Origin of the sequence: Paludibaculum fermentans (genome assembly GCF_015277775.1) — a bacterium.
In the GTDB taxonomy this organism is placed as follows: Bacteria; Acidobacteriota; Terriglobia; order Bryobacterales; family Bryobacteraceae; genus Paludibaculum; species Paludibaculum fermentans.
Genome location: NZ_CP063849.1, coordinates 2305229 through 2420571 on the forward strand (window position 1 = coordinate 2305229; position 115343 = coordinate 2420571).

General features: G+C 63.7%; 75 protein-coding genes and 1 tRNA gene (2 of these 76 running past the window's edge). 50 read left to right on the forward strand and 26 right to left on the reverse strand.

Annotation, left to right across the window (positions count from 1 at the left end):
* Nucleotides 1-603: the 5' portion of a hypothetical protein gene (locus IRI77_RS09170; protein WP_194451771.1), read on the reverse strand. Its footprint begins 111 nt before the window's first position; only the first 603 of its 714 coding nucleotides appear in the window; its start codon is at nt 601-603; the stop codon falls past the left edge of the window.
* Nucleotides 604-702: 99 nt separating this feature from the next.
* Here IRI77_RS09170 and IRI77_RS09175 point away from each other — a divergent pair, with 99 nt between their 5' ends.
* The 3 genes from IRI77_RS09175 to IRI77_RS09185 are packed head-to-tail and all read left to right on the forward strand — an operon-like array spanning nt 703 to nt 4312.
* Nucleotides 703-1452, forward strand: coding sequence for an SDR family NAD(P)-dependent oxidoreductase (locus tag IRI77_RS09175; RefSeq protein WP_194451772.1), 750 nt, complete (start codon nt 703-705; stop codon nt 1450-1452).
* Entirely contained in the window at nt 1449-2195 is a 747-nt protein-coding gene (locus IRI77_RS09180) for an ABC transporter ATP-binding protein (RefSeq protein WP_194451773.1), read from the forward strand. The genes IRI77_RS09175 and IRI77_RS09180 overlap by 4 nt, the downstream gene beginning before the upstream one ends.
* Complete coding sequence (locus IRI77_RS09185; protein ID WP_194451774.1) at nt 2192-4312, forward strand: ABC transporter permease subunit/CPBP intramembrane protease; 2121 nt, start codon at nt 2192-2194, stop codon at nt 4310-4312. The genes IRI77_RS09180 and IRI77_RS09185 overlap by 4 nt, the downstream gene beginning before the upstream one ends.
* Here IRI77_RS09185 and IRI77_RS09190 read toward each other — a convergent pair.
* Nucleotides 4309-9183 (reverse strand): S8 family serine peptidase, encoded by a 4875-nt coding sequence (locus tag IRI77_RS09190; protein ID WP_194451775.1) that lies wholly within the window; start codon nt 9181-9183, stop codon nt 4309-4311. The genes IRI77_RS09185 and IRI77_RS09190 overlap by 4 nt on opposite strands.
* A gap of 172 nt (nt 9184-9355) precedes the next feature.
* A complete protein-coding gene (locus tag IRI77_RS09195; RefSeq protein WP_228486655.1) occupies nt 9356-10315 on the reverse strand; it encodes a DUF72 domain-containing protein in 960 nt (319 codons plus the stop codon).
* A gap of 87 nt (nt 10316-10402) precedes the next feature.
* On the opposite strand from IRI77_RS09195, the gene IRI77_RS09200 reads away from it, so the two are divergent.
* The 12 genes from IRI77_RS09200 to IRI77_RS09255 all read left to right on the forward strand — a co-directional run bounded on the left by IRI77_RS09200 (nt 10403) and on the right by IRI77_RS09255 (nt 29526).
* Nucleotides 10403-13384 (forward strand): DUF1553 domain-containing protein, encoded by a 2982-nt coding sequence (locus tag IRI77_RS09200; protein ID WP_194451777.1) that lies wholly within the window; start codon nt 10403-10405, stop codon nt 13382-13384.
* Between the two features lie 8 nt (nt 13385-13392).
* Nucleotides 13393-14784, forward strand: coding sequence for a DUF1501 domain-containing protein (locus IRI77_RS09205; protein ID WP_194451778.1), 1392 nt, complete (start codon nt 13393-13395; stop codon nt 14782-14784).
* A gap of 75 nt (nt 14785-14859) precedes the next feature.
* Nucleotides 14860-16176, forward strand: a complete 1317-nt coding sequence (locus tag IRI77_RS09210) for a helix-turn-helix domain-containing protein (RefSeq protein WP_194451779.1) — start codon at nt 14860-14862, stop codon at nt 16174-16176.
* 155 nt (nt 16177-16331) lie between these two features.
* The gene (locus IRI77_RS09215; protein ID WP_228486656.1) at nt 16332-19709 is read left to right on the forward strand and encodes a TonB-dependent receptor; all 3378 of its coding nucleotides are present in this window, start codon (nt 16332-16334) and stop codon (nt 19707-19709) included.
* A 223-nt stretch (nt 19710-19932) separates the two neighbouring features.
* Complete coding sequence (locus tag IRI77_RS09220) at nt 19933-21444, forward strand: DUF5060 domain-containing protein (RefSeq protein WP_194451780.1); 1512 nt, start codon at nt 19933-19935, stop codon at nt 21442-21444.
* 195 nt (nt 21445-21639) lie between these two features.
* On the forward strand, nt 21640-22635 hold the full coding sequence (locus IRI77_RS09225) for an MBL fold metallo-hydrolase (protein ID WP_194451781.1): 996 nt from the start codon (nt 21640-21642) through the stop codon (nt 22633-22635).
* Nucleotides 22636-22644: 9 nt separating this feature from the next.
* Complete coding sequence (locus IRI77_RS09230; RefSeq protein WP_194451782.1) at nt 22645-23604, forward strand: MBL fold metallo-hydrolase; 960 nt, start codon at nt 22645-22647, stop codon at nt 23602-23604.
* A 980-nt stretch (nt 23605-24584) separates the two neighbouring features.
* Nucleotides 24585-25769 carry a sensor histidine kinase gene (locus IRI77_RS09235; RefSeq protein ID WP_194451783.1) on the forward strand — a complete coding sequence of 395 codons (1185 nt, stop codon included), beginning with the start codon at nt 24585-24587 and terminating at the stop codon, nt 25767-25769.
* On the forward strand, nt 25744-26511 hold the full coding sequence (locus IRI77_RS09240; protein WP_194451784.1) for a LytR/AlgR family response regulator transcription factor: 768 nt from the start codon (nt 25744-25746) through the stop codon (nt 26509-26511). Before IRI77_RS09235 ends, IRI77_RS09240 begins: the two co-directional genes overlap by 26 nt.
* Nucleotides 26512-26595: 84 nt before the next feature.
* The gene (locus tag IRI77_RS09245; RefSeq protein WP_194453611.1) at nt 26596-27495 is read left to right on the forward strand and encodes an ABC transporter ATP-binding protein; all 900 of its coding nucleotides are present in this window, start codon (nt 26596-26598) and stop codon (nt 27493-27495) included.
* Entirely contained in the window at nt 27492-28292 is an 801-nt protein-coding gene (locus tag IRI77_RS09250; RefSeq protein WP_194451785.1) for an ABC transporter permease, read from the forward strand. The genes IRI77_RS09245 and IRI77_RS09250 overlap by 4 nt, the downstream gene beginning before the upstream one ends.
* A gap of 13 nt (nt 28293-28305) precedes the next feature.
* Nucleotides 28306-29526, forward strand: coding sequence for an acyltransferase family protein (locus IRI77_RS09255; RefSeq protein ID WP_194451786.1), 1221 nt, complete (start codon nt 28306-28308; stop codon nt 29524-29526).
* A gap of 19 nt (nt 29527-29545) precedes the next feature.
* Here the strand turns inward: IRI77_RS09255 and IRI77_RS38330 are convergent, their stop codons facing one another.
* Nucleotides 29546-31612, reverse strand: a complete 2067-nt coding sequence (locus IRI77_RS38330) for an alpha/beta hydrolase (RefSeq protein WP_194451787.1) — start codon at nt 31610-31612, stop codon at nt 29546-29548.
* 13 nt (nt 31613-31625) lie between these two features.
* A complete protein-coding gene (locus IRI77_RS09265) occupies nt 31626-34907 on the reverse strand; it encodes a TonB-dependent receptor (protein WP_194451788.1) in 3282 nt (1093 codons plus the stop codon).
* A 74-nt stretch (nt 34908-34981) separates the two neighbouring features.
* Between IRI77_RS09265 and IRI77_RS09270 the strand changes: the two genes are divergently transcribed.
* From IRI77_RS09270 to IRI77_RS09330, 13 genes are all read left to right on the forward strand, one after another.
* Nucleotides 34982-35548, forward strand: a complete 567-nt coding sequence (locus tag IRI77_RS09270) for an RNA polymerase sigma factor (protein ID WP_194451789.1) — start codon at nt 34982-34984, stop codon at nt 35546-35548.
* Nucleotides 35541-37121, forward strand: a complete 1581-nt coding sequence (locus tag IRI77_RS09275) for a hypothetical protein (RefSeq protein WP_194451790.1) — start codon at nt 35541-35543, stop codon at nt 37119-37121. Before IRI77_RS09270 ends, IRI77_RS09275 begins: the two co-directional genes overlap by 8 nt.
* 101 nt (nt 37122-37222) lie before the next feature.
* Complete coding sequence (locus IRI77_RS09280; protein ID WP_194451791.1) at nt 37223-40360, forward strand: outer membrane beta-barrel protein; 3138 nt, start codon at nt 37223-37225, stop codon at nt 40358-40360.
* A 116-nt stretch (nt 40361-40476) separates the two neighbouring features.
* A complete protein-coding gene (locus IRI77_RS09285; RefSeq protein WP_228486658.1) occupies nt 40477-41490 on the forward strand; it encodes a LacI family DNA-binding transcriptional regulator in 1014 nt (337 codons plus the stop codon).
* The gene (iolB, locus tag IRI77_RS09290; protein ID WP_228486659.1) at nt 41490-42302 is read left to right on the forward strand and encodes a 5-deoxy-glucuronate isomerase; all 813 of its coding nucleotides are present in this window, start codon (nt 41490-41492) and stop codon (nt 42300-42302) included. Before IRI77_RS09285 ends, iolB begins: the two co-directional genes overlap by 1 nt.
* Before the next feature lie 10 nt (nt 42303-42312).
* Entirely contained in the window at nt 42313-43263 is a 951-nt protein-coding gene (iolC, locus tag IRI77_RS09295; RefSeq protein WP_194451793.1) for a 5-dehydro-2-deoxygluconokinase, read from the forward strand.
* A 14-nt stretch (nt 43264-43277) separates the two neighbouring features.
* The gene (locus tag IRI77_RS09300) at nt 43278-44288 is read left to right on the forward strand and encodes a Cgl0159 family (beta/alpha)8-fold protein (protein ID WP_194451794.1); all 1011 of its coding nucleotides are present in this window, start codon (nt 43278-43280) and stop codon (nt 44286-44288) included.
* Between the two features lie 25 nt (nt 44289-44313).
* The gene (gene iolD, locus IRI77_RS09305) at nt 44314-46188 is read left to right on the forward strand and encodes a 3D-(3,5/4)-trihydroxycyclohexane-1,2-dione acylhydrolase (decyclizing) (RefSeq protein ID WP_194451795.1); all 1875 of its coding nucleotides are present in this window, start codon (nt 44314-44316) and stop codon (nt 46186-46188) included.
* 7 nt (nt 46189-46195) lie between these two features.
* Nucleotides 46196-47671: a CoA-acylating methylmalonate-semialdehyde dehydrogenase gene (locus IRI77_RS09310; RefSeq protein WP_194451796.1), complete on the forward strand. Its 1476-nt coding sequence runs from the start codon at nt 46196-46198 to the stop codon at nt 47669-47671.
* A gap of 12 nt (nt 47672-47683) precedes the next feature.
* Nucleotides 47684-48610 (forward strand): TIM barrel protein, encoded by a 927-nt coding sequence (locus IRI77_RS09315; protein WP_228486660.1) that lies wholly within the window; start codon nt 47684-47686, stop codon nt 48608-48610.
* Nucleotides 48611-48622: 12 nt separating this feature from the next.
* The gene (iolG, locus tag IRI77_RS09320; RefSeq protein ID WP_194451797.1) at nt 48623-49654 is read left to right on the forward strand and encodes an inositol 2-dehydrogenase; all 1032 of its coding nucleotides are present in this window, start codon (nt 48623-48625) and stop codon (nt 49652-49654) included.
* Between the two features lie 574 nt (nt 49655-50228).
* A complete protein-coding gene (locus tag IRI77_RS09325; protein ID WP_194451798.1) occupies nt 50229-52169 on the forward strand; it encodes a hypothetical protein in 1941 nt (646 codons plus the stop codon).
* Nucleotides 52166-54421: a carboxypeptidase-like regulatory domain-containing protein gene (locus IRI77_RS09330; RefSeq protein ID WP_194451799.1), complete on the forward strand. Its 2256-nt coding sequence runs from the start codon at nt 52166-52168 to the stop codon at nt 54419-54421. Before IRI77_RS09325 ends, IRI77_RS09330 begins: the two co-directional genes overlap by 4 nt.
* An 83-nt stretch (nt 54422-54504) precedes the next feature.
* Here IRI77_RS09330 and IRI77_RS09335 read toward each other — a convergent pair whose 3' ends face one another.
* Together IRI77_RS09335 and IRI77_RS09340 are read right to left on the reverse strand one after the other, a co-directional pair.
* On the reverse strand, nt 54505-55641 hold the full coding sequence (locus IRI77_RS09335) for an alpha/beta hydrolase (RefSeq protein ID WP_194451800.1): 1137 nt from the start codon (nt 55639-55641) through the stop codon (nt 54505-54507).
* 89 nt (nt 55642-55730) lie between these two features.
* A complete protein-coding gene (locus tag IRI77_RS09340) occupies nt 55731-57029 on the reverse strand; it encodes a GRP family sugar transporter (RefSeq protein WP_194451801.1) in 1299 nt (432 codons plus the stop codon).
* Between the two features lie 792 nt (nt 57030-57821).
* Between IRI77_RS09340 and IRI77_RS09345 the strand changes: the two genes are divergently transcribed.
* From IRI77_RS09345 to IRI77_RS09360, 4 genes are read left to right on the forward strand one after another with little or no spacing between them, the layout of a single operon-like run.
* Entirely contained in the window at nt 57822-58262 is a 441-nt protein-coding gene (locus tag IRI77_RS09345; protein ID WP_194451802.1) for a (2Fe-2S)-binding protein, read from the forward strand.
* Nucleotides 58263-58278: 16 nt separating this feature from the next.
* Entirely contained in the window at nt 58279-60555 is a 2277-nt protein-coding gene (locus IRI77_RS09350; RefSeq protein ID WP_194451803.1) for a xanthine dehydrogenase family protein molybdopterin-binding subunit, read from the forward strand.
* A 5-nt stretch (nt 60556-60560) separates the two neighbouring features.
* A complete protein-coding gene (locus tag IRI77_RS09355) occupies nt 60561-61730 on the forward strand; it encodes an XdhC family protein (RefSeq protein WP_194451804.1) in 1170 nt (389 codons plus the stop codon).
* Nucleotides 61730-62326: a nucleotidyltransferase family protein gene (locus IRI77_RS09360; RefSeq protein WP_194451805.1), complete on the forward strand. Its 597-nt coding sequence runs from the start codon at nt 61730-61732 to the stop codon at nt 62324-62326. Before IRI77_RS09355 ends, IRI77_RS09360 begins: the two co-directional genes overlap by 1 nt.
* 42 nt (nt 62327-62368) lie before the next feature.
* On the opposite strand, the gene IRI77_RS09365 is transcribed toward IRI77_RS09360, so the two are convergent.
* Nucleotides 62369-63235, reverse strand: a complete 867-nt coding sequence (locus IRI77_RS09365; protein ID WP_407674112.1) for an amidohydrolase family protein — start codon at nt 63233-63235, stop codon at nt 62369-62371.
* Here IRI77_RS09365 and IRI77_RS09370 point away from each other — a divergent pair.
* The gene (locus tag IRI77_RS09370) at nt 63234-64493 is read left to right on the forward strand and encodes an MFS transporter (RefSeq protein WP_194451807.1); all 1260 of its coding nucleotides are present in this window, start codon (nt 63234-63236) and stop codon (nt 64491-64493) included. The genes IRI77_RS09365 and IRI77_RS09370 overlap by 2 nt on opposite strands.
* Here the strand turns inward: IRI77_RS09370 and IRI77_RS09375 are convergent.
* From IRI77_RS09375 to IRI77_RS09405, 7 genes are read right to left on the reverse strand one after another with little or no spacing between them, the layout of a single operon-like run.
* Nucleotides 64474-66657, reverse strand: a complete 2184-nt coding sequence (locus tag IRI77_RS09375; protein ID WP_194451808.1) for a hypothetical protein — start codon at nt 66655-66657, stop codon at nt 64474-64476. The genes IRI77_RS09370 and IRI77_RS09375 overlap by 20 nt on opposite strands.
* Nucleotides 66654-67646 (reverse strand): L-rhamnose/proton symporter RhaT, encoded by a 993-nt coding sequence (locus tag IRI77_RS09380; protein ID WP_194451809.1) that lies wholly within the window; start codon nt 67644-67646, stop codon nt 66654-66656. The genes IRI77_RS09375 and IRI77_RS09380 overlap by 4 nt, the downstream gene beginning before the upstream one ends.
* On the reverse strand, nt 67643-68761 hold the full coding sequence (locus IRI77_RS09385; protein ID WP_194451810.1) for an aminotransferase class V-fold PLP-dependent enzyme: 1119 nt from the start codon (nt 68759-68761) through the stop codon (nt 67643-67645). Before IRI77_RS09385 ends, IRI77_RS09380 begins: the two co-directional genes overlap by 4 nt.
* 1 nt (nt 68762) lies before the next feature.
* A complete protein-coding gene (locus IRI77_RS09390) occupies nt 68763-69899 on the reverse strand; it encodes a M20 family metallopeptidase (protein ID WP_194451811.1) in 1137 nt (378 codons plus the stop codon).
* Nucleotides 69899-70912, reverse strand: a complete 1014-nt coding sequence (locus IRI77_RS09395) for a Gfo/Idh/MocA family protein (RefSeq protein ID WP_194451812.1) — start codon at nt 70910-70912, stop codon at nt 69899-69901. Before IRI77_RS09395 ends, IRI77_RS09390 begins: the two co-directional genes overlap by 1 nt.
* Nucleotides 70909-73443, reverse strand: coding sequence for a hypothetical protein (locus IRI77_RS09400; RefSeq protein WP_194451813.1), 2535 nt, complete (start codon nt 73441-73443; stop codon nt 70909-70911). The genes IRI77_RS09395 and IRI77_RS09400 overlap by 4 nt, the downstream gene beginning before the upstream one ends.
* Nucleotides 73444-73446: 3 nt before the next feature.
* Nucleotides 73447-76752: a TonB-dependent receptor gene (locus tag IRI77_RS09405; protein WP_194451814.1), complete on the reverse strand. Its 3306-nt coding sequence runs from the start codon at nt 76750-76752 to the stop codon at nt 73447-73449.
* A 135-nt stretch (nt 76753-76887) separates the two neighbouring features.
* Between IRI77_RS09405 and IRI77_RS09410 the strand changes: the two genes are divergently transcribed.
* Nucleotides 76888-77832 carry a LysR family transcriptional regulator gene (locus tag IRI77_RS09410; RefSeq protein ID WP_194451815.1) on the forward strand — a complete coding sequence of 315 codons (945 nt, stop codon included), beginning with the start codon at nt 76888-76890 and terminating at the stop codon, nt 77830-77832.
* A gap of 75 nt (nt 77833-77907) precedes the next feature.
* Nucleotides 77908-78867 carry a hypothetical protein gene (locus IRI77_RS09415; protein WP_194451816.1) on the forward strand — a complete coding sequence of 320 codons (960 nt, stop codon included), beginning with the start codon at nt 77908-77910 and terminating at the stop codon, nt 78865-78867.
* A gap of 91 nt (nt 78868-78958) precedes the next feature.
* Here the strand turns inward: IRI77_RS09415 and IRI77_RS09420 are convergent, their stop codons facing one another.
* Complete coding sequence (locus IRI77_RS09420) at nt 78959-79888, reverse strand: UDP-glucuronic acid decarboxylase family protein (protein WP_194451817.1); 930 nt, start codon at nt 79886-79888, stop codon at nt 78959-78961.
* Nucleotides 79889-79987: 99 nt separating this feature from the next.
* Between IRI77_RS09420 and IRI77_RS09425 the strand changes: the two genes are divergently transcribed.
* The gene (locus tag IRI77_RS09425; RefSeq protein ID WP_228486661.1) at nt 79988-81832 is read left to right on the forward strand and encodes a (Fe-S)-binding protein; all 1845 of its coding nucleotides are present in this window, start codon (nt 79988-79990) and stop codon (nt 81830-81832) included.
* Nucleotides 81833-81959: 127 nt separating this feature from the next.
* Nucleotides 81960-82035 (forward strand) — tRNA-Lys (locus IRI77_RS09430).
* Nucleotides 82036-82090: 55 nt separating this feature from the next.
* Here the strand turns inward: IRI77_RS09430 and IRI77_RS09435 are convergent.
* The gene (locus IRI77_RS09435; protein ID WP_267239374.1) at nt 82091-82936 is read right to left on the reverse strand and encodes an NADP-dependent oxidoreductase; all 846 of its coding nucleotides are present in this window, start codon (nt 82934-82936) and stop codon (nt 82091-82093) included.
* A gap of 393 nt (nt 82937-83329) precedes the next feature.
* On the opposite strand from IRI77_RS09435, the gene IRI77_RS09440 reads away from it, so the two are divergent.
* Nucleotides 83330-83554, forward strand: coding sequence for a glycosyl hydrolase (locus tag IRI77_RS09440; protein WP_194451820.1), 225 nt, complete (start codon nt 83330-83332; stop codon nt 83552-83554).
* Nucleotides 83457-84053 (forward strand): glycosylhydrolase-like jelly roll fold domain-containing protein, encoded by a 597-nt coding sequence (locus IRI77_RS09445; protein WP_194451821.1) that lies wholly within the window; start codon nt 83457-83459, stop codon nt 84051-84053. Before IRI77_RS09440 ends, IRI77_RS09445 begins: the two co-directional genes overlap by 98 nt.
* Before the next feature lie 31 nt (nt 84054-84084).
* On the opposite strand, the gene IRI77_RS09450 is transcribed toward IRI77_RS09445, so the two are convergent.
* Nucleotides 84085-84495 (reverse strand): winged helix-turn-helix transcriptional regulator, encoded by a 411-nt coding sequence (locus tag IRI77_RS09450; protein ID WP_194451822.1) that lies wholly within the window; start codon nt 84493-84495, stop codon nt 84085-84087.
* Between the two features lie 56 nt (nt 84496-84551).
* Between IRI77_RS09450 and IRI77_RS09455 the strand changes: the two genes are divergently transcribed.
* Both IRI77_RS09455 and IRI77_RS09460 read left to right on the forward strand, forming a co-directional pair.
* Nucleotides 84552-85397, forward strand: a complete 846-nt coding sequence (locus tag IRI77_RS09455) for an SDR family oxidoreductase (protein ID WP_194451823.1) — start codon at nt 84552-84554, stop codon at nt 85395-85397.
* A 185-nt stretch (nt 85398-85582) separates the two neighbouring features.
* Nucleotides 85583-85972 carry a cupin domain-containing protein gene (locus tag IRI77_RS09460; RefSeq protein ID WP_194451824.1) on the forward strand — a complete coding sequence of 130 codons (390 nt, stop codon included), beginning with the start codon at nt 85583-85585 and terminating at the stop codon, nt 85970-85972.
* A 46-nt stretch (nt 85973-86018) separates the two neighbouring features.
* On the opposite strand, the gene IRI77_RS09465 is transcribed toward IRI77_RS09460, so the two are convergent.
* Both IRI77_RS09465 and IRI77_RS09470 read right to left on the reverse strand, forming a co-directional pair.
* Nucleotides 86019-88367: a transglycosylase domain-containing protein gene (locus IRI77_RS09465; RefSeq protein ID WP_194451825.1), complete on the reverse strand. Its 2349-nt coding sequence runs from the start codon at nt 88365-88367 to the stop codon at nt 86019-86021.
* A gap of 117 nt (nt 88368-88484) precedes the next feature.
* Nucleotides 88485-89129 (reverse strand): DUF6675 family protein, encoded by a 645-nt coding sequence (locus tag IRI77_RS09470; protein WP_194451826.1) that lies wholly within the window; start codon nt 89127-89129, stop codon nt 88485-88487.
* 222 nt (nt 89130-89351) lie between these two features.
* Here IRI77_RS09470 and IRI77_RS09475 point away from each other — a divergent pair, with 222 nt between their 5' ends.
* Entirely contained in the window at nt 89352-89519 is a 168-nt protein-coding gene (locus IRI77_RS09475) for a hypothetical protein (protein ID WP_194451827.1), read from the forward strand.
* A gap of 418 nt (nt 89520-89937) precedes the next feature.
* Here the strand turns inward: IRI77_RS09475 and IRI77_RS09485 are convergent, their stop codons facing one another.
* Nucleotides 89938-90318, reverse strand: a complete 381-nt coding sequence (locus tag IRI77_RS09485; RefSeq protein WP_194451829.1) for a PRC-barrel domain-containing protein — start codon at nt 90316-90318, stop codon at nt 89938-89940.
* Between the two features lie 777 nt (nt 90319-91095).
* Between IRI77_RS09485 and IRI77_RS09490 the strand changes: the two genes are divergently transcribed.
* On the forward strand, nt 91096-92895 hold the full coding sequence (locus IRI77_RS09490; protein WP_194451830.1) for an alpha-L-fucosidase: 1800 nt from the start codon (nt 91096-91098) through the stop codon (nt 92893-92895).
* Nucleotides 92896-92914: 19 nt separating this feature from the next.
* Here the strand turns inward: IRI77_RS09490 and IRI77_RS09495 are convergent, their stop codons facing one another.
* The 4 genes from IRI77_RS09495 to IRI77_RS09510 form a co-directional block, all read right to left on the reverse strand.
* The gene (locus IRI77_RS09495) at nt 92915-96361 is read right to left on the reverse strand and encodes a hypothetical protein (RefSeq protein WP_194451831.1); all 3447 of its coding nucleotides are present in this window, start codon (nt 96359-96361) and stop codon (nt 92915-92917) included.
* A gap of 13 nt (nt 96362-96374) precedes the next feature.
* Nucleotides 96375-100811 carry a hypothetical protein gene (locus IRI77_RS09500; protein WP_194451832.1) on the reverse strand — a complete coding sequence of 1479 codons (4437 nt, stop codon included), beginning with the start codon at nt 100809-100811 and terminating at the stop codon, nt 96375-96377.
* A 723-nt stretch (nt 100812-101534) separates the two neighbouring features.
* Nucleotides 101535-102428, reverse strand: coding sequence for an alpha/beta fold hydrolase (locus IRI77_RS09505; RefSeq protein ID WP_194451833.1), 894 nt, complete (start codon nt 102426-102428; stop codon nt 101535-101537).
* Entirely contained in the window at nt 102425-102943 is a 519-nt protein-coding gene (locus IRI77_RS09510) for a DUF2087 domain-containing protein (protein WP_228486662.1), read from the reverse strand. Before IRI77_RS09510 ends, IRI77_RS09505 begins: the two co-directional genes overlap by 4 nt.
* A gap of 559 nt (nt 102944-103502) precedes the next feature.
* Here IRI77_RS09510 and IRI77_RS09515 point away from each other — a divergent pair.
* The 6 genes from IRI77_RS09515 to IRI77_RS09540 all read left to right on the forward strand — a co-directional run bounded on the left by IRI77_RS09515 (nt 103503) and on the right by IRI77_RS09540 (nt 112268).
* On the forward strand, nt 103503-104414 hold the full coding sequence (locus tag IRI77_RS09515; RefSeq protein ID WP_194451835.1) for a hypothetical protein: 912 nt from the start codon (nt 103503-103505) through the stop codon (nt 104412-104414).
* A 530-nt stretch (nt 104415-104944) separates the two neighbouring features.
* Nucleotides 104945-106216 carry an efflux RND transporter periplasmic adaptor subunit gene (locus IRI77_RS09520; RefSeq protein WP_194451836.1) on the forward strand — a complete coding sequence of 424 codons (1272 nt, stop codon included), beginning with the start codon at nt 104945-104947 and terminating at the stop codon, nt 106214-106216.
* Nucleotides 106217-106222: 6 nt separating this feature from the next.
* Nucleotides 106223-109393, forward strand: coding sequence for an efflux RND transporter permease subunit (locus IRI77_RS09525; protein ID WP_194451837.1), 3171 nt, complete (start codon nt 106223-106225; stop codon nt 109391-109393).
* Complete coding sequence (locus IRI77_RS09530; protein WP_194451838.1) at nt 109390-110799, forward strand: efflux transporter outer membrane subunit; 1410 nt, start codon at nt 109390-109392, stop codon at nt 110797-110799. The genes IRI77_RS09525 and IRI77_RS09530 overlap by 4 nt, the downstream gene beginning before the upstream one ends.
* Nucleotides 110800-110987: 188 nt before the next feature.
* The gene (locus IRI77_RS09535) at nt 110988-111542 is read left to right on the forward strand and encodes a cytochrome P460 family protein (protein WP_194451839.1); all 555 of its coding nucleotides are present in this window, start codon (nt 110988-110990) and stop codon (nt 111540-111542) included.
* A 225-nt stretch (nt 111543-111767) separates the two neighbouring features.
* A complete protein-coding gene (locus IRI77_RS09540; RefSeq protein WP_194451840.1) occupies nt 111768-112268 on the forward strand; it encodes a VOC family protein in 501 nt (166 codons plus the stop codon).
* Nucleotides 112269-112328: 60 nt separating this feature from the next.
* Here the strand turns inward: IRI77_RS09540 and IRI77_RS09545 are convergent, their stop codons facing one another.
* The gene (locus IRI77_RS09545) at nt 112329-113210 is read right to left on the reverse strand and encodes an alpha/beta hydrolase (protein ID WP_194451841.1); all 882 of its coding nucleotides are present in this window, start codon (nt 113208-113210) and stop codon (nt 112329-112331) included.
* 216 nt (nt 113211-113426) lie between these two features.
* Here IRI77_RS09545 and IRI77_RS09550 point away from each other — a divergent pair, with 216 nt between their 5' ends.
* Nucleotides 113427-115343, forward strand: the 5' portion of a protein-coding gene (locus IRI77_RS09550) for a TonB-dependent receptor (RefSeq protein WP_194451842.1). Its footprint extends 1314 nt past the window's final position; the window shows 1917 of its 3231 coding nt (coding positions 1-1917); it begins with the start codon at nt 113427-113429; the stop codon falls past the right edge of the window.

A 115343-nucleotide genomic window follows, 5' to 3' on the forward strand; every position in this document is an offset into this window, starting at 1 on the left:
AATCACATCGGAGGTGTGGTTGCGGGGCAGGATCTTCCACAGAATACCCACGGTCGGCTGCGCGATGCACATGGCCCAGACCGTGCCGTAGAAGTACCGGCGCTCGTGCCCTTCCCCGGCTGTGGAGGGCTTCACACGCGGCAACTGGCCGAGCGCGCCGAGAATCCACACGGGGATGACCACGGGGAAGTACCCGTACCAGTAGATCTGCTTCATCATCCACTTGCCGGTCGTGACCGCCACCACCAGGCCGACCAGGTTCAGCAGCCCGTAACTGATGGCGGCGCCCCAGGCGAATGTATAGCAAATTCGGCGGTAGAGCGGGTTCGGCCGGTCTTCCGTAAAGCGAATGATATACGGAGCGGGTTCCGAGCCGGGCAGGCGGCCTCGCAAGCCGGCGATGCCGGTCCCAACCAGAACGGCCGCCAGCCACCAAACCATATTCCCGCCGAAGCCTTCGGCGAACAGCTTGAACGTCACCGGTCCGGGGATCAGGAAGAAAACAAAGATCCAGATGGGCCAATGGTTGACCCGGTAGTACGTCTTGTTGCGCGTACGGATCTTTCTCTCGGTATCGTATTCGATCTTTACCTGCGGATTCATTGCGAATAGATTAGTGTGGCATACCCGTACCCGCTGGCGACACATCCCGGTACCCGGGACGGTGCCGTAAGCCCCTGATTCCCGCTACAATCGTCCTTCATGCGGCTCGAACTCAATGGCGCCAAAGCGCTGGTCACCGGCGGCAGTAACGGGATAGGTTTTGCGATTACGGAAGCACTCCGATCCTGCGGAGCGGAGGTCACGGTGGCCGACCTGGAATCTTCGCCCCCCGTCGACGTCTCTGACGCGGAATCTCTGGCTCAGGTCTTTGATTCGCAAGGACCTTTCGACATCGTCGTGGCGAACGCGGGCGCGGTCACCGTGGCTCCGCTCGACCAGACCACCACCGAGCAGTGGAACCGCCTGCTCGCCATCAATCTTTCGGGCGCCTTCCACACCATCCAACTGGCGGCGCGCCAGATGAAACCGCGGCGGCAGGGCACGATTGTCCTCACCGCTTCGACCAATTCGTATGACGGCGAGCCTGACCTGATCGCCTACAACGCCACCAAGGCGGGGCTGCTGGGACTGCTGCACACAGCGGCGGGCGAGTTGGGTCCCTACGGGATCCGCATCAATGCGGTCTGCCCCGGACTCATCCGCACCCGTCTGACCGAGTCGCACTTCGCCCAGCCCCAGGTATTGAAAGACTACTTCCGGCACATCCCGCTGGGCCGGGGCGGCTTGCCCGCCGAAGTGGCCAACGCGGTGGCCTTCCTCGCCTCGCCGTTAGCCTCGTTTATCACTGGTACGACCTTGCTGGTGGACGGCGGGCAGATGGCCACGAAATTCGGGACCTGGAACGAGTCCTTCGCCCGATTTGAAACCGATCATTGGGAAGTCAAATGAATCAGACCATGCGGGCGGAGGGGCTGACCAAGTCCTTCGGCCAGGTGCACGCCGCCGATCGCGTCAGCCTATCGGTTGCCGCGGGGGAAGTTGTTGGTTTGCTAGGACCCAACGGCGCGGGCAAGACCACCATCCTGCGTATGATCGCCGGCATCCTTACACCCGACGCCGGCGAGGTTTTCATTAACGGAATCGACGTCGCGCGCGACCCGCTGGCCACCAAGTCGAAGATCGGTTTCCATTCAGGCGACACGCAGCTCTACCAGCGGCTGAATCCGCGCGAGGCGCTGGAGTATTTCGGGCGCCTGTACGGAATGAACGAGCGGGCGCTGCACCACCGCATCGAGGAACTGGTCGAGCAGCTCGAAATGGGTTCCTTTGCGTCCCGTCCCTGCGGCACCCTCTCCTCGGGCCAGAAGCAGCGCGCCAACATCGCGCGGGCGTTTCTCCACGAGCCGGACCTCTTGATCCTGGACGAACCCACCAACGCCCTGGATGTCGTCAGCGGCCAGTTCATCGTCGAAGCGATCCGCCGCGAAAAGGCGGCGGGCCGGGCGGTCATCTTCTCCACCCACATCATGGGCGAAGCCGAGTACCTCTGCGACCGCATTTCGCTGTTGCACCAGGGACGCATTGTAGACGAAGGTACGGTGCCCGAGTTGCTGGAACGCTCGGGTTGCCCGAACCTGACTGACGCCTTTCTGAAGAACATCGGCGCACGCCGCAACGGAGGGGCCGCATGAGACCCGGCACGGTATTCACCATCTACCGCAAAGAGCTGCGCGAGGCCTTGCGCGACCGCCGCACGATCTTCATGATGATCGGCCTGCCCATCCTGCTTTACCCGCTCCTGATGATCGGGCTCAGCCGGCTGCAGGAAGGCCAGGAAGCGGCCCAGGCGGCCCGCGCTTCTCGTGTGGCGGTGTGGGGTACCCTGCCGCTGGACGCGCAGGAGCGCATGCTGAAGTCGGGCAAGATCGAACTCTTGCCCTGGGCGGGAGCCACCGACATGGTGCGCGCCGGCCTGGAGATGGATCAGCTCAAGCCACCGCCCAGCCCGCCCATCGACCTGGACGGCGACGACAAGCCGCCCGTGCCGAAGAAGATGCCCGACGCCGTGTGGGCCAAGGCCGCCCAACAGGCGATCCTCGACCGCAAGGCGGACGCCATTCTCATCGCCTGGCCTAATTTCGGCGTGAGGCTCCAACGCGGGGACATGGCCGTCGCCAGCATTCTCTTCGACTCAGTCCGCCCCGATTCGCGCAAGGCGCGCGACCGCATCAGTGACCACCTGCGGCAATACCGCCTGGACCTGTTGGCCGTCAGGGAGACGCAGAACAAACTGCCGGCCGGTTTCGCCACCGGGATCGAGATCCAAAACACGAACGTAGCCAGTGAGCAGCGCAAGTCCGGCATGCTCGTGGGCATGTTGCTGCCCTACATGCTGATCCTCTTCTCGGCGATGAGCGGCTTCTATGCGGCGATCGACATGACCGCCGGAGAGAAAGAGCGCGGCACCATGCAGACCCTGCTGTGCGCGCCGGTCGAGTCGCTGGAGATCATCGGCGGCAAGTTCCTGGCGGTGTGGAGCATCGCCATGATCGCCACCGTCGTCAACCTGCTCAGCCTCTCGCTGACGTTCACCCGGCTCAAGCTGATCCCGGGCATGCAGACCAGCGTGCCGGCCTCCTCCTACCTGATCGCCTTCGTGATGCTGGTGCCCATCTCCCTGATGATCAACGCGGTGTTTCTGGCTGTCGGCGCCTTTGCCAAGGACTTCAAGGATGGCCAGAACTTCCTGACCCCGATCCTGATGAGCCTGCTGGTGCCGCTGGTCGCCACCATGACGCCCGGCATCGAGTTGAACGGCTATCTCGCCTTTGTGCCCGTGGTGAACATCGCGCTGCTGATCAAGGGCGTGTTTCTGGGTGAGTGGGCGGCCGATACGCTGTTCCTGGTCATGCTCAGCTCGCTGTGCTATGCCTCCATCGCGCTGGTCTTCGCCGCTCACATCTTCGAACGCAATTCCCTGCTGCTGGGCGGCAAGGAGCACTTTTCCGGCGTCTTCGATTTCTCGCGCCACCCGGGCGCCCGGCCCACGCCCGCCGTCTCGATGCTGGTGTTTGCCGTCGCCTTGGTCATGGCCTTCTACGGCAGCCTGAGCCTGACGAAGTACGGGTTGCCCACCGTGCTGATCGTGATGCAGTTCGGCTTCTTCCTGCTGCCTTGCCTGGCGCTGGTGCGGCTGAAGGGCTACGACTTCGTCGAGACGTTCTCCCTGCGCATGCCGTCGCTGCGCGCCATCGCCGCTTGCGTGCTCATCGGCCTGTCGGCCTGGACGGTCGCCGGCGGCCTGCTGGTGCGCCTGCTGCCCCCGCCCGAGTCCCTGCAGAAGGCCATGGAACGCCTGCTGCTGCTGGATGACAAACCGGCGCCGTTGTGGCAGGCCCTGGTGCTGGTGGGCCTCATTCCCGCGCTGTGCGAGGAGGCCCTGTTCCGAGGCCTCATCCTGAGCGGCTTCCGCCGTCTCGGCATGTGGCCCGCGATCCTGGCCACGGGCCTTCTGTTCGGCCTGGCGCATGCTTCCATCTACCGTCTGCTGCCGACCTTTGCGCTGGGTGTCGCCTTCGGGTACGCCGTGTGGAAGACGCGGTCGCTGGCGGCGGGCATCATCTGCCACGCCCTCAACAACGGGCTGATGGCTGTGCTCGCCCGATCAAAGAACATCATCGAGGAACTCGGCCTGGGCGGCTCGAAATACGTCCCCTGGACCATCATCGGCGCGGGCTGCGTCGTGATGGTCCTGGGACTTTGGCTGCTGTCGCAGGAGCGGGCTCCGCAAGCCACCGAAACGGCTTAAGGAGTCAGCGTGACAGTTGCCGTTTTGATGACAGAGCCGTAACTCGCCGTCAGGGTCACGGGCGTGGAGGCGGCGACGGCGGAGGTCGTCACCGACAGGCTGGCGCTGGTGGCGCCGGCCGGCACCAACAGGGTCGCGGGCAGCGGGACCGCGGGATTGGACGAAGCCAGGGAGATCGCCACGCCACCGGCGGCGGCCGGGCCATCAAGAGTGAGACCCACGGTAATCTTGGTGCCCCCTTTCGCCGAGACCGGGGCGACGCTAAACGTGCTCAGGTCAGTCGGCTTCACGGTCACGTTGACCGTTTTGCTCACACCTCCATAGCTTGCCGTAATGACCGCCACGTCGTTGGACGTGACCCAGTTGGTGGCGATGCTGAAGTAAGCGGAACTTGTCGCGCCGGCCGGAACCGTCACGGTGGCTGGCGGCGTGGCCGAGGGGCTCGACGATTGAACGGTTACGCTCGCTCCGCCTGGAGGCGCGGGCCCGTCCAGGGTCACGACGCCGGCGGTAATCACCTTGCCGCCCGAGATCGTTGTGGGTGTGATGGAGAGACCGGCCAGGGCCGTTGGCTTGACCGTAACCACGACGGTCTTGCTTGCCCCTCCCAGGGTTGCCGTCAGGGTCACGGAGACCGTCGTGCTCACCGCGCTGGTGGGCAGGCTGAAATTGCCAGACGTGGTGGCGCCCGCGGGTATGGTGAACGTGGGCGGCGGCGTCACGGACGGATCGGAAGAGGCCAGCGTGATCACGGCCCCGCCCGGACCGGCCGGGCCATCCAACGTCAAGCTGGCGGCGGTGAACGGCTTTCCACCGCTCAGCGTAGCCGGCGCCACGCTAAATCCGGATAACGCAGGGGGCTTGACCGTGACGATCACCGATTTCGAAATACCGGCATAGGTAGCCGTGACGGTCGCCGGCGTGTTGCTGGCTACCCACACGGTGTTGATGGTGAAGTTGCCGGAGGAAGTGGCGCCCGCCGGCACAAGGACGGTAGACGGCGGAACGACCGACGGAACCGTGGACGTCAGCGCGATGGTGGCGCCTGAGGGACCGGCCGGCCCGTCCAGCGACAGGCTAGCCGTCGTAATCGGCTTGCCCCCGGTGATGAGCACCGGGCTGATTGTGAGAGTATTCAGGGCCGGCGGTTTGATTGTCAGCGCCACGGCTTTCGAAACTCCACTGTAGGTGGCGGTGACCGTCACCGCCGTCAGGACAGAGACATTGCTCGTGGGCATCGAGAAGGCAGCGGAAGCCGTCGCACCGGCCGGAACAGTGACTGAGGCGGGCGGGGTGACTGAGGGATCGGAGGAAACCAGGGTGACCACGGCCCCAGCCGGACCAGCGGGTCCGTCCAGCGTGACAGTGGCGCTGGTGATCGGCTTTCCGCCGGAGACTGAGAGCGGGCTGGCTGAGAACGTCAGCAGTGCGGCGGGTTTCACCGTCAAGGCCGCGGTTTTCGAGTTCCCATCCAGCGTCGCCGTCAGCGTAACGGAAGTCGAGGCCGAGACATAGCTCGTCGGAACCGTGAAGTTGCCGGACGTGGTCGCACCAGCGGGCACGGTCACTGTGGCGGGCGGCTTCACGGATGGATCCGTGGACGACAAGGTGACAACGGCGCCGGTGGGACCGGCCGGCCCATCCAGGGTGACGGTTGAAGTGATCGGCTTGCCGCCCGTGAGTGTCGTGGGACTGGCGGTGAGTGTCAGCAGGGCGGAGGGCTTCACATTGACGGTGGCCGTCTTGGTCACACCGCCAGCCACTGCCGTGATCGTCACGGAGACCGGTGCGGCGACCGTGCTGGTGGGAATCTGGAAGTAGCCGGAAGTCGTGGTGCCCGCGGGTACGGTGATGGTGGCGGGCGGGGTCACCGCCGGGTCAGAGGAGGCCAGCGTCACGGCGAGGCCGCCAACCGGAGCGGGGCCGGTGATTGTGACCAGCGCGTTGGTGATCGGCTTGCCGCCCGCGATCGTGGCCGCAAGCGAGAACGCGCTCAGGGCCGGAGGCGTCACAGTGATCGTCACTGTCTTCGAGCCTCCAGCGTAAGTAGCAGTGAGGACCGCCTGGGTCGTCACGCTGACGATGGAAGTGGTGATGGGGATGTTGGCGGAGACTGTTGCGCCGGCCGGAATGGTCACCGTGGCGGGCAATTGCACCGAGGGGTCAGAGGAGGACAGTTGCACCACCGCGCCGCCGGCCGGAGCCGGGCTGTCCAACTTCACGCTGGCGCTGGACAGCGCCTTGCCGCCTGCCGTGGTTAACGGAGCGGCCGTAAAGCTGATCAAGCTGGTCGGATTCACCGTGAGGGTGGCCGTCTTGGAGGCGGTGCCATAGGTGGCAGTGATGATTACCTGGACTGGTGCGGCCAGCGCGGTGGTCGTGATGCTGAAGTAGTCGGAAAGGAGCGCACCGGCCGCAACATTGACCGTGGGCGGCACGGTGACCCCGGGCGTGTTGCTGGCCAGGGTGAGGACCGCTCCACCAGGGGGAGCCGCGACGTTCAGTTGCGCGCGATTGGCGGTGGTTGTCGCCCCTCCGCCTACTGTCGTGGGCGAGAGGTAGAGGGCGGAAACAAGGTAAGGCACCACGGTGAGATTGGCGGTCTTGGTGACACCGCCCAGGGTGGCGCTGATGGTGGCCAGGGTGTTCACGGCAACCGCCGAGGTGGTGATCGTAAACGGGTTGGAGATCGTGGCGCCCGCCGGCACCGTCACGGTCGCCGGAGGCATGGCCGCCTGCTGCTTGTTGCTGGTAAGCGTGACAACCGCACCGCCTGATCCGGCCGGAGCGGAGAGCGTGATCGTGTTTGCGGCGCTGGCGCCGCCACCGCCGATCGTCGTCGGAGAAAGCGTCAACCCGCTGACCGTGGCGGTGGAGGTCAGTTGGATATTCAGCGGGGTAGCCACCCCGTCGGCGACCACCACATCGTTGACGGTGAGCGGCAGATTATTCAGGGCGCTGACTACGACCGTATAGGTACCGGCCGGCAGCGCCAGCGTAGTGTAGCTGCCGTTCGCGGCCGTGGAGGCGCCGCCTGAGTCTGTCGTGTTGTAAGCAGTGACCTGTGCCCCGGAAACGGCGGCGGCGCTGGTGTTGGTGACGATTCCGGTGATGGTGCCGAGGGCCGGCATGTCGAAATCAACCGTGGTGGTGGCCCCACTGGCCACCGCGGCACCGGCCGAGATTCGCGTCGAGCGGCCGACGGCGCTGATGCGCAGGTCGTAAGTGCCGGCGATGACGGTCAGGGTGTAGAGCCCATTGGCGTCGGTGACCGTCGCCTGGCGGACCAGGCCGCCGCTGAGCGCCTGGATGACCACGTTGCGCAGCGGCGTGGCGCCGTCGCGAATGGTGCCCGAGAAAACCCCTGTCGAAACCCCAAGTTCCAGGCGGACATGCGTGTCGGCGCCGGGCGGAATCACAACGGTTTGGGAACGGGCCGGGTAGCCCCCGCCCGAAGCGGTGAACGTGTAGGTGGCCGGCGGTACGTTCGCAAACCGGAACAGGCCGTTGGCGTCGGTGCTCCCGTTCAGCCCGCCCATGCCGATGGCGGCGCTGCTGATGGCGTTCCCCACCGGATCGACGACCTGGCCCACCAGCCCGCCGCCGCCCTTGGACGGCAGAATCCCGCTCAGCGCGCTGTAGGCGTTAATCCGGCCGAAGCCCATGTAGACATCCCACAGCCCGTTCGCGGTGGTCGTATCCGCCGCCATTTCAATGCGCTGCACAACGGCATCGACCGAGAGATTCGGGGTGGCAGCCAGGATCAGGGCAGCCAGGGCCGACACATTCGGCGTCGCCATGGAGGTGCCGCTCAGCGTGGCATACCCGCCGTTCAAATAGGTGGAGTAGATGCTGACTCCGGGCGCCATGACGTCCAAACCGAAACCGAAGTTGGAGAAACTGGCACGCGCGTCGGCTGAATCCGTGGCGCCGATGCCCATGGCGTAGTTGGCGTCGCCGGGGTAGAAGAGGACGGAACTGTTCGAGTTTCCAGCCGCGGCCACCACCAGGGCATCGTGATTCCAGGCGTAATTGACGGCGTCCTGCAGGGCTTGCGAGTAGCCGGTGCCGCCCAGGCTCATCGAGATGACGCGCGCGCCGGCGTCCGCTGCCGCCGTGATCGCCTGCGCAATCGTGAAGTCGTTGCCATTGCCCTGGTAGTTCAGAACCTTGAAGATGACCAGTTCAGCCGGAAAGCCGAGAGAGGCCACACCAGTGCCGTTATTCGTGGCGGATGCGACGGTTCCGGCCACGTGGGTCCCGTGTCCATGGTCGTCCTGCCAGGGGCAGGCGGCGCCGACCGCCGTGGTGGCCACAAACGCCTGGCTGAGCGCCCAGTTGAACTGTCCGCCGCTGCCGATATCGGTGCCCGTTCCGCCGCTGTTGATGAAATCGGGATGGGTGCAATTGCCGCCGGTGTCCAGAATGGCGACCCTGACCCGGGTCCCGAAGGCGCCCGCGGCCGGGAACCGGCCGGGATAGATGCTCCACGCGGCGGTCGCCTGCATCTTGCTGAGCCACCATTGTGTTGCGAAGGAGGTGTCGTCCGGGGTGATGCCGGAGGCGGTGCGGATACGGTTCGGCTCAGCGTACTCGACTTCATTGAGCGCGGCCAACTGTTGGAGAATGACGTCCCGGACCGCCGAGGGCACCTTCAAAAGGTACAGGTTGAGGTTGCTTTGGGCGGCGGCGACGGAAACGGTGTTATTGAAACCGGCCAGCACCGTGGAGATCACTCCATTCGGTTTGAGCCGGATCACCACCTCGTCTGGGGTCAAAACGTCATCCGGACCGGGCGCGATCAGCTTCCCGCCCCACAGAGACACCGATAGCAGCGAAGCTGCAGCCAAAACACGAACCGGATTCCTCATTTACCCCCTCCAGAGCAGCTGAGAGCCTGCCAAAGCTCAATCGAGCCAATGGCACGATTATGACACTGTTGTCCAGGCGTGCTGCCCGAAACAGGTAAAGCTGAGGTAAAGATGATGGGAAACTCAGCCTATCCACCAGCCACGGGGCGCCAAGGATGCGGCGGATGAATCCTTAGACAGCGTCCAGGCCGGCCACCTCGGCGATCGTCCCCGGCGCGTTGCCTTCCAGCCGGTTGTTCACAAAGAGAAAGGCCAGTTGGTGCTTGTTGCGCGCGCGTTCCAGAATCTCCTTCAAACCCTCCCGGGCGGGCGGGTTGGGCTCCTGGATCTCCTTGTAGGGCTGGAACTTCTCCACTGCCTGCGCATATGCGCGGCCGTGCCGCAGCAAGGCTCTGGCGACCACGAAATCGGCCGTGAAGGAGCCTGGGGTGGAGAGCTGTTCGGGCAGCTCCGGCATGCGGGTCCACGAGTTGTAGACGTGGGCCACATTACAGTTTCTTAAGACCCGGAAATACTGTTCATCCAGGAACTCTTTATTCCGAATCTCGACGGAATAGCGCCACCCGGACGGCAGTTGCTCCAGGAAAGCACCCAGGTCGGCCGCGAACGCCTCCACCCCGTCATAGTGCCGTTTGGGCAAGGTCCCAAACTCGAAGATCAGGGTGCCGATGCGCTGCCGGTAAGGCTCCAACGCCCGCAGAAAGGCGTTCTGGAAGAGGTCTGCATTCAGGAACGATTCGTTCAGTAACCCGCCGCGAGCTCCATAACGTAGATGCGTCGGCCACTCCCTGACTGTGATCTCCTCGGGCACTTTGAATGCGAACTGGAGGCTGGGGGGCGCCGCCGCGAAGAGCTTCTGCCAGTAATCTGTGGATGGGAACTGGTAGAACGAGAAGTCACCACAGACAGCCGGGAAAACTTCGGCGTATTCGGTCAGGCACTCGGTCTCGAACTTCTTCTGCGAGAAGCGGCCGCGCGTGAAGTAGCGCTCCGGCGTATAGACCTGGCCCAACCAACCCGGGTACTTCCAGGAACTGGTGCCGAAGTACACGCCCTCCGCCGCCAACGCGCGCAACCGGGCGCCGAGCCGGTCGCGGAAGGCCGGTTCCGCTGGAAAGAGCGACAGGTTCACTGTGAACAATCCCTCATTCGATATACTGTGGCAGAATTGCGATCGTCTGGGGGACGTGTGTCTGGGCGCCTGTTCTGTATCCTGCTTATGGCCGGCCTGCCGGCTTTCTGCGCAAACGTTTCCTTCAACCGGGACGTGCGGCCCATCCTGTCGGATCGCTGCTACACCTGTCATGGCCCGGATAGCGCGAGCCGCAAGAGCAAACTGCGCCTGGATAAGGAAGATAGCGCCCGCACGGCCTTGACCTCCGGTGACCCCGCCCATAGCGAGATCTACCTTCGCGTCACTTCACCAAACAAAGCCAAACGCATGCCCCCGGCCTACCTGGGCCACCAGCCGCTGTCGGCTCGTGAGATCGAGATCCTGCGTCGATGGATTGAAGAAGGTGCGAAGTTTGAGCCGCACTGGTCGCTGGTGCCGCCGCAGAAGGCGGCCGTTCCCGCACTGAAGCGGCAAGATTGGGCCCACAACGAAATCGATCGCTGGATCCTGGCCCGGCTGGAGCAGGAGGGCCTTCAGCCTTCGCCGCGAGCGAACAAAGCCACCCTCCTGCGGCGGGTGTCGTTTGATCTCACCGGCTTGCCGCCGACGCCGCAGGAAGTGGACTCGTTCGTCAACGATTCGGCACCGAATGCCTATGAGAAGGTAGTGGATCGCCTGCTTGCGTCGCCGCGCTACGCCGAGCGCATGGCAATCCGCTGGCTGGAAGCAGCGCGGTATGCCGATTCGAACGGCTACCAGTCGGATGGTCCCAGGGACATGTGGCGCTGGCGCGACTGGGTGATCGACGCCTTCCGGAACAACATGCCGTTTGACCAGTTTACGGTCGAGCAACTGGCTGGTGACCTGCTGCCGGGCGCCACGGTTTCGCAGCGCGTCGCGACGGCCTTCAACCGCAACCACAGCACGTCGGCCGAAGGCGGGATCGTCGATGAGGAGTTCCGCGTACAGTATGTGGCGGACCGGACTGAGACGACCTCCACTGTCTGGCTGGGCATGACCGTCGGCTGCGCCCGCTGCCACGACCATAAGTACGACCCCATTCTCCAGAAGGACTACTACCAGCTTTTCGCGTACTTCAACAACGTTCCGGAACGCGGCTTCGTGTACAACTTCGGCAATGAAGAGCCGTATATGAAGGCTCCGCTCCCTGACCAGCAGGGGAAGTTGGATGACTTTGCTAAACGAATCGAAGCCGCCAAGGTCCGGGTCGGGTCAATGGAGCCGGCATCGCGGGTCGCCCAGCAGAAGTGGGAGCGGCTGGCCGCCAGGGAAGACGAGGACTGGACGCCGACGTCCGGTATGACCCTGCGGGTCTTTGACGAAGAGCACTTCGACGGGAAGAAGCAGACGGAGGTCGGGAACAAGGTCGCAGGTTTCAACTTCCACGATCCGTACACATTCGCGGCGTGGATCAAACCCGAAGCGCCGGACGGGGCCGTGTTGTCGCGCGGCGAAGATTACCTGGAAGGCACCGGTCATTTTGTCCATCTGATGGGCGGAAAACTGCGGTTCCATGCCACGTTCCGGTGGACCGATTTGGCGATGCGGGTCGAGACCGTCGAGTCGGTGAAGCTGAACGAGTGGCAGCATATCGCGGTGACTTACGACGGAAGCATGCATGCCTCCCGCGTCAAGATTTACGTCAATGGAGTTCCGCAGAAGCTGAAGATCCTCTTCGACCAGCCCATCTGGCCGCTGGAGACCAAGCAACCGTTCCGCATCGGTGGCGGTGGCGGACTCCGGTTCAAAGGCTCGATCCGGGACGTTCGTGTCTACAATGTGGCGCTGAGCGAGGAGGAAGCCGCGGTTCTCCCGATGCCGGACTCGGTTTCACAGATTGCCGCCATGCCTGCTGCCCGCCGCACGAAAGCGCAGGGCGACAAACTGCACTTCTGTTTCCTGGAGCGCCATGCGCCAGAGGAGTTCACCACGACCCGGAAGGCCCTCGCCGCCCTCGAAATCGAGCAGGCTCAGTACCTTGCCAAAGTCCCGACGGTGATGGTGATGAAGGAGCGCGACACCCCGCGCGAGTCGTTCCTGCTGAAGCGCGGAGCATATGATGCCCACGGGGAAACGGTGTCGCCGGACGTTCCTGGAGTCCTGCCGCGCCCGAAGCCGGAGTGGCCGAAGAACCGGCTGGGCCTGGCGAAATGGCTGGTGGACCGCGGCAATCCATTGACGGCGCGGGTCACGGTGAATCGCTACTGGCAGATGTTGTTTGGTACCGGACTAGTGAAGACTGTGGAGGACTTCGGATCCCAGGGCGAATGGCCCATGCATCCCGAGTTGCTCGACTGGCTGGCGGTCGAGTTCATGGATAGCGGCTGGGATGTGAAACACATCCTCAAAACGATGGTGATGAGCGCTGCGTATCAGCAGGATTCCAAGGTGACTCCTGACTTGCAGCAGCGGGATCCGGAGAACCGGCTGCTGGCGCGGGGTCCGCGGTTCCGGCTGGCTCCGGAGATGATCCGGGACCAGGCTCTGTCGGTGTCTGGCCTGCTGGTCGAGAAAGTCGGCGGCCCGTCGGTGAAACCGTACCAACCAGAGGGGTTATGGCAGGAGTTGCAGGGCGGCAGCGGGTACAAAGCCGATGAAGGCGAAGGATTGTGGCGGCGCAGCATTTACACGTACTGGCGGCGGACGGTACCGGCTCCGGGCATGATCACGTTCGATTCGCCGACCCGCGAAACCTGCGTGGTGCGTGAGACGAGGACCAACACGCCCTTGCAGGCGTTGGACTTGATGAACGACGTGCTCTATCTGGAGGCTTCCCGCAAGTTGGCGGAGCGGGTGCTCCACGAGGCGGCCGAGCCGAAAGCCCGGATCGACGAAGCGTTCCGGTTGGTGTTGGGACGGAGCCCGAAGGCTCGGGAAGACGCGTACATCAGTTCGGCGCTGCTGCGGTTCTCCAGCTACTATTCGGCGCACCCCGGCGAAGCCGAGAAGTACCTGAAACAGGGCAAAGCGCCCGTCGACAACGCCTTACCGGCGGAAACCCTGGCGGCCTACACCGCCGTGGCCAGCCTGTTGTTCAATCTGGACGAGGCGATTACGAAGGAGTGATCCGGACGATGACCCGACGCCAACTACTACAACGGATTCCGGGTGCGCTGGGTACGGCGGCGCTGTCCCATCTGCTGAAAGCCGAGGGACTTACCGGACTCCCGCATCACAAACCCACGGCCAAGCGAGTCATCTACCTGTTCCAGAGCGGCGGTCCGTCGCAGATGGAAACGTTCGACTATAAGCCGCGGCTGGTCGAGTTCCAGAACAAGGACCTGCCGGAGTCGGTGCGCCAGGGGCAGCGTTTGACGACAATGTCTGCTTCGCAGTCCAGCTTCCCCATTGTGCCGTCCAAGTTCTCGTTTGCGAAGCACGGGCAGTCCGGCGCGCTGGTGAGCGAGTTGCTGCCCAAGACCGCGGGCATTGCGGACAAACTCACCTTTGTGAAGTCAATGTTTACCGAGCAGATCAACCACGATCCGGCGGTGACTTACTTCCAGACGGGATTCCAGATCGCCGGCCGGCCGAGCATGGGATCGTGGGTTTCCTACGGGTTGGGCGCCGAGACCAAGGACTTACCGGCCTTCGTCGTCATGATTTCACCCGGGTCGAACGGGACCGGCCAGCCGTTGTACGACCGGTTGTGGGGCAGCGGCTTCCTGCCAACGCGGTACCAGGGCGTCAAGTTTCGGTCGGTGGGCGATCCGGTGCTGTACCTGACCAGCCCCGATGGCTTCCCGGAGGAGAACCGCCACACCTACCTGGAAACGCTCAACAGCATGAACCGGCTGAAGTTGGAGGAGACCGGAGATCCCGAGATCTCGACCAGGATTGCGCAGTACGAGATGGCGTTCCGGATGCAGACTTCCGTGCCGGAGCTGACCGACCTGTCGAAGGAATCCTCTACCGTCCTGGACAGCTACGGTCCGGACGCCCGCAAGCCCGGAACATTCGCCTACAACTGCCTGATGGCCCGGCGGTTGGCGGAACGCGGCGTGCGCTTTATCCAGCTTTACCATCGGGATTGGGATCATCACGGCGGGCTGCCAGCGGGTATGCCCAAGATGTGCAATCAAACCGACCAGCCCTCCGCGGCCCTGATCCAGGATCTGGAGCAGCGCGGGATGCTGGACGACACGCTGGTGATCTGGGGCGGCGAATTCGGCCGTACGGTGTACTGCCAGGGCCGGCTCACCAAGGACGACTACGGCCGGGATCACCATCCGCGTTGTTTCACCGTCTGGCTGGCCGGCGGCGGCGTGAAACCGGGCATCACCTGGGGCGCTACGGACGATTACGGGTACAACATCACGGAGAATCCGGTGCACGTCCATGACCTGCAGGCGACGATCCTGCACTGCCTGGGGATTGACCATAAGCGGCTGACCTACCAGTTCCAGGGACGGCACTTCCGGCTGACCGACGTTGGTGGAAACGTGGTCAAGGATCTCCTGGCTTAGGCGGACGGGCCGCAATGGGCGGTCCGGGGTACTGCTAGAATTGTCCGGTACCTCTCCCCAGGAGAGCGGAGCCGGATGGCTGGCGAGACACCTTTGCACCTTCGAGAACCGGGCCCAGACCCGGAAACCCAGCGGCAACTCATCGCCCGGATCCTGGCCAGCAAACCCTTCAAGCGGTCTCAGCGCCAACGGGAGCTCCTGGAATTCCTTTGCCGTCAGGCATTTGAGGGCGAAACAAAGGACGTTCACGAACAGGCGATAGGGGTTGCCGTATTCGGCCGGCGGCCCGACTACGACACCAGCCAGGACAATATTGTCCGGGTGCATGTGTCGGAACTGCGCAAGAAACTGGAGGAGTACTTCAAGCAGGAAGGGGCCGACGAGCCGTGGCTGCTGGAAATTCCGCGCGGCAACTACGCTCCGCTGATGACGCCACGGATTGCGCCCGTAGCGGAGGCTGTCCTGGCCGCGGAAACGGAACCCCCTCCGGTAGATGTGCCGCGTTCGGGCGTCCAACTGGCGGCGATCGCCCTGTTGTCCGTTGCCTGCGCCGGACTGTTCCTCTGGAACCTACAGTTGAGGCAGCAGGCCAAGGCGCCGCCATCCGGCCTCAACCCTTTGTGGCAGCAGATGTTCACGGCCAACCGGGAGACCGACATCGTGGTGGCCGATTCCTGCCTGAGCTTCTATACGGACATGGTGAAGCATCCGGTAGGCTTGCAGGATTACCTCAGCCGGAAATACCTGCTGGAGGACCTGTCGAAGGAGCGCGACCCAGAACGGCGCAAGTCGCTGGAGATGCTGATGGGACGGCGCTACACGAGTTATGCCGACGTGCAGGCCGTGCAGTACATCGCCCAACTGGCCACCATTCACGGCGGCAGCGTGAACGTCCACTTCGCGCGGGACTATCCCACACGGAGGCTGCAAACCTCGAACCTGGTCCTGGTGGGCAGCAAGCGGGCCAACCTGTGGGCCGAACTGTTCGACGACCAGCTCAATTTCCAGGTGGAGTATGAGCAGGCGACCGGCGGTAACGTGGTCGTTAACAGGAAGCCCCTCGCCGGTGAACGGCCGGTTTACTCCATCCTGACCCGGGATGCGGACGTTCGGGATTCGTTGGCGGTGGTCGCCTTCGTGCCCAATCTGCAGAACACGGGCGAGGTGCTACTTCTGGCGGGAACCGGGATGTCAGGCACCGAGGCGGCGATCGACGCGGTGGTATCCCGGAGCGGGTTTGAGAGGCTGCTGGCAGCGCTGCCCGCCAGCGCGCCGGGACGGGTTCCGCACTTCGAAGCCCTGATCCGGTCGCATGCCGTTGGGGGCGCCGCACAGACCTTCGAGGTGCTGGCCGCCCGTTTGATACAGCCTGCCGCCAAGTCACGCAATTGAGTGTAAACAAACCTGTTGTCCGTCCGGCTTACAGTAAACCTAACTGTAAATTCACTTGAGTGGACTGTCGGGTTAGATCAGACTCAATCCCACTGGAATGCTGGGGCCTCTTGATAAACCAAGCGGTCGCCGTTTGTACTGGAAACCCGTCCGCTATGTCCCTGACGACACAACACAAGGTGGGTGTTATGAATGTTCTTTCCCTGATGCAGACCTGCAGTCACGCCCGCACGCGGGCCGCCCTGTTGCTGGTCCCTCTGGTCCTATCAACCGGCTTCGGCCTGCCTTGCCTGGCACAGCAGGTGACGGCTACGGTGGTCGGCACGGTCAGCGATGCGACCGGGGCGACTGTACCCGGAGCCACGATCACCGCCACCAGCCTTTCCACGAACTCGGTTCGTGAGGCGACTTCGGACGCGTCGGGCTCGTACACCCTGGCCTTCCTGCAGGCTGGCGATTACTCGGTGAACGTGACCGCCAAGGGGTTCCAGGGCCAGAAGGTGAGCCAGATCACTTTGCAGATTCAGCAGACGGCTCGTCTCGACTTCACTTTGAAGGTTGGCGATGTCGCCGAGACGATCAATGTGGAAGCGTCCGCGGCATCGTTGCAGACGGAAAACTCCACCGTGGGCACGGTGATTGATTCGGGCAAGATCGTCGAACTCCCACTGAACGGCCGGAACTTCGTGCAACTGGCGCAGTTGATTCCGGGTGTCCAGGCTGGTACGCCGGGTTCGATCACAGTGCGGCGCGGCCGGGGGTCGATCGGCGCACAGGACTCCCCATTTGGTTCGACGGGGATGTCGGCGAACGGCAGCCGCGATACGGCTAACCGGTATTTCCTGGATGGCGTCGAGTTCATGGATTACGACGCCATGACTTACGCGTTCAGCCCGTCGGTGGATGCGCTGGCTGAATTCAAGGTGGAAACCAGCACCTACTCTGCTGAAGCCGGCGGCGCTCCTGGCGGCCAGGTGAGCATCGTGACCAAGCGCGGGGGCAACGCGTTCAAGGGGACGTTGTGGGAGTTCAACCGCAATGACGCGCTGACGCAGTCGTATGACGCAATTGCCGGAGTGAGTGCGACGCCCGCACGGTTGAACCGCAATCAGTATGGCGGCAACATCGGCGGTCCTATCTGGATCCCCAAGGTCTACAAGGGGAAGGACAAGACCTTCTTCTTCTTTAACTGGGAAGCCGGGAAACTGGCGCAGGGCGCGGCGGCGGCCTATCGCATCGTGCCCACGAACGCTCAACGCAATGGCGACCTGAGCGGGCTGGTGAATGCGCGCACTGGTGCGCCAATCGTTCTCAGCGATCCGATGGGGGTGGGGATTGTGAACAACCAGATTCCGAAGTCGGCCTTGAGCCCCCAGGCGCAGGCGTTCCTGGCCTTCCAGCCGACCGCCAACACGCAGAACGGGGTGTTCAATTTCCTCTCGACACCAGCCAGCGCCGTGTCCACGCAGGACACTTATACCGCCCGCGTCGATCACAACCTGACGTCGCGGGACGTGATCTCGGCGCGCTATGTCTTCAACGACACGTACGAAGCGGGTGTGCCCTTCTGGGGTCATGACGAACGCAACAACCTGGGCCGCACCCAGAATCTGGCGCTCTCGTATACACGGACCTTCACACCGGTGCTGATCAACGAATTCCGGGCCGGCTGGCACAAGTTCAGCGAAACGGAGATCTTCGGCACGACCAATGATGCGGGCTACGACGTGGTGGGCAAGATGGGCCTGCCGCTGGTATCGCGGCTGCCGAAGGAGTTCGGGCCGCCCACGATCAGCATCAGCGGCGCCGACGGCAGCTTCAGCATGTACGACCTGCAGCGTCAGATCGGTCCGCGCGACCGGTCGAACAGCTTCATCCCGTTCACCGATACGCTGTCGTGGCAGCATGGCCGCCACTTCATCAAGTTCGGCGCGGAGTTGGACCGCCGGCTGGTGACCTTCGAGCAGGCACGCGCGCCGCGCGGCTCGTTCACCTTTGATGGCACGTATACGGGCAGCGCGCTGGCGGACTTCCTGCTGGGCTACATCCGCAGCGACAGCATCAATCCGGCGCACACCTCCACCGACCTGAAGAACTTCTGGCAGGCCTATTACGTCAACGACGACTGGAAGGCGACACCGAACCTCACCCTGAACCTGGGCGTGCGGTACGACTACTTCCAACCGTACAAACAGTCCGACGACAAGATGGTGAACGTGGAGCAGAACGGGTTCATCGTGGCGGGCCTGACGACGCCGCAGACCTCGGCCTACGGACGCGGGCTGATCGCGCCGGACCGTAACAACATCGGCCCGCGCGCCGGATTCGCCTATCGCCCGAAGTTCACAAACGATGCGGTGATCCGCGGCGGGTATGGCATCTACTACACGCCCCAGATCTCCAATGCGATCTTCGCCATGGCGGAAGGCGCGCAGGCCACGGCCGGCGCCACCATCACTGGAAACATCACCGGCAAGCCGAATGTGTTCTTCAACGATCCTTTCGCCGGTGCGGTTACCTCCGGAGCCCTGAATTTCGCGGTGAGCAACGACCAGAACCTGCGGGACAGCTACATCCAGCAGTGGAACTTCAACATCCAGAAGAAGCTGATCGGCGACTTCGTCCTGGATGCCGGATATGTGGGGTCGAAGGGGACACGGCTGATCGTGACCTTCCAGGATCTCAACCGGCCGCTGCAGATTGTGGATCCGCGGACGGCGGGCCTGGCGTCGTTGAATGCCCGGCGGCCCAATCAGGCCTACCAGCGAAGTGTACGCTCTGACAAATCGATTGGAAACTCCATCTATCATGCCCTGCAGCTGAAGGGCGAACGGCGCATGAGGAATGGGGTGACTTTCCTGGCTGCCTACACGTACTCTAAGTCCATCTCGGGTCCGCTGGACATCGGAGGCCAGGTGGGCGGCGGGTCGTTCATCGGCGACGTGCAGGACATCTTCAACCTGCGGGCGGAGCGGGCGGTGTCGGGTTTTGATGTGACCCAGCGTTTCGTGCAGACGCTGATCTACGACATTCCGTTCTTCAAGCACTCCAGCGGGGCCAAGAAGCTGCTGCTGGACGGCTGGCAGGCGTCGACCATCATGACTGCGCAATCGGGCTTCCCTGCCCCGATCACGTTCGGTGTGGATACGACGGGCACAGGCATCGGCTCGCGGCCCGACCTGACGGGCCAGGTGGCGAACCTGGCAGGAGACCAGCGTACCTGGAAGCGCTGGTTCAACGTCGATGCCTTCGCGCAGGCGCCGTACGGACGGTTCGGGACCTCTCCGCGCACTAACGCGGTGCGGCTGCCCGGCATGTGGAACTTCGACTTCTCGGTGAACAAGAGCTTCCGTTTCGCTGAGACGCGCAGTGTGGAATTCCGCACCGAGGTCTTCAACCTGTTTAACCAGTACAACCCGGATCCGAGCACGGTGGACCTGAACATCCGCTCGGCCACATTCGGCACGGTTGGCGGCGGTGTGCGCGGCATCACAACGCGGGTGATTCAGTTGGGCGCCAAGTTGTACTTCTGAGCTCTGATAGCCGGTGTCTTCCGGCACGCAGGGGGCAAGGGCCGGCGACCTCGAGTAGGGGTGCCGGCCCTTTCGTTTGTGGCCTGGAGTGGAAATCGCGCGGGAGGAGGGTGGAGAGCTTGACCTGCGAGGCGGGTGTTGATAGGCTGCTTGAGCATATCAAGCACGTAATGCATAAATATGCATTACGCGCCTAACGCCTGTAGCCATGAGGCCTTTGACCATGTCGAACAAGAACCTATCCCTCTCGCGGCGCGACCTTTCCACCGCTCTGCTTGGACTGACTACGGCTGCGGCCGTGCAAGCCCAGGGAGGCAGCAAAGTGGAGCGCTGGGGCATCTTTGCATCTGCATGGAGCGGGCCATCCAGCGGCAATCCCTTCAAAGACGTTCAACTACAAGCGAAGTTCAGCCTGGGCCATCGCACGGTGGAGGTGAACGGGTTCTACGACGGGAATGGCCAGTACCGCGTCAGGTTCATGCCCGACACGCTGGGGCAATGGAGTTTCACCACCAGCAGCAATGTCGCGGCGTTGGACGGCAAGTCGGGAGGCTTCACGTGCGGTGCGCCCTCGGGCGGAAATCATGGTCCGGTGGGTGTGAGCCACACCTGGCACTTTGCGTATGCGGACGGCACTCCGTACCGGCCGGTGGGCACTACCTGCTACGCCTGGAGCCACCAGACCGACGCGCTGGAAGAACAGACGCTGGCTACGCTGCGCACGGGTCCGTTCAACAAGATGCGCATGTGCATCTTCCCGAAAGATTACGTCTACAACAAGAACGAGCCGCCGTTCTACCCCTTCCCGCGAGAGGGGGATCGAAACGATTTCGACCGTTTTGTGCCGGAGTATTTCCAGCACCAGGAGAAGCGGATCGCGCAGTTGATGGCGATGGGGATCGAGGCGGACCTGATCCTGTTCCATCCTTACGATCGCTGGGGCTACAAGGTGATGCCGCCCGAGGTGGACGATGCCTACCTGCGGTATCTGGTGGCGCGACTGGCGGCGTACCGGAACGTCTGGTGGTCGATGGCGAATGAGTGGGACTTTGTGAAGGAGAAGAAGCTGTCCGACTGGGACCGTTACTTCCAGATCGTGCAGCAGAATGACCCGCACCAGCATCTGCGCTCGATCCACAACGGCTCGGTGCTCTATGACCACGGCAAACCCTGGGTGACGCACACGTCGATCCAGGGCGATGAGTTCGGGAAGACCGAGGAGTGGCTGCGGGCGTACAAGAAACCTGTGATCTTCGACGAGTGCAAGTATGAGGGGAACATTCCCAGACGGTGGGGAAATATTTCGGGTCTGGAGATGGTGCGGCGCTTCTGGCTGGCGACCGTCAGTGGGGCTTACGGCGGACATGGCGAGACCTTCCTGAATCCGGAGGAAGTCTTGTGGTGGTCGAAGGGAGGAGTGCTGCACGGCGAGAGCCCGCAGCGGCTTGCCTTCCTGCGCAAGATCCTGGAGGAGGGTCCGGCGGAAGGACTGAATCCGCTGCCGAATCAGAAGTACCCCTGCGCGGCGCGCGAGAACGAATACTACCTGTTCTTCTACGACCTGCATCAACCGGCGGAGATGGATTATGACCTGCCCGAGAAGGTGAGCCTGCGGGCGGAGATCATCGATCCGTGGACGATGACGATCACAGCCGTGCCGGGTGTCCACCGCGGCAAGTTTGTGTTGAAACTGCCGGGCAGGCCGTATCAGGCGGTCCGTTTCCGCAAGGTGTGAACACCTAGCGGATCTGACCTGTCGTGGGGCCTTCTCGGCTTGTTCGCGAACCGTGTCTTGCAAGGATCCGGGTCCCGGACGGGCTCGTGCTATCATTGCCCATTCGGTCCACTGATAGACCGTCAAATCCGCCTCCACGCTGAACCCCGACTGCCCCGTCGCGTGATACCCCAGTTCTCCTTCTGAGAGGTCAACATGCGACTCGTGCGGCTTTCGCTCGCGCTGGCCCTGGCTGTGTCTTCCGCCAGGGCGATGGATCACAACTACCAGACGGCGGGACCGGCGCCGGGCAGTATTCGCTTCAAGTGGATCTCCGGGTCGATCTGCGCGGCGACGAACCGGGATCCACGCATCCAGATCATCACTTATAACGAAGACACCTACCTGCTGCGGGAGAACATCGCGATCCACTATGACGCTCCGTTCACCTACCTGCTGATGGGCAACGAGGGGGCTCTGCTGATCGACACCGGCGCGACGCCCGACGCGGAGTATTATCCGCTGCGGTCGACCGTGGACGCGATTCTCAAACGCTGGGGGGATCTGAGAGGCAAGCAGAACATCCCGCTGACTGTCGTGCTGACTTCGCCCGAGTATCTGTCCCAGAATCAGGGCTACCAGCAGTTCCTGAAGCGGCCGAATACGAAACTGGTGCCGTTGGACCTGGCCGGCATGAAGGCGTTCTACGGCTTGAGTGACTCCTGGCCTGCGGGCACCGGGCGCATCGACCTGGGCGGAAGGGTGATCGCTGTCATTCCGACTCCGGGCGCACACAAAGACGGTGTCACCTTCTATGACGCTTACAACGGCTTCCTGCACACGGGCCACTTCCTGTTCCCCGGCCGCATCATGATCTCGAATGACAAGGACTATGTCGAATCGATAGGGCGGTTGCAGGCGTTCGCGAAGGAGCACCCGGTGAAGTGGGTGATGGGCGGCCAGATCGACATGAAGTTCCTCCCCGGTGTGGAGTACATGCGGCTGATCCGCTACAAACCGGACGAGCGGGTGCTGCAGATGGACGCTTCCTTGATTGACGAGGCCATGGCGACCGCGACGCGGCTGCTTGGGAAGGCCGAGGTCGCCGTGCGTCCGGACTTTGTGATGCGGAACCGTGTCGGCCCGGATGAACGTCCGGCCAGCCGGCCCAAGGATCTGCCGCGCATCCCCGATATGCCCCGCCTGCGCTAAGGACCCGACATGAAACCGCTGCTGCTGCTTTGCCTCCTCTCCGCGGCCTATGCCGCCCAGCCTGCCTTGCCGCGCAGGATCGACTTCACGTCAAACCTGCCGGCCAAAGGGACATTTCCCGAGAAGTGGATTCACGGCTCGAAGTCGCTGCTGGACAATCACGATCCGCCGGTGCAGGTGCACTGGTTCAACGAACACACAGTGGTCCTGCGGGAGAACAAGGCCTACAACTACGAGGCCGCGTTCATGTACCTCTACTTCGGCAACGACCGGGCGATCCTGCTGGACCAGGGCTCGACGGCACTGCGCTCCGAGTGGCCGCTGCGCGATGTGGTGGACGGGGTGGTGGCGCAGTGGTGCAAGCGCAATGGGCGGAAGGACATTCCGCTGGTGCTGGCATTCAGCCACCTGCATGGGGACCACTGGGCCGCGCAGAACCAGTTCGCCGACCGGCCGAATACGCGCATCATGGGCCTGACGCACGAGGAGATGGTGGGCTTCTGGGGGATGACGAAGTATCCCGAAGAGCGCGTCGAGTTCGACCTGGGCGGCAGGAAGCTGCTGATCTGGGGGAGTCCGGGCCATGTAGAGGACGAGTTCGCCTACTACGACTCCTACACGCAGATCCTGTTCACCGGAGACATGTTCTATCGGGGGTACTGCTACATCACGTTCTGGGACCACTGGATGGAGAGCATGGCGCGCCTGATGCGCTTTGCCGACACGCACCCGATCGCCTATGTTGTGGGCTGTCATGTGGAGATGAAGAAGACCGGCGAGTTCTTCACGTACGGAACGACCTACCAGCCGGACGAGGCGCCGGTTCAGATGGATGTGGCGATGCTGCGGCGTACGTATGAGTTCGCGAAGAAGATCAAGAAGCCGGGCGTGTACTTCACGGGCGATGTCTATCTCTGCAATCAGACGAGGATGACCAGCACGCTGGATGTGAACCCGTACGTGTACTGACGGGCTGCCGGCGAGCGCCTTCGAGGGGCAGCTTGCCGTTGAGCTATTGGACAGTGGGGACGTCCGAATTTCGGGGGTCACGTACTCCTCAAACTGGCGATGGCAAGCCGTGTGGCCCGATGTCCGGGTTCCACGAACGAGAAGGACCTCTCACCTATCGGTGCGCAAATTTTCGCCACAGATAAACACAGATGCACACAGATTGCCAGAAGGAGGGAGTAACGGGAGAGGCCGGGTAGCCTCGAAGGCTGCCCCAATCTCGGTCCTTCTAAACCAGCCTCCCATCCGTGTGTATCTGTGTCCATCTGTGGCCCCAATGCCCGGGTTCCACGAACGAGAAGAATCTCTCACCTATCGGAGCCCAAATCTTCGCCACAGATGCACACAGATGCACACAGATTGCCAGAAGGAGGGAGTAACGGGAGAGGCCGGGTAGCCTCGAAGGCGGCTCCAATCCCGACCCTTCTAAACTCAGCCTCCCATCCGTGTGTATCTGTGTCCATCTGTGGCCCCAATGCCCGGGTTCCACGAACGAGAAGAACATCTCACCTACTGGAGCGGCGCAAATCTTCGCCACAGATAAACACAGATGCACACAGATTGCCAGAAGGAGGGAGTAACGGGAGAGGCCGGGTAACCTCGAAGGCGGCCTCAATCCCAGTCCTTCTAACTCAGCCTCCCATCCGTGTGTATCTGTGTCCATCTGTGGCCCACTATCAGAGTTCCTCGCGGAGCGCCCGAGAGGCCCTCCCCGTACACGCGCACCAGCGCCAGAGCCGGGCGGCCTCTCAGTTTTGGCCACAAATACGCAGATCGCCAGTAAGTAACTCCGGCATGGGCCGTGCGGGGTTCCCGTTCGTCACCCCTGGATACCGCTTGGTCACTCGTCCGGATGACCCGCATCGCGCGTGGGCTATCCTACGAGCTTAGGTAGATTCGGTTGTATCCAATCACATCCGGCAGTGCCGGAGAGGGCCCGTATGCTGGCGTCCATGTTAAAAATCACCGAGAATCGGACCCTTCGCCGCACCTTCGGCTACTTCCTCGCCTGGACGATTCTCGGCCTCTTCATGTTCAGCCAGGGCATCGTGCAGAGCCGCTTCTCCAACGACCCCTCGCCCTGGACTCATCACCTGACCGGCTGGATGGTGGGTGTCTATGTGTGGTTCCTGCTCACGCCAGGGATCCGCTGGCTGGGGCGCCGGTTTCCCCTGGAACGAAGGTATTGGCTGCGCCGGGCAATTCTCCACACCTCGATCGCCTTTGTTGTTGCATTGCTGCAATTGGCCACGGAGGCGGCCATCCTCCATTGGATCGGGGTCTTCCCGATGTACATGAAGACGTTCGAGGCGACGTTTTTCTTCCTGCTCATCATCGGATTTCACCAGGGTATTCTCACCTATTGGAGCGTACTGGCCCTGCAACAGGGGTTTGCCTGGTACCTGCGCTATGAGGAACGCAAACAGGAGGCGCTGCGCCTGGAATTGCGCTCGTCTCAACTGGAGCGGCAGTTGGTGCAGGCTCACCTGGGCGCGCTCAAGATGCAGTTGCAACCTCATTTCCTGTTCAACACTTTGAACGCGATTATGGTGCTGGTGCGGCAGGAGAAGGGCCGCGAGGCGGAGGAGATGCTGGGCCGGTTGAGCGACCTGCTGCGCTGCGTGCTGGATGATGTCGACACGCAGGAGATTCCGGTGCGCCGCGAGATGGAGTATCTGCAGCTCTACCTGTCGATCGAACAGGTCCGCTTCCAGGATCGCCTTCGCGTGGAGATCGCCGTTGCGCCCGAAGTGCTGGACGCGGCCGTGCCGCATATGATTCTGCAACCCATCGTTGAGAACGCGATCCGCCATGGCATTGGCCGCAGCTCCACCGCGGGCCGGCTGCAAATCAGCGCCTGTCTCGTGGCGGGCCGGTTGGAACTGAGGGTTCTGGATGACGGGCCGGGGCTGCTGCAGAACGCGCCGGCGCAGAGCAGGGGGATCGGGCTGGCGAACACGCGGGCGCGGCTGGAACAGTTGTACGGAACAGAAGCGCGGCTGATCGTGGAAGACGCTGAGGGTGGCGGCGTGCTGGCCACCATGCTGCTGCCGTGCCGCACACTTGCCATGGACCCTGGAACCGAGCGGATGGAGACAAATGCCCTTCACGGCTTTGCTGGTTGACGACGAGCCATTGGCGCGCGAGGGTCTCCGCATGCTGCTGGCGGAGGATCCCGAGATTTCGGAAGTGCTCGAGGCGAAGAACGGGCGCGAGGCCGTCGAAATCATTCGCCGGGCCAAACCGGACCTGGTCTTTCTCGATGTCCAGATGCCGGAGGTTGACGGATTCGGGGTAATTCATGAGATCGGTGTGGAATCGATGCCGGCCGTGGTCTTTGTCACAGCCCACGACGTGTATGCGATCCAGGCATTCGACATCAATGCCGTCGACTATCTGCTGAAACCCGTCACTCGGGAACGCTTCGTGAAGTCGTTGGCGCGCGCAAAAGAGCATCTCCGCGCCCGTCCTGCCGGAGAGGCCAGCCGCCAGATCCTGTCACTGCTGGAGACGATTGCAGCGCCCACCCGCACCGTGAAACGCCTGGCCGTCCGCACGGCAGGGAAGACGGTCTTCGTCGAGGTCGAGGATATCGACTGGTTCGAAGCGGCCGAGAATTATGTCCAACTGCATGCAGGCCGGGCCGAGCATCTGCTGCATGTGACCATGAACACGCTGGAGAAGTCGCTGGATCCCGAGCTCTTTCTGCGCATCCACCGCTCGATCATCGTGAACGTAAGGCGAATCAAGGAACTGCAGCCCGTGACGCACGGGGAGTATGTCATCACGCTGTCCAACGGGGTGCGGCTGCAATCGGGCCGCATGTATACCGAGCGCGTGAAGACCCTGGCCGCGAACCCGTTCTAGTTCCCCCGGCGGCAGTTCGCCACACCGTCTGTCCTGCTCGTCAAACAGTACTTCCTCTTCCGGGTAGCCTCCCGCAAACTCGGAATCGTGCAACAGCAACAGAACCTCGCTGAACTGTCGCGGGCCACGAAGCGCTTCGGCGCAATCACGGCCCTGGATAACCTCGACCTCGCCGTGGGCTCCGGCGAACTGCTTGCCCTGCTGGGCCCCAACGGAGCGGGCAAGACCACAGCCATCTCGCTGCTGCTCGGGCTGCAGCAGGCGGATGCGGGGACGGCCCGCCTCTTCGGCATGGCGCCGCATTGCCTGGACGCCCGGCGCCAGGTGGGGGTCATGATGCAGGAAGCCGCGCTCGCGCCCGAGTTGCGGACCCGCGAACAGATCGAGTTGATCGCGAGTTACTATCCCGCGCCCATGGACGTAGAGGAAACCCTCCGGGTGACCGGCACGCTGCCGATCGCCAAGCGGCCATACTCCGTGCTGTCCGGCGGCCAGAAGCGGCAGGTCCAGTTTGCGCTTGCCGTGGTGGGCCGGCCGAGGCTGATCTTCCTGGACGAACCCACCGTGGGGTTGGATCTGCAGGCTCGCGAAATGGTGTGGGCTACCGTGCGCAGACTGGTGGACGGAGGCTGCTCGATTGTCCTTACGACGCATTATCTGGAGGAAGCCGAGGCGCTGGCGGACCGCGTGGCCGTGCTCTCCAAGGGCCGCCTCATCGCGGCCGGTTCCCTGAGTGAGATCCGGGCGCTGGTCGTGCGCAAGCGTATTACCTGCCGGACCTGCCTGACACCGCAGGAGGTTTCCGGCTGGCCGGATGTGCAGACCGTGAACCAGGACCAGCGCGGGCTCCACATCACCGCCAGCAATACCGAGAATGTGGTGCGGCGCCTGTTGGACGCGGATCCGGACCTGCAGGATCTGGAAGTGCAGCGCGCCGGACTGGCTGAGGCCTTCAATGAACTCACACGGGAGGACGTGCAATGAACACCGCAATGACCCAACCGGCCGCCGCCGCAGCCATGCCGGGCCACGCCATGCCGGCCAGCCGCGTTCTGCGCGCCTACGCCATGGAGGCGAAGTATGAGACTCTCCGCATGCTGCGCGCTCCGGCCTTCGCCGGACCGTTCCTGCTGCTGCCCGTGGTGTTGTATCTGCTGTTTGCCGTGCTGTTGTTCGGCGCTGATATCGGCAAGGATCCCAGGGGCGCGCTGCTGACGTTCATGGGCTTCTCGGTCCTTGGAGTAATGGGACCGGGCCTGTTCGGCTTCGGCATCAGCGTAGCCATGGAACGCGAGCAGGGGCTGCTGAAGCTGAAGCGCGCGCTGCCCATGCCCGCGGCCGCATCCCTCGTCGCGAAGCTCCTGATGTCGATGGTATTCGTGGCGATTGTCATGGCGAGCATGGCGGCCGCCGCACCGTTCGGCCACCTGCGGCTGACCGCCACACAACTATTGAGCCTGACTTTCGTCAACGTATTAGGTGCCCTGCCCTTCTGCGCGATGGGTTTCCTGGTCGGCTGTGTGAGTTCGGGCAAAGCCGCGCCGGCGTTCGTGAATTTGTTCTACCTGCCGATGATCTACCTTTCCGCGATCCTGTTGCCGCTGCCGAAATCGCTGCAGTGGATCGCCCTGCTGTCCCCCGCATTTCACCTTGACCAGTTGGGCCTCGCCGCTATGGGCGAAGCCAGCCATGGTTCGCCCGCAATCCATGTACTGGTGCTCGCGGGCGTCACCATCGTATTCACGGCGCTGGCGCAATACCGCCTGGCGCGCATCGGCTAAGGAGCCAATCCCTATGACCCCTACCGCATACAAACCTGGAATGCCCATGCAAACGGCGCCCCCGGCCACCACTTACAACAACGCCATCGGCTATCTGCGAGCCGTGCTGGTGGTCATGGTGGTGGCCCATCATGCCGCACTCGCCTATCACCCCTACGCGCCGCCGATCAACGCCACGCTGGCGGTGGAGCCGCGCTGGTGGCAGGCCTTCCCCGTAGTCGACGCGCAGCGTTGGAGCGGCGCCCTGCTGCTGGTCGGCTTCAACGACATATTCTTCATGTCGCTGATGTTCTTCCTCTCCGGACTCTTCGTCTGGCAGGGGCTGAAGTCAAAAGGCACTTCGGCATTCCTGCGCGACCGCGCGCTGAGGCTGGGCATTCCGTTCGTCGTCGCTGCCGCGATTCTCGCGCCGCTCGCTTACTACCCAGCCTACCTGCAGTTGGCCGCGCACTCCGGCTTCGACGGCTTCTGGAACCAGTGGCTCTCGCTGGGCCAGTGGCCCGCCGGCCCGGCCTGGTTCATCTGGGTGCTGCTCGCGTTTGATGCGATCGCGGCGCTGCTGTACACGTGGAAACCCAAGTGGGGTGAAACCCTCGCAGCCAGGCTGCCCGGCGCCCCTGGACGGCCGCTGGTTGCCTTCCTTGCGCTGGCCGCCATCACCGCGCTGGTTTACATCCCGCTGGCAATCGCCTTCAACCCCATGCGCTGGAGCGCCTTTGGACCCTTCACCTTCCAGACCAGCCGCATCCTGCACTACTTCACTTACTTCGTCGCCGGCATCGGCGTGGGAGCCCTGGGCCTGGAGAACGGCCTGATCTCCGCAAGTGGAAATCTGGCCCGCCGCTGGGGACGCTGGGTGACCGCCGGGCTCGCCGCCTTCGTCATCGCCGCCGTACTCACGATTGTGGCCACCACCAACCCGGCCGTGCAGGGTTGGACCGCCGCCGCGCACGCGGGCTTCGTGGTCTCCTGCGCGGCCATCAGCTTCGCGTTCCTCGCAGTCTTCCTGCGGTTCGCCAACCGGAAGTCAGCCTCGCTGGACAGCCTGCGGCGCAACTCCTACGGGATCTACCTGCTGCACTATGCGTTCGTGAGCTGGCTGCAATATGCGCTGCTGCCCGCAGGCATGCCGGGTCTCGCGAAGTTTGCGATCGCGTTCCTGGGCGCTGTCGCGCTCAGTTGGATGACGTCGGCGGCACTCCGCCGCATCCCCGCTGTCGCGCGAATTGTCTAGTACCCGCTGGGGAGCGGATTCAGTCTTCGATCCGGATCCGCTCCTTCGCGTTGCTGTAGTGGGCCACGGCCGGTGCAAACTCCCGCTCCACTTCAGCCCGGCCGAGTGGTGCGCCCAGGGCATTCCGCAACGACTGCAGGCGCAACTCCCGAGGCGCAATCGCCAGCGCCAGGTCCGGCAGATCGAACTCGCTCAGCACGCCCGGCACGACACTGCTGATGCGATCCTTGTGGAGCTTCGCTCGGGCCAGGGTCATGAACGAAGCCATCATTTCCTTGACTGTGACGGACGCAATCCGCGGCTCCAGCGCAGCCGCATACAGCGCGATCATCCCGCCATCCCGCACGCCCACCACGCCGATATTCGCCGCATCGATGCCCGGCCGCGTCCGCAGCCACTCGTATGAGCGCAGTAGCTCGAATGTCTGGATCCCCGGCAACGGGCGGCCAATCAGCATCGCGCGCTGGGCCAGTTGCCAATCGCCCGAGTACCCGCTCGCTCCAACCGGTGGAGCGCTCTCGCCCCACCCACTCAAGTCCACCGCCAGCACCGCCGTCTTCTTCACCACCAGTTGCTCAATCTCGCTCGACGACGCCGACTTCCCACGCGAGTCAACCAAGATCACCGCCGGCCGCTTCCCTGCCCCCGCCGGCTCGAACAGCACCGCCGGCACATGCAGGCCCGGTTGCGCCTCCAGCAGCAGCTTCGTGACCTTCCCATCCGCCTCGCTGGAAGAAGCCACGTCCGTAACCGCCGGCGCGCCGCTGCGAGCGGGAATATTCAGAACCTGGGTGAGGGCCGCCCGCAATGCCGCTGGATTCGACCCGCGCAGCACCGATCGCGCCGCAAATTGCTGCTCCGCCCTGCGCAGATTGATCGACTGCACCGTCTCTCCGCCCAGCGAGGTCGCCAACTGCCCCGTCTTCGTCGTGTTGAGCGTGGCCTCCTCTTCCGGCTTGATCTCGGGCTCCGCGCCGTCATCGTCCCGGCCCTGCAGCCACTTCGTCAACCAGCGGTAAGTCGCCTCACGCCGTGGCTTACTCCAACCGTGCGGATCGTCATATTCGAAATAGCCCGCGTGTACCTCGGCATCCGCCAGGCTGAACACCTTCTTCGTCTCGGCGAAGGTCGCGCGTCCACCAGCGATGGGAAAGAAATCCTTGATGCCCGTCAGCATCGTCACGGGTTTCGGCGCAAACGCCAGCATGAAATCACCGAAGTCGTATCCGGCGCTGAGGAACCCCGGGAAGTCCTGCTCGGCGTCCTGCGGACCAGGCGTCGTCCACAGTTGCTCCCAGCCGGTCATGTAGCAGGAGATGACGGAGGCCGCCAGCCGCGGCTCCACCACAGAGAGGTAAGCCGATTGCGTTCCGCCTCCGGAATTGCCCGCCACCCCAATCTTCTGCCCGTCGACATCCGGGCGTGTCAGCAGGTAGTCGAAGGCCCGGATCCCGTCCCACGCTTCGTACAGCGCAAATGTCGACCCGGTGAGCAGACACTGCGTGCCCGCCATGTCGTGCTGCCGTGTACCAATCGACACGATCGACTTGCCGAGTGTCTTGTCGAAGTACTCGCTCCGTTCCCCCTGCCCAGGCGGGTCGAAAGCAAGTACCAGGAACCCGCGCCTCACCAGGCCAATCCAGGCGTATTGATATGTCGAGATCGCCTTGCCGGAGAGGCTGTGCCCAGCCGTGCCCAGCACCGCCGGGTACGGCGGCTTTGCGTTCGTCGGGACATACACATTGGCGGTCACATAGAACCCGGGCAGGCTCTCGAAGATGAGATGTTCCACGCGATAGCCGTCGCGCGCAAAGCCGCCGGTGATCTTCGCATTGAGGGGAGTCTTTGCCGGGAAGCCGCCCATGGCCTTCGTCAGCCAGGATCGAAATTCCTGCTGCCGCTTCTCCAGATCCCTGGCGTTTCGGAGCCCCGCAATGGTGGTATGGCGCGCGGTCCAGTGGGTGGCCGCCTCGCGTGTGAGGTAATCGGCCAGCTCCTGGGAGAGCCGGCCGTCCTCGGCAACCTTCAGGTCGGCGGCCGTGGACAGCGCGGCCGCCGCAATCAGAATGGACAAGAGTCTTCGCAAGGGATTCTCCCGATCAGAACTCAAACCGCAGGGCGATCTGAACAATTCTAGGATCGCCGGCGGTCTCGATGCGGCCGAATCGCGTAGCGCTATTGGCCAGCGCATACGGTGTGCTGAAGTTCACATTGTTGAACGCGTTGAAGAACTCACCGCGCAACTGAGCCCGCAGCCGCTCCGTGATCGGGATCGCCTTCACGGCCGACAGGTCGAAGTTGATCGACTTCGGTCCGCGCAGGAAGTTGCGCGGCGCATTGCCGAACGTGCCCGCGGCCGCCAGCGTGAACGCCGACGTGTTGAAGTAGCGTGCGATCTGGTCGGCCCTCGACCGGCCGCCGGCCAGGTTCGCGTCCCCGATCACATCGGCGTAGTCCTGTCCGATGCTGCTCAGCGCCCGATCGGTGCCGGAGCGCACGGTATACGGGAACCCGCTGCGGAAGGTTGCGATCCCCGAAGTCTGCCAGCCGCCCAGTGTCGCCCGGATCACCCGGTGCGCCGTCTTCAGCTCCGGCAGGTTCCACACCCACGAGGAGACGAAGCGATGCGTGTTGTCGAAGTCCGAAACAGCCCGGCCCGAACGGCGGTCGTACGGAATCGGAATGGACGTGCTCTGGCCCGGAGTGGTGTCGTCGCTCAGTTCATCGATCGACTTCGACCACGTGTAGTTCGCCTCAATGCTGAACCCCTTCGCCAGACGCCGCTCCACCGAGAACTGCAGCCCGTGATAGCTGGAACTGCTACCGGAATCGGCCACAAGAATCGAGTTGTAATTGCGATACGGCCGGCGCGCCTGGATGTTGCCCGTCGTCGCCCCCGCACTGTAGCGCGCCCAGTTCGTGTCGTAGTTGTACGAGAGCCGCCGGCCCAGGTTGCCGATATAGCTGGCGCGAGCCAGCAGTCCATTGAAGACCTCGTGCTCCACCGTGAAGTTGAGCGACTCCTGGTAGCTGGGCTTGAAGCCGTTGGAGAACGCGCCGAACGTGCCCAGCGGGGTGACGAACGACGAGTTCGTGGGCGGATCGAAGGGAGCGAAGGAACCCGGGAACGGATTCGGTGTATTCGCGTAAGGGTTGCTGAAGTTCACGCCGTTCAACGTGATCTGCGGGCTGAACGGAGCCGAATTCACAAAGCCGTTGTAGAGCACCGTGAACTGCGGATTCCAGAAGAGGCCCGCGCCGCCGCGCAGCACCGTGCGTCCTCCACCCGGCCGCCAGGCGTAGCCGAAGCGCGGCGCGAACGCCTGCTTGTAGCTGTCAAACCCGCCCATCGGGCAGCTTGGATCCCCTGCGTTCAAATAACCGTTGGGCGCATTCGGAAAGCGAGTAGACTGCACGCCAGGGGCAAAGCATTGCGTGCGGCCGATCGAGTCCGTGTAAGGTAGGAACGGTTCCCACCGCACACCCAGATTGAGCGTCAGGTTCGTCGTGACGCGCCAGTCGTCCTGGACGAAGAGCCCGATGCGGTGTCCGCCCAGGTCCTTATACTCGCCGCCGCCCTGCCAGAACTGGTACACCTCGCCCAGCATGTAGTCCGCCATCGGATCGCCGGAGATCGAGCCGTTGAAATCGAAGTTGCCCATCGTGCGGAAGTCGTTCGTGATGTTGTTGCTCACGTGCAGGTACTCGCCGCCGATCTTCACCTGATGCGAACCCAGCATCCAGGTGAGCGTGTCCGACACATGGTAATCGCGATCCTTCTTGTCGTAGTTCCAGCCGGGCCGCGCCAGGAAGTAGTTACTGATGTTCACATAGACAGACGCCGGATCCTTCACCGCGATACCGGCCACACCGGCTTTCGCGAAGTCGATGGGCAGCTTGACCGAAGCCCAGTCGTTGAACGTCCGCCGGCTACGGATGGCGAAGGTGCCATTGTTGATGATGTTCGGGGAGATCACCCAGACGTCGCTGAACGTCCAATGCGAGTAGGGCTGCGTGGACCGCCCCACGTCGGAGGTGAACATCGACGCCAGATCCTCGGTGTTGCCCGTAAACGGCCGCGTGAACGTGCGCCGGAAGTAGCGGCCGGAGAAGCGGTGGTTGTTCCAGTTGTAGTCGCCGCGTGCCGTGTACTCGTCTTCCACCGGCTTGCCCTGATAGCCAGTGAACCGCTCGCCCGTCGCGCTCGAAGGCACGGGGATGAACTTCAGCAGCGCCTGGGAAACCGGGCTCAGGCGGCTGACCGGAATCTGGTTCCCGGCAAACGGCTGCTTCGTCAGCGGATCGATCACAGACTTCGTCAGGCTCGAGAAGTTGCCATCCCGCATGGCCTGCGTCGGCAGGAACTGGCGCGTCAACTGCGGATCCGTCCGCAGTCGCGTCCCCTGGTAGCCGAAGAAGAAGAATGCCTTGTTCTTCACAATCGGTCCGCCCAGCGTCCCGCCGAACTGCGAGCGCTTCAGATTGTCGCGTTTCGCCGCAAAGAAGTTGCGCGCGTTGAAGACGCCGTTGCGCAGGAATTCGAAAGCCGAGCCGTGAAACTGGTTCGTGCCGGACTTCGTAATGACGCTGACCACCGCGCCCGTCGCATTGCCGAATTCGGCCGTGAAGTTGTTCTTCTGGATGCTGAACTCCTGCACGGCATCTGGATTCGGGAACAGGCCGCTGTTGTTGCGGTAGGAGTCCGTGTTCATGCCGCCATCCAGCATGTAATAGATGCCGTTGCCGCGCGTGCCGTTCACCGAGTAGGCGTTGCCTTCACTCGAGGACGAGCTGCGTGGAATCACGCCGGCCTGGATCGCCACCAACTGTGTGATGTCGCGGCCGTTTAGCGGCAGATTCACGATGCGCTGCTGGTCCACCATGCCGCGCAAGGCTCCGGTCTGCGTCTCCAGTAGCGGAGCCTGGGCGGTCACCTCCACTGCCTCCGACACCGCGCCCACCTGCAGCGTGATGTCCACCGTAACAGTCGTATCCACTGTAAGCGTCAGGCCCGCCCGAGTGAAGGGCTGGAACCCGTTGGCCTTCGTCTGCAGCCGGTACTGGCCCACCGGCAGCAATGGCAGGGCGTAGGTCCCGTCCGTCAGGCTGGTCCGGGTCAATTCGAAGCCGGTATTGACGTTCACCGCCGTAATCTCGGCGCCCGGCACGGAAGCGCCGGAGCCATCCCGGACCGTGCCGGCAATGCGGCCGCTTGCCTGGGCTCGCAACTCCCGGACGGAGAAAAGGGCAAGAAGGAGGAACAGCGCCGGGAAGGCCCGGCGGCGACAGAGACCATAAAGAAGCGCCACGCGTGGATGCATGCCCCAGTGACGGACCGCCTGCTTCGATTTCAGGTTCGGACATTGAAACTTTTTTGTCATGCGACCCTGAATTGAGCCGCACTGATTCGTCAGTATGTATACAGTCCACCAGGACTGGGCTTTGAGGTCGAATCTTGGATGACAGCACCGCAATTCCCCTGGTGTTGAGCGGGGAGATCAGTTCAGGCGTGGAGCAGAGTCCGGATCAATTCGTGGCCGATCTGTACGCGGTGCATGCCAACAGCCTGCATCGCTACCTTCTGCTGACCGGCAGCCGGCCCGCCGATGCCGACGAGTTGCTCCAGGATGCGTTCCTGCGCCTGTTCCGCTGCCTGCGTGAAGGTGAACAAGTAGAGAAGCCAAAGGCCTGGCTCATCCGGACACTGCAGAATCTGCGGACCGACCGTGCTCGCCGCGAGTCCGGCCACCTCTCGCTCATGGGGAATGTCGTTCAACGCGGGCAGCTCGCCTGGACCACGCGCACGCTAAGCCCGGAAGAGGCGATGCTCGACCATGAACGCTTCGATCGTCTACAGAGGGCGATGGGCAGCCTCACCGAAAGGCAACACCAGTACGTACTTATGCGCTCGGAAGGAATGACTTTGCGGGAGATCGCCGCCATGCACGGCGTCACGGTTCAATCCGTGGCCGAGACCTGCGCCCGCGCGATTGAGCGGCTGGGGAAGTTGACCCATGAGTGAGCCACTGCAGCCTTCCGGGCACCCGGCTCCGGCCGACCTGTTACTCCATTTGGAGGAACCGTCGGAGCCCATCCGCACTCACATCGCCGGGTGCGCAGCGTGTCAGTCGCTGCTGGCGGCCCTCCAGGAAGGCGAAAGCAACCTGGCCGAATGGCGCAACATCCAGAGCGCGCTGGCGCCGCCCCCTCCACCCGTCACCGCCCTGCAGGCCCGCATGCGCGCTGAAGCGGCCCCGCTCTCGTGGTGGCGGCGCAACCGTACCATCGCACGCTGGACGCCGGCAATCGCCCTGGCCGGCGCGGCCGCCTGCCTCGTCCTCATCTTCAGTACGAACGGCATCTGGAACCCCGTCGCCGTCGAGGCCGCCGAGATCCTGCGCCATGCCAGCGAACAGGTGCAGCAGACGCGATCCGCCAAGACGCCGGCAGCGCCGCGTCACTATCGGATCCGGCAGGGAGGGCGCGAACTGCCCTCCATCGACGACGCAAAGCTTCAACTGGCCCGCATCGATCGCCGCGATCCCCTGAATCCGGATGATTACGCCCGCTGGCGCTCCGAACAAACGGAGAAACAGGACACCATCACACGAGGCAACGGCTGGGTCCGCTTGTCCACGGCGGTGTTGGGCAACCGCGCCATCGAATCGGCATCGATCACGGTCGATAGCCACGATTGGCACCCGCTCATCCGCAGCGTCCACTTCCGTGGGGAAGACGAGATTCAAATGGAGGCCGCGCCGGCCGAAGCGGAAGTCACCAGCCAGGGCGCGCCAGACGGATCGAAGCCGGACGAATCCGGAGCCTTGAAACCGCCTGCCCCTACCGAAACGACAGCCCCCGCGGCCACCTCCGAAATCGCTATGTGGGAAGTCTTACACGCCGCAGGCGCCGACATCCACTCCGCGGCACAGCTCAGGCGGCAGGACGGCGCAGTCTGCTACGAACTCTGGTCCGATCCCAGCGATCGCGAAAAGGTGACCCGGGCCATGCAGGCGATCCGCGGCGCCAAGCCGTGCAGCCAGTCCAAGTCTCCTGAGCGCGAAAAGCTGCTGGAGCCGATCTCCGCTGGAACCACCGCGGAATCACCCAGCCTCGCACTGCTCACCGCCCGCTTCGGAGACAAGGACCGCGCCGGTCAGTATCTGGACGACGTGACGCGGCAGTACGTCGTGCTGCTGGCACGGGTGACGGCACTCGACCGGTATCTGCGCTGGTTCCCTCCAACTCGCATGGAGACCCTGGACATGCCCAGCCGGCGGCGCGTTGAAGCCATCGCGCTGAGCGATGCCGCGGCCGTGACCACCGAAGCCAACCAGTATCTCCGCCTCATCGGAGAAGGTCTCGCAGCCCTGGCAGCCAGGCCCGCGTCCGCGGCGCCCGTCGGACCGGCGTCGGCCGCCTTACACTGCACCAGTATTGAATCGGCCTCCACGTTGTTGGAGGATCTGCGGTCGCTCCACCGCGAGTTCGCGACACTGTTCGGTTCCGGGTCGGAGCTGGCCTCCTCCGTCGAACGGACAGCACGAACGCGCGACGCGTTTGAGCACCGCCTGGCAGCGCTCTGCGCGAAGTAGCCCGCGCCGCGGCCCCGATTCCAGGGTGAGATGGTACCCTGTGCTCTATGCGTGGAACGAGGGAGGGTACGTGCCTGGCTCTGCTCTTGGCCTGCGCCCCCGTGTGCGTTCTGCAAGCCCAGGATCACGCCGCCATTTCGGGTTGGATCAAGGACGTTCACGGCGCGATGATCCCGCGGGCCGACGTCCTGGTCTGGAATCAGGAAACAGGCCTCAGCCGCAACGGTCACTCCGATGACACCGGCCAGTATGGCTTCAGCAGCCTGCAGCCGGGCCTCTACACCGTACACGTCTCAGCGCGCGGCTTCCGCAGCCTCACCCGTTCAAACATCCGGCTCGGCGTGTCGGAGCGCGCGTCCCTTGATGTCATGCTCCAGATCGGCCGCCTGGAGGAAAGCATCACCGTCAACGCCGACGAGGCGGCCTTGCCTGCCACCTCCGGCAGCCTGCGCGGCGCCGTCGACCAGCGCCGGATCGAGGATCTGCCACTCAATGGCCGCGACATCACCCAACTCGTCATGACGCAGGCCGGTGTCGTGATGGGCAGCCGGTCGTCGTCGGAAGGCAACGGCTATGCCGTCAACGGCGGCCGTCAGAACGGGGTGCACTACACCCTGGACGGCGGCACCAACACCGACGCCTACCGCCACCAGAGCGGCGTCTTCCCCAACTCCTCCGCCATCGCTGAGGTCGTGATCGAGCGCGGCAACCTCAGCGCCGAGCACGGCAATTCCGCCGGCACCATCGTGAGCGTTGTCACCAGAAGCGGCACGAACATGCTGCACGGTTCCGCCTTCGAATTCGCCCGCAACGGAGCACTGAACGCACGCGACTTCTTCGCCGCCAACCGCGACAACCTCAAGCGGTCGCAGTTCGGCGGCACCCTGGGCGGACCCGTCATCCGCAATCGCATGTTCTTCTTCGGCAGCTACCAGGGCACGCGTGGGCGCGCCGAGACGCAGTACACGCGCCAGTTCCTGCCCACCGCCGCCATGCGCGGCGGCGATCTCTCCGCGACAGCCAACCGCGTCGTCGATCCCCTGACACTCAGCCCGTTCCCGGCAAACCGCATTCCCGCCAGCCGGTTGAGTTCCGTCTCGCAGGCCCTGTTGCGCTACATCGCCGTGCCCGCTTCGGCCAGCGGTGAACGCCAGGTGAGCATCCGCGACCGCACCGGCGAGAACGAATACACGGCCCGGCTCGACTACAATACTTTCGCCCACCGCCTCACCGGGCACCTGTTCCAGCGCAATCTCGAGACGCCCTTCTCTGGCAATCCGCAGGACCTCGCCTCCATGTTCGGACCCGGCGTCGGGCGCTCCGTGCAGCCTTACATCCACGCCACGTTCACCGACGTCTGGATGCTCTCCGGCTCCGTCATCCACAACCTGACTTTCGCCGTGCGCGACCGGCGCACGTTGAACGATTGGGACTCCGTCCGCCTGCCCATCGACTTCGCACAGGCCGGTGTGCGGGGCATCGCCGTGAAGAGCCCGGCCGCCATGTACGTCAACGTCTACGGCAACTTCATGGCCCGGCCCGGCTGGAACTACGACAAGCGCGACCGCGACTACCACCTCTCCGACAGCCTCAGTTGGATGGCTGGGCGTCACGAACTCAAAGCCGGCGGCGAAGTCCTGCGCCTTCGAAACCAGATCCGGAACGACTTCCGCACCATGGGGAACTTCGATTTCAACGGAGCCGCCAGCGGCGATCCGATGGCTGATTTCCTGCTGGGCGAGGTCTACCAGTTCTGGCAGGGTGGCGGCGAGTATAAGGAACTCTCCGGTCTGCGGACCGCCCTCTTCCTGCAGGACTCCTGGCGCATCGGCAGCCGCTTCACGCTGAACACCGGTCTTCGCTGGGATCCGTCCACGCCCTATCAGGATTCGCTCGGGCGCATCCAGTGCTTCGTGCCGGGCGTCCGGTCGACTCGATTTCCTAATGCGCCGCTCGGCTACCTGAACGCAGGCGACTGGGCCTGTCCGCAGGGCGGCTTCCGCGAGTTCCGCAAGTCCTTCGCGCCCCGCGTCGGGTTCGCCTGGCGGCCGCGTGGCACCAATCTCGTTTTTCGCGGCGGAGCCGGCATCTTCTGGGTGCCCCTGGCCACCATGCTCTACAACGGCTTCGTCAACTCAGCCCCGTTCAGCCCGCAGGTGACCCGGAACGGAGTCCAGTTCAGCGATCCGTTCGCCAATGTGGTGAACCCGTTCCCGGGTTCGTTCGCGCCCTTCCAGCCGTCCAGGGATGTGAAATTCTCGACACCGATGGGCCAGTTCGGCACCTTTTCGCCCGGCTTCCGTCCCGGCTATTCCGAGGGCGTCAATCTCACCGTCGAACACCCGTTCGGCAAGGCTTGGCTCGGCCGCGCTTCCTACGTCGGCAACCTTGGGCGGAATCTCTCCTACGCCTACGATCTGAACTACGCCCGCTACGCCGCAGGCGCCACCGCCTCAAATCTGCAGCAGCGCCGGCCCTATCCCGACTTCGCCAGCCTCATTGTGTCGGAATCCGGATCCAGTTCCAGCTACCATGCGCTGGAGACGGCGGTCTCGCGGCGCGCACCCTCGGGCCTGATCGTCGAAGCGAACTACACCTGGTCAAAGGCGATCGACGAGAGCTCCGAGGACACGATCCCCGGGCAGAGCGCCTCCATTGCCATGCCCTCTGACCGGCGGGCCGGCCGGGCTCTCGCCAACTTCGACGTTCCACACCGCCTGACGGCTTCGTGGGTCTGGCCCGTGCCCGCCGCCGGATTCGATGCACGGTGGGTTCGTTTGCTCACGAACGGCTGGGTCACCTCAGGCATGGCCACCTGGCGCGGAGGCATGCCGTTCTCGGTGCGTTCCGGAACGGACCGGGCGCTAAGCGGCGTGGGCCAGGATTTCGCCGACCTCACCGGTGATCCGAACATGAGCAACGGGCGGTCGAGACAGGAGATCATCGGCCGTTACTTCAACACGTCCGCGTTCCAATTGGCCGCACCTGGCACCTTTGGCAACGCGCCGCGGAATCTGTTGCGCGGCCCGGGCATGGTCAACTTCGACGTCGCCCTGGTGCGGGAGTTCCCGGTGCATGATCGTTTTCGGACCCAGGTGCGCGCGGAGTTCTTCAATGCGCTCAACCAGGCGGCACTCTCCAATCCGTATGCGCTCGTGAACAATCCAGCCCGGTTCGGGCGGATCGAAAGCTCAGGAGCGGCCCGCACCATCCAGTTGGCCCTGAAGCTCAGCTTCTGACCTGCGCTTGAATCTGTCCTTGAATCGGATAATTGATTTCTTTTCTCAGAAACTGTAAGATTCGATCGTTGGGTTATGCACACGTTTGCATGACTCGATTGGAGAGGCAGCACCACGTGAGACGCGCTTCCATCAAAGACATCGCCCGGCTAGCGAATGTCTCCCATTCCACCGTCTCCCGTGCGCTTCGCGGCAGCTCCCTCATCAGTCCCCAAACAATCACCCGAATCCGCCAGATCGCCGCCGACTCCGGCTACCGGCCCAGCGCCGCCGCCCGCAGCCTCGTCACCAGCCGTTCCGCTACGATCGGTGTAGTCGTTACCAGCATCGCCGACCCCTTCGCCGCTGAGGTCGTCCTCGGAATCGAAGATGCCGCCGACCAGCGTGACTATTCCGTCATCCTGGCCAACTCCAACGCGCAACCGGAGAGGGAAATGCGCGTGGTCAGGGCGTTCGAGGAACGCCGGGTGGACGGCATCATCGTCACCTCGTCGCGCGTCGGCGCGGTCTATGCCGAACTGCTCTCCCAGGCTCACGTCCCCATCGTTCTCCTGAACAATCAGCACCCCAGCGAGTTCATGCACTCGGTGATGATCGAAAACCTGGCCGCTAGCCGCCAGGCCACCCAGCATCTCATCGACCTCGGTCATAGACGCATCGCCTACATTGGCGATCGCTTTGGCTGCCAGTCGGATACCGAGCGTTTCAGCGGTTACCAATCGGCTTTGGAAGCTGCGGGGCTGCCAATCCTGACGGAATATACCGGATACGGGAACGGCTCCGCTGATGGTGGTGATTCCGCCATGTCGGAGCTTCTGACGCTACCCCTGCCTCCGACGGCGGTGTTCTGCTACAACGACATGACCGCCTTTGGCGCGATGCGGGCCGCTGCCGCCCGCGGCTTGCGAATCCCTACAGATTTGTCCATCGTCGGCTTCGATGATCTTTTCTTTGCTCAGTTTGCGGCGCCGCCGCTGACCACCGTCCGCCAACCGATGCGCGACATGGGCCGGCTAGCGGTGGAAAGCCTGCTGCACCTGCTGGCCGGCACGCCTACTGAGGCCAACCTGAAAATGCCCGGCGAACTGATCGTTCGCCAATCCACCGCTTCCCCACAGGAGATTGCCTGATGTCCCTCCTTGTCCATCCAGACACAACCGGAACTCAGATTGAGACTTTCGGATTTGAATTACTGGCCATTAAGATCGTGAAGCTCCAAGCCGGCCAGAGCATGGAGGAGGACACCGCCGGCCGCGAACTCGCCATTGTTCCTCTCGGCGGAACCTGCTCGGTCACCTCGACAGCCGGTGATTTCGCCTCGGTCGGGGGCCGCGCGAGTGTCTTCAGCGGCCTGCCTCATACGCTGTATCTGCCTATTGCGACAAAGTTTACGCTCACCGCGCAGGGTGATTGCGACCTGGCGTTCTGCTACTCCAAAGCCGAGGAACCGCACGCGGCTGCGCTGGTCGGGCCGGCGGACGTCCGCGTCGAGATTCGCGGCGGAGGCAACGCCACGCGGCAGATCAACCACATGATCCAGCCCGGCTTCCCGGCCCACCGGATCCTGGTCTGTGAGGTCTACACCCCCAGCGGCAACTGGTCCAGCTACCCGCCGCACAAGCACGATGTCCACAATCTCCCTGGAGAAGTGGACTTGGAAGAGTTCTACTACTACCGCATCGACAAGCCCGAGGGCTATGCCATCCAGAAGGTGTACAGCGCCGACCGGCGGATCGATGAAACCCTCACCGTCCGCGACGGCGAGATGGTGCTGGTACCGGAAGGGTACCACCCGGTCGTCGCCGCGCACGGCTATAACGCTTACTATCTGAACGTCCTCGCCGGCTCGGCCCGCTCGATGGCCGCATCCGACGATCCCGAATACGCCTGGGTCCGCGACACGTGGCGCGAGCAGGACCCGAGACTCCCGCTGGTCCGCTGAGGTGACATCTATGGACATCGCAATTCTCGGCCGCATCGGCTATGACCTCTACTCCGAGGAACCCCACGTTCCGCTGCCCCAGGCACGGCGGTTTTCCCGCTACCTGGGCGGCTCCAGCGCCAATATGGCTGTGGGTTTGTCCCGCCTGGGCGCCAACGTCGGCATCGTGAGCTGCCTGGGCAACGACAGCCTCAGCCAGTTTCTGATCGATTACCTAAACGAAGCCAAAGTCGACACCAGCCATGTACAAACCCGGCCGGGCTACCTGCCATCCCTTTGCCTGACCGAGGTTTCCCCGCCCGACCGCTTCCCGCAGGTCTTCTACCGCCACGACGCGGTGGATACCCTGCTGACGACCGCGCCCGGCGACCTCGAATACGTCTCGGCCGCAAAGATGTTTATCACCAACGGCACCTCGCTGTGCGCCTCGCCTTCGCGCGAAGCCACTTACCTGGCGCTGGAACGGGCGCATCAAGCGGGCTGCCGTGTGGTTTTCGACGTTGATTTCCGGGCTATGTCGTGGCCCAGTCCGGCCGAAGCCGGGCTGGCCGTGCGGCTCGCATTACCGTTCATTGACGTACTGATTGGCAATCAGCCGGAACTGATGCTGGTGGCCGGCGAGTCGACCTTGGAGGCCGCGACGGAGAAACTGCGGAGTTTGCCCATGTTGGTGTCCAAGCTGGGCGAGCAAGGCACCCGGGTTTGGACCGGTGAAAAGTCGGTATTTCTGCCGCCCTACAAGGTGGACGTGTGCACCACCATCGGCGCGGGTGACGGCTTCGCATCCGGCTTCCTGTATGCGCTTTTACAGGATCTACCGGTCGAGGAATGTCTGCATTACGGGAATGCCGCCGCAGCGATTGTGGTCAGCCGCCTCAGTTGCTCCGAAGCTATGCCTACGATGGCAGAGGTGCAGGCGCTCCTCAGTGAACAGCGGAAGCCCGCGGAGCCTGCCCGATAGAGTACGGAGGTTTCATGTTCTCCAGCCAGCAGTTTCTGCCAGATACCCTGATGGCGCGCCTCACCGAGGTCCGGGTCACTGATCCGGATTGCGCCTGGCGCGCGGCCCAGACTCGCCGGCGCCGGCACGGTCTCGTGAGCGGGGGTAAGCTCAACATCCTGGCCGCCGATCATCCGGCCCGCCGGGTCACCAAAGTCGGGAGTAATCCCATCGCCATGGCCGATCGGAGGGACTATCTTGCCAGGATTGTCCGGGTGATGTCGGCCGACGGGATTGATGGCCTGATGGCCACCATGGACATCCTCGAGGATCTATTGATCCTGGATGCACTGGTAAGAGAAGCAGGCGGCGTATCGCTTCTGGACGGGAAGGTCCTCATTGGCAGCCTGAACCGGGGCGGCCTGGCGGGCTCCTGCTGGGAGCTGGATGACCCGATCACCGGACCCACCCCGGCCACCTGTACGGCGTGGCACCTGGATGGCGCGAAGCTGCTGCTGCGCATCGCCGATGATGACGCCGGATCGCTGAAAACCATGCTCGCCAGCGCGCAGGCGATCAACGAATGCAACGCATTGCACCTGCCCATGTTCCTGGAGCCGCTGCCGGTCATCCGGAGGGATTCGGGCTGGGCGGTCCAGAAGGAACGCGAGGCCCTGGCCCGCATTGCCGGTGTCGCTTCCGCCCTGGGCGACAGCAGCCGCTATCTGTGGCTCAAGCTGCCCTACTGCGAGGGATACGAAACGGTGGCCCGGTCCACGTCCTTGCCGATCCTGCTTTTGGGCGGTGAATCGGCCGGGAACCCCGCTCCGTTCCTGGGGGAACTGGCTTCCGCCATGAAGGCCGGGCCGAACGTTCGGGGCGCCCTGGTGGGCCGCAACGTACTCTACCCCGGCGACGAGGACCCGTTGGCCATGGCCTGCGCGGTGGGTGGCATCATTCATCAAACCTGGACGGTCGACCAGGCGCTGGAATCCCTTCCAGCGAATCGCGGCCGGGCGCTGGACTCGCTCTCGCGGCTCTTCTGATCCACGCAGCTTTGGAGGTATCTCAATGGAAACAAGACGATTGACGATGGGGCAGGCCCTGCTGGGCTTCCTGAAGAACCAGTACGTCGAACGCGATGGCGTGGAAAACCGCTTTATCGAAGGCGCCTGGGGCATCTTCGGCCACGGCATCATTGCCGGCTTTGGCCAGGCGCTGCAGCAGAATCCGGACTTCCCCTACTACATGTGCCGGAATGAGCAGGCCGCCGTCCATATCGCCACGGCGTTCGCGAAGTCACGGATGCGGCTTTCGACGTTCGCCTGCCTCTCGTCGATCGGGCCCGGCGCGACGAACATGATCACGGGCGCCGCCACCGCCACGATCAACCGGATCCCCGTGCTGTTGTTGCCCGGCGACATCTTCGCACGGCGCAATGTGGCTCCGGTGCTGCAGCAGATTGAGTCCGAGCAGGGACAGGACTTTTCCGTCAACGATTGCTTCAAGCCGGTGTCGCGCTATTGGGACCGGATCAGCCGGCCAGACCAACTGCCGTGCTCTGTCGTCGAAGCGATGCGTGTGCTGACGTCTCCGGCGCATACCGGTGCGGTGGTCCTCGCGTTGCCCCAGGATGTCCAGGCCGAAGCCTGGGATTACCCGGTGGAGATGTTCGAGAAGCGGGTCTGGCACATCCCGCGGCCCGTGCCCGAGCTGGTCATGCTCGCTCGCGCAACTGAATGGATTCGCAGCGCGAAGCGGCCGATCATCGTGGCCGGCGGCGGCGTTCTCTACAGCGTCGCCAGCACGGCGTTGGCCCGATTCGCGGAACGAACGGGAATTCCGGTGGGCGAAACGCAGGCCGGCAAGGGTTCCCTGCCCTACGACCATCCGCAGAACCTCGGGGCGATTGGTGTGACGGGTACGCCCGGGGCGAACATTGCCGCGCGGGAGGCTGATCTTGTCATCGCGATTGGAACCAGGCTGAGCGACTTCACTACCGCTTCCAAGACCGCGTTTCAGAACCCGAATGTACGGTTTATCAACCTGAATGTGGCCGAGTTCGATGCCTTCAAGCACGCCGGATTGCCCCTGATTGCCGACGCCCGAGTGGGGCTGGAGCAGTTGGAAGCAGCGGCGTCCGGTTATTCCGTCGATGCGGACTATTCCGCGGCGATCGCGCAGTGGAAGGCGCGCTGGGAGGAGGAGACCGACCGGATCTACAACATCCAGCACGGTCCACCCATCAGCCAGGGCGAAGTCGTGGGCGCCGTCGCCAAAGTGGCGCAACCGAACGACGTCGTACTGAATGCAGCGGGCAGCCTGCCGGGCGACCTGCACAAGCTGTGGCGGACGAGTAAACCAGGCGGATACCACATGGAGTACGGCTACTCCTGCATGGGGTATGAGATCGCCGGCGGTTTGGGTGTCAAGATGGCGGATCCCTCGCGGGAAGTTTACGTCATGGTAGGCGACGCCTCATTCCTGATGATGTCGTCCGAGATCGCCACGTCGGTGCAGGAAGGCTACAAGCTGAACATTATCGTGCTCGACAACCACGGGTACTCGAGCATCGGCGGGCTCTCCAAAGCGATCGGCTCGGGCGGGTTTGGGACGAATTACCGCTGCCGGACCGAGAGCGGCAGCTTGGATGGAGAGAACGTGCCGGTGGATTTCGCGGCGTTGTGTTCCGGCTTGGGCGCCCGCACGGTACGGGTGACCACCCGCGCCGAGTTGGAGAGGGCGCTGGCCGAGATGCGCACGCACACCACGACTACGGCTGTCGTGGTGGAAGTGGACAAAGAGATGCGCGTGCCCGGCTACGAATCGTGGTGGGATGTGCAGATCGCGGAAGTCTCTGAGATCGAGAGCGTCCGCCAGGCGAGAGCCGAGTACGAACAGGCAGTCCGGAAGGAGCGGCGGCACGAGATCGCCGCGCCCAGGTAACTAACCCATGGCAAACAAAGAAATTCTGAACTACATCGGCGGAGCGTGGCAGCGCCCCGTCTCCGGCGCAGGGCTGCCGGTGATCAATCCGGCCACCGGCGAGACGATTGCGGTTTCGCCGGAAGGGTCGCAGGCCGACGTGGAAGCCGCCGTCCAGGCAGCCGCGGCCGCCTTCCCGGAATGGCGCGCGGTGCCTCCGGCAGAGCGCATCCAATACCTCTTCAAGTTCAAGCAACTCCTGGAAGAACATTTCGACGAGATCGCCCGGATCGTGACCGTCGAGAACGGCAAGACCCTGGCGGAGGCTCGCGGGGAATTGCGGCGCGGTGTGGAGAACGTTGAAGTGGCCTGCGGGATCCCGATCCTGATGCAGGGCTACAACCTGGAAGACGTCGCTCGCGGCATTGATGAACTGATGTTCCGGCAACCGCTGGGCGTCGTGGCCGCCATCACACCTTTCAATTTCCCGGCGATGATCCCGCTGTGGTTCCTGCCGTATGCGATCGCCTGCGGCAACACTTTCATCCTGAAACCCGCCGATCGCGTGCCGTTGTCGATGATCCGAATCATGGAGCTGCTGCATGAGACGGGACTGCCGGCGGGTGTGGTCAATCTGGTGAACGGAGGCAAGGCGGCCGTCGATGCGCTGTTGGACCATCCACAGGTTCCGGCGATCAGTTTCGTCGGATCCACGCCGGTGGCTCGCTATATCTACGCCCGGGCGTCGGCCAACGGCAAGCGAGTGCAGTGCCAGGGCGGCGCGAAGAATCACGTGGTGGTCCTGCCCGATGCCGAGCCGGAGACGACGACGCAGATCATCGCCGACAGCGCCTATGGCTGTGCCGGGCAGCGCTGCCTGGCCGTCTCAGTGGCGGTGACGGTGGGTGATGCGCAGCAGTGGTTCCGGGACTCGATTACGCACACTGCCGCGGCGATGAAAATCGGGGACGGACTGGCGCAGGGTGTGCAGATGGGTCCTGTGATTTCGCAGGCCAGCCGCCAACGGATTGAAGGGCTCATCACGGCCGGAACGCAGCAGGGCGCCAAGGCGGCTGTCGATGGACGCGATGCCGTGGCCGCGGGGCTGGAGAGCGGCAGTTTCGTGGGTCCGACGGTCCTGGACGGGGTCCCGGCGGGCAGTGAGTTGGCCGAGACTGAAATCTTCGGACCGGTGTTGAGCCTGATTCACGCCAGCGACGTGGACGAAGCGATGGCGATTATCGCGAAGAACTCTTACGGGAATGCGTCGTCGATCTTCACCTCAAGCGGAGCCGCGGCACGCAAGTTCCGGAATCAGATTCCGACCGGCAATGTCGGGGTGAACATCGGCGTGGCCGCTCCAATGGCCTATTTCCCGTTCAGCGGCTGGAAGGGCAGCTTCCTGGGTGTACTGCATGCACAGGGCCGCGATGCGGTGGAGTTCTACACGGACAAGAAAGTCGTCATCGAGCGCTGGCCCAGGGAGTGGAGCAGAAAGTTCTAGAGGTAAGTCGTCGTGGCAATCCTAAAAGTTGGCAATGCGCCCTGTTCCTGGGGCACGCTTGAATTCGAATCGGCCAAAGGCGAGCAGATCGGCTACAGCCGGATGTTGGATGAGCTGGCGGCTACGGGCTATACGGGCACCGAATTGGGTGACTGGGGCTACATGCCGACAGATCCGCCGGTGCTCTCGGCCGAACTGGGCCGGCGGGGCCTGGTGATGCTGGGCGCGTTTGTCCCGGTCGCCATGAAGAACCGGGCAGCGCACAAGCCCGGTGTCGCAGCGGCGGTCAAGACAGCGAAGCTGCTGGCGGCGGTGGGCACGGATCCGAAGCCATTCCTGGTGCTGGCGGACGACAACGGGTCAGTGCCGGAGCGGACTTTGAATGCCGGCCGCGTCACACCCGGGATGGGCCTGTCCGACGAAGAGTGGGCCATCTTTGCGGAAGGCGCGAATCTGGTGGCGCGCACGGTGCTGGCCGAGACCGGCCTGCGGACCGTCTTTCATCATCACTGCGCGGGCTATATCGAGACTCCACACGAGATCGGACGGTTCCTCGACCTGACGGATCCGGAGGCGATCGGCCTGGTGTTCGACACCGGCCATTACGCTTACGGAGCAGGCAGCGCCGATGTGGTGGCCGGGCTGCAGCGCTTCAAGGATCGCATCTGGTATGTCCACTTCAAGGACTGCCAGCCCGATGTGGCAGCCCAGGCGCGGGTGGAGGGTTGGGATTACTTCCAGGCACTGCGTTATGGTGTCTTCTGCGAGCTGGGTAAAGGCTGCGTCGATTTTCCGGCGGCACTGCGGTGGATGAAGCATACGGGCTACGACGGGTACACGCTGGTGGAGCAGGACGTCCTGCCGGGTATGGGTGCTCCGGCCGAGAGTGCACGCCGAAATCGCGAGTATCTGCATTCGATTGAATCCAATTTCGCCTAGGAAGGAATGGCCATGATGAAAAGACTCAATATCGGCATTATCGGTGCGGGCCGCATCGGAAAGGTCCACTCCGAATCGTTGGCGTTCCGGATTCCGGAAGCGAACCCGGCTGTGATCACAGACGTGAACCAGCAGGCGGCGGAGGAAGCAGCGGAGCGGTTCGGAATCGCCAAGGTGGCCGCCTCGGCGGGCGAGGTGCTCGCGGATCCCTCCATTGAGGCAGTGCTCATCTGCTCGTCGACGAATACGCATGCCGACCTGATTGTGGAGGCCGCTCGCGCGGGCAAACACATCTTCTGTGAGAAGCCGGTGGATCACTGCCTGGAGAAGATCGATGCGGCACTGGATGCGGTGGAGAAGGCGGGTGTGAAGCTGCAGATTGGCTTCAACCGTCGCTTCGACTCCAACTTCGCCAGGGTGCGGGCCGCGGTGGCCAGCGGCGAGATTGGGACTCCGCAGATGGTGCACATCATCAGCCGCGATCCGGCACCGCCGCCTGCTGCCTATGTGAAGGTATCGGGCGGGATGTTCCTGGACATGACCATCCACGACTTCGACATGGCCCGGTTCCTGATCAACGACGAAGTGGAAGAGGTCTACACGGCGGCGGGTGTGATGGTCGACCCGGCGATCGGGGCCGAAGGCGATGTGGATACGGCCGTGATTACGCTGCGATTCCGCAATGGCGTAATCGGTACGATCGATAACAGCCGCAAAGCGGTTTACGGTTACGACCAGCGGGTGGAGGTCTTTGGGAGCGCGGGCTCGATCGCGAGTGCCAACCGCTATGCCAGCCAGACGGTGCTGAGCACGGCGGAGTCAATTCACCAGGATCTGCCGATGAACTTCTTCATGGACCGCTACACGGAGAGTTTTGTCAGCGAGCTACGGTGCTTCGTGCAGGCGGTGTTGGAGAATAAGCCGACCCCGGTGACGGGGATCGACGGGCGGATTCCGGTCGTCATGGCACTGGCGGCACGCAAGTCCTATGATGAGCGCCGGCCGGTGCGGCTGGAAGAGGTTGACTCACTGGCGCACGCGTGAGGAGACGGGGGGACGGTCTCGATCGATGGTTGGTTGGGGCTTTGCGGTTGCTCCCCCGCTCCTTGCAGTCGCGGCTCGGAATGAGGTTTCCTTCATCACGATCGCGGCTCGGATAGTCACGCCGAATCTTCTTGAAGACTCCTGGGTAGCGGGCCGCGAGGGTTGGTGGATTGGAGCCTTCCGGTGGGCTGTCCGCTTACTGACGTGCGCGGCTCAATTCAAGCCTGGTTCGCTTTGGCACACGGCTACCCGCTTACTGGCGTGCTCGACTCAATTCAAGATTGGTCCGCTTTGGCATACGGGGGACGGGCCTGCCCGATGGCGGCTCGCTGCCGTTGCCCCCTCCAATTTGCATTGATTCCTGTCCGCTATACCTGACTTCCTTCGGTGGATTTGCGCATCCCCGCGGCTGGCCTGGAGATTATTCGGTTTGAATGGAACCGAAGATTCCCCCATTGCGTCAAAAGCTGCACCAAGGGTCTCGGATCAATAGCTCGCAAATACCGCAACTCCTCGCGCACCAGTCGTGCTCTGGAGTATTTTTGTGTCAGCAACTTTGAAAGGATTCGTCGAGATGCGCAATCTCAGAATCATGACATCCCCACGGGCGCTTGTGCCTTTGCTCGCCACGGTTCTCGCTTTAGGGGTCTCCGCCCAGGACTCTCCGCCTTCTTCGTCCGGCTGGGTGGTGATCCCGGTGAACGAATACGGTTCGCTACGCGCACGGGCCTACCCTGCCGCGATGGAACCGGAGGCTCCGCCGTTGGAGGCAACGCTGACGCGCGTCGAGTATGAACTGCGGATCAATGGTGACCTGGCTGCAGGGCATGCCACCATTACGATCGACGTCCTGAAGGACGGTTGGGTGCAGGTGCCGATTCCCGCGGGACTGCTCGTCCGCGAGGCCAAGCTCGACGGGAAACCGGCGGCGCTCGTGCCCGGCCCCGCCGGCAGGGGTGGGAGTCAGCAGATGGCCGTCCTTTCGAAGCGCGGCCGCGCATCGCTCGTGCTGGAGGTGGCCCTGCCGATCGGGTCCAACGCGGGAGAGGAAAGGTTGACGCTGCCAGCCAGCGAGTCGGGCATTACCCGAGGGCTGGTAGTACTACCGCGATTGGATGTCGAGGTCCGCGTGGGCGGCGGCCTGCTGTACGAGAAGTCGCAATCGGCCTCAGAGAGCAAGTGGCTGGCCTATGGGAGCGGTGGTTCCGCGTTGACGTTCGCCTGGCGCCGCAAGGCCGAGGATCATCGGGTAACCCAGGCGCTGAGGATGCGGGGTTCCCTGACGGAGTTGTTGAGCCTGGGCGAGGACTCCACCTCGGTATATGCGGAGGTGAACCTGGAGGTCGTCCAGGGCGCCGCCAGCCAGGCCCGGATCCGGGTTCCGGCCAATGTCACGGTGAATCAGGTTTTGGGCGCGACCGTGGCGGATTGGGAGGTTCAATCGAACGAAGTCCTTGTTAAATTTCTGGAGCCGGAAGAGAAATCCGCGCGGTTTGTGATTACGGGCGAGACGCGATTGCCGCGCGACGGCGGCATTGATATTCCGCTGCTGGCTTTGCTGGGCGCCGAGCGGGAGACGGGCGGCGTCGCGGTGGAGGTACTGGGCGCCGGTGAGATCAAAGACGCCAAGCCCCTGAACCTGGATCGCGCCGATGCGGCGGAAATGGGGGCCACGGTACAGAACCGTCAATCGCCTTCCCTGCTGGCATTCCGGTTCCGGCCCGGCGCGGCCACCTCTACCAGGTCGCTCAAGGTGGAGTTGACCCGGTATGACCAACAGGCCGTGCTGACCGCGAATGTGGAAGAGGCGCGATACCGGATCCTGATGAGCCTGGAGGGCAAGACCCTGATCCAGGCGCGCTATGCGGTCCGGAACAATCAACGGACGTTCCTCAAGATTACGCTGCCCGCGGGGGCGGTCGTGTGGAGTTCCTCTCTCGGCGGCAGGCCGGTGCGGCCGGGCCAATCGCCAGATGGGGCACTGCTGATGCCACTGGAGCGTTCGAGAGCTGGGGATGAGGCTCCGGCGTTCGCGGTGGAAATCCTGTATCTCGCACAGGGCACGGCCTGGGCGGAGCGGGGCCACGCGTCGCTGGCGTTGCCCGCCGTGGATCTGCCTGTGTCGAAGACGGGTGTCCAGGTGTTCCATCCACCGTTGGCCAAGATCAACGTGGAACCGGGTCCGTTTCGTACTGAGGCGTTCCAGGAGGCTACTTCGTCTGTGTTGAATGCCGCGTCCTACGAGCCCGCGGTGGCGGCGATGGCCCCATCGGCAGCGAACCAACTGGATCGATTGCAGACGAACGGACCGCCCTCGCAAGCGGCTACGCAGGCACTGGTGGACGACTACAAGACTCGATTGAATGCGCGGCAATCCGGAGCCGCGCTCCCCATGATGGCGGAGTTTCCCCAGGTGGGCCCGTCGCTATTCCTGGTTTCGGAATTGACGAGTGAGAACCGCGGCTCGACCATCGAGCTGACCTATCAGAAAGAAAAAGCGCGAGGTGGAAAATGAGATCCGTTGCTTTGCTGCTGGCTCTAATCCTGGCTGGTGCGGCCCAGGGGCAGGTGCGGCCAACGCTGCCGCCTCCGTCTGCTGGAAATGTCACGCTGACGTTGGATGAGTACAACCGGCTGCTTGAACTCGCGAATAAACCGGGCAAGAAGGTGGACGTACCGCCGCAGCCCTACTCGCTGCAAAGCGCCGATTTGCGAATTGAAGTGACTGGCGAGAAGGCCGCGGGGAAAGTGCAGTTGGAGGGCCAGGTGTTCACCAAGGGCTCAGCTACGGTGCCGCTGGTTTCCGGGATGACGGTGCTGGAGGCGCAGCAGAAGGGGAAAGAGCTCGCGCTGGTCCAGTCGGGCCGGACACACTCCGCGGTGCTGACGGGACCGGCGGAGTTCTCTATTTCGCTGGAGACAGGATTCCCGCTGGTAATTGAGCCGGGCCGCGCCTCTTTTCAGTTGCCGGCCCCGGCCGCCGGTGCGGTGAGGCTCACGTTGGTGTTGCCGGGCGACCACACCAACGCGCATGTTTCGCCGGGCCTGGTCACGGCGCGGTCGTCCAGCAATGGGCAGACCACGATCCAGGCTACGCTGGCGCCCGGGCAAAACACGTCGGTGTGGTGGGCTTCCCGGGAAAACGTGGCGCCCGTCGCGCCGAAGGCCGTGCGCTTCCTGTCGGATGTGAAGACGCTGGTATCCGTGGGCGAGGGGCAACTGGGACTGGCGGCGCTGATCGACATCAACGTGATCCAGGGAGATCCGGCGCAATTTGAGATCGAGATGCCGGCCGGGTATGAGCTCGCGGGCGCATCGGGCTCGACGCTGGAGTCTGGCGCCGTGGAGGGTGGCGTGCTGGTCCTGAAGGTCAGCAACCCATCGGCGCGGAGCCACCAATTCCTCGTCACGCTGGAAAAGTCGACGACCGACACGAAGGCGGAGGTCCCATTTCTCGCCCTGAAAGGCTCGCAGCGAGAGACAGGCGAGATTGTCGTGGAAGGCGAGGGGACCATCGAACTGACGGCCAGGGAGAGCGGCGGCCTGAAGAGGATGGACCTGAAGGAAGCATCGCCGTACTTGCGCGCGCTGGCGCACTCTTCACCGCATGCGGCGTTTCGTCATCACCGGCAGCCGTCGGAGCCGCTGGGTTTGGCGCTGGAGTGGGTTCGGTTCCCGGACAAGGCCGTGATTCCCGCCGTGGTGCAGGATGCGGTGGTGACCTCGATGGTGACCTCGGAGGGGCGGTCGTTGACGGAGGTGAGATTGACGCTCCGCAATCAGGCACAGCCGTTCCTGCGGGTGTCGCTGCCGGCGGGCGCAAGTATCGTATCCGCGGATGTCGCGGGCCAGAATGTGAAGCCGGTGCAGGGGTCGGATGGGAATCGGGTGCCGTTGCTACGGCCCGGATTCCGCCCGACTGGCAGTTACCCTGTGTCCTTCGTCTATATGGATTCGGGTGCGCCGTTTGCAAAGAAGGGCGGGGCTGAACTGTTGCTGCCGAAGATGGACGTACCGATCGCCTTGCTGCACTGGGAAGTGTTCCTGCCGGAGCGATATAAGGTGGCGAATTTCGCGGGTGATGCCTTGCGGGCGGAGTTACTGCCGGAGGCTGAGGTCAGTCCAATGATGCCGAAACGGGTCGCAATGATCAAGGAAGAGGAACTGGTGGGGGCGGGGCGGACGCAGGCAACATTGAGTATGGATATCCCCCCAGGCATCGTCAACTCAGTGCACAGGGCTTTGAATCTGGCCCCGGGACTTGTTGGGGGAGTTGTCCTCGATTCCACCACGGCCGTGATTCCTAATGCGCAAGTGGTTGTGACCGAGGTGGCGACCGGCCAGTCCAGGCAGGCATCCGCAAACTCGTCCGGCCAATGGAGGGCAGGCCCGTTCGCAAGCGGGCGTTTAAAGATCACCGTGAGCGCGCAGGGATTCCAACCGCAGGTGCGGCAGATCAACTACGACGCCGAGAGGCCACAGCCGGTCAACGTGACACTGAATGTCGGCTCGGTTGCAGAGACCGTAGAGGTCACCTCCCAGGCGGAGGTGGTGCGCGATTCCAAGCGGATTGACAATGAACTCAAGAAGAAGTCCGCGGAGGTGTTGAACTCAGCGTCCGGCAATGTGGTCAATCTGCAACGCAGGGTAGCAGGGGTCCTGACTATCCCGGTGGAGGTGCCTCGTGCCGGGACTTCATTCCGGTTTGTGCGCCCGCTGGTGGTGGATGAACCGACGAAGCTGAGCTTTACCTACAAGACCAAATAGGGCCGCATCGACGCGGAAGAGCCCGGGTGAGCGCACGTGCCTCGGCACGGCTCTACCCGAGCTCTGTCGTGTTGGTTGGATCACTACTTCGCGACGCCTATGGGGTAGCCCTGCCAGACATACTCGAGCGCTTGCGGCAGGGTCTGCATCTTGACAGCGCGGTCCGTGTGGCCCGCATTGCGGGCAAAGACGAACTGGTAGTGGTAGCCCTTGGCGGCCAATGCTTGCGCCATCTTCTCGTTGGCCAGCACCCAGTCGTGCTTGTTGTCGTGCATGACGTTTGGGTTGAGGAGGTCGCGATCCCCCACTTCCATCCAGAGGCGAATGGGTTTGGGCGGACTGTTGGGGATCAGACGCTCGTGGAATTCCCACGCGCCGTGTGGGATTTCTGGATTCGACGGCCACTGCTGGTTCACGTACGTGCCGGAGTACGTCAGCACGCGGTGGTACAGCTCCGGGTGATACCAGGCCATGATCAGGGCGCAGGAACCACCGGAACTGCCGCCCATTGTTGCGCGGCCGTCGGGATCCTTCGTCAGCTTCACATTGAAACGTTTCTCTACCTGGGGGAGGACTTCCGTCTCGACGAACTCCGCGTAGAGACCGGACATGGTGTCGTACTCCAGTCCGCGCTGGCTGCCCTGCGCGTCGCCGCCGCCATTGCTGATGGAGATGGCGATCATAGCCGGGACGCGGCGCTGGGCGATCAGGTTGTCGAGAGCCGTGAAGAGCATCTTGTCGGGGCCATCAGCGCCCACGATGAAGGGTGCGGCGGTGCCCGGGACGTACTGCTTCGGAACGTAGACAGTGACGCGGCGCGAGTAGGGAGCGGGATGGCTGGTGGTGACGATCATCTTCGCGGGATCGTTGGGATCCGCCGTGCCGAAGGTGCCGGGCTCGCGCAGGATGCCGGGATAGATCTTGCTGTCCTTCGACTCCATGACGAATTCGGAGACGGTGCCCTGCGGGACGCCCTCCTGCGCGGTCATCTCCGGCGCGGGATTGTGGGTGGGTCCGAGGATGAAGTTGCCGTCAACGTTGATGGGCGCGTTGCGGCCGTCGATCAGATCCGTGGCCGTGACATAGCCGGGTGTGTGCGGATCGCGGGTCGGTGGTGTGGGACGCGGCGGCCGGGTGGGGGCGGGCGGAGTCTGGGCCAGGCTCCAGGTGGAGCAGATCGAGAGACTCGACAGGAAGGCAATGCTGAGCAGACGAGACATCGGAACCCTCACTTGATCTGGATTCACTCAACAGCCGGACCGGTGGGTGGCACTGCTTCACCCACCGGTCCCGCTCGAACTATCACCGTTTAGGAGAACTTCGTCCGGCGCCACAACAGTAGGCCGCAGACGATCAGGAACGCGATGGTCGCCACACTCAGGATGCCCATCCAAATGGGATTGGCTTCGATGGGCGCCCGCTCGGCGTTCATGCCCAGATAGATGAACATGCCCAGCGCGGCCACGCCCACTAGCGCTTCCCACCAGTGGCGTTTGGGCTCCTGCAGGGCGAGTACGTCTTCGCCGCGCATGCAGCGTTCGACTTTGCCGCGATCCATGCCATAGCGGGTGCACTCGCGTTCCATCGCGCTGTCCCAGGAGGTGTGTTCGGATTCGGGCGCCTCGGCAAAGCTGATGGCCGCCGCTCCTGCGATCATGATGAGCGAACCGACGACTACGAGGACCTGGGCCGTGGTGGACTGTCCGGCGAGTTCGCCAAACACGAGCGCGCCCCAGGCGAGGCCCCACAGCTGATTCGTATTCGAAAGCGGGATGCCGCGGCCGATTCCGATGTACTTGGCCGCGTATTGCTGGAACAGGTCGCCTAGCACCCAGCAGAAGCCGCCCAGGAAGAGCCAGAACATGACGGGCTTGGCCTTGGTCAGATCCGCTGCGACCTGGTCGTACCCGCCGCCGAAGATCAGCGCAAGCGCGAAGACCGTCCCCAATTCACCAAAGGTAAAGACGGTGACAAAGGATAGCGGATTCATGCCGCTGATGTAGGCCTTGCGGTAGGGAATGTACATGGTGCCCCAGAGCAGGCCCGCCCCCAGGGCGGCACAGATTCCGAGGGTTGCGGCCCCTTGCGGTCCTGTGCTGGTCTGGTGGGATGTGGCCAGGGCGAGGACGCAGGCTCCGACGACGATGCCCGCGGCACCGCCTAACACCTTTAACCACTGTTTGGCGCCCGAGTTCTTTAGTTCGTTGAACAGCAGCCAACCCCAGAAGAGGCCCACGAGGCTGTTCGTATTCCACAGAGGAAATGCGATGGACAGGCCAACATTGCGGATGGCGAAAACGGTTAGCGTGTTGGCCACGGCCCACAACATGCCGGCCAGGATCGCCCAGACCATCAGGTGCTTCTTTTCCTTGAGGTCCATCCAGATGTAGCCGGTGCCTTTGAGGAGCATGGGCACGGTCCAGCGGGCGACGAAGACTCCGGCCACCATGCCGAGCGAAATGATGAAGGGCGAGAAGCCCGCGGTCACAAGCTTGGTGGGGGCTTCCGCCGCGCCCAGCCAGGCGCCGGCACCGAAGCCGCAGGAGACGCCCAGCCAATGCAGCGTGCGGGCGGAATGCAGTACTGCGGGACCCGGTTTGTTTGCCATCGTTCTACCTCACCGCCACGAGAACACTGATCCCAATCACGAGCACCGCTACCGGCAGCCAAAAATGCCCATCGGTGAGAATCGCCTTCCACACAGGCTGTTTCAAAGAGACCTCCTGCTATCGACAGAGATGACGCGTCATTCCGACCGCGCCGAAGCAACTTTGTCATTGTACGCCCTAGGGTGGGCTGCGCTGTGCACGCTCACGCGGGTCACCTGCCGGGCTCCGGCGGCGCCGGCCTCCAGTCGATGGATAGTGAATGGCAGGCCATCATCGAACTCGCGTGGGTGGAGGCGACAGAGGACCGAAAGAGAGCACCACCATATAGTGCTAATGCAATTAGTGAAGGAAGAATAGATCGCCCGCATTATGAATCCTTCGATTGACAGGCGCAGTCACTATCGCACGATTGATGATCGTTGTAGAATTCAACATCTCCGCCAGATATAAGCAATGTTCCGGCCCGCGGATGCCGGCCGCGAAACAGAGCGATTTCGGCAAACTTGTAACCTCAAACCCACCTCGACTCCGCACCCCCTTAGTGTTCGTATTCCACACTTACCGGTAAGAATTTACCTAGCCGGTAACAGTTGCGCCTCAAGGGATGTGTAGGACGCACAACACTCCTTTAGGATCAAAGCCCGATTGTTTGGTAGAGAAAGTGCTTGTAAACTGCGGCTACCTGGCCAAGGCGCGAGTCTGGGGATTGACGCGCCGGGGATACCCTCTGGATCAACAGATAAGACAAAAAGAGCTGATGCGGGATCCCGGCCAGTGCCAAGGAGAGGATCATGACGACGCTTACTATCAATGTGAATGGTGTCAATCGAACCGTCAGTGTCAGCGACCCGAGCATGCCGCTGCTCTGGGTGCTCCGCGACCTGATTGGATTGACGGGCACAAAATACGGCTGTGGGATTGAGGTTTGCGGTGCTTGCACCGTCCTCATCGACGGCCAACCTGAACACTCCTGTGTGTTCGATTCATCCTCCGCCGTCGGGAAAAAGGTGGTCACCATTGAGGGCCTATCGAGTGACACCAGTCATCCGGCCCAAAAGGCATGGATCGACCATCAGGTTCCGCAGTGCGGCTACTGCCAATCGGGCATGATCATGTCCTGCGCGGGCGCGATGGCGGCCGGTCATCGCGGTTCGGAGATCCAGGGGGAACTGCAGAACCTCTGCGTCTGCGGAACATACCAGCGCATCAAGGAAGCCGTTTCGACTCTCTAGAGGAGAATCCCCTGTCATGGCAACAACCACACCCGAAGTCCGGCCCGCATCCAAGTCCAAAGAGCAGGTCGGCCGCAGAGGATTCCTGGCTAGCGCCGCCGGCGGCTTGACCCTCGCCTTCTTTATCCCCGAAGTCTCGCGATTGAGCGACATCGAGGCCGCCCCGCTGCCTGGCCAGGTGAATGCCTGGCTGCAAGTGGGCACGGATGGCAGCATCACCCTCACCATCGGATCCTCTGAAATGGGGCAAGGCTCGATGTCCGGCCTCGCCCAAGTCCTGGCCGAAGAACTGGTAGTTGACTACGCCAAGGTCAAAGTCGTCCAGGGCGGACCTTCCCTGGTGAACCCCGTACCCGTAGGCGCCGCGATCAACACGGTTGGCAGCAGTGTGATTCGAACCAACTTCTGGAAGATGCGGGACGCCGCGGCTTCAGCGCGGGAGACATTGGTCCAGGCCGCCATGAATGCGAAGAGCGACCAGACCCGCTCCAACTTCAGTGTCACCAGCGGTGCGGTCAAGCACGTTCCGTCCGGCGCGCTGTTCACGTATGCCCAATTGGCTGCGGCTGCCGCGCTGCTGCCGCCGGCGGCGAACGCGCCGTTGATTCCGGACAGCCAGTTCAAACTGATCGGCAAGACGGTCCCAAGGGTCGATATTCCCTCCAAGGTCAACGGCTCCGCAAGGTACGGCCTGGATGTGAGAGTGGACGGAATGGTGTATGCCGTCATCAAGCACTGTCCGACGTTCGGCGGGACTCTCGCCAGCACTCCGTCCGTGCCCTCCGGCATGCTCGCGGTGGTACCCACTAAAGTTATAGCCGGCACCGGCCGGGGGACGGAAGTGACGGACAGTGTGAATGCCGTAGCGGTAGTCGGGCCGAATACCTGGGATACCTGGCAGGCGGCCAAGCGCCTGAAGGTCACCTGGAGCCTGCCTTCCTCAGCCGCCAACCTGAACAACGCCAAGTTCCTGAGTGACGGGCAGGCCCTTCTGACCACGGCCACGCCGTTCGTGGCGGGCGGAGCAAACCCGCCCGGTACGCTTTACACCGTGGAAGGCGCTGCCAGCAGTGCCGCGGCAGCGAATGCGTCGGCGGCGAAAATCGTGGACGCCACGTATACGCTGCCGTACGTGTCGCACGCCTGCATGGAAGTCCTCAACTGCACGGTGAACTACGTCGCTGGCGTGAGTTGTGAAGTCTGGGCGCCCACACAGTCGGCCAAAGCGGTGTTGTCCCTGGTGATGACGATGACCGGATTGCCCGCAACGGCGGTCACCGTTCACACGATGTACCTGGGGGGCGGCCTGGGCCGGAAGGCGGAGGTCGACTTCGTCAGCCAGGCTGTGCAGGTGGCCATGCATGTGAACAAGCCGGTGAAGCTGATGTGGCCGCGAGAGGAAGACTTCACGCGCGACCAATACAGGCCCATGGGTGTGATTCACGGCCGGGCGGGCCTGGACAGTGCAGGGAACATCCTGGGGTGGTCCTATCGCAACGTGTCGCCGTCGATTCTCGGCCAGCGCGGCATCCCACTCGGCGCGAGCGGAGACAGCCAGGGCATCGAAGGCGCCGTCAACCTCCCCTACAATATCGGAGCCCGTGTCACGGAATGGGTATCGCACCCCTCGCCGATCCCTGTGGGCTTCTGGCGCTCAGTAGGCGCCTCGTTGAACACCTTCGCCGTGGAATGCCTGATCGATGAACTGGCAACCGCCGCAGGCCAGGATCCGTATCAGTTCCGGCGGTCGAAGTTGACGGATCCACGTTGGATCGCTGTGCTCGACGCGGCCGCGGCCCTGGGCAATTGGACCTCGGCACCACCCGCGGGCCGGGCACGCGGAATCGCCATCGGGGCGGCGTTCAACAGCATTGTCGCGGAAGTGGTGGAGATCTCAAACGTGACCACCACGGGTCTGCGGGTCAACCGTGTCTCGTGCGCGATTGACTGCTACATTCCCGTCAACCCCGGCTCCATCCAGGCGCAGTTGCAGGGTGGCATCGTGCACGGCTTGAACGCGGCTCTCTACGGGCAACAGACGTTTGTGAGCGGAGTGGCCCAGGCGAAGAACTTCAACAAGAGCCGTATGATCCGGCTGGGCGAGATGCCTCAGATCGGCATCACGATCATCCCTGGGCCGGCGGCATCAGACCGGACGGTCAATATCGGCGGAGCCGGCGAACTAGGCGTGCCCACCTTCGCTCCGGCGCTGGCCAACGCCTACTTCAAACTGACCGGGAAGCGGGTCCGCTCGCTGCCGCTATTCCCAGGCGCCACCATGGGTGGCCTGTAACCGCCATGGACGAGATCGGCGCGATCCTTGCGGCCCGGCGCGAGTTGGGCAATCGTGATCAGGGCGCTGTTCTCGCGACAGTTGTGCACGTTCGGGGCTCCGCTTACCGGCGCCCCGGCGCGCGCATGTTGATTCTTCCCGACGGCCGTCGCATCGGCGCGATCAGCGGCGGCTGCCTGGAAGGAGATGTCGCGAAGAAGGCATGGTGGTTCACCGCGGATGGGCGTCCTTCTGTCCGCGTGTATGACACGTCGTCAGACGAGGACGCCGTTTGGGAGTTCGGCCTGGGCTGCAATGGCGAGATCCAGGTGCTGCTGGAACGGCTGAGTACGCCCGCGGTACAGGAATCCCTTGAGTTCATGGAAACCTGCCGCCAGTCCACTGGGGGCGTCACGGCAGTCGTGATTCGCAGTCAGCCATTGTCTGGGTTTTCCGTAGGCGACCGGTTGCACTGGTCCCCGGATGGGGGCATTCGCGGCGGAGTCCCGCAGCGATGGCCGGATCTGGCGGCCCATGTGGATGAAACTGTTCGTGAGCGCAGAAGCCGGCTGGTGGGGCTGGCCGGTTGCGAGGTCTTTGTCGAGTGGATTGCCCCGCCCCAGAGACTGGTGATCTTCGGCGCCGGCCACGATGCGATTCCGGTGGCCTCGTTGGCGAAACAGCTCGGCTGGGCGGTGACGGTCGTGGATGGACGCCCCGCCTATGCGACGCCGGCGCGATTCCCGCTGGCCGACCGGGTTGTCGTCATGCGACCGGAGAATCCCCTGTCCGGTGTAGCGATCGGCAAGGAGACCGCGGTCGTGATGATGACCCACAACTACATCCAGGACGGCAGGCTGCTTCGCGAGATCCTGGCCGCACGGCCCCGATATCTCGGAATGCTGGGCCCTGCCAATCGGGCAGACCGGCTGCTCCACGAACTCGGCATCAGCCGGGAGTCAGTCGACGTGCATGCACCGATCGGGCTCGACATCGGAGCAACGACACCGGAAGGAATCGCGTTGTCCATCATCAGTGAGATTCAGGCGGAACTGGCCGGCCGGCCCGGCATGAAGTTGCGCCATCGCCGCAGCTCGATCCACGCCCCTGCTATCGAGGCAGGCACGGCGCAAGGTCTTCCATTGCCCGATGCGGAGCGTCCGGTCTGCGAGATCGGGCAGTTGGAGCAGGCCTGATGGCTAATGTGGCCGCCATCCTGCTGGCCGCCGGGAACGCCTCCCGGATGGGCGCCCCGAAGCAACTGTTGGACTATGGCGGCCGGCCCTTGCTGCGTCATGCCGCCGAGACGGCCCTGGCGTCTGGATGCAGCAAAGTGATCGTCGTTCTCGGCGCCAAGGCAGGAGCGGTGGCTCCCGCCCTGGATGGGCTGCCTGTCGTGACAGTCGTCAATCCCAGGTGGGATGAGGGCATGGGCACATCGATTCAGGCAGGCCTGCGCGCAGCAGCGGCGGCGAGCGCGGAGGCGGTGATCCTCATGCTGGCCGACCAGCCGCTGATTTCAGCGGGATTCCTCGATCGACTCATAGGAATCCATACGGACGCAGGCCAGGCCATCGTCGCGGCCCGTTATGCGGGCACTGCCGGAGTACCCGCGCTCTTCGCCCGCCAGTACTTTGACGACCTGGAGGCACTGCGTCCCGCGCAGGGATGCAAGGCGGTAATCCAGGCAAATGAGGGGAACGCCTGCCTGGTGGATTGCCCCGAGGCCGAGTTCGACGTTGACACGCCGGACGACTACCAGCGGCTCCAGACTCTGGCAGGAGCGAAATGAAGCGCCTGTGCAAACCGGACCGTTAGGACGGCCGGGCAGATCTCAGAAGAACAATGCCTCGGCCGTCTTCCCCAGCATCCAGGACTTGTCGTCACTGCTCAGGAACGGCAAGCCCTCTTGCAGCAGAGCGAGCGAGTCCGCGTAGGTGTGGCCGTCCTGGATTTGAAAGGGGCAGTCGCTGCCCCACATCAGGCGTCGCGGCCCGAAGGCGTCGAAGACCCTTCGAATGAATGGCAGGAGATCACCATAGGGCGGCTGCCGTTGACCCAGTGCGTAGAAGGCCGATACCTTCACATGGACCTTGTCATGCTTCGCGAGCGCGCAGAGCTGCTGCACGTCGCTCTCCCGGATCTGTCCATCCACTCCGATCCGCCCCAGATGATCGATGACAACCGGCGTCTCGGGATACTGCCGGCACATCTGGTCCAGTGCGGCGAGGGCATCCGGGTTCACCAGCGCGCAGACCGCCAACTGGTCCTCGGCGGCGCACTTCCACATAGACTGCATGCCCGGAGCAGCCAGCCACGCTTCGGGTGAGGACTCGGCGTGGATGCGGAAGCCGCGTACGCCATGCCTGGCGAGTTCCTGCATGGCTGCGGCAACGTCAACGGAGCTACAGTCCACCACCCCGATTCCTGCGAAGCTGCCCGCATGGGTCCGCAGGCAGTCGAGCATGTACGAGTTGTCAAATCCGTAGAAGCTCATCTGGACGAGTACGGCGCGCGCAACCCCGTTTGGAAGGGAGTGGCGGAAATAGTCTTCAGGCGGGAAGTGAAGCGGAGAGAACTCAGAACCGGGCCAAACACGTGGGTATCGATCACAATCATCGGTCCACACGTGAACATGCGAGTCGATCATATTGCTTCTTGGGGGAAGAGCCCTTAGTATACCCAGGTACCCCTCGCTCATGCCCCCTTCCCCATTCCAATCCGCGAACGGCATTCTTGTCCTCCTCATCGTCTCTATTGCGATCAATTATGTCGATCGAGGCGCGCTTTCAGTGGCCGCGCCTTTGGTCTCCAGCGAGCTGAAGCTGACCACCTCCCAGATGGGCCTGCTGTTCTCGGCCTTCTTCTGGAGCTACGCCAGTTGCCAGGTGGTTGGTGGCTGGCTGGTCGATCGCTATCCGGTCCGCTGGGTGTACGCCGGCGGATTTCTCGTCTGGTCGCTGGCCACTGCGGCCGTTGGCCTGGTGGGCAGCCTGCCCGCCCTGCTGGCGACGCGCTTCCTGCTCGGAGCCGGTGAGAGCGTCGCCTATCCGGCTTGCTCCAAGTTCCTGGCTCGTGAATTCCCAGAAGCGCGCCGCGGCTTCGCCAATGCCGCCATTGACGCGGGTACAAAGATTGGGCCCGCGCTCAGCATTCTGATTGGCGGGCTGGTGGTGGGCCGGTTCGGATGGCGTTCCCTCTTCGTGATGGTGGGCCTGGGCAGCCTGTTGTGGCTGATTCCCTGGTTCGCATTGACCGGCCGCGATAGCGGGATCCAACCAGACACCACTGCGCCTGGCCCCGGATGGCTGCAAATGCTGCGGAAGCGCCAGATGTGGGGCACATCGCTGGGTATGTTCTCGCTCGGCTACGCCTGGTACTTCCTCCTCTCCTGGCTGCCCAGCTACCTGGTGCGGGAGCGGGGCCTCTCCACATCCGACATGTCCTTCCTCGGCTCCATCCCGTTCTGGGGCATGGCCATCGCCGCGCTGTTGGGCGGCTGGAGCTCCGACTCCTGGATCCGCGCGGGCGGCAACCCAAGCCGTGTGCGCCGGCTTTACATCGGAGGTGGCCTGTTGCTTTGCGGAGCGGCCTTGTTGCCGGCAGCCCTGGTCCACAACTCCACCGTCAGCGTTGCGCTGGTCACGCTCGCCTGTCTCTGCCTTGGCCTGTTCACCTCCAATGTCTGGGCCGCCACGCAGACTCTCGCCGGACCCGAGGCGGCCGGCAAATGGACCGCCATCCAGAACACCATTGGCAACCTGGGCGGCGTGGTCTCGCCGTTGGTCACAGGCTGGATCGTCGATGCCACGGGGTCGTTCCTGATCGCATTCGCTGTTGCATCCGGGATCCTGTTTGCCGGCGCCGCGCTTTATCTGGCCATGGTGACATCGGTACAGCCGGTGGCCTGGCGGGAAGCACCTCTGAGCGGGAGAGCCGCTACCGCAAGCCGGCCTTAAGCAATGGCGAAGACTTGAGGACGGCCCTGCACCACAGGATCTTCTCTCGTACGTCCTGGGGCAGGTAGAAATACTGCAACGACGCTTCGAAGCCCACCCGGGGGTCTGCCTCGCAGATAGGCAGGAACTGTTCCGCAATCCGCAGTTCGTCCTCGATCAGGGTCCGGAGACGCGCCAGGGCTCCAGCCTTCGCACGGATGTTGTGAATCTCCACCTGATTCGCAATGCTCTCGAAGTACAACTGCCCAGCCTGGTGGATTCGTTGATCAGCTTGCGCTCGTGGGCCGCCATGGCGCGCCACAGGCTCGAACGCACGGACGCCAGCGCTCCACGCCGCGGCCATGCCGCGGAATGCCTGGCTGACGGCTTCCGGACCATAGGGCTGGGTCCAACCCAGGTCGTCGAAGCTGTTCAGGATCTTCGGCCGCTGGCCGGACGGCTCCAACCAGAGCGGATGCGCCGGCCCCTGCTGCACCACACTTGAATAAACCAGGCTGTTCGAATAGGGGTACTCGGCGAACGCACGGGAGAAGATCGCCCAGGCTTTGCGGGCGCCGTCCACGCCGGACTGCCCGTAGCGCTGCGTGGCTGCCCGCGTGAGGGCGTCCTCCACACTGGGCACGTTCTCCCCAAAGAATTCACGAGCCACCAGCCAGTTGGCACTCGGCCATGTGCCCAGGGTCCAGGAGAGCATCGCGCCCTGGACGCCGCTGCTCCGCAGGGCCGCGCACTTAGCGGCAATGAGGTCAGGCACGGGAATGAACGGCAGGAGTCCGAGCTCCCAACTGTTCCCGATTTGAACCTTGGCCATCGCGCCCATTCCGCGTTGCTTCGCCTGTGCGATGTGGCGTTCCGCCCGTGGAGACGGGCCAGGAATGGAGAGCGAGTACTCGTCGATCAGCGTTTTGCGGCCCATCCGTGTGGCTGGCGTACCACGCTCGAAATCAACCTGGAGGGTCACGTCTTTGGGCAGTGCCGCAATGGTAGCGCTTTGTGGATCGTCCTCCACAACGCCCCAGCTCCAATCCCAGGCAAGGATTCGAACCTGCGGCGCGGAGCTCCGCGCGCCCTTCCGGATCTCGTCCACCACCTCGCCGATCACGCTGGACGCGGGGCGGCGGGCACAACGCGGGCAGGCGGTCTTGCGACGGAGGGAATAACAGTTGGTCGTGTTCTCCGAGGCTGTGATGAGAATCAGGCCGGCCAGGCGAGGCGCCTTCTCCATCAACTGCTGTACCGCCTCGCGCAACCAACTGCGCACCGGTTCCGTACTCGTGCACAAGGAGGTGAGCCCATCTCCGGGCCGCCCCAGGTCTCCGCGCAGTTCCGGATGCGTGTCGAAGAAGGAGGTCGGCATCGCTCGCGGCTCGTTGAGGTAGAGATAGACTCCCAGCCCGTGCGCGGCGCTGCGTTCGATTAACCCGTTCAGCCGCTGCAGCCGAACGGTCGCCTGCTCGCCATAACCGGGCAACAGCGAATGCACGGTCAATTCCCGCAGCAACCCGTGCAGCCAGATCCCATTCAGCCCCTGCTGCTTCATCGATTCGAGCACGGAGTCCGGATAGTAGCCCTGGAAATCCGGGTCGCCCAGGACATCTCCGTAGACGGCGGAGTAAGGAAATCCGATACGCGGATCGAAGGCCGCACTGGCCGGTTGCGCCGGACTACCGGGCATGTCGCGCTGCAGGCTTGGGGCGAAATCGAAACGAGCGGTCGGCTCGGCGGCTCCGCGGATCCCGTAGTCCAGGCCTGTGCGTTTGTCGTGCTCGACGGCGATTCGCCGCACCGCCGGCTTCGGCCCCAGATGCCCGTTGTAGAACGCATCCTCCGCGAGAAGCGCCGTGACCTCCACTTCTGACATGTTCGCCAGGACGGTCAACTGCTCCATGGGGACGAAGGTCCAGTTGCGCCGCAGGATCTGGAATCGCTGCCGCCGCGCATAGCGGAGGTCCGGTTCCCGGCGCGCCAACTGCATTTCCTTGGCGAGTGCGGCGACCGTCGCGACTGGGCACGACAAAGCTCTGGCGATCCGCTGGGAGGGTACGAGGTCCCAATTCCTCCAGACCAACTGGTGAGCGAGCGAGGCAAACTGCGGCAAAGGCCGGTCCGGCGTTTGCGCCAGCAGGGAGGCAGGCAGCAGGCCGACGAACTCACGCCGTCTCATGCCGCCATCCTGTTCGACAGCCCGAGGCCCAGAATCGCCAGGCACAGCAGTCCAACCCCGATCCACAAGCGCCGCAACGCAGAGGCCGGCGCTCCCTTCCACTCGCCGGTTGCGATCCCAAGGACGTTGGCTGTCATCACCATCGAACCCATGAGGACGGACCAGCCGAAGGATGGCCCCATGCTGCCCAACTGCCGGGTTCCTGCCCCGTAGAAAACAAAACCCAGCATCCACAACACGCCCATGGAGATTCCGAGCAGCACGTTCCGGGCGGCGCCCGTCGTGGTGAACAACGCCGCGCTCCGCTCCCGGAAAAGCTTGACGCCGGTGTAGCCGGCATTGCACAGGAAGAGGGAGATCGTCAGCAGCGACCACACAACATTCGGTGCGAAATCGGGCAAGACACCCGAGGCCACCGCGAGATCAATGATGGGCTTCCCAAGCACCAACCCGATATTGCCGCAGGAGGAGAGAAGCCCGGAAAGGATGCACAGCATCACCCCCCACGCATACTTCGGCTTGCCTTCCACGGACTCGCGCCAACTGCCCGCCAGCGAGCAGACGGCTACGCCGCCCAGCATGACAGCCAGCGAAATCAGTGTCAGCACCAGCACATCGGACCGTGGTGGAGATTCATTCAGGATCAACAGTGGCACCAGGGTCCCGCTGGTCGCCGCTACCCCGAGAATGACGGCAAAGCCGATGGATAAGCCCAGCGCATCGACGCCGAGCCCGAAGGTCAGTGCACCCAGCCCCCACAAGAGCCCCATGGCCATGACAAGACTGATTCGTGACTGCCCGGCCGCCTGATAGACCTGCCACACGTTGGGTGCGGTCATGGCCACAAACAGCCACGGGCAGACGAGGTAGGCGGTGCACGCAAAGACGAGCCACCCGTTCTCCCACTTCCAGCCACGCATCAGCTTCATGGGCGCCATGAAGCCGCCCTGGCAGAGCCCTGCTGCGAGCACGAGCAGCCAGCCGGTCATCGCGCCAACACTTTCTGAAGGGCCTCCACCAGCAGTTGAAGGTCGGATTCATCGCTGTAGTAGTGAACGGACGCTCGCACGCGCCCGTCCCCGCCCCAGACCACGACGCCGTGTTCGCCCAACTGCCGCATAATCTGTTCACCCTCCGGATGCTCGAATGAGACGATGCCCGATGTGTAATCATCGCCCTCCGGCGTCAGCAGCGGCAGGCCCAGGGCCGCAAGGCGCTCGCGCAAATGGCGCGTAAGTAAGTCCGCCCGCTTCCGTTCAACAGCAAGATCCAGGCTGAGCAGCCATTTCAGTGACGCGGTGATGGCGTAAAGCGCTGCGAAGTTGGGCATGCCGGCAACGAGGCAAGCCGCGCCAGACTTCAGATCGTACGTCCCTGTCCGCACCGCAGCCATGGCATTGTCCACTGAATACCAGCCGACACCCGCCAGGGCGAACCGCTCACGAAGCAGGGGGGACATGTAAGTCACGGCCGCGCCGTGCAAGCCCAGCAGCCATTTGAAGGTGCTGGCCATCAGGAAATCGACGCCGGCCAGCGGAACAGGGCAGCGCCCCAGCGCCTGTGTCGCGTCGACGCACAACACTCCGCCCACCGCGTGGACAGCGTCTCCCAACGCTTCTGTATGGGGAAACCACGCGCCGGTCTTATAGCTCACCTGGCTGACGGTCACCAGCCGGGTCCGCCTGTCAATGGCGGCGGTAAAGTCCTCAAGCTGCAACGCGCCGCCGTGTGAGGCCACCACTTGTACATCGACGCCGCGCTCCCGCAGCGCGAGCCACGGCAAAAGGTTGGAGGGGAACTCGAGGTCCGTCGTCACCACGCGGTCGCCCGCCTGCCACGGCAGTGACGCAGCCAGGATATTCAATGCATCCGAAGCGGTGGGGAGGAAGACGGTGTCCGTCACCGGAGCGCCCAACAGATCCGCCGCCAATGCCCGCGCCTCCGTCTCAATTCCGAAATGCCTGAGCCGGCCAGGGGTCCCTCTTCCCTTCTCCCGCAGATACTCTGCGACGGCTTCCGTCACGCCGGGTGCCGGCAAGCCCTCCGCCGCGGTATCGAGATACCCGCCTATCACGGCACGTGGAAACAGTTCACGGCAGCTCATATCAGAATCCGCGGATGATTTCCTTGTAGACTTTCACGGCCTGTACCACCTGATCCATGGCAACATACTCGGCCGCCGTGTGTGCCTGATCGATGGAGCCAGGACCCATGACAATACTCGGGATGCCCGCGCGCGTGAACTTGCTCGCGTCACTCCCAAAAGGCACACCGGCAGGCTCGGCAGGCAGGCCCAGCCGCTCCAGCGCCTGTTGGGCGGTCCGCACGATATGGCTGTCCGGCGAAGTCTCCATGGGCCAATCCTCCAGCAGAGTCGTGTGCGTGATCTGCATGTCAGGGAACTGCGTGCGCAGGGTCTCCGACAGTTTTTCATACTGGCGCTGGATCGCCGGCGGCTCTTCGCCGGGCACCAGGCGGCGGTCGATCTCGACCTGGCACTGCTCCGGAACGATATTGACCTGCGCTCCGCCGCGGATGAGGCCCACGTTGAGGGTCGGCTCACCAACCAGGGGATGCTTCACCATCCGCAGAGACGCGTCCCCTTCTTCCATCACCACGATCAGGCGAGCCATGCGAGAGATGGCGTTGATACCCAGGTGCGGTGTGGAGCTATGCGCGGCGCGGCCGCCGATCGCTACCCGCCAACGCAGGCAACCCTTGCTCGCCACCACCAGGCGCAATTCCGTCGGCTCCGCGACGATGGCCGCTTCCGCCGTGAAGTGCTCGCACAGGTAAGCTGCGCCCCGGTATGTTGCCTCCTCGTCCATCGTTGCCGCCAGGACGACATCAACGGAAGGAACATAACCTTCCGCGTGCAGTTCCACCAGCGCGTGCATCATGGCCGCCAGGCCACCCTTGGTGTCGCATGCGCCGCGGCCATAGACGAGGCCCTGCAGAATGGATGGCTCAAAGGGAGGCGACACCATGTTCTCCACCCCGGCCGTGTCGACATGCGCCTCCAGCATCAGCCGGCGCGAACGATCGCGGCCTGGAAGCGTTGCCAGCAGATTCGGACGCTCAGGGAAGACCTCCACCAGTTCCGCCTGAATGCCGGCGGCGGCGAAGAAATCATGAATCCAGGCCTGAATGCGGCCCTCGGGTTGGCCCGAGGCGTATGCCGGATTCACGCTGTTGATGCGGATCAACTCCTGGAGAGTAGTAATGACGGATTGTGGTCTCATTACCGGACGGGGCTCCAGCTCTGCAGTTCAACATCACGGCCCGATCGTGCGGATTCCACCAGCGCCAGGGCCGTGCGCATGGTGTTCGTCGCTTCCTGCAGCGTGATGGCCGAGATCGCCTGCCCGCTTGCGAGGCAGCGGTAGAAGTACAGCAGTTCGTTCAGCAGCGCACCATGCGCGGCGCCATACATCCGGGTCTCATAGCCCGCATCGGGCGCTGAGTACCCCTGCTCCGACCAGACGCTCAGTCCGGCAGGCTGCATCGACAACGACATGCTGCCCAACTCGCCTGTGATCTGGAGTCCATCGTCCAGACCTACACCCGCGGCGTCCGGCAAGAGCCAGTTGGTCTCCACCCGGCCAATCGCACCGCTGGCGAACTCAAGGATGCCCATCACCCAGTCGGGATTCAGGGTGGAATGAATCTTGCGTTCGAAGCCACGCACGCGCACCACAGGCGACCGGTCGAGGCTCAGCAGAATGTCGATGTCGTGGACACAATTGCAGAGCGCGGGATGCGTACGCTCGTACATATGGAAGCCACCCCGCATGCGGCCGCGTTTGGCGCTCATGGCGACAATCCGGCCGATCCGCCCGGCCGCGGTTTCCTCCCGCAGCACGGCGTAACGGGGGTCGAAGCGCAGCAGGTGGCCGACCATCAGCGCACGGCCCGACGATTGCGCCGCCTCGGTCATGGCCGCGCAGTCTTCCAACGAAGTGGCGAACGGCTTTTCGACCAGCACGTCTTTACCCGCCTGCAAGGCGGCAATGACAGGCCCTCGGTGGCAATGCTCCGGAGTCGCGACATGGACCACGTCCACGCCGGCCGCCAGCAACTCCTCAAGGCTCCGCGCCACCATCGGAATCTGGTACTTCGCTGCCAGCGACGACGCGCGCGCAACGTCCAGGTCGAACACCGCAGCCACGGCCACACCTGGCACCGCCTGCAGGGCGGAGAGATGGCTCTCCCCGAAAAGGCCGCAGCCCACCAGCCCCGTTCGAAATTCCTTCATGCCTTCTCCTTCGTGGAACCGATCGGAGCGCCTCCACGCAATTCAGCCATCACCTGCTCGCAGTTCAGCACCTTCTCCAGCAGGTCGATCGGCGTGTAGTAGTAGTGATTCGAGGCTTCGTAGCCGATCAATGACTCCTCGCGCACCACCGCGTACTGCTGTAGCGCCAGCACCCGCTCGCGCTCGGCGATGGCGATCAACCGCGCCCGGATCTGCTTCTCGCGCTCCGCCGCCGCACCCGGCGCCTCGTCGCGCAGAAGGTAGAACTCCAACTGATTCGCCGTACTCTCAAAGTGCGTGTGGCAGGTGCGCGCAATTGCGAGCTCCAGGGCCGCCTCTTTGCCGGCCAGCCGGATCTTCTCCAAAATCGCCACACCATCGCCCCAGTGCTTCGCCAACTTTGCCATCAGGTCCCGCACTGTCTCAGCAGGATAGGCGCCCTTCCACGACTTGTAGGCGTCATAGGGAAACAGGATCATGCCCGGCGCCAGCCCTGTCGGCTGCAGGCGCAGCGGGTTGGCCGGCCCATGCTGCACGGGCAGTACATAGATCGCTACCCCATACGGAAACGACTGGAACGCCTCACTGAATACCGTCCACGCGCTGACCGCTTCCTTGGCCCCCTCCACGCCGTACAACCGCGTCGCCTCGTGCATCAGGATCTGGTCGCGCGACGGCCTCGGCTCAAACGCGTACGCCGACGACGCGCGGAGATTCGACGACGGGTATCCGCCGCAGGTCCACGACGCCATCACGCCGGTGATGCCTTCCTGGGCCAGGTTCTCGCAGTGGTCCAGCACCAGCGGCAGCACCGGAATGTACGGGACCGCCGAAATCTCCCATGTGTTGTTGAACTGCGTTTTGGCGATCGCACCCAGCCCGCGTTCCTTGGCGAGCTTCCAGTTCCGGCTCGCCCGCGGGCCCGGCCCCACCACCGACATCGAGTACTCGCCGACCTCTGTCTTCACGCCGCCGCGGAACACCGGTTGCGACCACTCGCTGATGCTGATGACACTGGTGTCCTTCGGCAGTTTTGGGATCAGGCTCTTCGCCATGGGCGTGCCCCAACCCCAGTCATAGGACATGATCTCGGCGGTCCTGCTGTGCTCGCGCACCCCGTCACGCAGGGTCTGGATGAACTCGGCGATCGTGTCGGCGCCAGTCCTCTGCGAACAACGCGGGCAGCCCGTCGCCTTCGGATCGCGGTCGCCCCATGCGCCGCCATGCGAGAAGCAGTTCGTGTGATTCTCCGACATCGTGATCGTCAGGATTCCACCGAGTCCCGGAGCCTTCTGGAACACGTGGCCGATGCTCTCGCGCAGCCAGTCGCGCACCTCCTGGGTTGAGGTGCACATCGCAAAGACATTCTTGTCCTGCGTACCCTTCAGGCCCGGATGCTTCGCGAAGAACTCAGCGGGCATCGCGCGTGGCTCGTTCAGGTAAAGGTAGATGTTCAGGCCGTAGCGCCCGGCCCGCTCCACCAGAGCGTTCAGATTCCGGATCCGCGTCTCCCAGCCCTTGCCGAACTCGGGAAAGCGGTGGGCCGGAGCCAGCGTGTTCAAGACACCCTGGATCCAGACGCCATCGGCGCCGCCGTCCGCCGCACGGTCCAGGTACCCATCCGGCAGGCCCGCCGCATCGCCTTCCATCAGCGGATCACCGTAAAGCGCAAAATACGAATACAGGAACCGTGGCGCCCAGATCTCCTTCGTCGAGGTCTTGCCCGCCGGCCACTGCTGCTGGCTTCGCAATGCGTACAATCCACGGATGGCGGCGCGTTCCGTCACCGCTGTGATACGCGCTCCCTCAGCGGTGGGCTCCACGGTGAAGCTGCCGGCGCTGCCGGCTTCGGTCAGCACAACCTCAATGCGCTTCCCACGCCCGCCCGCCTGGCCGAAACGCCGCGCCGCCGCAGCCAGCGCGGATCGCCCCTGCGGCACTTGCACCTGCCAGCCGGGCCCCGCCTCCAGCGCCGACAACTGTTCGACGAAGGCGAAGCGCGGCTGCCCCAGGCTCTTCACCCCGCCGGGCAGTGCCCGGCTGAGACTCGAGTGGATCGCCGCGGCCTTCGTCCGCTCCTGCGCACTCGGGGCCGTGTACCTCAGTTCCTCGCATGCCGGCTTGGCCAGGCCCAGCTTATGCTCGAGAAAATCGTCTTCCTTCAACGTGAACTCAAAGCGTTCCGCATCCCAGCCCAGCAACTGGATGATCTGCGCCTCCGGCAACACATGCCAGTTCTGCTTGATCACCGTGATGTAGATCCGCCGCTGCGTATCCGCACTGACCGGCCGCTTCGCCGGCAAACCCATCTCCGAACCGAGCTGGGCCAGATCCGATGGCTGCGCTTTCACCACCTGCGCCATCCGGTCCAGGTTCACCAGGTCCCAGTTCCGCCAGACGAACTGATACAGGCGATTTGGGAAATGCGGTTCCGGCACCGCGCGGACCGGAGGCAACGCCGCGTGAGCGTTGCCTCCCCAGGGCCACAACAGTGCCGGTGGAACTGCTTTGAGGAATGTCCGCCGTTCCATGCTCTAGAACTCCGCTCGCAGACCAAACTGGAAGCGCCGCGGATTATTCTTGCCGAAGATCTTGCCGTAGTTCGGACTCACCAGCGACGTGTTCGGCGTATTCCAGTTCTGGATGTTGAACACGCTATACGACTCGGCCCGGAAGTCGAGCCGCACCCGCTCCAGGTGGAACGACCGCGCCAGCGACACATCGTAGGACTGGGTCGGCGGGGCCGTCAGAACGTTCCTGCCCGCATTGCCGAACTGGTTCGCGGGAGGAGCCACGAAGCAGTTCGTATCAAAGTAGCGATCCATGGTCCCGTCGCTCAACCGGCCGTCGCAAATCCGATTCGGACGAGCCTTGGTGAAGGTCGCCGCCACGTTGGGCCACGACGTCGGCATCGATAGGGAGAGCGGCAACCCGGAGCGATGCTGGATGATCGTCGACAGCTGCCAGTCGCCCAGGACCGCCGCGCCCACACCGCCCTGGGCAAAGGATTTGCCCTTGCCGAACGGCAGTTCATACACAATGCCCGTCGTGAACGCGTGCGTCTGGTCGTAGTCGGACCGGCCCCGATCCAGTTGCGTGTTGCGGGCATCCTGGTTGTCCCACCCGCCGCTGTTCGACGAGAAGAGGTCCAGGCTCTTGCTGTAGGTGTAGCTCGCCGTCAGGTCCAGGCCCTTCGACATGGTGCGGCGCACGTGCAGGTAGGCTCCGTTGTACGAGGAGTTTGCGCTGTTACCCTGCAGCAGGATGTCGCTGAAGAACGGATACGGACGGCGTGCTTCCAGTGACTTCGGATTCGCGGGGTCATACAGCGCGGCTTGATTTACGTTGTAGGGCGCCATCAGGTGGCGGCCCAGGAAGGCGTTGTAGCCCGCGCTCAGCAGCCAGCGCTCGCCCAGTTGATGCTCCACTGAGAAAGTCGCCTGGTGGACGAATGACTGCGGCGCGTAGGAATCCTGGGTCACGAACAATGTGCCCGGAGTGATCTCGCCAATCGGCGGAGCCGGGAAGATCTGCGTGTCGAGTCTTGTCGGCGTCAACAGCGAGGGGTCATTCACCACGTTCGTGTTATTCGTGAACGGCGGGCCGCCGAAACCCAGCGACGAGAACAGCTGGAAGTTCGCCATGCCCTGCGTGTAGTAGATGCCGTAGGCGGCACGAATCGTCGTTTTAGGGGTCAGCAGGTAGGCGAGGCTGACGCGCGGTGAGAAGTTCGTCTTCTTCCAGTTCTTGAAGACGCCACGCGGCAGGTCGCCGCTGAGCGTGCTGTAGTCCTGCTGGAAGTTCAACGGATTCTTCAGCACGAAGACCAGTTTGCCCTGATTCTGATCGAAGGCCACCATGCGGTTGTAGCGCTCCACCGGCGGCGTCCAGTAATCCCAGCGCAGGCCGAACGTCATCGTCAGGCGGCGCGACATCTTAATCTGGTCCTGGGCGAACCAGCCATAGTAGGTCGTATTCAGGATCGGCGCAAAGCCTGTCGGATTCCCGGCCGCCGAGGCAAAGGCGCCCAGCACGAAGTCGGCGATCCCAGCTCCGCCTGCCCCACCCGGCGCTTGCCGCGTGAAGCCGCCGTCGTAGCTCAGGCTGCCGCGCGGATAGATGCCGTTGTTCTGTGGATACTGCGAAGGCTGGATGGTAAAGCCCAAGTCAATGGTGTGCCTTCCGGTGAAGAACGAGATATTCTCATTCACGCCGAGCCGGGTTGTCGCCCGGTTCAGATTGAAGATCGCCGTGCCCGGTACGCTCACTCCGGTCACGCCCACATTGGGCAACCCGAAGAAGGCCGAATTGCGGCTGATGTTCTTCAGGCCCAACTCGCTGCCGGCGATGTCCTGCGTTGTCGGTACCGCACCGTAATTCGTCTCTGAGCGAAAGAACCCGACACGCAATTGGTTCACGATCCGTCCGCCGATCGGCTGCGTGTACTCCACCGAAGCGGTCTGCCCCTTCAGTGGCTGTGCGAAGCCCGCGAACGTCGAAAGCCCGTAGGAGTAGGCGCCCACGTTGTCCCAGAAGTACTTGAAGAACAGCCGTCCGCTGGTGCCCAGCGACTGGTCGACTCTCGTCAGATACTGTGTATCGTCATTGCGCTGCGATCCGAATACCGAAAGATTCGGTTGCCCGAACGCCACTGCGCCCAGATTCGGCAGCGGAACATATTTCTTGTAGCCCTGCGCGAACGGGCTCAGCAGACTGGCCGGAATTCGATTCCCGGCAAACGCCCTGCGGGTGTTGTTGGTGGTGTCCACGTCGAATGGATTGTAGATGGTTTGCGGGTATTGCGAAAAGTCGCCCGCCCATTGAGCTTCCGTGGGGACGATCGCCTGTTGATTGCTGCCCGAGCGCTGGCGTGTCACCTGGGCGGAAAAGAAGAAGAACGTCCGGTTCTTGCCGTTGTAAAGCCCCGGGATCACCACTGGGCCGCCAAGCGTCGCGCCAGCCTGGTTGTACACCAGCGGCGGTACGGCCAGGGCTCCGTTGGTGCGGGCATTCGTTACCTTGTTCTGCAGGAACCAGAACAGCGAGCCGTGCAACTCGTTCGTCCCGGCTTTGGAACTCGTATACACCACGGAAGGAGAACCGCCGAACTGCGCTGAGTCGTAGCCGCGCACAATGCGGTAGCTCTGCAGCGCCTCGACAGACGGCTGGTACAACGCACCTCCGTAAATCGGATCCCGTACGTCGAAGCCGTCTTCCACGAAACCCGTGAACTCCGGCGGACCACCTGAGATGTTTGCGCTGATCGGCTTGAATACGGCGCCGCCGGTCTGCGACTGGCCAAAGACCACGCTGCCGATGTTGCCGCCCAGAATGGGCGATACGCCCGGCGACAGGATCAGCGTCGAGATGTAGCTGCGGCCCAGCGCCGGCAGTTCCACCAGTTGCTTTGAAGCCACGGTCACCGCCAGCGACGCGTTCTCTGTCTGCAACAACGGCGTAGTGGCAGCTACGGCAATGCTCTGCTGCGAATTGCCGATCTGGAGCTGGAAGTCGGCGCGCAGGTCCAACTGCTGCGTCAACTGCTGGGCGGAGCGTGTGGAGACCTGAAACCCCGAGCGCTCCACTGAGATGTCATAAATACCGGCGGGGATTCCGGTGAAGGTGTATTGCCCCTGGGTGTTCGTCTCTTGCGTTCGGGTGAAACCCGTCTGCGTTTCCCTGATTGTGACTTGTGCCCCAGGTACCGCCGCGCCGGAGGCATCTGTGACGAATCCATTCAGCGAACTGGTGATGACCTGCGCGGTAGCCAGGACTGAGAGGAGAGTGACCAGCAGAAACAGCTGGGTTCGTTTGAGGAGAAGCTTTGGAAGGTGTTGCACGGTGAGACTCCTGAATCCACGTGCCGGAAGGCCGACATCTCAGTCGAGTATGGATTTAACCCTTCTGTCAGTCCATTAGAATATTCCGACAGCTCGTTCTAATTGTGATACAGATATTCAATGGATCTGCGGCAGATGGAAATGCTCGTGCACCTGCTGGAAGCCGGCAGTTATGTGGCCGCCGGAGAGCGCCTCCATGTCGCCCATTCCGCCGTGCATCGCCAGATCCGGCTCCTCGAGGAGGAACTGGGCCAGCGCCTGGTCTACCGCGACGGCGGAGCTATCCACCCCACCGCGGCCGGCAAGGACGTTGTCGAGGTCGCGCGCCGCGTCCTGAAGGACATCAGCAATCTCTCCCACCGCCTCGCGGGCGAGAAGGCCCTGCGCACCGGCCATATCCTTCTGGGCACCGGAACAACAATGTTTCTCTACTTCCTGCCCAAAGTGCTTTCGATTTTCCGGGAGCAGTTTCCCCTGGTCAATGTCCAGATCCTCACCGGCTCGGCAACGGAAATCCTGGCGGGTATCCGCGAATCCACCATCGACCTCGGCATTGTCTTCTCCGACGTGCCGGACGAGCCCGCCACCGGCGGCGTTCAGTTTGAACCTCTCTACACGGAGGAGTTCGTCCTCATCGTCCCGCCCGGACATCCTCTCGAGTCGGTGCGCGCGCCAGGTGTGGCCCAACTGAATGGAATCCCGCTCATCTCGCTGTCCCGCACCAGCCGCATCCGCCACATGATCGAGACCCGGCTCGAGGCCGCTCGCGTCTCCATGCGGGTGGTCATGGAGTTGGAGAACGAAGAGGCCATTGAGAAGATGGTGGGCATCGGAGTCGGCACGGGCTTCATCAGCCGGCGGCGCGCCGAAGTCGGCGGGCTGCGCTATCTCCGGCTGAAGGATCTCAAGCTGCTCGCCTACACCTGCGCGGCCTACTCCACCCGAATCCCCATCGGTCCAGCAGCCCAGGCTTTCCTCGCCATGTGCCTGGAGCAGGCCCGGTTGCCCATGCCGCAGGCGGCTCCCGCCTTGAGGTCGACCAAACCGGCCCGTACCCGGACGCGGCCTGCCGCCAGATAACTTGTTGAAATATTTCCGGGCGTCCGGAACAACCAGGGGGTGGCGACCGTACAGGGAAGCAGGAGCCGACACATCATGCTTCGCAGAACAGTTCTTTCCCTGATCCTGGCCGCCGGCTGGGCCTTCGCCAGTGACCCATCCCTGCTCAAACTCGTCCCCAGCGACTCCAAAATGGTCGCCGGACTCGATTGCGAGCGGGCCAAAGGCTCCGCCCTCGGACAACGCATCCTCTCGCAAATGAAAGACGAAGACCAGGGCTTTCAGAAGTTTGTCGAGGCGACCGGCTTCGATCCCCGGCGCGATCTCCGCGAAATTGTCATGTCCTCTGACGGCACTTCGAAAGGGGAGCGGGCCCTGGTGGTCGTCAGCGGGACCTTCGACCAATCGAAAATCAACAGCTTCTTGCGCTCGGAAGGTGCCGTCCAGGCCATCTACGGCGGCGTGGAAGTCTGGAACAACCCCAAGAAAGGCGACGACGGCTCGGTCGCCATCATCAATCGGTCGCTGGCCCTGTTCGGCAAGGACGCTTCGGTGAAGGCCGCCATCGATCGCCGCAACTCCGGCGGCGCGGTGCTCACCTCCGACCTTCAGAAGAAAGTTGACGAGTGGTCGGTCAACGACGCCTGGTTCGTCTCCACCGCTGGCTTCACTCAAATGGGTGTAAACTCCGACGGGAAGAACAAGGTCATGCCGGCGGGCATCCCGGTTGAAGCCATCCAGGCGGCCAGCGCGGGCGTACGTTTCGGTGCTGATCTCCAGGTCTCGGCGGAAGCCCTCACCCGGTCAGACAAGGACGCTCAGGCACTCGTGGACGTCTTCCGCTTCGTGGCCTCAATGGTCCGCCTCAACTCCGACAAGCCCAATGCGGACGAGCTGATCAAGATCCTGGACACGATGCAGTTGAGCACTTCGGGCGCCACCATGAAGTTCTCCCTCACCATCCCCGAAGACCAGTTCGACAAGTTCTTCCAGCACAAAAACCAGGGTGTGCGAATGAAGGCTGTGCGCAACAATCGCAGCGGCAATGCGCTGTAATTGGACGGAAACTTACTCCTGACGAAGCAATCCGGGCCGCACGTTGACTGGCGTGCGGCCCGGATTTTCTATGTCTGGCCCAATGTCCGGTTTATACCGGAACGCGGAAGTATTCAATCGTATACGTCAGGCCTTCGTCCAGCCCGACTTGCGGCTGCCAGCCCAGCACCTGGTTGGCCTTGGTGATATCCGGACGCCGCCGCTGGGGGTCGTCCTGCGGCAACGGCTCGAAAACAAGCTGCGACGTGGCGCCGGTAAGGACTCTAATCCGCTCAGCGAACTCCAGCACTGTCAGTTCTACCGGGTTGCCTAAATTGACAGGCAGCCGCTCGGAAGAATGAGCCAGCCGCAGCAGGCCGTCCACCAGGTCGCTCACATAGCAGAAGCTGCGCGTCTGAGCTCCGGTCCCGAACACGGTCATCGGCGCATTGCGTAGCGCCTGGTCGATGAAAGCGGGCACGATGCGGCCATCGTTCAAGTGCATGCGCGGCCCGTAGGTATTGAAGATGCGGGCAATTGTAGTACGAACGCCATGCGTTCTGTGATACGCCATGGTCACGGCTTCCGCAAACCGTTTGCTCTCGTCGTAACACGATCGGGGGCCAATCGGATTGACGTTGCCCCAGTAGGTCTCCTTCTGCGGATGCTCCAGTGGGTCACCGTAGCACTCCGAGGTGGATGTCAGTAGAAATCCGGCATCCTTTTCCAACGCGAGCTCAAGCAGATTCCGCGTCCCCTCCGAGCCAACTCGCAGGGTTTCCACGGGATGGTCCAGGTAATCCTTAGGGCTAGCCGGAGACGCGAGGTTTAGGACGTAGTCCAGTGGCCCATCCACGTGGATCGGCTGGATTACATCATGATGAATAAACTGGAAACGGGGTCGGCTTTTCAGATGAGCGATGTTGCGCTCCGCCCCGGTGATGAAATTGTCTACGGCGCAAACTTCGTGGCCTTCAGCGATCAATCGATCGCACAAATGGGAACCGACAAATCCGGCAGCTCCCGCTACGAGATAACGCAATGGACCTCCAATACCCAGGCTAATAGTCTACGACGAGCGGTTCAGCCTTGCCAATCGGGGTTTAGACCCATGCGCCGGGTGCGCTACGATGATGGGTCAATGGTGGAGAAAATTCTATTCTTCGTGGTGGCGGCTGGATCGCTATTTGCATTCTGGGGGCGGTTCGGCACCGTATACCAGACGATCCTTCGATCCAAGCACGACGCGGACTTCCAGCTGGCCCCTGTCGGCAAGCGCATCTGGGACTTCTTCTGGGAGGTCCTGTGCCAAGCTAAAGTCATCAAAGAACGGCCTTTACCAGGCCTGGCCCATGCCTTTGTCTTTTGGGGTTTCTGCGCCTTCGGCCTGGTCACGCTGAATCATCTTGCAATGGGGGCGGGATTGCACCTGATGGGGCGCGACAACCCCATTTTTCTCCCCGCGGTTCTCTTTTCGATCCTCGTCACCCTCTCAATGTTGGGCTTGGCTATTCGCCGTTTTATCGTTCGACCTAAGTGGTTAGGATCTAAGGTCTCCTGGGAGTCGGGACTGATCGCCTTGCTGATCATCACCCTGATGCTCACCTTCCTGGCGGATTACCTGCTGCGGCCCGAGGAGGGCTCTTCGCTCGATCGCCTCCTCTGGTGGTCGCACACCCTGGCCCTGCTCATCTTCCTGCCCCTGTTGCCGCACACCAAGCACCTCCACCTGCTGCTGAGCCCGGTCACGATCTTCCTTTCCAGGGGCGGTTTCAGCCGGGTGCCGCCACTGGAAGGAGACGAGGACTTTGGCCTCGACACCGGCAAGGACGTCACCCAATTGCTCGCCCTGCAGGCTTTCTCGTGCGTGGAATGCGGCCGCTGCCAGGAGCATTGCCCGGCAAGCAATACCGGCAAGCTCCTCAATCCAAAGGAAATTGCCCTAGGGCTCCGCGGCTATCTGAAGGAAAACGGAGCGGCCAGCGAACAGCCGTTGCTCGGCGTCCACCTTCAGGAAGAAGCCATTTTCCAGTGCACCACCTGCGGAGCTTGCGAGTACCAGTGCCCCGTCGGGATCGAGCACCTGCCCCTGATCATCGGTCTCCGCCGTGGCGCCGTGAACACCGGGAAATGGGAAGACGAATACGGCGGACAGCTCTTTCTCAAACTCGAGCGCAACGGCAATCCTCTCGGCATGGCCGCGCTGGAGCGCGATCGCTTCATTCAACGCAGCGAACTGCCCATTTTTGATGGCACCCAGGAATACTGCCTCTGGCTCGGCTGCATGGGCTCGTACGACCCCAAGGGCCGAGAGATCGTGCTCTCCCTGGTCCGCATTCTCAAACACTTAGGCGTCACCTACGGCGTCCTCAAGAAGGAGAAGTGCACGGGGGACTCCGCCCGCCGCCTCGGCAACGACCTGGCGTTCCAACAACTGGCGGAGTTCAACATCGGCCAGATGAAAGCCGCCAAGGTCACCAAACTCCTCTCCATCTGCCCGCACTGCGTGCGAACCATTCGCGAAGACTGGAGAGAGTTCGGAGTCGAATTCGAAATCGAGCACCACTCCGTCTTTCTGGCCCGGCACCAGTCGAAACTCCCCACCGCCGCCGGCTCGGAGAAGATCGTCTACCACGACCCCTGCTACCTGGGCCGCTACCAGGACGTCTACGATGAACCGCGCGAAGTCGTGAAGGCCTCCGGCACGCTCCTCGAAGCGGACAAATCGAAAGAGCGGAGCTTCTGCTGCGGCGCAGGTGGCGGCCTGGTTTTCCTGGGCGAAGAAAAGGGCGACCGCGTCAGCCACGAACGCACCAACCAACTCCTCGCCACCGGAGCCGATGTGGTGGCCGCCGCCTGCCCATTCTGCAACACCATGTTCCGCGACGCCCTCTCCGCCATCAAGCCGCAAGGCGGTCCGCAGCTTCTCGATATCGCTCAGATCGCAGCAGCCAGGCTACCGTCGGAGATCCCGAATCCGCAGTAACTCCGGCTTGGTCCGGCAGCGGGCCAGACGAACGCGGAATGGCGCGCAGGAAAACTGGGGAGATTGGCTTCGTAATGTTGCCTGAGGACCAAACTGTCCGCTATAGTAGAAAGTGCCGCAGCGTTGTGGGCGCGTAGCTCAATTGGCAGAGCAACTGACTCTTAATCAGTAGGTTGTAGGTTCGATTCCTACCGCGCTCACCATCCTCATTTCCATTCTCTTCCGGCCGATCCGGCCGGGCGATCTACTCCTAACAGTTCACTCCGTGGCCACCACGTCGATCACCACTTTACCCCTCCCTCGTCTCGGCACCGCATTCATATACGCCTCAGGCGCCAGGGTCCAGGGCACCACCGTGTCGACCACCGTCCTGAGCGAACCGGATCTCAGCATCTCACCCACCAAATACAGCTGCTTCTGGTCTGGCACCACGATAAAGAACGCGTCCTTCACGCGGCCGTCACTGGTGGCCTCCTCACTGGCCGCGATCGTCACCATTCGGCCATTCGGCTTCAGGACACTCCAAGATCGCCGCAGCGTCTCACCGCCGACCCCATCGAACACGACATCCATGTCGCGCACTTGCTCTTCAAACGGCCCCTTCGTGTAGTCGATCACTTCATCGGCCCCCAGCCCAGCGACAAACTCGAGATTCCGGGCCGACGCGGTAGCAATCACATGCGCACCCCGGAACCTGGCCAGTTGCACGGCAAAGAGCCCGACCGCGCCCGCCGCCCCCTGCACCAGCACCCGCTCGCCCGGCTGCAGTTTTGCCCGGTCGAACAGGCCCTGCCACGCCGTTAAAGCTCCAATCGGAACTGAGGCCGCCTCCTCATGGGTCAGGTTCGGCGGTTTTGGGGCAATGGAAGCAAAGGGCGCGAGGCAGCACTCCGCCGTCGAACCCTCGGAAAACCAGTCATTCATGCCGTACACTGCCCGCCCGACCTCCAGCAGGCCGACGCCTTGCCCAACCGCCTCAACCACTCCTGAGAACTCGTGGCCGGGTATGGCGCCTTCGCGCACACCTCCATCCTTCCTGTGGGACGTCGGATACCACGCGAGTTCTGTCGGCGTAACCCCAGCCGCGCTTACACGGATCAACACTTCTCCCGGGCCAGGTGTGGGCTGAACTGCCTCCCGCTCGGCCAGTCTCGTGCCACCGGAGTTGGGAACTATCTGGATTGTCTTCATGGTTTTCCTCGATCGTGGAAGGTGAGAGGCGGCCTGAGCCCTATCCTGGCGCCTCTGCCACCTGATCAACTATGACTCGCGCGACGGCGGATGTCGCCCCGACAAAGTGGATCAACCCCATACCCCATCACCAATGGCAGGGACTACCACTTTTGGGTGAGCAGACCGATGAGCGCACCTGCAGGGAGACGACGCATCCAGTTGGCGATATGATCTGAATGGTCCAAGCCAGGATGGCTCACCTGGGCTACTCCCTCACCGGAACGCTCGACCATCCCGCCGCGGCCGGAGTCAACCACCGAGGGAATGTCCCTCTCTCGCCGCCTCACGGATGGGGAGCACTACTTCCTCTCCAACCGCCTGGATCGCGGGCAAACGATCAGTGCGTCCTTCCGCGTCAGCGGCAAACGGCCCGAACTCTGGCACGCCGAGGATGGGCGCGTCGAGCCCGTCTTTTACCGGATCGAAAACGGACGCACCACCGTGCCACTGCAGTTCGACGCCGGTCTTCACCGTTCCAGCACGACCTGAGACGACACTCGTCACTCTCGACGGAGCCTGGGAACTCCGGTGCGCACCCAACCCCGGCGCGCCTGGGACGACAACACTCGATCACCTCGCCTCCTGGTCAGACAATGCTGATCCGGGCGTCAAGTACTTCTCGGGCACCGCTGCCTATCAGAAGTCCTTCGAAGCCCCAGCCGGCTCGCTGACGAAGGGCCGGCAGCTCACCCTCGACCTGGGTGACGTCCGCGAACTGGCTGAGACCTCGGTCAACGGACATCCGCTCGGCATCGTGTGGCGTCCTCCCTACCGGGTCGACATCACCGGCGCCGTGAAACCCGGTCCTAACACCTTTGAAATAAAGGTGACCAACCTGTGGGTAAACCACCTCATCGGCGACCAGCAGCCGGGCGCGGCCAGGATCTCGTTCACCGTTCCGCCCACTTACAAACCCGATGCGCCGCTGCCGCCGTCGGGCCTGCTGGGGCCCGTGGTCATTCAGCAGTCGGTGGCCGGCAAGCCGTAAGAACCAGGCGGCGCAGGCGCAGGATCGGACATCAATGGATCTCCCCCTCCGGGGCCGCACTCGCGAGGTCGTAGACGGTGCGCGCCGCCTCCACGCGCTCGATATTAGCCTCGGCCCAGCAGCAGATACCCTCCACCAGGCCGCCCAACGACCGGCCCAGGTCCGTCAGCGAGTACTCCACCCGTGGCGGCACACTCGCATAGATCCGCCTGGTCACCAGTCCGTCGCGCTCCAAACCGCGCAAGGTGTTCGTCAGAACCTTCTGGGAGATGCCATCCACGGCCCGCCGCAGCTGGGCGAACCGCAGGGTCCCGTCCGACAGCCGCCGCAGGATCAGCACCGACCACTTATCGGCGATGCGGTCCAGCACCTGCCGCGTCGGACACTGGCTGTTGAACACATTCCATGGATACCTGGTTTCCAAAAGGATACTATCACTCATAAAGGTGCCTACTTGCGTTTTCATTCCAAGTATCCAGAATAAACACAGAGGACACAATGTCGAACTCAATTCTGATCACCGGAGCCAGCGGCGTCCTGGGCCGCGCCATCGTGAGTGCGTTTGTGGAAGCGGGCGTCACAGTCCGGCAGGGCGTTCGAAATCTGAATAGCGCCAAAGCCGGAGTCCCGGCTGTCCGCTGGGACTATGCCGACCCTTCGACCATCGCCCCCGCTCTGGACGGTATCGACGCTCTGCTGCTGATGGCGCCCCCACTCGACGCCGAGGCCGTTGCCAAGCTCACCCCCGCCATCGTGGCCGCCAAATCTGCCGGCCTGTCGCATATCCTCCTCATCTCCGCCTTCGGCGCGAACTACAACGAGCAGGCGCCGCTCCGTGTGATCGAGCATTTGGTCATCGGCTCGGGCATTCCCTACACGATCCTGCGGCCGAACTTCTTTATGGAGAACTTCTCTGAAGGCTTCCTCGCCGGCAGCATCAAGGCGCAGAACGGGATCTTCCTCGCGGCGGGAGACGGCAAAACCAGCTTCATCTCCATCGATGACATAGCAGCCGTCGCGCTGGCGGCCTTCCAGAAACCGCTCACTGGTGTGGAGCTCGACCTGACGGGACCGGAGTCGCTCGATCATACCGAAGCCGCCGGATTCATCAGTGAAGCCGCCGGACGTCCCGTCGCCTACCATGCCCTGACGGAAGAGCAGATGGCGGCAGGCGCTCGAGCCGCCGGCCTCCCGGAATCGACCATCGCCTACATGGCTGTGCTGTACAGCATCGTGCGGGGCGGCTTCGCGGCGGGAATCACTCCAGTGGTCGGCGAAGTGACCGGCCGCCCCCCGCTCACCTTCGCCGAATTTGCACGGCGCAACGCAGCAGCCTGGCGCTGATCTGACGCTGTGATGCGCGTGTCCCTAACGCCCCGGAAGGCTGGAAAAGGTGGCCATTCGCGTGCTCTCCAGATTACCGGCACCAGGGAATCGTTCAGGCAGCGGCGCAGCCGTCTCAACGATGGACCCTGGTGCATGGCACGTCGCAATCGAGCGGCAACGAGGACAGGAAATTGACAACCACTATGAATGAATACGTCGGTCCCCTGGAAAACACCACGCTGGGCAACACCACTTTTCGCACGGTGCTCTTCACTGGCCAGCACGCACAATTGGTCGTGATGTGCCTGAAGCCCGATGAGGACATCGGCGACGAGGTCCATCCCAACGTCGATCAGTTCTTTCGAATCGAGCAGGGGAACGCCCGATTCGTCTTCAACGGGACAGAGGTACGGCTGGTCAGCGCGGGCGATGCCGTCATGGTCCCGGCAGGCACCTTTCACAACGTGATCAACACCTCCAGCAGCCTGGAGTTGAAGCTCTACACCATCTATTCGCCGCCGAACCACAAGGCGGGCACGGTGCATCGGACCAAGGCTGAGGCGGGTGTCGCCGAGACACTGCAACACCAGTAATTGAGGACTCCTCCCCCGCTCAAGAGTAAGGGCAGAAATGCCCCCGCTAGGGCGCCTGTGGGTTCAATTCCGACAGAGGTTGAGCCGGGGCGGTCGCCACTTGATCCGCCTCCGGCTCGCCGGTGCTCAGGTAATCGCTAATCCTCTGCTCCATTTCGCCGGGGAATCTCGGCGCGGGCCCCGCGAGCTTTTCACGGTATACGCCAAGCAGGATCTCCTGCGCTACAGGCAGCGCCACCCGGCCCCCGGTCTCCGCCCGCCCCATCGACCGGTTGTCATCAAAACCGATCCGCACAGCCACGGTGATTCCGTCAACGCCATATGTGGACCCCACAAACAGCGCGTCCCGAAACTCATTGGTCGTTCCAGTCTTACCCATCACGGCGAATGGCAAACCGTAAGAGTCCAGCGCATGAGCCGTGCCGGTCGGCATCCTGACGGCGCTGCGCAACCCCTCCTGAATGAGCGAGAGCGCCCGGCCGTCAATGCCGGCGGAGTGAGGCCCGCGCCCCGGCTCCGGCATCTCCTCACCGGAATCCAGGACGATCTTCCGGATCATCCGTGGCTGGCTCACCACGCCAGACGCGATCGCGCGGTATGCGTTCGAAAGCTCCCGCAGGTTCACTTCCGAGGCGCCCAGCGCCGTTGTCACATAGGACCGCAGCGGGGTCCGAATGCCCAGTTTCTGGGAGGTATCCAGGATGCTATTCATTCCAATCTGGCCGGCAATCCAGATCGCCACTGTGTTTCTGGATTCTGCCAGCGCCAGGCGAAGTGGAATCATCCCCTTGAACTGGCCGTCGTAGTTACTGATCCGCTTGGGTTCCTGTCCTTCGCCATTCGGGACACTGATGGGCTCGTCCGGCACCATGGTGTCGAGATCGAATCGCCCGCTCCGGAAGGCTGCGAGATAAACCAGGGGCTTCATCGCCGACCCCGGCTGCCTCAGCGATTGGGTCACCCGATTGAAGTCGCTGTAGGCGCTGCGGCGCCCCTTGTAGAACTGCCGGCCCCCGGTCTCGGCCAGGATGGCGCCATCGCTGTTTCTCAGCACGATCACTGAGCCCTGAATCAGGCCGCTGGCTGCGGGATGCCGCTTCTCATATTGCAGAAGCCCATGCTCCAGGGCTTCGTTCGAGATCTCCTGAATGCGTGTGTCCACCGTTGTATAGACCTGCACGCGCCCCTGCTGCAGGTCGTTCTCGTCGAGATCCGCTCGCAGCAGCTTGAGTTCATCCAGGACACTCCCGACCACCGCGGAAACCACCATACTCTTCGGTTTTGCCTGCACCACCGTCACAATCGGCTTCTGCCGTGCCCGCCGTGCCCGGTCGGGCGTGAGCAACGCCCGGGCCTCCATCAGCCCCAGGATCTGGTCCCGGCGGTAGCGGACCCTCTCGGTTTGGCTCGAATCGGGTGCATAGGTGCGAGCCGATTTGGTCGTCCCCGCCAGCAGTGCCGCCTTGTCCGCGTCCTCTATCGTGAACGTGCTCATCGGCCGGCCAAAATAGTATTCCGCCGCCCTCGCGAAGCCGTACTGGCCGTGGCCCATGTACACCAGGCTCGCGTACCGGGCCAGGATCTCTTCCTTGGCCCTCCGCTTCGAGCCGAATCGCGCTTCCATCGCCCGCTCGATCCACAACGAGAGCCGGATCTCCTCCAGCTTCCGGAACATCATGTTCACCATACGCGCCCCGATGACGGCGGATAGGGCCCGAGCCGGCAACTGCCGATGACGCAGTTGATCGCTGTTCTCCTCGGCGGTCATCTTTTGGAGGAAATAGCCGCGCACCACCTGCTGCGTAATGGTGGAGCCACCCTGGGGGAAGATCGCCGCACTGTTGGCTGAGTTGCGCCAGCCCAACTTCGTCAGCCGCCCCAGCAGCGTGCGGACCCGCAGCTTCCACACCACGCGGGCAAAGGCCGTGTAATCGATTCCGCTGTGCGTGAAGAAGTTCTTGTCCTCCGCGGCCACCAGCGCGCCGCGCACAATCGGCGGAATCCCCTCGTACGGCGTGAGTTGCCGGTACTGTGACGCCATCTCCATTAGGGGGTGTCCGTTCGCGTCATAGATCCGGCCGATCGAAGGCAACTCAAACCGGCTGAAGGCCTCGAAGTCCGGCAGGTCATCCTGATCGAACCGCACGTGATAAGTCAAAGCCAGGACAAGTGTTGCCGCTACGGCGCCCACCCCGCCCAGGACAAGGACTGCGCCGCGGCGCCAGCCGGACTCCGGCAGCCGGGCGCCACGAATCCTTGCGGCCAGCCTGGCGCATCCGGCCTGGAACCAGTGGAACCATGCCCTGCCCCGCAATGCCATGGTCCTGCTGGCAACAACTCCGGGCGCCACGCTGGCACTGCCTTCATCGCCACGCAGTCTCAGCTTGATCAGCACGGGTCGCAGCCTGGGCGAAGGCTGGGGGCCGCCGCCACGGGAGTGAGATCCGAATCCACCCCGGCAATCCCCTGGGCTCTCTCTGTAACCGCTTCATGAGTCAGCATGCTGTCATCCTCAACGCGCCGCTGGCGGCTCCTGATCAGTCGGTATGCCCGCGAGCCAGCGATAAAACGCATTGGCCCGATTGATGGATGACGACGGATGCCCCGCCGCCAGCCGGTTCGCATTTCGTCCGGTGCGCAGCAGGGCATAGTATCGCCACACGCCGGCCGGTTCGCGATCCAGAAAATACACCGCCTGCATCTCACCGGGCTGGAAGATCGTCACCAGGAAGCGCCGGATGCTGGTGGAGTTCTCGATTTCGAACACCAGTCTTCCGTTCGAGACCTCCAGAATTCGCATTCGATACACGGCCGCACCTGACAGATTGTCCACCTGCTCAAAGTAGTGAACGCTCCCCTGCGTCATCTCCTCGGGCAGGAAATCCTGGCGGGGGTGATCCGTGCCCAGGTCCCGCATCGCGCGGGCGCTGGCGATCAGGGTTCGCCACTTTCCATGGGTTGCCGACCAGTAGCGGATCCCGGCCAGTCCTGATACCGCACCCAGCCGGCGCAACAATCCATCCACACCCTCACTCGAGCGGAAGCGGGCCGCCGTGGCGATCAGCGACGAGAATCCCGTGCCGGTCCAGCCGGTGCAGGGTGGAGGCTTCCACTCCGCGCCTCCCTCGCTGCTGGTCCAGAGCCGCACCGTGGGCATCTGGTCCACCTCGGAATAGGCAGGCTCGGCACCCTGCCCGCAGGGTGGCACCGGGTCTGACTCAGCGCGGCAGTCCGCTCTGCCGCACAGTACCGCGAGCAGTATGAACAATTGGATTTGCCGGCGAAAGCACCAGGCGATCCAGCGCCCGCGGGGATCCGATTTCATGGAAGTCTCGCTGCCCTTTTCAGTCTGGCGCCCACGGAGGCCGCTGACGCCCGAATGGCATCACTCAGCTCGGACGTTTCGGTGCTGGAAGAGTCCTCGGTGGAGCTGCGGTGCCTCGAGCTCCACATGCCGGGGTCGCTGCGGCCCGGCACGTGGAGCCTGTTGGTGGAGCGGTCCCTGCGGCGGTGGTGCAATCGCTCAGTGTGGAGCTACCGCCAATGACCTTCCACGAGAACCCAACCGTCCCTCTGATGTTTCCACTTGTGTGCTTGCCAACGGGCATTCGGCCGCGGACGCTGTTCCCACCTGCCCGGCGACCAGTCATAGCCATGCCCGTCCCAGCGTTGGTAGCCCGAGATCCACACGAAGTTCCGTCCGGGTGACGAGGTCCGATGCTCTACTCGTGCCCGGGGTGGCGCGATTCGGATGGAAATGTCCGCGGCGGCGGCGCTAAAAGCCAGCGCGCCGGCGAAAAACAAAGCGGTCAGTCGCTTGAACTGCATTACTCGTTCTCCAGTTGTCCTGTCAGGCTTCCACTCGCTGCGGCGGCGGTTCGGTTTGCAGCTTCCAACCGGTTCGCTGGCGGGTCAGCGAACCGGGAACATCGGGGTGCGGTCATCTCCGCCGCCGCTCGTTCAATCTAGCTCCAATACGGCGTTGCGTCGTAGTACTTGTACACGCCGGCGCCCCAGCTGCGATCCGCCATATTCGGCCAGTGATCCTGGTCGAATCCCGGGGCAAGCTCGAGCTTCTTCTTGTCCGCGTTCATGATGAACCGCTTCTCCACCGTGTCGACCTTCAGGGCATTCCATGGGATCGCAAACAGCTTGTCTCCCATACCCAGGAACCCGCCGAACGAGAGCACGGCGTAAGCGACCCTGCCGTTCTCCAGGTCGATCATGAGGTGTTCGATCTTTCCGAGATCCTCATTCTGGTGGTTGACCACCTTGTCGCCGACGAGCGTATCCGCCGCAAGCACGCGCATCTTGCCGATCGCTAGTTCTTCATTTGTTTGAAGCATGTTTTGTTCCTATTTGCAGGTTGGAAACCGTTCAGCTTCGAAGCCACTCCCCTGGCCGAATGTCCAGTCGTGCGCGGACCGAAATCCTCGCCAGCCTTGCCATGCGGCCCGGTGATCGGCCGGCCCAGAACTTCTCGATTCCCTCAGGCTTCTACGGGCAGTTTGGGGGCCGTTGCACCATCCGCTCGATTGCGGCCAACCGGCGGGCTGCTTCCGCTCGCCGGCCAGCCGCGCCAGTAGGCCGCTCCGCTTCCGGCTCCACCGCGACCGATTGGTCTGGGGCCGTCCCCTCAATTCGCCCCCCATCACCCAGCCCGCGGCCCCCCCCGCACCTGCTCGCATCGTCCTCACTACACAGGTGGGCAGCAGCTCCGGTATCGGGACACTCCACCCAAACGCACTGCGCTCCGCAACCGGCCGCCGGGGCAGATCCACCCAAAAAGGCTTTTCGGCGCCGCCTGCCTGCAATCAGGCACAAAGAGTCAGGCTGCACCCGGCGCAGCGTCGGTCCACACGACGGCAGAATGGAAAGACACGCCGGCACCGCGACGCCGGAACGTCACATGACCATTCACGGTCGGCTGGGACTGGAGCCGAAGCGGAACCAGGGCATCCAGGCCCTAATTCGCCGCGAAGCGAACCGCGACCGGCAAAGCGTCCCGCAACGTCCTCCGGGCCGCCAACCCCCGCCATGCTATAAAGTCAACGATAACGTCGGCAGCAAGAGCCGACGGGCTGGTCCAGTGGGACCACGTATCAACAACAGCGAGGCAAACAATGACCCGGCGAGAATATCTGTTGGCTGGAGCGTCCCTGCTCCCCGCGGCACAGGCCGCCGGGCAGCAACGCAGCGTGGACGGGACCTCCCTTCAAATGTGGGGCGAGTCATCCGCCAAAGACGCCTCGCCGCGCGGCCAATGGCTGAAGGACTCCCGCTTCGCCATGTTTATCCATTGGGGGCTCTACTCGGAGCTCGCCGGCCACTGGGACGGCAAAGCCTACTACGGCATCAGCGAATGGATCATGAACCGGGCAAAGATCCCTGCCGCCGAGTACGAGAAAGTGGCGCGGCGCTTCAATCCCACCGGGTTCGACGCACGGGAATGGGTCCGCACCGCCAAAGCGGCCGGCATGCGCCACATCATGATCACCTCGAAGCATCATGACGGCTTCGCCATGTTCAAATCTGCGGCAAGCTCCTACAACATTGCCGCGGCTTCGCCCTTCCGCCGCGACCCGCTCAAGGAACTCTCTGAAGCATGCCGCGCGGAAGGCTTGCGCCTCGGCTTCTACTACTCGCAAAGCCAGGACTGGCACGAGAAAGACGCCGTCGGCAACCGCTGGGACTTCCCCGCCCCCGGCAATTTCCAGAACTATCTGGCCGGCAAGGCGATCCCCCAGATCAAGGAACTTCTCGACAACTACGGGCCTCTCGCCGGCATCTGGTTCGATACACCCGGGCCCATCACGCCGCAGCAGTCGAAGGAACTGGTCGACCTCGTCCACACCGCGCAGCCGCAGTGCCTGGTGAACAGCCGCATCGGCAATGGCCTGGGCGACTACGACACGCTCGGCGACATGGAGATTCCCCGGGCGCCCCGCGCCGGCCTCTGGGAGACCGTCGACACGCACAACGACTCCTGGGGCTACTCGTCAGACGATCTGAACTTCAAAACAGCGCGCGAGATTGCCCAGCGTCTGGTGAAGGTCGTCAGCCGCGGCGGGGTCTACATGCTGAACATCGGGCCCGACGGCAAAGGCCGCATGCCCCCGCAATCCCTGCGAATGCTGAAGCAGGTGGGCGCCTGGGTGCAGGCCAACGAGGCGGCCATCCACGGGGCCGACCCCACACCGCTAGGCGCCCTCGCCTGGGGGGAGTGCACCAGGCGCGGGAGCACTCTCTACCTCCACGTCTTCGATTGGCCCGAAAGCGGGACGTTGGTCGTGCCCGGGCTGAAGTCCAAACTGACGCGGGCGAAGTTACCCAACGGCACAAACCTTGCAGCCAAACAGATCCCCGAAGGCTGGGTGCTCCACTTGCCGGATAGGCGGCCGGGCGGCCTGATCCCGGTCATAACGCTCGAGACCGAAGGCGCCATGGTGGCGAACCGCGATCTCTTCGTCCTGGGTGGCCATGACAATGAGTTGGACAGCGGCGGAGCCACCCTCACGGGCTGCAAACCGGCCAAAGTGCAATGGATGGAGAAGTTCGGAGACTGGAAACACGCCGAGTGCGCCACGGAATGGACCGGCGCCGGCAGCATGGCCTCTTGGACATTTCAAACGGTGGAGCCCGCCGAATTCTATGCGGATGTCGACTACACCCTGCCCGCCGAGGACGATTGCAGTGAATGGCGGCTGACACTTGACGGCAAGTCCGTCACCTTCCCGCTGATCGACACCGGAGAGCGTCCCAGGCGCACTGCCTTCGGCGGAGCACTGCCCCGCTTCCGCACCTACCGCATCGGCCTGATCCAGTTGGAGAAACCGGGGCCGCATCAGCTCGAACTGGGCCCCACCGGCAAAGAGGGGCAAGCCGCCAGGATCGCGGGCATCACCCTGCGGCCGGCAAGCTAGCCCGGTGCCCGGCCCTCATTCAGCACGCATCAGGCACGGGAACAAGAGGCGAAACCCGCAGCATCCGGGCGAAACCCAGATCGGCGCCCACCGGATCCGGCGCCGGATTTACGTCCTGGACCCCGCCGAAACACTCCACGGCCAGCACCGTCAAGGGCGCATCCTCGGGCAACCCGACCCGTCGCAGCATCTGCCGGACGGTGCCGATCTCCACTTCGCCCTCGCCAAACAGCACAGCCGCATTGCCCTCCGGCCCCGCGTTAAACAGCGCGGCCGGCGGCGGCAGTGTCAGGTGCGTCAGGAGCAGATTTCGCCACGCCTTTCCATCCGTCTGCCGGACCCGCGCATAGAGCACGGCCCACAGTTGGGTCCGCGGGACCTGTGGACGGACATTCCGCCCCTTGTACACCGGCGTCGCAAACGAAGCGCGGACTCGCACGGCCCGCTCCGTTCGCGCAGCCTGGCAGGCCAGGGGAGGCGCGGGGTGCTGAACCCCGGCCACGCGCAGTGCCGGCCCGTGGCGTCCCTGCGCGGTGCACCAGCGGGCCTCAGTATGCCCCAGGCGGATCTCATACGTGTACATGCCAAACAACTCGGGCGAGGACGAGCCGAGCCCTTCCGGCAGCGGCACAATCCAATGCCGCCCGTCGGGCGTGTTCTGGGCCAGTCCGCCCATCGCGTTCAGACCGTTGTTGTCTCGCGGCTGGCCAGGCACGATCAACCGCATCCACTCCGGATCCAGCGGCAGGGGGGTCTCGACCGTCTCCGGAAAAACCTCGAGAGTCAGCATTGGATCGGGGGCGTCGGCCAGGATTCGTACGAAGTAGGCGTCATCCGGATCGTTCGGCGCCTCCTCGAACTCGACCCATAGCGATCGGACCCGCTGGTTCGTTGAGGAGTAATCATCCGCCGGCACATACTCGGACAAGGCGATTCCGGCCGACACCAGCTTGGGAACCTGGACAGGCTGAGTTGTCACCGGCAGCAGCAGTTCCGGCAGAATCTCGGGCGCGGGCGCGGGTGCCCCGCCCTGGAAGGCAGCCTCGATCCGGTACTCAAACCGGAGTTCGGCCGGGAACTCGCCGGCCGCCGGCTTCGGATCGAAGGCGTCGAAGAAGAAAATGTCAGTGAACTGGCGCTGCGCGGCCCGGGGGCCCGTCGCGACCCCTGTCCTGGCCTGCTGCGCCAGCGAGCGCGGCAGCACCACCTGGCCCGCGAGCCGCTCCACGTCAGCTCGATTGGGCTGCTTGACGATCCGCCTTACCTCGAAGCGGCCGTTGGCCAGTCCATCCCACGTCCAGTCGCGGGCGACTGTGAACTTGACGGCGTTCACCCACCGGCCAACCGCGTCGGCGTTCGAAGCGAAAGTAATCGCCGAGGCCTCGGAGCCGAGGGTGTGCTGCAGTTCCGAGGACGCTGAGAAGATCGTCCGGTGGCCGGGACGCCCGGTGATCGTGACTCGCGAATGATTCAGCCCCAGCTCCTGCGCCATGCGCTCCAGGGGATTCGCCACCGTGCCGTCGGCCGGGGGCGGCTGGAAAAAGAATCCTCGCAGCGGCAGGTCGAGCGCGGAGAAGAGAGGCTGTTCAGCGACTGCCTCGGCTCGCAGTTCAATCGTGATCGGAAGGCCCACGCGGGCGGCTTCCGGTTCAAAATAGTCCGCATCGTCACGGCCGATCGCGGTGAGTGTCAAACGAATGGCCCGGGCCGTCGGAATAGCCAGCGGGCCATTGTCCGGTTGCAGCTCAGCGAACGCAGCCAGCGTCGCGTGATCCTCTGCCTTGACTGGGATCGCGATCTCGTCGGCATCGAAGGGCCGCCGGGTGCTGTACAACGGCAGCCACTGGGCCTCGTCACCGGCCAACGCCCGGACCTCGACAAGGATGCCTACCTGGAGTACATCCGGATCCGGCACGCCGAACTCGCGCTCCGGCGCAGTCCCGAAGTCGTTCTTGAGGTCAGCAAACGTGGCGTCGCCCGTGAAGAGCGCCTCGGGATAACCCAGCCGCGGCTTCGCAATCTGAATCGACGGAGAGTCTTTGGACGGCCTGGCCAACACGTGAATCTGGCCCGGACGGCGTCGCCGCCGAAATGCAATCGAGGTGATGGAATCCGCCGGGAGCGCCACAACATCCTCGGCCACCGGGCCACCCCGCGTCAGGTCGGCCAGCCTGACTCTGAATTCGTAGGTCGCCCCATAGCGTAGCGGCACTGCCTTGTCCGCCACCGGCACGAACACTTTGTCACGGCCCAGCTTATGCGCCTGCGCGGCCGGGTCATCGAGCAGGGGGTGCTGGTGCAGTTCGACCAGGTCCTGGTCTGTGAGTGCCAGTGAACTGCCGCGCCACGTCGCGAAGTAAGGAGGCATCCAGTACTGCCCGGCCAACGCCGGGGAGATCTGGACCGGCGCCACCTCAACCACCGCGTCTCCGGCAAACGGTCCAATCCTCTCTGCGCCCACCGTCAGGTCGCCCACGCTGGCGATCTGCTGCAGCGAGTTCCAGGCGTCGTCGCCGCGCCGCCGCACATCCACCCGGTAACCCGCTGTGCCCATCGGCGCGGTGAACGCCGGGTTCACCTGGCGGTTCAGCCATTCGGCCACCTGCTCGTCATCCCACGCCAGCCGGATCGCATCCCCGCCGTCATCTGTCTGCGCACAGTGCACCATGCGCGAAAAGCCTGCGCTGTAGCGCTCCGCTTCGCGATAGACGTCGTCCGCCGGATCGGCGCCATCCACGGGAAAGAGCACCGCGGCATACAGTGTACGATTCTCGTTGAGGGCCGGCAGCCGCGCGGCGTAGACAGACCGGAACCCCGCGGCGGCGCCGAAGTAATCGCTGCTTGCATCCAGGTCGATGTAGAGCCACCCACCCTTGGCGAGGCGCGCCGGGTCTGGCACAGTCACCGTAGCCTGGCCAATGAAACCGCACGCCTCTGCCAGCGCCGGCTGCTTCAGGACCATGGCCACAATCCGGCCCCACGTCACGCTATCGTCGAGCTCGATGGGCAGCGCGGGCTGGCTTCCCTGCGCCTCGTGGAGGGCGCAATCGAAGTCATCCGCACTCGCCATGAACCGCGACATCTCCCTGTTGCCGGTGAGTGCCCGATAGCTGTCGGTGACCGGCTTTCGAAACGATGGCGCCGCTGCTCCAACGGCCACCGGACGCGGGACAATGCGGAACTCCCCTCTGAGCGCAGCCAGCAGAGCCGCCTTGTTCAGAGGCTCGGGTTCCAGCACCAGGGGACCCACCGGCTCTGCGTCGGCCGCCTGCGGCAGACTGTCCGGATGGTCGATCAACTGCGCCGTGAAGACGAGATTGGCTGCCGCGAAAGCCGGTTGGCCGGCCGCGAGCGCTTCATTCGGATCCCCTTTCGGCAGGCACAGGAAGCGTACCCGGACGGTCCCATCGCTCCAGCGTTGCGGAAAGGTCAGCAGGCTCAGGCGGGCAGGGGTAGGTGCTGGCATGGGGAGTGGCTCCTCAGATAGCGGCGGTCAACGCCAGGGCTCCACCGCCAAGCGGCAGCGCGGCGAGCCTCAGTGGAATGTTCTGCTCGAATTGCGTTCGAATGTCGACGTCTTCTTCGATCAGCCAGGCGACCTGGACTGTAGCCACCACGCGGATGTCGGCGAAGATCGTGACGTTCTCGAAATCCGCCCGCAGGATCCGGGCCATGGCCTGCACGGCGAACGAGAAGCCGATCAGTCCGCCCAACAGCTTGGCGCGAGCCTCAAGCCCCAGCAGGACGCCCGGCTGCAGCGTCTCCGGGATCAGCGTATAGCCGTAAACGATGGTGACCTCCACCTCTAGCAAATTCTTGATGAGGTCCCCGCCCAGCGACGTGGTCATGCCCAGGCCGAGTTCAATCGTCGGGCTGCCGTCTTCCTTGATTTCCAAAGCGAAGCGGAACATGCCACCGGCATAAACCAGGGGTGGAATAACGCCTTGCTGGATGTCTCCCTGGAACTCGGCCAGCAGTCGCCCGCGGGTCGATCCGCTCAGGGCCGCCTCCAGTTGGCCAGTCACATGGAATTCGCCATAGAACTTGCCCACGCCGATGTCGATACGCTCGTTGGGCCCCTCGCCCAGCCGGAACTTCAGGCTGAGCACCACAATGAACGACGGGCTTGGCCCTGAACCTGCCGTGACGTCCACATCGAAATCCAGTCCGAGGTTCACAAACTGCTTCAGCGCGTTGACGATCTCCCGCAGCGCATCCAGTGCCGGGCCGAAGTCGAGCGACGGCTTCTGCAGCTTGCCCAGTTCTCCGCTGATGGCGCTGTAGTTCGTCTTGATGACGAAGATCTTGCCGAAAGGATCGATCTCAATATTGATGTCGTTGGGCGTGACGCCGATCTCCCAGGGCTTTCCCTCCAGCGCGGAATCGATGATGCCGCTGAGTTTCGGGGCATCCGGAAACAGCCGCTGGATCGCCCACTCTCCGCCCTTGGCCAGGTCCGGCAGCGGAGCCGTCAGGTCAAAGCCGGCGTTGGACATCCGCCAGTCGTTCACGCCGGAAATGTCGAAAGCGGCGGCCTGCGCCGCACGCAGGGAGTAGACACTGCGCGGGAAGACGCCCGTCGCCTGCGCCAAAGACATCGGGTCCGCGACGGCCGGCGCCGCGGTCCGCAGAACGCCAGGCTCCAGCGGATTCACTGAGGGCACCGGGAACAACACACGGCTGGTGGGCGTCGTCATCAACAGGCCATACTCAGTCGCCGGACGGCTTCGATTCGCATCCGCCGGATCACGGAAAGTGTACGGCTGGCCGGTCAGCCGGATCACGGGAATGCCGCGCCTCGGATCAACGGCCGATGCTTCCCCCGCACTGCTCACGCCCACCGCGCTCCACTGGCCCGCCCTTGGCAGTTTCGGCGAGCCGTAGGCAGCCACCACGAATCCGGGCGCCGCTCCGTTGTCTTTCGGTGCCACTCCGGCGAAGAGCCCGGAGACCTGCATGTCGAGAGTCCCACCCACCCGGATTCCGATATCCGCCGGGCCGCCGAGGACACCCTTCACTGCGGCAAACAGCAAAGCCATCCGATTGGCCGTCGGAGCGGCCAGCGGCCCCGTCGGCAGCACTTGGATGTAGCCGGCCTGGTTGTAAACCGGCACACGGCCGGCCTGCCCGCCCGCCGTCACGTTCTCCAGTTCGGCATCGCAATCGTAAAGCACTTCCTGCCAGACGGAGCCATCCGGAAGCGTCAGCAGCGGCGTGCCGGGAAGGCGGATCCGCCGGATCTTCCGGTACGCAATCACCACGCCCTTCTCGAACTTGGCCGGGCTCTCGAACAGTCCGTCGTCAACGGCCACCCAGCCGCTGTCGAAACGCAAAACGCGCCCCGAGTTGCGCCGCTCCATCACAATGCTGCGCACCAGGTGCGCCTCGCAGGGCGCCAGGATGGTTCTGGCCTGGATCACCTCCAGTGAGGTCCGGCCGATCATCACATCAAAGCGCGCTTGCGTAATCCCGACAGGCGCGTCCCTGCGCCAGTCGCTGAACGTGCTCAGCCCATAGCCCGAGAGATCCGCCTGGTGCAGCGGAAGGAAATCATGGAGCTCGTCCATCTGCAGGTTGATGCCCGGATCGTCCACGACACTGGCCAGGCCGGCCGCGTTGGGACGCAGGTTCTGCATCTGGCGCAGCGACCCCGCCATCGTCCGGGCCGGATCCGGCGGCACCGGCGGATCAGCCGGCCTGAGCCTGCTGGACTTCAGCCGCAACTGGCGCGCCGAAGCCATCTCCGGTCCGAACTCCACCGCGTGCAGCGAGGCCTCCGTCGCAGTGCTCAGGAACTGCAGCACCTCCAGCGAATCGAATCGCGCGAACGCGCGCAGCCCAAACGGCAGCGAGAACATCACTCCACAGCGTTCACGGTCCCGCGCCGACTGCACCCACTCCCGGGCGACGACACCCGGCAGCACGGGAACCAGCTTGACGCTCTTCGATCCAGCCAGTGTTCGTGCCCCGTTCGTCTTCGACGCCAGTTCCACGGGCCCGGCTTGCACCGGCTCCCATAGCACCTGTGGCTGCATCAGCAATCGCATCCCGCTCAGTTGCAGGTTCAGTTGATTGCCGCGAATCGTAGGCTCAAGACGCCCCAGCGATTCCATCGCCACACCGAGATGATCTTCGTTGCTCGATAGATCCAGCAGGCTCAGCGACTCTCGATGGGTCCCCAAATGCCCGTCGAAGAGCTCCCGCAGAGTGGCGTCTTCATCCGCCGGAACCACCCCGGGCTCGGGAAAGAGGACTCGGCGCTCCAACCGGCTCTCGATGCTAGGCGTGGCCGCGGCCTGCCAGGTGAGCGTGGTGGAAAGCGCCGCCTGCTGGGCCTGCCCGGCATCCGGCGGGTTCCAGTTCGTAGCGTATGGATCCGGCAGGCTGGGCTGGGCCAGCACCACATCGAACGAATAGATAGCCGTGCCGTCGGGCACTTTGGCGGCCCCGTCGTAGGCGCCCAGCAGCACCAGCCGGGAGGGCTGCCTGACCGTCAGATATAGGTTTTCCAGCGCCAACCCCTCGGCCGTGGTTCCAGGATCCCGGTTGGCCACGGCAGCGAGGAACAATCCGTTTGCCCGCGCCAGAATTGCGAAATTCTCCAGCCGGCTCTCCAAACTGAACGGACTGCCTGTTGCCCGCAGCGGCAGGTCCCAGCGGTTCGTGATCGTGCCGCCTTCGTGAACCACAACCATGTCTCCACGCTCGCGTTCGCTCTGATACAGGACCCGGGTGATCGGCTCCGGCCCGAACACCACCCGGCTGAGCGCCGGGTTCCAGAGCTCCAACTCCATCCGGCCCGTCCCTTCAGCCCGTCGTCCCTCCATCAGGATGCAATCGGCGCAGGCCGTCATCACGGCGTCCTGCGAACGCAGCGATCCGCCCGTTAGCCCCGCGGGGTGAAAGGCGAGTCGTCCGGCCAGCACAATCTGGACAGCTCCGCCATCAGCCGCTTCACCCAGGTTGGCCGGTGCGCCCGCATCCAGGGGCAGCGACCACACAGCCAACGTCGCATCGCAGCTGCCCGCAAGCTGCACGGCCGTCGACAGGTTGCCTTCGATCGTCCACGGCAGGCTCGCGGGGCCGAATGGAAATCGGACAGAAACACCATCGCTGGTGGGTGCGCCTCCCCCTTCGTTGAACACGAGCGCTGATCCGAAACCCTCTACCCCAATCGCGCCGGAAGCCGTTGGCCGGCCGTCCGAACGGACCTCCAGTGTCTGTGGCAGCGTGATCGAAGCCCCGCTTACATCGGACCCGCCGGCCTCGCCGGCTGGTGGCGGCTCGGGCTCAACGCTCAGCACCCACTGCGCGTTCGGGTTGACCAGGATCCTGCCGGCAATGGACGCCGCCGCGGCGGTAGTGGTGAAGGTGCCGCCGGCAATGCGCAGGCCGGCCATGCCCGCCGCGCCGGCGACCAGGAACCGGGCCCGAATCCAAACCGTTCCAGCCGGGATGGCAAATGCCTCGCCCCCGGGCTGCGGCGCCGTCGCAGAGGGCAGCAGCAGCAGGACCTCAGGCGTGGGATTGCCGTTGGGCTGCCGGACATGTACCGCCTGGAAGGCGGCGCTTTGAAAGATGAGGAATCGCGACAGATGCCCTGCCCTGTCAGCGAATGGCCCGAAGACGCGCGACGGGCGCATCGCATCGGACGAAGGCGTCAGCTCATTGTTCTGCAGGAAACGGGCGCGCACTCCGTCCGCCACAAACTGCGCGGCAAGCGCGGCACCTGCCGTAAGCGCAGCCGCAATCGCGGGATCCATCGACGAATCCACAGGCACCGGAATCCCGGGATTCTGCTGGATCAGGACCGCCGCCAGGAATCGGCGCAGCTCAGCCAGGTCCGCTGGCTCGGTGCCGGCAACCGGCTGCAGGGCAGCGGTGAGAGCGATCAATTGGTCCGTAACCGGGTTCATGGCGAACTCCTTGTTTGAAGCGCAGACCAGTTGTGCAAGAACGGTTGGTTGACTGATTCGGCGACTGGACGATACGACGGCGGTCCCAGGGCTCCAACTGTAACAGCATCCGGCCGGACTTTCGCAAGGAATTCCAGTAAACTCGCGGCAATTTATGCCAACCGGCCGCTCATCGCAAAGCCAGTTCAGGCAGGCTGAATCCAAGCGCGCAGGCGAATACCCGGAGAATCATGGGCCGAAATCGCCCAACCTCGGCCGCCTCCGGCTGGCCGCCAAGGCAAACCAAACCGCAACGAACCCCGACCGCAAGGGAGTGGTCCCCGCCGCGTTGCGAACCGCGACTGAATTGAGCCGCGACCGTCAGGGTTTGTGAAATAATCCCTCTTCGCGAAAACGGGCAAAAATGCAAGCGAGAATGGCATCGCCAGAGGCCCTGGGAGCGATCGCAGCGGGTCGCCTAATGGTTTGAGTACCCCCCTGCGGGGGCTCTGGTTGCGCGTATTCGATTTTTTCACAGTCCCGTCAGGGAGCGGAGGAGCCACCGAAAGACCCCACCCAGTGCAGCAACGCCACCCTCTGCCCGCGAGTCCTCAGCCGGCACATGCCGCGCCCGTCCGCTCAATCCGGAATCGGCCTTGGCCAAATCATGAACCCCATGCTCAACCAGGCTTGAGCTGGGCCTCGCGTCCGTCTGCGCAGCCGCGAGGCCTCCAATCACCCAACCTACCCGGGCCCGTGACCCTCGAGAAACGGCCCGACCCGGGCCCGGATCTCGTGCAGATGGGTAAACAGGCTCACATGCGCACCGCCCTCCAGGGCTAGCAATTCCGCCCGCGGCAGCCTGCCCGCCAGCGATCGCGAATCCGCAAACGGCACCACCTCGTCCGCCGTACCGTGTACCAACAGCACCGGCTGGCCGATCTGCTCCACGGGGTACTCAAACGGCCGGCGCGACTGCACGATGTCGTTCTGCGTGCCCGGCAGCCGCTGCGCCAGATGCTCCATCGTGCTCAACTGCAGCTCCGTGAGCAGAGGACCCGCCACCGGATCGGCCAGCGTTCGGCGGCACAGCTCGGGATCCAGGATCGCGCGCCGCGCCGATTCCTCCGGGCGCTGGGCCGCCTTCTCACGCAATCTGGCCGTCAACCACGGCAGGCGCGCCATCCACTTCAGCAGGTGGAATCGCAGTGGCAGTTTCACACGCAGCTGCGCAGTGCACGCCGAAACGAGCACCAGTCCCCGGCAGCGCCTTCCATGCCGCAGCGCAAACTGCAGCGCGCATTGCCCACCCCCGGAGATCGCAAGCACCGCAGCATGCCGGAGCCCCAGGGCGTCCAGCAGCGCCGCGCACAGATCCGCCTGCTGTTCCGGAGCGGCCGCCTCACCCAACGGCGTCCCTAGATAACCGGGCCTGGACACGGCCACAACTTGGAAGCCGACGCCCGCCAAGGCTGCTCGCGCCAGCATCGCGCTCTGGTCGTAACCGCCCATCGCTCCGTGCAGGGCCAGGACAACCGGACCCTCGCCCCACACGGCACACTCCGCCACTCCGAGCGCTGTCTCAATCAGCACCGGCTGAGGCTTCGCGCCAAGGCCCCGCCCGGCTGTCGCACTCATTGCGCCCTCCCGCCGGCTGCCTCTTGGCGCGCCGCGAGATGGCGGATCAGCGCAACCGCCGTGACGGGCGGCTGCCGCTCGACCCTGCGGTACTGGCGTCCGTCCGCCGTCCGGCTCACCAGCGACCGGTCGCACAGTTCACGCCGCAGCAACGCGTGGTCGCCGAACAGATGGCCGGCCCGCAGTTGCCCGCTGAGCTGCGCCTCACTGAGATCCTGTTTCACCGGCAGCCGGGACCAGAAGACCCACAGGCACAGCTCGCGCAGGCTCTCCTTGGCGGGCCACTGTTCCAGCCGGCCGCGCGCGTCGAAGTACGCGGCCAGCCGCTTCACCAGAACGTAATCAACCGGAGGCGCGGCGGGCTGTGCCTCGCGCAACAGATTCTCGGCGGCGGCCTGCGCGCGCAGGCTCTGAAAATTCCGATGCCCGGCGGAACGCGCCAGCATATTCAACAGTTCGAGGTGACTGGGTGTGTGATCGCACTGCACAAGCTGGTCGCGCAACGCGCGCGCCAAAGCAGAAAGATCATTCGTGGAAAAGGGAATGGAAACCCTGGACATCGCTTATCCTTCTTCGAATTCGCACTGGAATTGGAAACCCGCAGGCTGCGGAGCCCGAGGTCTTGCGCCGGTCCGGATTGGACTGTCGGGGGTCGCTGTCTTCCGACTCGGCACAGGATAAGGTGTCGGTCGATACTGGGAACCTGGCAGGTTTAGCTCCCCTCGCGGGGCCGCGACGCCTTGGTGAACTGCCGACCGTTTTTCATTCTAATAGAAGCTCTCTTTATCTGCAATAGGCGGCGCTAGTTTGTCAGCAGCCCTCGGCAGCCTGTCTCCTGTTTCCCGGGCGCCATCCCCGCAACAGCCTGATCCGGGCAGCGTCAGCCGTAGGTCCGGGCAGCGTCAGCCGTAGGTCCGGGCAGCGTCAGCCGTAGGTCCGGGCAGCGTCAGCCGTATCCCTGGAGCAGCAACCGCACAATTCGGCTCCGGCGCCTCGCCTTCAAACACAGGCCAAGGAATGCGCTACACTGCCTGACACGTCGGCTGGGCAGCTGTTCAACCGTCAGAGGAGCCCATGTTCATCCAGAACTTCATGAACCGGCCGCATGGTTTTGCCAGCCTCCACTGCGTCTACCCCAACGCGGATCCCGTCGCGCGGTTGGACCAGTTGCACTCTGTCAATCTCGCGGGCGGCGGCAATTTCACCGAAATCCGGGGAGAAAACAAGGTCTCCTTCTGTCAAATCCTGCCATGCGCCATGGTGAATCCGCTCCCCTCCGATCTCTCGCCCATCGTCTCCTACACCAACGACATCGGGCTCTGGGTGATGAGGATCACGCACAACCGGCCCGGCCCGTCGGCTGTACCGGCTTACTACCTCCCCTGGCGCAAGGATCACATGATGCGCATGAAACTGAAGCCCAGCCCGAACCATCCGAAGCAGGAGCTCGGAATTACCCTGGATCCGGATCTCTTCGTGACGGCCGCGCTGCAGGGCTGCACGGTAATCGTCTCCGGCGAGCCCGCCCAACCGCTCGTCTACCACTTGAACGCGGCTTCGGTGAGGGGAGCAGGCGGCGAAACTTTTGCAGGCGACGACGCGGATTTTGCAGTGGCCGCCCAGGCCAAGATCGGCCACATGCAGAACCTGTTCGGGCAGGCGCAGGCGCAACAACCGAAGGAAGGACCCGTGGTCGGCGGGATTCGCCAGCCACCGGTGAATGTCGTCACGCAGGGAGCGCACGTCACGGACTACATGCGTGGAATTCAGCCGGGGCCGCACGCAGCCTTGCGGAACTACTACAGCCGGCTCCTGGGCGTTCGCAATCCGTCCGTCGAGCAGTATGGGACCGTCTTCGGCATCCGCACCCTGGGCACCTGGAAGTTCTACCGGCAGACCCGGAACCGCGTGGGCTACCGGCCAGCCGATGGCGCCCCCTATGTCTACACCTGGATGGATCCCGTCTGCAGCCGATTCTGGCCGTAGAACGCACCATACCGTTTGAAGCAGCTGAGAGCGCTCCCGATCCGTCACCCCAGGCGGAACTTGAACGCTCGTTTCAACTCGGCCCGTCGTTCCCGTCCAGTCCTCGACCCCGGCAATCGACCCCCTTGCAGACGCCGCAGCCCGCCGGACCACCGGGCAAATCCAGTTCCGCATCCCTCAAATGGGGGTGATCGCGACCCGGAGAAAAGGGTACCTGATCGTGCCCCTAATTCGTGATGACGCGCCCCAATCCCTTCCGCACAATGGAGCGTAAGAGGGACACTGGCAAACCCGGCGGAGTACCCGCCCGGGACCTGGGCAAATCCCACTGCGAGCCGACTCGGCCAGGAGCGCCCTTTTCGGCTTTCGAAAAGTAGGAATTCACCGGCGAACACGCACCAAACACGGCCTCCGTTGAAGCGGCGGCCGGTTCACAAGCCTGCTTTGGACCCGCATCCGCCGGAGGGCAGCGGGCCGGCCGCTTGTTGTTCGGCAAGGAGACGAAGCCTTTGCACACGGAGGGAAACTCGATGTCTAGGACCATAACCTGGGCTGCCGCCATCTTACTGGTGCTCCTGACGGCAGGTTGCACCAGCAATTCCAACGCAGCCAGATCGACGCCCCCCCTGACGGTGCAGACCGTCCAGGTGCAGCAGCGCGACGTACCAATCTATGGCGAGTGGCTGGGCACACTCGAAGGGATGGTGAACGCGGACATCAAGGCGCAAGTCTCCGGCTACATCGAGCAGCAGGGATACAGCGAAGGTTCGGTGGTCACCAAGGGACAACTGCTCTTCCAGATCGACCCCCGGCCGTTTCAGGCTGTGGTCGATCAGGCTCGCGCCCAACTTGCCCAGGCCAACGGCCGCCTCTCTCAAGCCAGGGCCCACCTTCTGGAAGCCGAGGCGCAGGTTGGCGTTGCGGAAGCAAACCAGGGCCGGTCCCGTCTCGACGTCGAACGCTACACGCCGCTCGCCAAACAACAGGCCATCACACAGCAGGACCTCGATAATGCCATCCAGAACAATCTGGCCGCCAAGGCGCAAGTGCAGGCCGCCAAGGCCCAGGTAGAGACGGCGAAATCTCAGATTGAATCCGCTGAAGCCGAAGTGCAGGCCGCCCATGCTGCTGAGGAGACGGCCCGCCTCAACCTGGGCTTTACCCACCTTACTTCCCCCATCGACGGTGTGGCCGGCGCGGCGCTCCAACAGGTCGGCTCCCTGGTCAGCCCGGCCGCGGGCACCATCACCACCGTCTCGACGCTCAACCCGATCAAATGCTACTTCACCGTCAGCGAACAGGAGTATCTCGACTTCCACAGGCGCTACGACACGCCCGAGCGCCTGGCCGAGGAGCGCCGTAACCTCGAATTGCAGTTGATCCTGTCAGACGGGACAGTCTTCGAAAACCGCGGCCGCTTCTACTTCGCCGATCGCGAAGTGAATGTGCGCACCGGAGCCATCCGCATCGCCGGCCTCTTCGACAACCCGAACAACACCCTCAGGCCCGGCCAGTACGCCAAGATCCGCTTCTCGGCGAGGTCCGTGACGGGAGCCCTCCTCGTACCCCAGCGCGCCGTGTCGGAACTGCAGGGCGGCTATCAGGTCGCCGTAGTCGGGGCGCATAACAAGGTGCAGATCCGCCCGGTCAAGGTGGCCGACCGCGTCGGCGCCGATTGGATCATCAGCGAAGGGGTGCAACCCGGAGAACAGGTTGTTGTCGAAGGGCTGCAAAGGCTGCGCAATGACACCGTCGTCGACCCCAAGCCCTACGTACCCGCGCGTCGCGGCGAGGCCAAGTAGGCGCTTATGTCAAACTTCTTCATCGACCGGCCCATCGTGGCCATGGTGATCGCCCTCCTCACGGTGATTGTGGGCGTCGTCGTGATCTTCAGCCTGCCCGTCGCCCAGTTCCCCGCCATCGCACCGCCAGAGATCCAGATCTCCGCCGTGTATGTCGGCGCCGACGCCCAAACCGTGGAACAGGCCGTCGCCACCCCCATCGAACAACAGATGAGCGGTGTGGACAACATGAACTACATGTACTCGGTCAATGCCACCGCCAACGGGCAGATGCGCATGGTGGTCAACTTCGATATCAAGACCGATCCCAATACCGACCTCATCCTCGCCCAGAGCCGCGAAACACAGGCCGCCTCGCAACTGCCGCAGGAAGTGACCAACTACGGCGTCACGGTGCAGAAGTCGGTCACCGCGCCGCTGATGCTGCTCTCGCTCTACTCCCCAAAGGGCTCGCGCGACGAACGCTTCCTGGCCAACTACGCTTATATCAACCTCAACGATCCCCTCACCCGCGTCCCCGGCATCGGCAGCGTCCAGGTGTTCGGCGCGGGACAATACGCCATGCGGCTCTGGGTAAGACCCGACCGCCTGTCAAAACTCGGCATCACCGTACCCGAAATCGTCTCCACCATCCAGTCGCAGAACACCGTGAATCCCGCCGGCCAGGTCGGCAGCGAGCCGATTCCCCAGGGCCAGGAGTACACTTACTCGGTCCGCGCCCAGGGCCGCCTGACCTCGCCGGAAGAGTTCGGGAACATGGTCTTGCGCGCTACTCCGGATGGCGCGGTAGTGCGCGTCCGCGACGTGGCGCGCGTCGAGTTGGGAGCCCAGGACTACAGCGTCGCCGGGCGGCTCAACGGCCAGCCCAGCGCCGTCATCGCCGTGTACCAGCTACCCGGCTCCAACGCCGTCGACGCGGCGAAAGGTGTCCGCAAGCTCATCGAGGAAGCCAAACGCCGCTTCCCCCAGGATGTGGAATGCATCGTCTCCCTCGACACCACCCGCGCCGTCTCTGAGGGCATCAAGGAAATCGTCGAGACCCTGCTGATCGCCATCGCGCTGGTGATCCTCGTCGTCTACCTGTTCCTGCAGGGCTGGCGGGCGACCCTCATCCCCCTGCTCGCCGTACCCGTCTCCCTGGTCGGCACCTTCGTCTTCTTCCCCCTGTTCGGGTTCTCCATCAACACCCTTTCTATGTTTGCAATGGTGCTCGCCATCGGCCTCGTGGTCGACGACGCCATTGTCGTGGTCGAGTCCGTCGAACGCTACATCGAGGAAGGACTCTCGCCCCGCGACGCGGCCCGCAAGGCCATGGCGGAAATCACCGGCCCGGTCATCGGCATCGCCCTGGTGCTCTCCGTGGTCTTCATCCCCACCGCCTTCATCCCTGGCATCACCGGCCGCCTCTATCAGCAGTTCGCCGTCACCATTGCCATCTCCGTGGTTCTCTCGGCCTTCAATGCGCTCACCCTCAGCCCGGCCCTGGCCGCGCTGCTGCTGAAACCGAGGACCCACGGCAACGGCGGTCCCGGAGCCTCCTTCTTCGCCTGGTTCAACCGCGTTTTCGGCGAGGCGACGGAACGCTACGTGCGCGGTTCCGGCACGCTCATCCGCAAGAGCGCCTTCTCCATGCTCCTGCTGGGCGGCTTCGCCGTCGCCGGCGGTCTCCTGGGCAGCAGCCTGCCCACCAGCTTTGTGCCCGACGAAGACCAGGGCTACCTCTTCCTGAACATCCAGCTCCCCAACGCCGCGTCCCTGCAGCGCACCAACGCCCTTACCCGCAAAGTCGAGAAGATCATCGCCGCAACCCCGGGCGTCGAGTCCACCACCACCGTCGTCGGCTTCAGCCTGCTCAGCTTCGCCCGCACCAGCTACAGCGGGTTCGCCTGGATCACCCTCAAGGAATGGGGCAGCCGCCAGGAGCGCGCGCAGCAGATGCAGTCCATCAAGCAGCATCTGAATCGCGAACTCGGCAAACTCCCTGAAGGCGTGGCCTTCAGCTTCTCACCCCCGGCCATTCCCGGCGTCGGCACCGCCGGCGGCTTCACCTTCCTGCTGGAGGACCGCTCCGGCCAGGATGTCGCCTATCTCGCCTCCAACCTCAACAAGTTCATGACCGCCGCCCGCAAACGCCCCGAGATCGCCAACCTCACCACCACCTTCCTGCCCAGCGTGCCCCAGCAGTTCGTCGTGGTCGACCGCGACAAGGCGATCAAACAGGGCGTCCCCTTGACCGACGTCTACCGCACCATCCAGACCTTCATGGGCGGCCTCTTCGTCAACTACTTCAACCGCTTCGGCCGGCAGTGGCAGGTCTACGTCGAAGCCGAAGGCGAATACCGCACCCGCCCCGAAAACGTCGGCCAATTCTACGTCCGGAACACCAGCGGCGAGACAGTGCCCCTCTCCGCCCTCACCCACTTCGAATCCCGCACCGGACCCGAATTCACCGTCCGCTTCAACGAATACCGCGCCGCCCAGCTCAACGGCGCCTCCGCCCCCGGCTACAGCTCCACCCAGGCCATGAAGGCGCTGGAAGAGACCTTCGCCGAAACAATGCCCCCCGAAATGGGCTTCGACTACTCCGGCATGTCCTACCAGGAGAAACGCGCCTCCGAAGGCATCTCGCCCTCCGCCATCTTCGCGTTCTCCCTCCTGTTCGTCTTCCTGATCCTCTCGGCGCTCTACGAGAGCTGGTCGCTGCCCTTCAGCGTCCTGCTCACGACCCCCGTCGCCGTCTTCGGAGCCTTCGCCGTCCTCTGGGCGCGCCGCGCCATCTCGGGCCTCTACCTGCCGCCGTTCCTCGTACAGATCGAGAACGACGTCTACTCCCAGATCGGCCTGGTCATGCTGATCGGCCTCGCCGCGAAGAACGCCATCCTCATCGTGGAGTTCGCCAACGAGGAACTCGCCAAGGGACGGCCGCTGGTCGACGCCGCGTTGGAAGGAGCCAGGCTGCGCCTGCGGCCCATTCTCATGACCTCGTTCGCGTTCATCCTCGGCAGCGTCCCGCTCTGGACAGCCTCCGGAGCCGGCTCCGTCGCCCGCCAGATCATGGGCACTACCGTCATCGGCGGCATGCTGGCGGCCAGCCTCCTCGGCATCTTCCTCGTACCCGCTTGCTACGTCGTCGTGAAGAGGCTCGCCGGGGCGGAACGAAAGGCAGGTGCCGCATGAAGCGGGCACTGACCCCCTTGCTCCTGCTGGGCCTCGCCGGCTGCGCGCTCGGGCCGGACTACAAGCGCCCCGACGTCTCCGTACCCAGGGGCTACCGCGTGCCCGACCCGCAGCCTCCGCCCAGCGACGCGGCGTCTCTCGCCGACACGCCCTGGTTCGAGGTGTTTCAGGACGAGCAACTCCAGCGCCTCATCCGCGAAGCTCTGGTGAACAACTACGACCTGCGCGACGCCATGACTCGTGTGGACGCGGCCCGCGCGGTCGTCGGCATCACCCGCTCCAATCAGTTCCCCAACGCGGGCGCCTCCGGATCCGTTAACTTCAACCGCCTCTCGCGAACCGGCGCCACCAACATCCCCTCCACCGTCCTGCCCGACCAGAACCGGACCTACGGCTCGGCCGCGCTCAACCTCCTCTCCTTCGAGGTCGACCTCTGGGGCAAGTGGCGGCGCGCCTCCGAGGCCGCCCGTGCCGAACTGCTCGGCGCGGAAGAGAATCGCAAAACCGTAGCCACCGTTCTGGTCAGCGACTTGGCCACCGCCTACCTCACCCTCTGCGAACTCGACTACGCCCTCGAGATCTCTCAACGCACCCTCAGGACGAGAGAAGCGTCTCTCGAACTCGTCAAAACCCGCCAGGGTGGCGGCGTGGCCACCATGCTCGACCTCCGCCAGGCCGAACAACTCGTCGAAACCGCGGCCCAGTCCATCCCGGTCCTCCAGCAGCAGATCGAACAGACGGAAAACCGGATCAGCCTGTTGGTCGCGAAGAACCCCAATACCGTCGTGCGCGGACGCGGCTTCAATCAACAGACCCTCCCGCCCGAGGTGCCCGCCGGCCTCCCCTCCTCCCTGATGGAGCGCAGGCCCGACATCCGTGCAGCCGAGCAACTCCTCGTCAGCGCCAACGCCCGCATCGGCGTCGCCAAAGCCGCCTACTTCCCGCAGCTCACCCTCACCGGCTTCCTGGGCGGCCAGAGCACCCAACTCACCAGCCTGTTCAGCGGACCCGGCACCGCCTGGAGCCTCGTCCCCCAGCTCAGCCAGCCCATCTTCACCGCCGGCCGCCTGAAGGGCAACGTGAAACTCGCTGAGGCGCAGCGCCAGGGCGCCCTCATCCACTACGAGAAGACCATCCAGGTCGCCTTCACCGAAGTCTCCGATGCGCTCATCGCCCATCGCCGCATGCGCGAGAGCCGCGAGCGCCAGCAGGCCCTCGTGAACGCCCTCCAGGACCGCACCCGCCTCGCCTACGTCCGCTACCGCGGCGGCGTCGACACCCAATTGAACGCCCTCGACGCCGACCGCGACCTCTTCCAGGCCGAACTGGCCCTGGCCAGCATCCGGCTGGGCGAAATGCTCACCGTCGTCGACCTCTACAAAGCCCTGGGCGGCGGCTGGAAGTAGCCCGAGGCGGCATGCCCGTCCCCCCCATCCGGGGTACCCTCCAACCCCGCTGGTTGGTTATCCCAAAACTGCAGCATCCCGTGATGGATTCCATCTCGCCTTGCCGCACAATCCTAACCAGATAGCCCACCACGTCTGGGGCAGTTCTTCACACCTGGTGGGCACACGTTCCGCATAGGAGATCCGGCATGAAACGCAAAAGCCTTCAATTCAGCCTGTTTCTGGGGCTCTTTCTCTCTGGTTTACTGACACTCGCACTGTGGGCCCAGGACAAGTACACCGTCAAAGTACCCGGCGGACTCGCCTTCTCTGAGTTCCGCGGCTACGAAGCCTGGCCGGCCATCTCCATCAGCCGCAACGAAAAAGCGGTGGCCGTCATCCTCGGCAATCCCGCCATGATCAAGGCCTACCAGGACGGCTTCCCCGCCAACGGCAAACCGGTGCCGGACGGAGCCAGAATGGCCAAGATCCATTGGGAACCGAAGAAGAACGAGTTCTTCCCCGACGCGACCGTCCCGGGCAAACTGCAGAACGTCGATTTCATGGTGAAAGACAGCAAACGCTTCGCCGACAGCGGCGGCTGGGGCTATGCCGTGTTCGACTACGACTCCGCCTCCAATACCTTCAAACCCGGCACCAAAGCGGGCTCCCCGCCGCAGGGCAACGACGCCAAATGCGGTTTCACCTGCCACACCAGCGCGAAGTCGCGGGACTACGTCTTCACCGACTACGGCCGCCGGTAACAGTCTGTGGCGGAAGTCCCGCTAGCCGCGCGACTTCCGCCACAGGCTGGTAAGCCATCGCCGGCCGCCCCCGGAAGTATCCTTGAATCCACCCGTCATTCCTCCGAATCTCGAAGCCAATCCTCACCGGCGATAAGATAAAAACGTCGGCCCTGGACATTCAGCAGCCGGACCGGCGCCAGCATCGCGGCGTTCGCCCCAATCGAGCAAAAGGAGAATACGAGGATGAAGCCCAAAAACACGATCTGCCTCTGGTACGACAAGGACGCGAAAGAGGCGGCGGACTTCTACGCCGCCACCTTCCCCGATAGTCACGTATCCGCGGTTCACACGGCCCCCAGCGACTTCCCGGGTGGCAAACAAGGCGATGTACTGACAGTGGAATTCACCGTTCTCGGCATTCCCTGCCTCGGCCTCAACGGCGGCCCGGCCTTCAAACAATCCGAGGCCTTCTCGTTCCAGGTCGCGACCGACGATCAGGAGGAGACGGACCGTTACTGGAACGCCATCGTCGGCAATGGCGGCGCGGAAAGCGCCTGCGGCTGGTGTAAGGACCGCTGGGGCCTCTCCTGGCAGATCACCCCGCGCGCGCTCACCGACGCCATGTCGGCGGGTGGCGAGGAAGCCCGGCTCGCCTTCGAGGCCATGATGACCATGAAGAAGATCGATATCGCCGTCATCGAGGCAGCGCGGCTGACGCGTACCCGCCACGTGACCCCCCGGTAATAAGCCCCAGGCAATAATGCAGGACCCCGGCGGGGCCGTCTGCCGCCCCGCCCCGTCCTTCTATTTCCGTTTCAGAAACCCAAGGTCCTCCATCCAGGCCCGCAGCAACTCCGGCCACCGCGCCTCCGGCATGCCCTCGAACTCCACCGTACGCCCGGTCATCCCCACCCCATGACCGCCGCGCCGGAACACATGCAGCTCCGCATCCACCTTCGCCTTCTGCAGCGCCAGGTAATACTCGCCCGAAGCCGCCGACAGCCGGTCGTCGTTATTCACAAAGAGAAACGTCGGCGGAATCTCTTTGCCTGTCAGCGTGGCCGCGGAAATGCCGCCCGGATACGCCAGCACCGCGAAATCAGGCCGGCTGCTCACCCGCTCCACCGCATCAGCCGACTCAGGCTTACCTGCGTCGAACCGGTTCTCCGCCAGCGCCGCCAGGTGCCCGCCGGCCGAAAAGCCCATCACCCCCACACGCCCCGCATCCACACGCCACTCCTGCGCCCGGCTCCTCACCACGCGCAGCGCGCGCTGCACATCGGCCAGCGACTCGACCTCCGCCTTGTAAGTAGACCCTTCCGCGTTCGCCAGCCGGCTCTTCAGTACGAACGCCGCCACCCCCATCTCATTCAGCTTGTTCGCGACAAACTCGCCCTCCAGGTCCACCACCAGATACCGGTGCCCGCCGCCCGGACACACCACAAAAGCCGCCCCCGTCGCCTTCTCCGCCGGAGGCAGGTACACCGTGATGCTGGGCCGGTGGATGTCCGTCACGCGATGAAACCGGTCCGGCGTCCCGCCCTCGATCCACCGCTCCGCCCCCGTCTTCCCTTCCGATCCCGGAGCGCCCTCCGGCCATAGGAGCACCGACGGTCCCTTCATCGGATACGGCGCATCCGAGGCGAAACACAGCATCGCCACGGCGAGGCTACAACAGAGTTTCATGCTGTCCATTGTAGGAGATCGATCTCCGCATCGAACCGGCCGATCCGTCGTGGCGCCCGCATGCGTCATCGGCCCACCGAAACTCCACCCCGCCCACTCACAATCTCTCCGCAATCAGACAAAAAGACCCCTAATAGGCAAACACTACCTCCTTCGCATTATTGTAAAAACGCCCCCTTGGCTGTTACCGTAGCAACGTCCAAGGGGGTCCACTTTGTGAAACGCTTTCTCATGGGAGGACTGCTTCTCCTCCATGCCTTTGCCCAGGATCCGTCCGCCGCCGTCGAGGGCAGCATCCTCGACCGCACCGGCGGCGCCATCCCCGGCGCCCGCGTCGCCATCCGCAATCTCGGCAACGGCTTCACCCAGTCTCTCGACTCAACACCCGCCGGAGCCTTCACCTTCCCCGTCCTGCCCATCGGCCAGTACGAACTCACCGTCGAGAAAAACGGCTTCGCCCCCTACAAGACACCCACCCTCCAACTGAACGTCAACCAGACCCTGCGCCTGAACATCCTGCTCGACGTCGCCATGGCCCACGAGACCCTCCAGATCGAGGCCGACAGCACCCTCGTCCAGACCGGCTCCAGCGTGCTCGGCTCCGTCGTCACCCATCGCGAAGTCAGCGACCTCCCCCTCAACGGCCGCAACTTCTCCCAACTCGGCCTCCTCCAGCTCGGCGTCGTCCCCATGACCACCGGCCTCACGGAACAGGGCGGCTCCCGCCGCTCCGGCCACGCCTATATCGTCAACGGCCAGCGCCCCGAATCCAACAACTACCTCCTAGATGGTTCCCGCGCCGTCAATCGCATCGATGGCGGCTTCGCCCTCAAGCCCCCCATCGATGCAATTGAGGAGTTTAAGATCCTAACCCACACGGCCCCCGCCGAATATGGCGGAGCCAGCGGCGGCAACACCAGCGTCGTCACCCGCTCCGGCACCAACGCTCTCCACGGCTCGGCCTACGCCTTCCTCCGCAACGACCACCTCGACACCCGCAACTTCTTCGTCGCCGAAACCGAACCCCTCAAGCAGAATCAGTTCGGAGCCACCGCCGGCGGCCCCCTCGTCCGCAACCGCGCCTTCTTCTTCGGCTACTACGAAGGCTTCCGCAACCGCCAGGGCATCACCCGCGGCTCCACCGTCCCCACCACTCAGCAGCGCGCCGGCGACTTCTCCCATGCCCTGTCTTCGTTAATCGACCCCACCACCGGCCAGCCCTTCCCCGGCGGCCTCATCCCCGCCTCCTCCATCAGCCCGCTCGCCCAATCGCTCCTCAAATACTACCCGGCTGGCAACTCGTCGCCTTCCTTCTTCTCCTCCACCCAGCCCCTCGCCAACGACACCAATCAGAGCGGCCTCAAACTCGACTTCCTCCTCAGCAACGCCGACACCCTCTCCGCCCGCTACGCCCTCTCCAGCGGCCTCGCCCAGAACCCCTTCTCCATCCTCGGAGCCGACCTGCCCGGCTTCCGCGTCGAAGACGAACTCCGCACCCAGCTCTTCAGCCTCACCGAAACCCACATCGCCGGAGCCTTCGTCAACACCTTCCGCGGCTCCTTCTTCCGCCACTGGTTCCTCCTCGAACGCCGCCTCAGCGGCCTCGCCCCGCGCCAACTCGGCTTTCAATACGACTCCACCCTCGACTTCGCCCAGGGCGCCCCGTTCATCATCATCAACGGCTACTCCAACATGGGCGATCCCGCCATCGGACCCCGCGATACCACCCAGAACGACTACGATCTCCAGGACTCCGTCGCCCACGCCTCCGGCCGCCACAACCTGAAACTCGGCATCGGCCTCCGCCGCACCCAGGTCAACTCCAACCAGGGCCACTACGCCAACGGAGCCTTCGTCTTCTCCACCACCCCCTCCAACGACTCCTTCGCCAACTTCCTGCTCGGTCTGCCCAGCCAGTTCACCCAGGCCGGCGGCGACTTCTATCGCGGCCTTCGCAGCCGCGACTTCAATCTCTACTTCCAGGACGAATGGCGCATCACCCCCAGCATCACCCTCAACTACGGAGCGCGCTACGAAATCAGCACCCCCTTCAGCGAGATCAACAATCGCCTGAACGCCTTCGCCCCCGGCCGCCAGTCCCTCATCCAGCCCTCCGCCCCCGCCGGAGTTCTC

What these genes read in the sequence shown, in the direction of transcription:
- IRI77_RS09175 (WP_194451772.1), top strand. Translation starts at nt 703, where the DNA reads ATGCGGCTCGAACTCAATGGCGCCAAAGCGCTGGTCACCGGCGGCAGT.
- IRI77_RS09180 (WP_194451773.1), top strand. Translation starts at nt 1,449, where the DNA reads ATGAATCAGACCATGCGGGCGGAGGGGCTGACCAAGTCCTTCGGCCAG.
- IRI77_RS09185 (WP_194451774.1), top strand. Translation starts at nt 2,192, where the DNA reads ATGAGACCCGGCACGGTATTCACCATCTACCGCAAAGAGCTGCGCGAG.
- IRI77_RS09190 (WP_194451775.1), bottom strand. Translation starts at nt 9,183, where the DNA reads ATGAGGAATCCGGTTCGTGTTTTGGCTGCAGCTTCGCTGCTATCGGTG.
- IRI77_RS09200 (WP_194451777.1), top strand. Translation starts at nt 10,403, where the DNA reads ATGGCCGGCCTGCCGGCTTTCTGCGCAAACGTTTCCTTCAACCGGGAC.
- IRI77_RS09205 (WP_194451778.1), top strand. Translation starts at nt 13,393, where the DNA reads ATGACCCGACGCCAACTACTACAACGGATTCCGGGTGCGCTGGGTACG.
- IRI77_RS09210 (WP_194451779.1), top strand. Translation starts at nt 14,860, where the DNA reads ATGGCTGGCGAGACACCTTTGCACCTTCGAGAACCGGGCCCAGACCCG.
- IRI77_RS09215 (WP_228486656.1), top strand. Translation starts at nt 16,332, where the DNA reads ATGTCCCTGACGACACAACACAAGGTGGGTGTTATGAATGTTCTTTCC.
- IRI77_RS09220 (WP_194451780.1), top strand. Translation starts at nt 19,933, where the DNA reads ATGTCGAACAAGAACCTATCCCTCTCGCGGCGCGACCTTTCCACCGCT.
- IRI77_RS09225 (WP_194451781.1), top strand. Translation starts at nt 21,640, where the DNA reads ATGCGACTCGTGCGGCTTTCGCTCGCGCTGGCCCTGGCTGTGTCTTCC.
- IRI77_RS09230 (WP_194451782.1), top strand. Translation starts at nt 22,645, where the DNA reads ATGAAACCGCTGCTGCTGCTTTGCCTCCTCTCCGCGGCCTATGCCGCC.
- IRI77_RS09235 (WP_194451783.1), top strand. Translation starts at nt 24,585, where the DNA reads ATGCTGGCGTCCATGTTAAAAATCACCGAGAATCGGACCCTTCGCCGC.
- IRI77_RS09240 (WP_194451784.1), top strand. Translation starts at nt 25,744, where the DNA reads ATGCCCTTCACGGCTTTGCTGGTTGACGACGAGCCATTGGCGCGCGAG.
- IRI77_RS09250 (WP_194451785.1), top strand. Translation starts at nt 27,492, where the DNA reads ATGAACACCGCAATGACCCAACCGGCCGCCGCCGCAGCCATGCCGGGC.
- IRI77_RS09255 (WP_194451786.1), top strand. Translation starts at nt 28,306, where the DNA reads ATGACCCCTACCGCATACAAACCTGGAATGCCCATGCAAACGGCGCCC.
- IRI77_RS09265 (WP_194451788.1), bottom strand. Translation starts at nt 34,907, where the DNA reads ATGACAAAAAAGTTTCAATGTCCGAACCTGAAATCGAAGCAGGCGGTC.
- IRI77_RS09275 (WP_194451790.1), top strand. Translation starts at nt 35,541, where the DNA reads ATGAGTGAGCCACTGCAGCCTTCCGGGCACCCGGCTCCGGCCGACCTG.
- iolB (WP_228486659.1), top strand. Translation starts at nt 41,490, where the DNA reads ATGTCCCTCCTTGTCCATCCAGACACAACCGGAACTCAGATTGAGACT.
- iolC (WP_194451793.1), top strand. Translation starts at nt 42,313, where the DNA reads ATGGACATCGCAATTCTCGGCCGCATCGGCTATGACCTCTACTCCGAG.
- IRI77_RS09300 (WP_194451794.1), top strand. Translation starts at nt 43,278, where the DNA reads ATGTTCTCCAGCCAGCAGTTTCTGCCAGATACCCTGATGGCGCGCCTC.
- iolD (WP_194451795.1), top strand. Translation starts at nt 44,314, where the DNA reads ATGGAAACAAGACGATTGACGATGGGGCAGGCCCTGCTGGGCTTCCTG.
- IRI77_RS09310 (WP_194451796.1), top strand. Translation starts at nt 46,196, where the DNA reads ATGGCAAACAAAGAAATTCTGAACTACATCGGCGGAGCGTGGCAGCGC.
- iolG (WP_194451797.1), top strand. Translation starts at nt 48,623, where the DNA reads ATGATGAAAAGACTCAATATCGGCATTATCGGTGCGGGCCGCATCGGA.
- IRI77_RS09325 (WP_194451798.1), top strand. Translation starts at nt 50,229, where the DNA reads ATGCGCAATCTCAGAATCATGACATCCCCACGGGCGCTTGTGCCTTTG.
- IRI77_RS09330 (WP_194451799.1), top strand. Translation starts at nt 52,166, where the DNA reads ATGAGATCCGTTGCTTTGCTGCTGGCTCTAATCCTGGCTGGTGCGGCC.
- IRI77_RS09335 (WP_194451800.1), bottom strand. Translation starts at nt 55,641, where the DNA reads ATGTCTCGTCTGCTCAGCATTGCCTTCCTGTCGAGTCTCTCGATCTGC.
- IRI77_RS09340 (WP_194451801.1), bottom strand. Translation starts at nt 57,029, where the DNA reads ATGGCAAACAAACCGGGTCCCGCAGTACTGCATTCCGCCCGCACGCTG.
- IRI77_RS09345 (WP_194451802.1), top strand. Translation starts at nt 57,822, where the DNA reads ATGACGACGCTTACTATCAATGTGAATGGTGTCAATCGAACCGTCAGT.
- IRI77_RS09350 (WP_194451803.1), top strand. Translation starts at nt 58,279, where the DNA reads ATGGCAACAACCACACCCGAAGTCCGGCCCGCATCCAAGTCCAAAGAG.
- IRI77_RS09355 (WP_194451804.1), top strand. Translation starts at nt 60,561, where the DNA reads ATGGACGAGATCGGCGCGATCCTTGCGGCCCGGCGCGAGTTGGGCAAT.
- IRI77_RS09360 (WP_194451805.1), top strand. Translation starts at nt 61,730, where the DNA reads ATGGCTAATGTGGCCGCCATCCTGCTGGCCGCCGGGAACGCCTCCCGG.
- IRI77_RS09370 (WP_194451807.1), top strand. Translation starts at nt 63,234, where the DNA reads ATGCCCCCTTCCCCATTCCAATCCGCGAACGGCATTCTTGTCCTCCTC.
- IRI77_RS09365 (WP_407674112.1), bottom strand. Translation starts at nt 63,235, where the DNA reads ATGAGCGAGGGGTACCTGGGTATACTAAGGGCTCTTCCCCCAAGAAGC.
- IRI77_RS09375 (WP_194451808.1), bottom strand. Translation starts at nt 66,657, where the DNA reads ATGAGACGGCGTGAGTTCGTCGGCCTGCTGCCTGCCTCCCTGCTGGCG.
- IRI77_RS09380 (WP_194451809.1), bottom strand. Translation starts at nt 67,646, where the DNA reads ATGACCGGCTGGCTGCTCGTGCTCGCAGCAGGGCTCTGCCAGGGCGGC.
- IRI77_RS09385 (WP_194451810.1), bottom strand. Translation starts at nt 68,761, where the DNA reads ATGAGCTGCCGTGAACTGTTTCCACGTGCCGTGATAGGCGGGTATCTC.
- IRI77_RS09390 (WP_194451811.1), bottom strand. Translation starts at nt 69,899, where the DNA reads ATGAGACCACAATCCGTCATTACTACTCTCCAGGAGTTGATCCGCATC.
- IRI77_RS09395 (WP_194451812.1), bottom strand. Translation starts at nt 70,912, where the DNA reads ATGAAGGAATTTCGAACGGGGCTGGTGGGCTGCGGCCTTTTCGGGGAG.
- IRI77_RS09400 (WP_194451813.1), bottom strand. Translation starts at nt 73,443, where the DNA reads ATGGAACGGCGGACATTCCTCAAAGCAGTTCCACCGGCACTGTTGTGG.
- IRI77_RS09410 (WP_194451815.1), top strand. Translation starts at nt 76,888, where the DNA reads ATGGAAATGCTCGTGCACCTGCTGGAAGCCGGCAGTTATGTGGCCGCC.
- IRI77_RS09415 (WP_194451816.1), top strand. Translation starts at nt 77,908, where the DNA reads ATGCTTCGCAGAACAGTTCTTTCCCTGATCCTGGCCGCCGGCTGGGCC.
- IRI77_RS09425 (WP_228486661.1), top strand. Translation starts at nt 79,988, where the DNA reads ATGGTGGAGAAAATTCTATTCTTCGTGGTGGCGGCTGGATCGCTATTT.
- IRI77_RS09440 (WP_194451820.1), top strand. Translation starts at nt 83,330, where the DNA reads ATGTCCCTCTCTCGCCGCCTCACGGATGGGGAGCACTACTTCCTCTCC.
- IRI77_RS09445 (WP_194451821.1), top strand. Translation starts at nt 83,457, where the DNA reads ATGGGCGCGTCGAGCCCGTCTTTTACCGGATCGAAAACGGACGCACCA.
- IRI77_RS09450 (WP_194451822.1), bottom strand. Translation starts at nt 84,495, where the DNA reads ATGAGTGATAGTATCCTTTTGGAAACCAGGTATCCATGGAATGTGTTC.
- IRI77_RS09455 (WP_194451823.1), top strand. Translation starts at nt 84,552, where the DNA reads ATGTCGAACTCAATTCTGATCACCGGAGCCAGCGGCGTCCTGGGCCGC.
- IRI77_RS09460 (WP_194451824.1), top strand. Translation starts at nt 85,583, where the DNA reads ATGAATGAATACGTCGGTCCCCTGGAAAACACCACGCTGGGCAACACC.
- IRI77_RS09470 (WP_194451826.1), bottom strand. Translation starts at nt 89,129, where the DNA reads ATGCCCACGGTGCGGCTCTGGACCAGCAGCGAGGGAGGCGCGGAGTGG.
- IRI77_RS09475 (WP_194451827.1), top strand. Translation starts at nt 89,352, where the DNA reads ATGGCATCACTCAGCTCGGACGTTTCGGTGCTGGAAGAGTCCTCGGTG.
- IRI77_RS09485 (WP_194451829.1), bottom strand. Translation starts at nt 90,318, where the DNA reads ATGCTTCAAACAAATGAAGAACTAGCGATCGGCAAGATGCGCGTGCTT.
- IRI77_RS09490 (WP_194451830.1), top strand. Translation starts at nt 91,096, where the DNA reads ATGACCCGGCGAGAATATCTGTTGGCTGGAGCGTCCCTGCTCCCCGCG.
- IRI77_RS09495 (WP_194451831.1), bottom strand. Translation starts at nt 96,361, where the DNA reads ATGCCAGCACCTACCCCTGCCCGCCTGAGCCTGCTGACCTTTCCGCAA.
- IRI77_RS09500 (WP_194451832.1), bottom strand. Translation starts at nt 100,811, where the DNA reads ATGAACCCGGTTACGGACCAATTGATCGCTCTCACCGCTGCCCTGCAG.
- IRI77_RS09505 (WP_194451833.1), bottom strand. Translation starts at nt 102,428, where the DNA reads ATGAGTGCGACAGCCGGGCGGGGCCTTGGCGCGAAGCCTCAGCCGGTG.
- IRI77_RS09515 (WP_194451835.1), top strand. Translation starts at nt 103,503, where the DNA reads ATGTTCATCCAGAACTTCATGAACCGGCCGCATGGTTTTGCCAGCCTC.
- IRI77_RS09520 (WP_194451836.1), top strand. Translation starts at nt 104,945, where the DNA reads ATGTCTAGGACCATAACCTGGGCTGCCGCCATCTTACTGGTGCTCCTG.
- IRI77_RS09525 (WP_194451837.1), top strand. Translation starts at nt 106,223, where the DNA reads ATGTCAAACTTCTTCATCGACCGGCCCATCGTGGCCATGGTGATCGCC.
- IRI77_RS09530 (WP_194451838.1), top strand. Translation starts at nt 109,390, where the DNA reads ATGAAGCGGGCACTGACCCCCTTGCTCCTGCTGGGCCTCGCCGGCTGC.
- IRI77_RS09535 (WP_194451839.1), top strand. Translation starts at nt 110,988, where the DNA reads ATGAAACGCAAAAGCCTTCAATTCAGCCTGTTTCTGGGGCTCTTTCTC.
- IRI77_RS09540 (WP_194451840.1), top strand. Translation starts at nt 111,768, where the DNA reads ATGAAGCCCAAAAACACGATCTGCCTCTGGTACGACAAGGACGCGAAA.
- IRI77_RS09545 (WP_194451841.1), bottom strand. Translation starts at nt 113,210, where the DNA reads ATGAAACTCTGTTGTAGCCTCGCCGTGGCGATGCTGTGTTTCGCCTCG.